74 protein-coding genes, 1 rRNA gene and 1 pseudogene are annotated in these 88,032 nt (G+C 42.0%); 36 read left to right on the forward strand and 40 right to left on the reverse strand.

Going from position 1 to position 88,032, the window contains the following annotated elements; all coding sequences use genetic code 11:
* The 3 genes from BSAG_RS25750 to BSAG_RS06280 all read right to left on the reverse strand — a co-directional run.
* Nucleotides 1–236: hypothetical protein (locus BSAG_RS25750; protein WP_008997677.1), on the reverse strand; the 236-nt coding region annotated here is incomplete at its 3' end.
* Nucleotides 237–710: 474 nt separating this feature from the next.
* Nucleotides 711–1,322 (reverse strand): helix-turn-helix transcriptional regulator, encoded by a 612-nt coding sequence (locus BSAG_RS06285; RefSeq protein ID WP_004312521.1) that lies wholly within the window; start codon nucleotides 1,320–1,322, stop codon nucleotides 711–713.
* Nucleotides 1,312–2,016 (reverse strand): hemerythrin domain-containing protein, encoded by a 705-nt coding sequence (locus BSAG_RS06280; protein ID WP_004312522.1) that lies wholly within the window; start codon nucleotides 2,014–2,016, stop codon nucleotides 1,312–1,314. The genes BSAG_RS06285 and BSAG_RS06280 overlap by 11 nt, the downstream gene beginning before the upstream one ends.
* Before the next feature lie 209 nt (nucleotides 2,017–2,225).
* Here BSAG_RS06280 and BSAG_RS06275 point away from each other — a divergent pair, with 209 nt between their 5' ends.
* The 11 genes from BSAG_RS06275 (at nucleotide 2,226) to ccsA (ending at nucleotide 15,105) form a co-directional block, all read left to right on the forward strand.
* The gene (locus BSAG_RS06275) at nucleotides 2,226–3,401 is read left to right on the forward strand and encodes a phosphoribosylaminoimidazolecarboxamide formyltransferase (protein ID WP_004312523.1); all 1,176 of its coding nucleotides are present in this window, start codon (nucleotides 2,226–2,228) and stop codon (nucleotides 3,399–3,401) included.
* A gap of 134 nt (nucleotides 3,402–3,535) precedes the next feature.
* Entirely contained in the window at nucleotides 3,536–4,042 is a 507-nt protein-coding gene (fldA, locus tag BSAG_RS06270; protein WP_008022890.1) for a flavodoxin FldA, read from the forward strand.
* Between the two features lie 33 nt (nucleotides 4,043–4,075).
* Entirely contained in the window at nucleotides 4,076–4,438 is a 363-nt protein-coding gene (locus tag BSAG_RS06265; RefSeq protein ID WP_004312525.1) for a DUF2023 family protein, read from the forward strand.
* 154 nt (nucleotides 4,439–4,592) lie between these two features.
* Nucleotides 4,593–5,615: a TQO small subunit DoxD gene (locus BSAG_RS06260; RefSeq protein WP_004312526.1), complete on the forward strand. Its 1,023-nt coding sequence runs from the start codon at nucleotides 4,593–4,595 to the stop codon at nucleotides 5,613–5,615.
* A 229-nt stretch (nucleotides 5,616–5,844) separates the two neighbouring features.
* Entirely contained in the window at nucleotides 5,845–7,146 is a 1,302-nt protein-coding gene (locus tag BSAG_RS06255; RefSeq protein ID WP_004312527.1) for a porin, read from the forward strand.
* 24 nt (nucleotides 7,147–7,170) lie between these two features.
* The gene (locus BSAG_RS06250; RefSeq protein WP_004312528.1) at nucleotides 7,171–8,346 is read left to right on the forward strand and encodes an imelysin family protein; all 1,176 of its coding nucleotides are present in this window, start codon (nucleotides 7,171–7,173) and stop codon (nucleotides 8,344–8,346) included.
* 12 nt (nucleotides 8,347–8,358) lie between these two features.
* Nucleotides 8,359–9,825 carry a di-heme oxidoredictase family protein gene (locus BSAG_RS06245; protein ID WP_004312529.1) on the forward strand — a complete coding sequence of 489 codons (1,467 nt, stop codon included), beginning with the start codon at nucleotides 8,359–8,361 and terminating at the stop codon, nucleotides 9,823–9,825.
* A 55-nt stretch (nucleotides 9,826–9,880) separates the two neighbouring features.
* Nucleotides 9,881–11,077, forward strand: a complete 1,197-nt coding sequence (locus tag BSAG_RS0223375) for a porin (RefSeq protein WP_008770614.1) — start codon at nucleotides 9,881–9,883, stop codon at nucleotides 11,075–11,077.
* A 23-nt stretch (nucleotides 11,078–11,100) separates the two neighbouring features.
* Nucleotides 11,101–11,808, forward strand: coding sequence for a hypothetical protein (locus BSAG_RS06240; RefSeq protein WP_004312531.1), 708 nt, complete (start codon nucleotides 11,101–11,103; stop codon nucleotides 11,806–11,808).
* A 21-nt stretch (nucleotides 11,809–11,829) separates the two neighbouring features.
* A complete protein-coding gene (locus tag BSAG_RS06235; RefSeq protein ID WP_004312532.1) occupies nucleotides 11,830–12,984 on the forward strand; it encodes a Rid family hydrolase in 1,155 nt (384 codons plus the stop codon).
* A 15-nt stretch (nucleotides 12,985–12,999) separates the two neighbouring features.
* Complete coding sequence (gene ccsA, locus BSAG_RS06230; RefSeq protein ID WP_004312533.1) at nucleotides 13,000–15,105, forward strand: cytochrome c biogenesis protein CcsA; 2,106 nt, start codon at nucleotides 13,000–13,002, stop codon at nucleotides 15,103–15,105.
* Between the two features lie 319 nt (nucleotides 15,106–15,424).
* Here the strand turns inward: ccsA and BSAG_RS06225 are convergent, their stop codons facing one another.
* From BSAG_RS06225 to BSAG_RS06210, 4 genes are all read right to left on the reverse strand, one after another.
* The gene (locus tag BSAG_RS06225) at nucleotides 15,425–16,033 is read right to left on the reverse strand and encodes a TetR/AcrR family transcriptional regulator (RefSeq protein WP_004312534.1); all 609 of its coding nucleotides are present in this window, start codon (nucleotides 16,031–16,033) and stop codon (nucleotides 15,425–15,427) included.
* A 14-nt stretch (nucleotides 16,034–16,047) separates the two neighbouring features.
* Complete coding sequence (locus BSAG_RS06220) at nucleotides 16,048–17,787, reverse strand: ABC transporter ATP-binding protein (protein ID WP_008770612.1); 1,740 nt, start codon at nucleotides 17,785–17,787, stop codon at nucleotides 16,048–16,050.
* A complete protein-coding gene (locus BSAG_RS06215) occupies nucleotides 17,780–19,552 on the reverse strand; it encodes an ABC transporter ATP-binding protein (RefSeq protein WP_008019731.1) in 1,773 nt (590 codons plus the stop codon). The genes BSAG_RS06220 and BSAG_RS06215 overlap by 8 nt, the downstream gene beginning before the upstream one ends.
* A gap of 312 nt (nucleotides 19,553–19,864) precedes the next feature.
* Complete coding sequence (locus tag BSAG_RS06210) at nucleotides 19,865–22,171, reverse strand: family 20 glycosylhydrolase (protein ID WP_004312537.1); 2,307 nt, start codon at nucleotides 22,169–22,171, stop codon at nucleotides 19,865–19,867.
* Nucleotides 22,172–22,360: 189 nt separating this feature from the next.
* Between BSAG_RS06210 and BSAG_RS06205 the strand changes: the two genes are divergently transcribed.
* On the forward strand, nucleotides 22,361–23,275 hold the full coding sequence (locus tag BSAG_RS06205; RefSeq protein ID WP_004312538.1) for a cation diffusion facilitator family transporter: 915 nt from the start codon (nucleotides 22,361–22,363) through the stop codon (nucleotides 23,273–23,275).
* An 89-nt stretch (nucleotides 23,276–23,364) separates the two neighbouring features.
* The gene (locus tag BSAG_RS06200) at nucleotides 23,365–24,930 is read left to right on the forward strand and encodes an ATP-binding protein (RefSeq protein WP_004312539.1); all 1,566 of its coding nucleotides are present in this window, start codon (nucleotides 23,365–23,367) and stop codon (nucleotides 24,928–24,930) included.
* A 280-nt stretch (nucleotides 24,931–25,210) separates the two neighbouring features.
* On the opposite strand, the gene BSAG_RS06195 is transcribed toward BSAG_RS06200, so the two are convergent.
* The 12 genes from BSAG_RS06195 to BSAG_RS06140 all read right to left on the reverse strand — a co-directional run bounded on the left by BSAG_RS06195 (nucleotide 25,211) and on the right by BSAG_RS06140 (nucleotide 39,609).
* Nucleotides 25,211–25,555, reverse strand: a complete 345-nt coding sequence (locus BSAG_RS06195; RefSeq protein WP_004312540.1) for a hypothetical protein — start codon at nucleotides 25,553–25,555, stop codon at nucleotides 25,211–25,213.
* Nucleotides 25,556–25,675: 120 nt separating this feature from the next.
* A complete protein-coding gene (locus BSAG_RS06190; RefSeq protein WP_004312541.1) occupies nucleotides 25,676–26,491 on the reverse strand; it encodes a DNA-binding domain-containing protein in 816 nt (271 codons plus the stop codon).
* A 60-nt stretch (nucleotides 26,492–26,551) separates the two neighbouring features.
* Nucleotides 26,552–27,748 carry an Ig-like domain-containing protein gene (locus BSAG_RS06185; protein WP_004312542.1) on the reverse strand — a complete coding sequence of 399 codons (1,197 nt, stop codon included), beginning with the start codon at nucleotides 27,746–27,748 and terminating at the stop codon, nucleotides 26,552–26,554.
* Nucleotides 27,749–27,966: 218 nt separating this feature from the next.
* Nucleotides 27,967–29,160 (reverse strand): AraC family transcriptional regulator, encoded by a 1,194-nt coding sequence (locus tag BSAG_RS06180; protein ID WP_004312543.1) that lies wholly within the window; start codon nucleotides 29,158–29,160, stop codon nucleotides 27,967–27,969.
* Between the two features lie 104 nt (nucleotides 29,161–29,264).
* The gene (locus BSAG_RS06175; protein ID WP_004312544.1) at nucleotides 29,265–31,604 is read right to left on the reverse strand and encodes a TonB-dependent receptor; all 2,340 of its coding nucleotides are present in this window, start codon (nucleotides 31,602–31,604) and stop codon (nucleotides 29,265–29,267) included.
* Nucleotides 31,605–31,713: 109 nt separating this feature from the next.
* Entirely contained in the window at nucleotides 31,714–32,055 is a 342-nt protein-coding gene (locus BSAG_RS06170) for a hypothetical protein (protein ID WP_008770610.1), read from the reverse strand.
* Nucleotides 32,056–32,180: 125 nt separating this feature from the next.
* Nucleotides 32,181–34,508, reverse strand: a complete 2,328-nt coding sequence (locus tag BSAG_RS06165) for a TonB-dependent receptor (protein ID WP_004312545.1) — start codon at nucleotides 34,506–34,508, stop codon at nucleotides 32,181–32,183.
* Nucleotides 34,509–34,592: 84 nt separating this feature from the next.
* A complete protein-coding gene (locus tag BSAG_RS06160) occupies nucleotides 34,593–34,973 on the reverse strand; it encodes a hypothetical protein (protein WP_008640660.1) in 381 nt (126 codons plus the stop codon).
* A 46-nt stretch (nucleotides 34,974–35,019) separates the two neighbouring features.
* Entirely contained in the window at nucleotides 35,020–36,618 is a 1,599-nt protein-coding gene (locus tag BSAG_RS06155) for an aspartate:alanine exchanger family transporter (RefSeq protein ID WP_004312547.1), read from the reverse strand.
* 48 nt (nucleotides 36,619–36,666) lie between these two features.
* Complete coding sequence (locus tag BSAG_RS06150) at nucleotides 36,667–37,569, reverse strand: cation diffusion facilitator family transporter (protein WP_004313176.1); 903 nt, start codon at nucleotides 37,567–37,569, stop codon at nucleotides 36,667–36,669.
* Between the two features lie 276 nt (nucleotides 37,570–37,845).
* Nucleotides 37,846–38,514, reverse strand: coding sequence for a bifunctional 4-hydroxy-2-oxoglutarate aldolase/2-dehydro-3-deoxy-phosphogluconate aldolase (locus BSAG_RS06145; RefSeq protein ID WP_004300153.1), 669 nt, complete (start codon nucleotides 38,512–38,514; stop codon nucleotides 37,846–37,848).
* Nucleotides 38,515–38,583: 69 nt separating this feature from the next.
* Nucleotides 38,584–39,609 carry a sugar kinase gene (locus tag BSAG_RS06140; RefSeq protein ID WP_004313177.1) on the reverse strand — a complete coding sequence of 342 codons (1,026 nt, stop codon included), beginning with the start codon at nucleotides 39,607–39,609 and terminating at the stop codon, nucleotides 38,584–38,586.
* 253 nt (nucleotides 39,610–39,862) lie between these two features.
* On the opposite strand from BSAG_RS06140, the gene BSAG_RS06135 reads away from it, so the two are divergent.
* The 6 genes from BSAG_RS06135 to BSAG_RS25965 all read left to right on the forward strand — a co-directional run bounded on the left by BSAG_RS06135 (nucleotide 39,863) and on the right by BSAG_RS25965 (nucleotide 45,073).
* A complete protein-coding gene (locus BSAG_RS06135; RefSeq protein WP_004303832.1) occupies nucleotides 39,863–40,927 on the forward strand; it encodes a LacI family DNA-binding transcriptional regulator in 1,065 nt (354 codons plus the stop codon).
* Between the two features lie 30 nt (nucleotides 40,928–40,957).
* Nucleotides 40,958–42,448, forward strand: coding sequence for a UxaA family hydrolase (locus BSAG_RS06130; RefSeq protein ID WP_004303833.1), 1,491 nt, complete (start codon nucleotides 40,958–40,960; stop codon nucleotides 42,446–42,448).
* Between the two features lie 231 nt (nucleotides 42,449–42,679).
* The gene (locus BSAG_RS06125) at nucleotides 42,680–43,279 is read left to right on the forward strand and encodes a hypothetical protein (RefSeq protein WP_004313178.1); all 600 of its coding nucleotides are present in this window, start codon (nucleotides 42,680–42,682) and stop codon (nucleotides 43,277–43,279) included.
* The gene (locus BSAG_RS06120) at nucleotides 43,280–43,576 is read left to right on the forward strand and encodes a winged helix-turn-helix domain-containing protein (protein ID WP_004313179.1); all 297 of its coding nucleotides are present in this window, start codon (nucleotides 43,280–43,282) and stop codon (nucleotides 43,574–43,576) included. It abuts the gene before it with no gap.
* A gap of 26 nt (nucleotides 43,577–43,602) precedes the next feature.
* Nucleotides 43,603–44,955, forward strand: coding sequence for a cell envelope integrity protein CreD (gene creD / locus BSAG_RS06115; RefSeq protein ID WP_004313180.1), 1,353 nt, complete (start codon nucleotides 43,603–43,605; stop codon nucleotides 44,953–44,955).
* Entirely contained in the window at nucleotides 44,948–45,073 is a 126-nt protein-coding gene (locus tag BSAG_RS25965) for a hypothetical protein (RefSeq protein ID WP_008019746.1), read from the forward strand. The genes creD and BSAG_RS25965 overlap by 8 nt, the downstream gene beginning before the upstream one ends.
* Nucleotides 45,074–45,373: 300 nt before the next feature.
* Here the strand turns inward: BSAG_RS25965 and BSAG_RS25970 are convergent, their stop codons facing one another.
* The 7 genes from BSAG_RS25970 to BSAG_RS06095 form a co-directional block, all read right to left on the reverse strand.
* A complete protein-coding gene (locus tag BSAG_RS25970; protein WP_004313181.1) occupies nucleotides 45,374–46,654 on the reverse strand; it encodes an AAA family ATPase in 1,281 nt (426 codons plus the stop codon).
* Entirely contained in the window at nucleotides 46,641–47,579 is a 939-nt protein-coding gene (locus BSAG_RS25975) for an AAA family ATPase (protein WP_004313182.1), read from the reverse strand. The genes BSAG_RS25970 and BSAG_RS25975 overlap by 14 nt, the downstream gene beginning before the upstream one ends.
* Nucleotides 47,576–47,725 carry a hypothetical protein gene (locus tag BSAG_RS25340; protein WP_008770608.1) on the reverse strand — a complete coding sequence of 50 codons (150 nt, stop codon included), beginning with the start codon at nucleotides 47,723–47,725 and terminating at the stop codon, nucleotides 47,576–47,578. Before BSAG_RS25340 ends, BSAG_RS25975 begins: the two co-directional genes overlap by 4 nt.
* A 530-nt stretch (nucleotides 47,726–48,255) precedes the next feature.
* Entirely contained in the window at nucleotides 48,256–48,780 is a 525-nt protein-coding gene (locus tag BSAG_RS06110; protein WP_004313183.1) for a DinB family protein, read from the reverse strand.
* Between the two features lie 61 nt (nucleotides 48,781–48,841).
* The gene (locus tag BSAG_RS06105) at nucleotides 48,842–49,522 is read right to left on the reverse strand and encodes an RNA polymerase sigma factor (RefSeq protein ID WP_004313184.1); all 681 of its coding nucleotides are present in this window, start codon (nucleotides 49,520–49,522) and stop codon (nucleotides 48,842–48,844) included.
* Nucleotides 49,523–49,531: 9 nt separating this feature from the next.
* Nucleotides 49,532–49,975, reverse strand: a complete 444-nt coding sequence (locus tag BSAG_RS06100; RefSeq protein WP_004313185.1) for a GNAT family N-acetyltransferase — start codon at nucleotides 49,973–49,975, stop codon at nucleotides 49,532–49,534.
* Nucleotides 49,976–50,004: 29 nt separating this feature from the next.
* The gene (locus BSAG_RS06095) at nucleotides 50,005–50,355 is read right to left on the reverse strand and encodes a winged helix-turn-helix transcriptional regulator (protein ID WP_004313186.1); all 351 of its coding nucleotides are present in this window, start codon (nucleotides 50,353–50,355) and stop codon (nucleotides 50,005–50,007) included.
* Nucleotides 50,356–50,521: 166 nt separating this feature from the next.
* On the opposite strand from BSAG_RS06095, the gene BSAG_RS06090 reads away from it, so the two are divergent.
* The 16 genes and pseudogenes from BSAG_RS06090 to BSAG_RS06015 all read left to right on the forward strand — a co-directional run bounded on the left by BSAG_RS06090 (nucleotide 50,522) and on the right by BSAG_RS06015 (nucleotide 69,186).
* Nucleotides 50,522–51,049 (forward strand): DJ-1/PfpI family protein, encoded by a 528-nt coding sequence (locus BSAG_RS06090; protein ID WP_004313187.1) that lies wholly within the window; start codon nucleotides 50,522–50,524, stop codon nucleotides 51,047–51,049.
* A gap of 498 nt (nucleotides 51,050–51,547) precedes the next feature.
* Nucleotides 51,548–53,149, forward strand: coding sequence for an ATP-binding protein (locus BSAG_RS06085; protein ID WP_004313188.1), 1,602 nt, complete (start codon nucleotides 51,548–51,550; stop codon nucleotides 53,147–53,149).
* A 201-nt stretch (nucleotides 53,150–53,350) separates the two neighbouring features.
* Nucleotides 53,351–54,652, forward strand: coding sequence for a Na+/H+ antiporter NhaC family protein (locus BSAG_RS06080; protein ID WP_004313189.1), 1,302 nt, complete (start codon nucleotides 53,351–53,353; stop codon nucleotides 54,650–54,652).
* A gap of 106 nt (nucleotides 54,653–54,758) precedes the next feature.
* Nucleotides 54,759–55,313 (forward strand): 30S ribosomal protein S16, encoded by a 555-nt coding sequence (locus BSAG_RS06075; RefSeq protein ID WP_004300172.1) that lies wholly within the window; start codon nucleotides 54,759–54,761, stop codon nucleotides 55,311–55,313.
* A gap of 174 nt (nucleotides 55,314–55,487) precedes the next feature.
* Nucleotides 55,488–56,483, forward strand: coding sequence for a GntR family transcriptional regulator (locus BSAG_RS06070; protein WP_004313190.1), 996 nt, complete (start codon nucleotides 55,488–55,490; stop codon nucleotides 56,481–56,483).
* Nucleotides 56,484–56,550: 67 nt separating this feature from the next.
* On the forward strand, nucleotides 56,551–58,326 hold the full coding sequence (gene fucI, locus BSAG_RS06065) for an L-fucose isomerase (RefSeq protein ID WP_004313191.1): 1,776 nt from the start codon (nucleotides 56,551–56,553) through the stop codon (nucleotides 58,324–58,326).
* Between the two features lie 159 nt (nucleotides 58,327–58,485).
* A complete protein-coding gene (locus BSAG_RS06060) occupies nucleotides 58,486–59,124 on the forward strand; it encodes a class II aldolase/adducin family protein (protein WP_004313192.1) in 639 nt (212 codons plus the stop codon).
* Nucleotides 59,125–59,141: 17 nt separating this feature from the next.
* A complete protein-coding gene (locus BSAG_RS06055; protein WP_004313193.1) occupies nucleotides 59,142–60,572 on the forward strand; it encodes a rhamnulokinase in 1,431 nt (476 codons plus the stop codon).
* 6 nt (nucleotides 60,573–60,578) lie between these two features.
* The gene (locus BSAG_RS06050; protein ID WP_004313194.1) at nucleotides 60,579–60,971 is read left to right on the forward strand and encodes an L-rhamnose mutarotase; all 393 of its coding nucleotides are present in this window, start codon (nucleotides 60,579–60,581) and stop codon (nucleotides 60,969–60,971) included.
* An 18-nt stretch (nucleotides 60,972–60,989) separates the two neighbouring features.
* Complete coding sequence (gene fucP / locus BSAG_RS06045; RefSeq protein WP_004313195.1) at nucleotides 60,990–62,300, forward strand: L-fucose:H+ symporter permease; 1,311 nt, start codon at nucleotides 60,990–60,992, stop codon at nucleotides 62,298–62,300.
* Between the two features lie 441 nt (nucleotides 62,301–62,741).
* Nucleotides 62,742–63,029: a hypothetical protein gene (locus tag BSAG_RS26210; RefSeq protein ID WP_004313196.1), complete on the forward strand. Its 288-nt coding sequence runs from the start codon at nucleotides 62,742–62,744 to the stop codon at nucleotides 63,027–63,029.
* A gap of 244 nt (nucleotides 63,030–63,273) precedes the next feature.
* Nucleotides 63,274–64,146 (forward strand): Rpn family recombination-promoting nuclease/putative transposase, encoded by an 873-nt coding sequence (locus BSAG_RS06035; protein ID WP_004313197.1) that lies wholly within the window; start codon nucleotides 63,274–63,276, stop codon nucleotides 64,144–64,146.
* Between the two features lie 598 nt (nucleotides 64,147–64,744).
* Nucleotides 64,745–65,323: pseudogene (locus BSAG_RS06030) on the forward strand (helix-turn-helix transcriptional regulator); the annotation flags it as partial.
* Nucleotides 65,324–65,878: 555 nt separating this feature from the next.
* Nucleotides 65,879–67,570, forward strand: coding sequence for a response regulator transcription factor (locus BSAG_RS06025; protein ID WP_008770606.1), 1,692 nt, complete (start codon nucleotides 65,879–65,881; stop codon nucleotides 67,568–67,570).
* A gap of 175 nt (nucleotides 67,571–67,745) precedes the next feature.
* Entirely contained in the window at nucleotides 67,746–68,399 is a 654-nt protein-coding gene (locus BSAG_RS06020) for a DUF4840 domain-containing protein (RefSeq protein ID WP_008022954.1), read from the forward strand.
* A gap of 94 nt (nucleotides 68,400–68,493) precedes the next feature.
* Nucleotides 68,494–69,186: a DNA alkylation repair protein gene (locus BSAG_RS06015; RefSeq protein WP_004313202.1), complete on the forward strand. Its 693-nt coding sequence runs from the start codon at nucleotides 68,494–68,496 to the stop codon at nucleotides 69,184–69,186.
* 93 nt (nucleotides 69,187–69,279) lie between these two features.
* On the opposite strand, the gene BSAG_RS06010 is transcribed toward BSAG_RS06015, so the two are convergent.
* The 4 genes from BSAG_RS06010 to potA all read right to left on the reverse strand — a co-directional run bounded on the left by BSAG_RS06010 (nucleotide 69,280) and on the right by potA (nucleotide 73,689).
* Nucleotides 69,280–70,611: an ABC transporter substrate-binding protein gene (locus tag BSAG_RS06010; protein ID WP_008019764.1), complete on the reverse strand. Its 1,332-nt coding sequence runs from the start codon at nucleotides 70,609–70,611 to the stop codon at nucleotides 69,280–69,282.
* 89 nt (nucleotides 70,612–70,700) lie between these two features.
* Nucleotides 70,701–71,492, reverse strand: a complete 792-nt coding sequence (locus BSAG_RS06005) for an ABC transporter permease (RefSeq protein ID WP_004316764.1) — start codon at nucleotides 71,490–71,492, stop codon at nucleotides 70,701–70,703.
* Complete coding sequence (locus tag BSAG_RS06000; RefSeq protein WP_004316765.1) at nucleotides 71,486–72,286, reverse strand: ABC transporter permease; 801 nt, start codon at nucleotides 72,284–72,286, stop codon at nucleotides 71,486–71,488. Before BSAG_RS06000 ends, BSAG_RS06005 begins: the two co-directional genes overlap by 7 nt.
* Before the next feature lie 11 nt (nucleotides 72,287–72,297).
* Nucleotides 72,298–73,689: a polyamine ABC transporter ATP-binding protein gene (gene potA / locus BSAG_RS05995; RefSeq protein WP_004316768.1), complete on the reverse strand. Its 1,392-nt coding sequence runs from the start codon at nucleotides 73,687–73,689 to the stop codon at nucleotides 72,298–72,300.
* Between the two features lie 138 nt (nucleotides 73,690–73,827).
* Between potA and BSAG_RS05990 the strand changes: the two genes are divergently transcribed.
* Nucleotides 73,828–74,931: a TlpA disulfide reductase family protein gene (locus BSAG_RS05990; protein ID WP_008022959.1), complete on the forward strand. Its 1,104-nt coding sequence runs from the start codon at nucleotides 73,828–73,830 to the stop codon at nucleotides 74,929–74,931.
* A gap of 278 nt (nucleotides 74,932–75,209) precedes the next feature.
* Here BSAG_RS05990 and BSAG_RS05985 read toward each other — a convergent pair whose 3' ends face one another.
* The 10 genes from BSAG_RS05985 to rrf all read right to left on the reverse strand — a co-directional run bounded on the left by BSAG_RS05985 (nucleotide 75,210) and on the right by rrf (nucleotide 87,916).
* Complete coding sequence (locus BSAG_RS05985; protein WP_004316772.1) at nucleotides 75,210–77,774, reverse strand: glycosyltransferase family 1 protein; 2,565 nt, start codon at nucleotides 77,772–77,774, stop codon at nucleotides 75,210–75,212.
* A 36-nt stretch (nucleotides 77,775–77,810) separates the two neighbouring features.
* Nucleotides 77,811–79,472: a glycogen/starch synthase gene (locus BSAG_RS05980; protein WP_008019765.1), complete on the reverse strand. Its 1,662-nt coding sequence runs from the start codon at nucleotides 79,470–79,472 to the stop codon at nucleotides 77,811–77,813.
* Between the two features lie 202 nt (nucleotides 79,473–79,674).
* Complete coding sequence (locus tag BSAG_RS05975) at nucleotides 79,675–80,139, reverse strand: V-type ATP synthase subunit K (protein WP_004316776.1); 465 nt, start codon at nucleotides 80,137–80,139, stop codon at nucleotides 79,675–79,677.
* A gap of 75 nt (nucleotides 80,140–80,214) precedes the next feature.
* A complete protein-coding gene (locus BSAG_RS05970; protein ID WP_004316777.1) occupies nucleotides 80,215–82,032 on the reverse strand; it encodes a V-type ATP synthase subunit I in 1,818 nt (605 codons plus the stop codon).
* On the reverse strand, nucleotides 82,029–82,634 hold the full coding sequence (locus BSAG_RS05965) for a V-type ATP synthase subunit D (RefSeq protein WP_004297640.1): 606 nt from the start codon (nucleotides 82,632–82,634) through the stop codon (nucleotides 82,029–82,031). Before BSAG_RS05965 ends, BSAG_RS05970 begins: the two co-directional genes overlap by 4 nt.
* A 108-nt stretch (nucleotides 82,635–82,742) precedes the next feature.
* Nucleotides 82,743–84,071: a V-type ATP synthase subunit B gene (locus tag BSAG_RS05960; RefSeq protein ID WP_004297639.1), complete on the reverse strand. Its 1,329-nt coding sequence runs from the start codon at nucleotides 84,069–84,071 to the stop codon at nucleotides 82,743–82,745.
* Between the two features lie 31 nt (nucleotides 84,072–84,102).
* On the reverse strand, nucleotides 84,103–85,863 hold the full coding sequence (locus tag BSAG_RS05955) for a V-type ATP synthase subunit A (RefSeq protein ID WP_004316778.1): 1,761 nt from the start codon (nucleotides 85,861–85,863) through the stop codon (nucleotides 84,103–84,105).
* A 17-nt stretch (nucleotides 85,864–85,880) separates the two neighbouring features.
* Nucleotides 85,881–86,723: a DUF2764 domain-containing protein gene (locus BSAG_RS05950; protein WP_004316779.1), complete on the reverse strand. Its 843-nt coding sequence runs from the start codon at nucleotides 86,721–86,723 to the stop codon at nucleotides 85,881–85,883.
* Nucleotides 86,724–86,734: 11 nt separating this feature from the next.
* Nucleotides 86,735–87,325: a V-type ATP synthase subunit E family protein gene (locus BSAG_RS05945; protein ID WP_004316780.1), complete on the reverse strand. Its 591-nt coding sequence runs from the start codon at nucleotides 87,323–87,325 to the stop codon at nucleotides 86,735–86,737.
* Nucleotides 87,326–87,805: 480 nt separating this feature from the next.
* Nucleotides 87,806–87,916: ribosomal RNA gene (gene rrf, locus BSAG_RS05940) — 5S ribosomal RNA — on the reverse strand.
* Nucleotides 87,917–88,032: the final 116 nt, after the last annotated feature.

Genomic DNA, 88,032 nt, shown 5'->3' on the forward strand with positions numbered 1-88,032 from the left:
CGGACTTTACCACGGATAGGGAAGTCCTGAACTTCAATCTCAGGGAGGAAACCTTTTGAGTGAAGATGGAGATCAGAGTACTCAGCAGGAATAGTGGCTTTCTCCTCTAAATAAAGAATAAAGCAAGTATCCTGAGAAACATGATTGACTAGGGTAAAGTAATCAAGGATTCCTGAAGGCAAGAACAAGCTTAAAGAAGCAACAGGATCAATCGTTTGGGAAGAGGATGTTTTCATGATGCAAAAATAAGAATTTTAACGCAATCCCCCAAGGTTTCAGACTGAGCCGCATGGACCCTTAAACCTACTATATAGTCTATACTAATAATACTCTCTGTTTAACCCATAACAATGCGACAGACTTAAATCCCATATAAATAAAAAAAACGAGCTAATTCTTTTTATAGAACCACTCGCCACCGCATCAGAAAAGCCTAAAGGCTTTTCCATAGTACCTCAAATTTCCTGAAAACTAATCTTCTTTTTACCTAAAAACGTCTTACCTATTGTTATCCTTTTACCTTCTATTAAAAACTTATCCTATTGAACTAAACTAAAAAACTTTTAATACCTTAAACTGTCTAATCTAATACCTCTATTTAATATTTTCTTTTACCTTATAAACTAACAGCAATTTCTCAACTGCTTTGCAAAGGTACGAATATTTTTCGTGTGCGCAAACGGTTTTATATTTTATAACACTTCCGCAGGCTATAAGTCTTTCACATCGCTCAATGCAACCAGCTTATTTACAATAGCATAGATAGTCAAACCGGCAGCACTATGTATTTGCAATTTTTTGCTAATATTTCTCCGGTGTGTAATCACCGTATGAATCGACAAAAAAAGCTTTTCCGCTATTTCCTTATTTGTCATTCCCTTCACCACACAGATAACGATTTCCTTTTCCCGCTGGCTAAGCGTATCCTGATTATCCATCCCTTCTTCTTCAGAAACCACATTCAGCAAACCCGCAATTTTCTTAGAAAGAGTTTCCAAATCATCGAATATTGAAATAGACTCATCATACTTACCCAATAATGAAGCATCTACAAAAGAAGTAACCAACGCTATTAAACGTATCCTTTTACCAGATATTTCTTCTCGAAACTTAGCTACATCAAAGTAATCACCAAAAGCAGGATTGACAATCAACATCTCGGGACATTGCGTCCGGACGCAATCGTGCAAAGCTTCAACAGACAACAATTCTATTGGTTGCACTTTTACGTTAGAAAGACGCTTCAATGCAGCAGTCAACCCACCACGAATAATTACAGAGGTCTCTGCAATAGCTATTCGAACAACTTCGTTATTTTTCATTTTCCCTAATCCTCCTTTCCAAATTCAGAATAGCAGGAACAAAAATATAGTCCTCAACCTTGCAATGAGATTCCAGTCCGGCTTCACAAGCATATATGTCGAAAAGAGCCGCGTTCAGAAGATTCTCATTTGCTTTGGCAGGGCAATATTTTATAATGATATTTTTTAGTTCTGTCAACTTCTCCCCTACCTGATCGTGATGTTTGGAAAAGGTACTGATCTGATAGTTTTTGGGAGCATTTCCCTTAATCAATGAATCGACATACTTAAAGACGGTTTTCTCTTCATAATCCATGTGCTTACGCACTTCTCGTGTATATTCATCAAAAAACTTGAGAATAAGAAAAGCTACATCGTCCTGCGAACAATCAATTGCCTCGATCAATTTACGACGAATAGCCGGAAGAGAAAAATCAAGAAAATAAATATGTGCCTGCCGCAGATAATCAATCAATGCAGGTATGGAAATATCATCTTTATCCCCATCGAGCCGGGAAAAGCCTTCAGCCATAAAGTTGACTACAATCAGAAAAGTCCGACAGTCCACTCCATTTAGTTCACAAACTTCTTTGACTGTTTTGTCACCAAACCCCAATGAAAGCCCAAAACGACTCATCACTTGCAACAAAGAATAATTATCGCTGATGAGATCGATCATCTTATCAGTCGGCTTGTATTTCTGTAAATTATCCATCATACCTATGTATATTAGAGAGTACAAAGAAACGGAATATTTTGCTGAAATGCAATCATCATTTATAGGTATTTTAAATCATCATTTATTGGCAAATACTAATTATACGCTACTATTTTGTGGCACAACTTTAGGCAAGCTAGTCTTTTTTTAGTAATTTTGTCGCTATCTATTTGTAATTAGTAACTCATAATTTTATATTTAATAAAATGGCAAACGAACTCGAGCTGAAATACGGCTGCAACCCCAATCAAAAGCCTGCCCGTATCTTCATGAAAGAAGGAGAACTCCCCATCGAAGTATTGAACGGACGTCCCGGTTATATCAATTTGTTGGATGCGTTCAACAGTTGGCAATTAGTGAAAGAACTGAAAGAGGCTACCGGACTGCCGGCTGCCGCTTCTTTTAAACATGTCAGCCCTGCAGGTGCTGCTGTTGCGGTAGAAATGAGCGACACGCTGAAAAAGATTTATTTTGTGGACGACATGAAACTGTCTCCATTAGCTACAGCATACGCCCGCGCACGTGGCGCAGACCGTATGTCATCTTACGGAGACTTTATCGCATTGTCCGACACCTGTGATGAAGAAACAGCACGCATCATCAACCGTGAAGTATCCGACGGCGTCATTGCTCCTGACTATACTCCCGAAGCACTGGAGATTCTGAAGAATAAAAGAAAAGGAACCTATAATGTAATAAAGATAGATCCTGCATACCGCCCGGCTCCTATCGAACACAAAGATGTATTCGGAGTGACTTTCGAACAGGGAAGAAACGAATTAAAGATCGATGAGAGTCTTTTGAAAGAGATGCCTACGCAGAATAAGGAAATTCCGGCTGATGCGAAACGCGACTTAATCATTGCCTTAATCACTTTAAAATATACGCAATCCAATTCGGTGTGTTATGCCAAAGACGGGCAGGCAATCGGTATTGGCGCAGGCCAACAGTCACGCATCCACTGTACGCGTCTGGCAGGAAATAAAGCAGATATCTGGTATTTACGCCAACATCCGAAAGTGATGAACTTGCCATGGATTGAAAAAATCCGTCGTGCAGATCGTGACAACACTATCGACGTTTACATCTCGGAGGATTATGACGATGTATTGGCAGACGGCGTTTGGCAGCAGTTCTTCACAGAAAAGCCGGAAGTGCTGACACGTGAAGAAAAACGGGCATGGCTGAATACGATGACAGGTGTAGCTTTAGGATCGGACGCTTTCTTCCCATTCGGAGATAATATAGAACGCGCGCATAAAAGCGGTGTCAGCTACATTGCACAACCGGGTGGTTCCGTACGTGATGACCATGTGATTGGAACTTGCGACAAATATAATATGGCAATGGCATTTACAGGCATCCGCCTATTCCACCATTAACAATATCGACTATTTTTATTCCATATATCCCCATTTATAATGAGAATGAGACAAATCTTCCATTATAAATGGGGATTTCCTATTTCTTCAAGCCCCTCTATCTTTGCAGCGTTACATTTAAAAACGAATCAAAGATGAATAAAATTGGTGTATTTTATGGTTCCACAACCGGAACAACAGAAGACCTTGCCCGTCGAATTGCAGAGAAATTAGATGTACCATCGGCAGATGTATTTGATGTATCCAAGCTAACAGAGGCATTAGTCAATGAATATGACGTATTGGTGCTCGGCTCTTCCACTTGGGGAGCAGGCGAACTTCAGGACGACTGGTACGATGGAGTAAAAGTTTTAAAGAAATGTGATTTATCTCATAAGTCTGTAGCCCTGTTCGGTTGTGGCGATTCTGACTCGTATAGCGACACCTTCTGTGACGCAATAGGCATTCTTTATGAAGACTTGAAAGATACCCATTGTAAATTCTGTGGAGCAACAGACACCGCAGGCTATACCTTCGATTCTTCTATTGCTGTCGTAGACGGTAAGTTTGTAGGTCTTCCGCTTGACGAAGTCAACGAAGATAGCAAAACAGACGAACGTATCAACGCATGGGCTGAACAAGTGAAACAAGAAATTAGCTAATTTTACCTTAACATAAAAAGAATACTTTGCATCATGGCAACTGAAAGAATCATCCCCGGCGAAATCCGAATTTTTCTTAATCATATTTATGAGTTTAAGAAAGGCGTACGCAACATGGTACTTTACACAATGAGTAAAGAGCACGAAGAATTTGCCATCCGCCGATTGAAAAATCAAAAGATCAGTTATATGATACAGGAAGTAGGTACCAATAAAATCAACCTGTTTTTTGGAAAGGCAGAATGTATGGAAGCCATGCGGCACATCATCATCCATCCTTTAAATCAACTGACTGCCGAAGAAGATTTTATTTTAGGAGCCATGCTGGGATATGACCTATGCCAGCAATGCAAACGATATTGCAGTAAAAAAGAAGGTATAAAGATGGCAGTTTAAGCGATAACCTTAGCATAAGTTTAGCTTTGTTTGTATGTAGTTTGTCTTGAGTGGAATCGTTTCTTTAAAAATAGGTATCCATTAAAACATTTTCCAATGGAAACTTGTTGTATAAGAAACGATTCACTCAATTATAACAAAATCAAACATTGCAATGAAGCAGCAACAAGAACAACTTACCGCCTATACACTGGCCGGTATTTTCACCCTTTCATTACGACTTATTGTTGGTTGGACTTATTTTTCAGCCTTTTGGCGGAGACTCGTCCTCGAAAACAAACTTATCCCGGATTCTACCGGATACATTGGAGAGAAGTTCAATCATTTCCTACCTAATTCCATAGGAATCAAACCCATCATCGAATATCTCGTCAGCACCCCCGATTTACTTTGGTGGGCGATGGTTATCTTTACTATCATTGAAGGTGTTGTCGGATTACTCTATATGCTTGGTTTCTTTACCAGATTAATGAGTATCGGCGTATTCAGTCTTGCATTCGGCATTCTGTTAGGTTCCGGCTGGTTAGGAACAACCTGTCTTGATGAATGGCAAATAGGTATTTTAGGCGTATCCGCAGGATTCACCATTTTCCTGTCCGGCGGCGGAAAATACTCTTTGGATTATCTGCTACAGCCCCAACTATCCAAAAATAAATGGCTGGTATGGGTTACTTCCGGCGAACTTCCATTGTCTATCAAGCGATTCAGTAAAGTAGCAATCGGCGGTGCAGCCATATTGTTCATACTCACCCTATATACCAACCAGGTTTTTCATAATGGCGTATGGGGACCACTACATAACAAATCAGTAAAACCCAAAATTGAGATATCAGATGCAAATGTCAATAACGGAGCCCTGTCTTTTAAAGTATATCGTGTTGAGGGTGCCGATGTATACGGCTCATTTCTTATTGGCATTACTCTTAAAGACACAAGTGGAAAAGTGATACTTCAAAAGAATGGAGAAGACCTTGCATTATTCCCTCTCACTAATATAAAGAATGATTATATAGCTAAGGTAGTCCCTGGTAAACATAGCCTTATCATCCCATTGGGCAGCAAAGCTACTTTGGCAATTAGAGATAACAGTTTGCAAAATCTTCCCGAAGGCCAGTATGAATTAATATTGACCGACATTAGTGGAATTACTTGGAATAAAAACATCACAATCGAGTAAATCCGGCCTACTCTACAAACGGATCATAGACAAAGGTGTATATCAGCAAAATTTATTCGGCTGGCATACACCTTTATTCTTTTATTTTACCAAAATAACAGGTTTTATCTTCTCAAGCACTCAAAATTACCTACATATACTGAATTTTAGAAATTACTATGCCTAGTATTGGGTATTGCCATATCTTTTAACCTCATATAACTTTGCAGCCGATAAAATTATTAAAAAAATGAGAAAAATAACTGCAATCATTATTCTTTGTTTCCTACATTCTCTCACACTTCCGGCACAGGAAACTAAAGAAAAGTCTAAAAACCGTAAAACTTCTTCCACAGAAGAATATACTAAATTCCGTTTCGGAGGGTATGGAGAAATGGCGGCGAGCTATAAAGATTATAATTTCAATCGTTTTACTCCCAATGGTTCCGGTAAACTTAATCGTGGAGAGATTTCCATTCCACGTTTTGTATTAGCCTTTGATTATAAATTCTCCTCCAAATGGGTATTGAGTACCGAAATCGAATTTGAATACGGAGGTACGGGATCTGCTCGCGAAATTGAATGGTTTGAAGAGAACGGCGAATATGAAACAGAGATTGAAAAAGGCGGTGAAGTAGCTTTGGAACAATTTCATATCACCCGTCTCATTAATAAGCACATCAATCTGCGTTTCGGACACATGATTGTACCGGTAGGATTGACCAACAACCATCATGAGCCTATTAATTTCTTTGGAGTTTACCGCCCGGAAGGTGAAACAACGATATTGCCTTCCACCTGGCATGAAACAGGTATCGCCGTATTCGGTGAAATTGGACGGTTTGATTATGAACTTCAATTAGTCAATGGGCTTGATCCACAAGGATTCCGCAGCGAAGACTGGATAAAAAACGGCAGACAAGGAGCATTCGAAGTCAACAATTTCACCAGTCCGGCTTTTGTAGCCCGCGTAAACTACCATGGGGTAAAAGGATTAAGAGTAGGTGCTTCTTTCTATTATAACCAGACAGCAAAGAACGGAACTAAGCCTTGGAGAAATACAGGTTATAAATTTCCGGTAACCATTGTAACCGGTGATTTGCAATACAAAGGCTTTAATAACAACCTGATTGTACGCGGAAATGCCGTTTATGGAAACCTAGGAGCGAGCGGAGCTTTAACCACAATCAACAACAGTTCTTCAGCAGCTTCCGGTTACCCTAACACAACAGTAGCACAAAATGCAGTCAGCTACGGGGGTGAAGCAGGATATAATATAGGTTCTTTCTTCCATTCTAAAGCTCCCCGTATCTATCCTTTTATTCGTTATGAATATTACAATCCGATGGAAAAGACAGAAGCTAACACAGGTTTGTTGGCCGACAAACGTTTTCAGGTATCAGCCGTAACAGCTGGATTGAATTACTACGCTCTACCCAATCTAGTAATTAAAGCAGACTACACCCACCGCTCCATAGGAGGTGGAAAATATAATGACGAAAACTTAGTCTCTGTAGGCATAGCCTATATTGGTTGGTTTATCAAAAAATAAATATAATTTTTAATAGCAATGAAAATGAAAACATGGAAATTTCTGCCTATAATGGCAATGGGAGTATGTATGGCGATGACCTCTTGTAGTGAAGATTCTAAAAAAGAAGATGTTTCACCCAACCCATTTGCGGGTTTTAATACCCCGGACAGTGGCACTGCAACAGATGATGAATTAAAGGCTGCGGTTGCAACGTATGTAGATGATGTAGTGATTCCTACTTATCAAGATATGTACAATAAAGTAACCGCATTAAACACGGCAGTACAAAAGTTATCAACGTCCTCCAGTGATAATGATGTAGCCAATGCAGCAGACGCTTGGGTTGCAGCACGTAAACCCTGGGAAAAAAGTGAAGCTTTTCTATATGGTCCGGCAGATTTGAATAAGCTCGATCCTAGTCTGGATAGCTGGCCTTTGGATAAAGGAGGTATTGATGCAATTCTACAGTCCGGAAATTGGGAAGACGCTGTCGGAGGAGACGTAGACGACGGTGATGATGCACCAGCCGATGCACCACAGAACTTGCGTGGTTTCCATACTGCCGAATATTTATTGTTTGAGGATGGTGAAGCAAAAAAAATCACAGACCTGGATGCTAATAAAATAGGATACCTCAAGGCTGTTGTCGGACGTATGTCAAAAGACACAGAGCTTTTGTTAAAAGGTTGGACAGAAGGTAAAAATCTGGAGAACGGTGCCTATAAAGATGCAATGAAAGCACCTAACGGAACTTACTCTATAAGCAATATCAAACAATCTGTTGCAATGATACTAAACTCTGACAATGGTGCAGAAGGAATTGCCAATGAAGTAGGTGCAACGAAAATCGGAGATCCGGTAGATAAGTGGAACAGCGGAGATAAAGAAGGTGGTGTATTAGCCGTAGAATCCTGGTATAGCTGGAACTCTTTAGATGATTATACTGATAACATTTACAGCATCCGTAATGCTTACTATGGTAGTTTAGACGGAACTGTTGCCAGTGCAAGTCTGTGCTCTATCATGAAAAAAGTGAACCCGACATTGAACGACATGGTTGTTAAGCAGATTCAGGAAACAATCACAGCAATCAATGACATACCTCACCCCTTCCGTAACAATTTAGGCGCTACTACTGAAGTTAAGAATGCTCAAAACCAATGCGCATTTTTATGCAGTGGTCTGGCTTTAGTCCGCGGAAAATTAGCAGGAGAATAAACAATATTAATTATGATGACTAAGTTCTTTCTTTTAGGAAAGCCGGTTATCAAAGCATTACGAGGAGGACTCCCAAGGCGATTGGGAAGAATCCTCTTTGTTGCGATAAATATAGGCTTCCTGCAAGGTTGTGATCATGATGCTTTCGACGGCATTATTTATAAGCCAAACGGAGAAATAGCAAAACCGGAGGAATTATCAGCCGGTATTTCCACTATTTTTTCTACCGTAAGTGGCGCTTATGACACCAATGCAGACTGGGTCACCGGTGAATTATTAACACGTTTCAATCGTGGCGATGGTTTGTATGACAATTCTCGTGGAGTAGGTACAGGCAGCGGTAATGGATTAGGACCTATTTTTGGAGGCTATTCCTGCGGAGCTTGCCATAGAAACACAGGACGTACTACTCCGGCATGGGTCACAGGTGGTTCCGGTGCAGGCTTTTCATCTATGCTGGTTTATATTACACGCAAAACCGGAGGATATTTCCCCGAATATGGCCGTGTATTACATGACCAGTCCATTTATGGCGTAAAAGCCGAAGGCAAAATAAAGATAACCACTACTACCGAAAAGTTCAAGTTTCCCGATGGAGAAGAATATGAATTAATAACTCCTCATTATGAAATAACAGATTGGTATGATTATGAAATAAAGCCCGAAGATCTGATTATTTCGGTACGTGCCCCCTTGCGGCATGTCGGCATGGGTCAGATGATGGCACTTAACCACGATGAATTGAAACAGTTGGCAGCTCAAAGTAACTATCCCGAATACGGCATTAGCGGACGCCTGAATTATGTGACGGAAAAAGGAAAATATGACATTGGAATATCCGGCAACAAAGCCAACCATCAGGATTTAACAGTAGAACTGGGATTCTCTTCGGATCTGGGGGTAACCAATGACCGTTTTCCACATGAAGTGGGCGAAGGACAATCACAAATGATGGGATTTGCCAACCAAGGTGTAGAGATTTCGACCCGTGACATGGAAGATGTCGATTTATATATGCAGACATTGGGAGTTCCTGCACGCCGCAACGTGGATGACGAAACCATCAAACATGGAGAGCAAATGTTCTATCAAGCAAAATGCCATTTATGCCATACCGTTACTTTACATACCCGCCCGCGAGGCAGCGTATTACTGAACGGAACTCAACTACCCTGGCTGGGCAATCAGATCATTCATCCCTACTCCGACTTCTTATTACACGACATGGGACAAGGATTAGCTGACGATTACCCTAGCGGCCTGGCACGCGGTTGCGAATGGCGTACTACTCCATTATGGGGAATCGGCCTGCAGGAAATTGTCAACGGACATACCTATTTCCTGCATGACGGACGGGCACGTAACCTGACAGAAGCCATCATGTGGCATGACGGCGAGGGAGCCGCTTCACGTTCCATTTTCTCCCGCATGTCGAAAGAAGATCGCGCAGCCTTACTAACATTCTTGAACAGTTTATAATATAATCAGCAACAACAATGAAAAAAAATATCTAGCACTCGCGCTCACTGCATTTCTGTGCAGCCACTCTTATGCTCAAGATTCAAATGCAAAAGAAATCGATGATAAATATGTAGAGAATGATGTTGTTTCGCTGGCAGGAAAGAAAGGTTTTTCTTTTTCTACCAAAGCCGGTGATTTCTTATTCAAGCCCTATGCCTTAGTTCAAACCAGCCTCTCTTTCAACCGATATGACGATCAAGGTTTGGAAAGCCTTTATGCACGTAACTGGGCAAACAGTGGTTTTGCTATTCCGAACGCAATACTCGGATTTACAGGCAAGGCATTCGGGAAAGTTACATTCAATTTATCACTGAATGCGGCAAAAAGCGGTGCCGCCTTATTGCAACAAGCCTGGTTTGATGTAGCGCTCAAAGAATCATTCCGTATTCGTGTCGGGAAGTTTAAAACACCGTTTATGCATGCCTATCTGACCACACTGGGGGAAACATTATTTCCGGTGTTGCCCAGTTCCGTGGCAGGTGGCGTATTAATGCCCTATGACATCAATGCTGTGAAGCCGAGCATAGCTACCGGCTTCGACCTGGGTGTTCAGATACATGGTTTGATTAACGGAAAATGGAATTATCAGTTAGGTATTTTCAATGGCACAGGGATTGATGTCAATTCGGCAACCAAAGGAATGTGTGATGATCATAAATGGCTGCCCCAACTGCTTTACTCCGGTCGCCTGGTATATATGCCCAAAGGTGAAATGCCAGCCACACAAGGTAATCCGAACAATCTGAAAGAAGATAAAATGCAATTCGGTGTATCTACATCTTATAATGCCGAGGCCGAAGATCATAGTAGCAGCGATTGGCGTATAGGTGCAGAGTTTGCCATGGTAAAGAACCGTTTCTACTTTGCAGCCGAAGGTTATTACATGAATATGCATTTCACAGAAATCATGCATAAAGACAAAGACCTGAATTACTGGGGAGCTTATACACAGGCCGGTTATTTTGTAACTCCTAAATTACAGGCTGCTCTCCGTTATGATATATTCGATCGCAACGGGACAGACGAAGGCGGTTTGTTGAATATGCCTGCCATCGGAGCCAATTACTACTTTGTCGGTTCTAATTTAAAACTTCAGATGATGTACCAATATCTGGGCAGAACCGGTCATGACACGCAGACTGATCGTGATAATGATGGAGTGGGACTATCACGCCATAGCGTTACCGCTATGTTACAATTCACTTTCTAATGTATAGGAGGAGGAATCTGTCTATGAATAAAAGACTCAACTATTTATTGATAACCTGTGCCTGCCTAAACCTGTGTTCAGCTTGTGATGAAGGTAAAATCTATCCGGATGACACGATTGACAGTGGACGTACGGCTACTGTAACACTTCATTTCACCCATCTGGATGCTTGGCCGCAGAAAAACAATATGTCATTAATCTCCTTAGGTGAGGACGGAGTTACTCCCATATTGGTTAAGCGCATTCTGGAACCATCTAGCGAGGCAGAAGCTGTAACTGTAACATTAAACAACTTAAACGGAAACACGCGTAGTATTGCCGTAGCCGTTATCACGTCCGGAATGTCTTTGGTGCATGCGTATCAGTCATTTCCCGTAAATGCGTCGGATGAATCGCTGACTTTACCAGAGACAACAATCGAAGTGGCTTCATTCAGCCGCATCCAAACGCAAGTTTTCAATGCCAAATGTGTGATGTGTCATGGAGGAAGTACAACAACAGCCGGAGATTTGGATCTGACGGCAGCCAAAGCCTATCAATCACTGATTAATGTAAAAGCTCCCCATTCTGCGAAAGGAAAGAATTATGTCACTCCTGGAGATTTAAACAACAGTTATTTATTAGATGTATTAGAGCACGATAATCACATCGATATATTCAATGGAGCTGAACAACGTGAAGTTCGCGCTTTGATTCGGACATGGATCAAAGCAGGAGCCGAAAACAATTAACTTGTAACAGAAATTTTTGATATGAACAGCAAAAAACAACAACCCTTGAAATCAGAAAAGACTTTAGCAGAAATATTTAAATACGAAGTGGCAGACGGTGTTTCCGAGTATCATTTAATGATTCACGCAATCCAGCCGGAATCCACTTATGAAGAACAATTAAACGCCATTATAGATACATACTACCAATTACGGGAAAAAGAACTGCAAGGGACCGTCGCCATTTTCAAACGATACTTTTTGAGCGACGCTTCCAATCAGGCAGATACCTTGTTGGCACTTACTGCTGAAAGCTCGGATTGCGCACTTTCTATCGTAGAACAGCCACCATTGAATGGAACCAAAGTAGCAGTATGGATTTACCTTCAGACGAAAGTACAGACACAAATGCTGCATAATGGTCTTTTCGAAGTCAAGCATGGACCCTACCGTCACCTTTGGGGTGGCAGCTCTTTCAATCGGGCAGCCAACTCCGAATACCAAACCCGGCTACTATTAAACGACTATGTTATGCAGCTCATTGAACAAGGTTGCAAACTAGCCGCCAACTGTATTCGTACCTGGTTTTTCGTACAGAATGTGGATGTGAATTATGCCGGAGTAGTAAAGGCACGTAACGAAGTATTCGTTACCCAGAACCTGACGGAAAAGACACACTATATCTCCAGCACAGGTATCGGCGGACGCCATGCTGACCCCAAAGTACTTGTACAAATGGACACGTATGCCGTTGGCGGAATCAAACCCGAACAAATTCATTTCCTTTATGCGCCAACACATTTGAATCCCACCTATGAGTATGGTGTCAGTTTTGAACGTGGCACGTATGTAGATTATGGAGACCGGCGCCAAGTATTCATCTCCGGAACAGCAAGTATTAATAATAAAGGCGAGGTGGTATATCCGGGAGAGATCCGTAAACAGACAGAGCGGATGTGGGAAAATGTAAAGGCTTTACTGAAAGAAGCAGAATGTACATTTGATGATATGGGACAAATGATCGTGTATCTGCGTGACATAGCAGATTATACCATCGTCAAAGAAATGTACGACAAACGTTTTCCTTGTACCCCTAAGGTATTTGTACATGCGCCGGTATGCCGCCCGGGATGGTTGATCGAGATGGAATGTATGGGAGTAAAAACCTGTGAAAATAAGGAATACGCTCCCTATTAATATCATTAAAAAGATATGCCGTTGAAAAGATTACTTATCATTTTATACATCTGTCTGATAGGATTACTTGCCGCAGCCACTTTCATAGAGCAAGCATACGGGACAGAGTTTGTAGAAAGAAATATATATCACACAATCTGGTTTTGTTGTTTGTGGGGAGTTATTGCTGCAATAGGGGTTGTTGCCCTCATCCGACGTTCCTTATGGCGGCGACTTCCCGTTTTGCTGTTTCATGGCTCCCTCCTCGTTATCTTGGTGGGGGCCATGATTACATTTATCTATGGCGAACAAGGATATATGCATTTACGTCCGGATACAGTAAAAAGCAGCTTTCATTCGCCACAGGGCGACAAGAACATTCATCTGCCATTCACGATGAAGCTAGATAGTTTCCGGGTAGAGTATTATCCGGGGACAAAAGCTCCCGCCGATTATGTCAGTCATATCAGCTATTCACTTCCCGGTCAGAAAGATTCCGTGCACAACGAATGTATCTCAATGAACCGTATCTTTACTACACAAGGCTTCCGATTTTATCAGTCCTCATTTGACGAAGACGGTCAAGGAAGTTGGCTGACAGTAAATTATGATCCATGGGGTACAAGAGTGACCTATAGCGGCTACATTCTACTGGGCATCTCTATGATTTTACTACTATTTTGCCGTCAGGGAGAGTTTCGTAAGTTACTAAATCATCCCCTATTGAAAAAAGGAGGATTATTTATCTTATTCCTTTTCTACCTGACAGGAACAATGCAGGCACAGCAAACACCTCTTCGTGTATTAAACAAAATACAAGCAGACAGCTTGGCACAACAACAGGTTATTTACCATGACCGGGTAGTACCATTCAATACACTGGCAAGAGACTTCGTCAAAAAACTGACAGGAAAAATCTACTATAAAGGATTGACTCCCGAGCAAGTTATAAGCGGTTGGATTCTTTACCCGGATTCATGGAAGAATGAACCTATGATATACATCAAAAGTCCCGAACTGCATCATTTACTCGGTTTGGAATCTTCTTACGCACGCTTGACCGATTTATTTGACGGTCCAGTCTACCGTCTTCAGAAAACCTGGCAACAAGAACAGGGAAAAAGTAGCAAACTCGCCAAAGCCATCCAGGAAACGGATGAAAAAGTGGGACTGATCCTGATGGTGGAAAAAGGAACATTCATCCAGCCATTACCCACTGATGGTAGCGTGCAACCTCTCTCCGAACTGGAAGTGAAAGCCGAATTACTCTACAACCGGATTCCGTTCAGCAAGATTCTTTTTATGATAAATCTGTCATTGGGAGTGTTGTCTTTCATGCTTCTACTTCATAACAGCCTGCAAAGAAATACACCCTCGCCCAAAGCCAAAACGATTTCCCGCACAGCAGGAACGATCTTTTCTGTTGCACTCTATCTTGCTTTCATATTCCATTTAGCAGGATATTGCCTGCGCTGGTATATTGGCGGACGTGTTCCTCTTAGCAACGGTTATGAGACAATGCAGTTCATGGCACTCTGCATCCTCTTGATAGCCTGTCTGCTCCATCGAAGATTCTCATTTATACTTCCATTCGGATTCTTGCTCTCCGGCTTTGCGTTGTTAGTCTCTTATCTGGGACAGATGAATCCCCAGATCACCCCATTAATGCCGGTGCTCGTCTCTCCGTGGCTAAGTATTCATGTTTCATTGATTATGATGTCTTATGCCCTATTGGCATTCATCATGCTAAACGGAATACTGGCATTATGCCTCCGAAAAAAAGAATCGGAAAACAATGTCTCCGGAAACGACGCTGTACAAGACAACCGGATAGAACAGTTGACGCTAGTCAGCCGTTTGCTACTCTACCCTGCTACGTTCTTTTTAGGGGCAGGCATCTTTCTGGGAGCAGTTTGGGCAAACGTTTCCTGGGGAAGATACTGGGCGTGGGACCCGAAAGAAGTATGGGCGCTGATCACTTTCCTGGTATATGGAGTAGCATTCCATTCACAAAGCCTGCGCATTTTCCGCAAACCACTATTCTTCCATATCTATATGATTCTTGCTTTCCTGACTGTCTTAATGACCTATTTCGGAGTAAATTATGTTCTTGGGGGGATGCATAGTTATGCAAATTCCTAAACCACTATATATAGCTAGTAACCGATAGAAGAATACCCATTTTAGGGGATTGCGGGAAAAGCGGAAAGCCCCTATCTTTGCAGTATCAGAATTAAATTAATTAGTCATAATTATATTACGTAGCCACATTAAAAATACATAGAAATCGGCCGAAGTGATTCACCCGCATTTCTTTTATTTGGTTGTTAAGTTAGAAAAAACCATATAATGTATTCATTTTGGAATATGAATAGATGACATATTCTAAAAGAGGCAAGGACGTCCGGCTTGTGAAAGCCGGACGTTTTTTTATATCAGTAAGAGAATAAAGTAAGAGAGCTCATGCATTCATGAGCTCTTTCCAACCAGCCGTTTCGAAAACGATATACTCCGCTATAAATTTCTCCATCTCCTCCTTCTTCACAGGATGCAACACCAACTCTTCGAGTAAGGCAAACAACCATACCGTATTCAAGTGAATGAAAAAATTGGTTATTGCTATATTGATATGCGGATATTTCTGTTTCATTCCTTGAAAAAAGACAGAAATCGTACGCGTCATCAAATCCGTATATTCGGAACGGAAGTTCTCCAAAACAGAACCTTGTGCCTGAAAAAGCAGCAGCCGTAAACGGTCACGATGTTCAGAGACTAATCTGATATATTCCCGTACAGATGTTTTCTGGTAATCCGAATCCATAAAGACATCGATTGTCATCTGATCGGCATCATGATTATAAATCATAGCATACAGATCATTCAATACCGGTTTCAGAATCGTACGGAATATCTCATCTTTATTGGTGAAATAATGATAGATATTACTCACCGTCACCCCTGCCCTCGAAGCTATTTCACGCATAGAGGCATCCTTGTATCCCTTTTCCAGAAACACTTCTTCGGCTACCTTCAAGATTCGCTCTTGTATATCTCCCTTCAAAAACTGCATAGTATCACTGCTATTTATCCATTCATATTTGTAACCTGTCTGTTCACCATCCGGGCAAATATACCATTTTTCTTTTTCAATTCCTCCGGTGTTCCCATTTCAGCAACACTTCCATTCTCCAATACTACAATTTTGTCGGCATTGGCAACGGTTCGCATACGGTGCGCAATAATCAGTACTGTTTTGTTACGTACCAATTCCGATATGCCTGCCTGTATCTTGGTTTCATTTTCCACATCGAGCGAAGCAGTAGCCTCATCCAGCAAAACAATTGGAGCATCCTTCAACAAAGCGCGGGCGATGGAAATACGCTGCCGCTCACCACCTGACAATGTTTCCCCGTTCTCACCGATAATCGTCTGATATCCCTGCGGCATTTTAGTGACAAACTCATCACATTGTGCTAGGCGGGCAACTCTCCGGACTTCCTCATCCGTAGCATCCCGTTTGCCAATACGGATATTATCCATGATGGAAGCATTAAAAAGAACTACTTCCTGAAAAACAACGGAATAGTTCGTCAGTAACGTTTCAGGATCAATCCGGCTGATATCCTGTCCGCCGAGGGTAATCTTTCCCGACTGAATATCCCAAAAACGTGCTGCCAACCTGGCTGCCGTACTCTTGCCACTGCCCGAAGGACCCACCAAAGCTGTTTTTTCGCCTTGTCGGGCAGTAAAGGACAAGTTCTTCAATATTTGTTTTCCCTGCTCATAAGCAAAGTCTACCTGCTGAAACTCGATGTCATAGCCTTTAGGAGTAAAATCGGTAGTTCCATGCTGTACCGGCAATGCTTCCATCTCATTCATTCTGCTGATACGCACATCCAGATAGAACAAAGCGGCAATATTATTCATCACCTCGCTGAGCGGAGCATATACACGCGAGCCGATCACCATAAATATAAGATAGGTAAACAAATCGATTGTCCCCGAAGCCAAGAGATTGGCACCGACGATAATGACGCTTGCCAAGCCGAGTTTCAATACACTTTGGGAACCGTTTACCAATATGCCGAGCACCAGTTCATTACGGGTCAGTACCTTTTCATAGGTATCGATGCTTGCATCCAATTTCTCCAGATAGTCCCTCTCCTGATTATAAGGTTTTATCTCCTGAATAGTATCAAGTCCTTCTTGAATATGTTCAGTCACCATTCGCTTGTTCAGATAATTACTTTCATTGCTTTTCTGTATTTCCTTCTTCGAGAAAAGAAGAATTGCGGCGGCAAGCGGCACTACCCAGAACAAAGCAATCGTCAACTGCCAGTTATAAAATGCCATACCGACGGTAATAAGCAGAATGCTGATAATGGAAGCAAACAACTGGGGAACCGCATGCGAGAAAGTATGTTCGAGATCAGTGCAGTCATCCATAATCGTGGCGGTAAGGTCGGAAAGATTCTTTTCGCCGAAGAAAGCCAGAGGCAACTTGCGAAGTTTTTCCGCCAATGAGATACGCCGGTTCGCGCTCTCATCATAAACGGTGGTATAGGTGCTACGATATTGCAATACCGCAAATATATACATGACTATCATAAAGATAATACCGAGTATGCTATAGTAGAGAATACCATGCGTCACCGAAACCGAAGGCTGAAACACCGGACGAAGATATTCCTCAAGAAAGAGAAAAACAAATACCGCCGGCAACATCAATACAATATCTAGCAGTGTAGTGAAAAACACACCTTTACAGAAATCTTTTGCTCCTTTAGTTGAAAGGGCAAAACGTCTTTTTATTACTTCAATCATTAGAAACCTCCTTTCCTATTGTCCAGCGAACGGATTGCTGGTATTCATTCCACATATTATAATAGATACCTTGTTTTTCAAGCAGTTTGGCATGTGTGCCTTGTTCCGCAATCTTACCCTTGTCAATCACAAGAATATTATCGGCATCCGTGATGCTTGAAAGACGGTGGGCAATCATCAATACGGTTTTTCCTTTTGTCAGTTCTTTCAGGGCTTGCTGAATCAGATGCTCATTTTCGGGATCGGCAAAAGCAGTCGCTTCGTCCAGTACGATGATGGGGGCATTTTTCAGTATCGCACGTGCGAGCACGATTCGTTGTTGTTCCCCGCCGGAGAGATACGTTCCTTCTGTACCGATCTTTGTATTTAGTCCGAGCGGAAGTTTATTGATAATTTCCCGGCATTGTGCCATATCTACTGCCCGTTCCACTTCCTCCATTGTCGCGTTGGGATTACCATATTTGATATTTTCAAGCAAAGAAGTCTTAAATAGCTTTGTATTCTGAAACACAAAAGAAATATGTTTCATCAGTTCTTCAGGGGCGATTTCTCTTACATTGATGCCACCTATTAAAACCTTCCCTTCTGTTGCCTCCCAGAAACGGGGAACAAGACGGGCAATTGTCGTTTTCCCTCCGCCTGAAGCTCCGACAAGAGCTACTGTCCTTCCTTGCGTAATGGTGAAACTGATATCATCCACCGCCTTTTGATTAGCTCCCGGATAGCTGAAGGAAACCTTTTCGAACTGAATACTGAATTCCTTTACCGGTTGTGGATGCGCTACAACAGTCAGGTGCTCATAAGCAACCAGATTTTCAAGACGTCCGATGGCCTCACTCGCCTGCCCCAAAGCCTGATTGAGATACATACTTTTCATGATACTTTGGGAGAATACGGGAGTAATGAGAACAAATAGGAAGAAATTAAGTAATACCGATGCATAATTACCAGAATAACCGATCAGCAAAATAGCCAACGGAGCAAGGAAAAACACAAAGCCATTGATAATAACGGTATAGAGCGACATCGGCTTCTCCCACATTCGTGTATAGCCGAATACCATTTTATTATAATTCATGATACAGCGATGAAAGTTCTTGAAAGAGTAAATGGTCTGCTGGAAAACCTTCACTACGGGAATTCCTCTCACATACTCTACAGCTTCGGTATTCATTTCCTCCAGAGAAGTCATGTAGCTTTTCATAAACTGCCGTCCCTCCGCATTCATCATAAATCCCATAACCAGCATGGCAATAATTACAGGAACGATACATGCCAGACCGAGTATCCAGTCGAACATAAAAATCAGTATGACAGCTACCAACGGCACTAGAAAAGTAGCCGCAAGGTCGGGCAACTGATGTGCCAGAAAACTATGGGTAACCCCTGCATTGTCATCTATAATCTTACGGATACGTCCGCTCGTATTAATGTCAAAGAAACCGAGAGGCATACGCACTATCTGGCGCATGGCTTCTTTGCGCAAATTCGATTCAACCCGAAAAGCTGCAAGATGCGAAGACATCAAGGCGGCAAAATAAAGGACGATACTCGCCACGGCCATGCCTGCCGCCCACCAGGCATACGTCACCACATTACCGGAAGAGGTTATCTCTCCGTATTCAAGCAGTTCTCTCACAATCAGCCAAATAAGAATATAAGGCAACATGCCCGCCAGGGCACTTAGGGCAGACAGTAGCATTGCCGCAGGCAAAAGCACTTTCCGTTTACCCATGTAGTTCTGAAGTTTTTTCAATGTACTCATAACGTACGTTCAATCTATATTAAGTTCGACAATCATTTAACTTATCGCTTGTTTTCAAAAAAGAACAATATTCGAAATCGTTCAAAAAAAAAGAGAGCTTATATTTCTATAAGCTCTCTTCATCCCATTCAATCCGGTGCATGTGCACCTTTGATATATGATTAATCTCGACTCGTCTCTCACTGATTCGCATAAGTTTTCAATTATTTTCTGCAAAGGTACCGCTCACCGGCAAGACGAGCAATACCTAAAAATAATGAAATTTGCTATTCAGACTATAACGAATAAGTAATGATTAAAACAACAGAATAGTTATTCATGTTTCAGCCACGTACTTGGCAATACTTCTTTTTCACCTTTTTCATTCACCAGTTCCATCTGCAATACGCCTCCGTTACAATCGAAGTAACGCACCTCTATCGGATGAAGCCCGGCTTTCAATGCCTTCTGCACAATAATCTCCACCGGCGAATGTGCTCCATCATTATCTCCCAACAATTCACCGTCGAGCATCAATGTGCTACCGTCGTCCGAAAGAAGGGCAAATGTATAGATACCATCGGCAGGAACTTCCAGATAGCCGGTCAACACCAGACCGATATTTCCTTTCACCTCTTCGGGGATAGATACCGATTCCACCACATACTCCCCTTTGACAGGAGCTGCTTCAATATCCGCACAAAGATTACCACGAAAATCGTGCCATACTGCTTTCAAGCCGGACTGCAAAGCAGCCGGAGCAGTCACCGCCTCCGCATAAGGAGCCTTTACATACTTGGTACGCACCACATCCGATGGAGAACCATCCGGACGGAAAGTACGGAAAGCAAAATCGGTAGTCTCCTCCACTTCCAAAGCACCGTCATAAAGAGCTGATTCCTTGGTAGGCATACTTCCATCTGTCGTATAGCGTATTTCAGTGCCGGGCAACGGGCAAGTCAAGTCAACTGCTGTTTCATCAATAAATGCATTCACTTTATAGAATCCCTGCAAATCGGGCACACGATAATTTACCCTCATCACATCCATCCGTTTAAACTGCGGAACAAGCTGACGATAAAACTCTTCGAGACTTGGTTTAGCAGCCGGCTCTGTCCAAGCTATTTCGCTCAATGCAATCATGCGGGGAACAATCAGATATTCAATGCGTTTCATAGTCGGAATCCATTCAGCCCAGAGATTAGCCTGTACACCCCAGATGTATTTCTTCTCTTCCGGTGATAACCGTTCATCCGCACACGGATCATACGCCAGTATTTTCTTTACTGAATTCTGATCCTGCGCATAATCAAAATAGAAATGTTCATTCGGACAAGCAATCACTTTCTGCTTTTGTGCGGTCGCCGTAGGCAACGCGTCTTTCGCCCAACTTCTCCACCATGTAATAGCAGCATCGGAAGATAATCCGTCGGTTACCACTTCATCCCAACCAATAAGTTTCTTTCCGTTGGCAAGGAAGAATTTCTCCATGTCACGTACAAACCATGCCTGAAGCTCTTCTACTGAACCCAGTTTTTCCGTACGAATACGTTTCTGACAGAGAGGACATTTCTTCCAGTTGGCTTTCTCCACTTCATCACCACCCATGTGCACATATTCATAAGGGAAAAGCTCGAAAATTTCTTTGAACACATTCCTACAAAACTCCAGCGTTGTATCTTTACCCGGACAGATAGGAGAAGAGAATGTTTCCCCCCACCCGATTAATCCGTCGCACGCCAATTCCGGATATTGACCGATAGCCGCCAGGAAATGTCCCGGCATATCAATCTCGGGAATGACATCAATTCCTCTTTGTGCAGCATAGGCTACAATTTCTTTGATATCATCGTGAGTATAATAGCCTCCATACAGCGTATCTCCTTCCACAATGCGTATCTTATCTTCCGGAATCAGGAAATCGGTATTATCTTCCTCTTTCGCACGTGCCATACAGGTACGATCCTGCGTATTGAATTTACGCCAGGCCCCTTTTTCCGTAAGCAACGGGTACTTCTCGATCTCTATACGCCAACCTTGGTCGTCGGACAGGTGCCAGTGGAATTTATTGAGTTTATACAAAGACATCAGATCCAGTACATGCTTCACCTCATCTTTATTCCAGAAATGACGGGAAGCATCCAGCATAAATCCACGCCATTCAAAACGGGGGGCATCTTCTATTTGCACGGCAGGAATCGAATAAGTTTGTTTTTCTCCCTGTACTTCTATCGTTGCAGGAAGCAACTGGCGAATAGTAGTAATCGCAGAAATAAAGCCCGAATAGTCAGTTGCCTCTACCCGAACAGACTCCGGTGTAGACTCAAGTTTATAAGAGCCGGGCTTTCCACCGGTATCTTTCAACTGGAAATACATATCTACCTGATTCTGATCGGTAGTGACTTCAACAGAAGACGATATGACATTCCGAAGAATCTCCTGCAGATACCCGACAGCCGGAAACAAGGACTGATCGGAAACCCCAATCTTCATTCCATCTTTTAAAACAAACGAGCCAGACTGCTCGGTCAGACTAACGGGGGTAGGTAGGATTGCAATCTCTTGCTTGACGGTGGGCGTACAAGAAGAAAAAACACAAGCTGATACAATGAGTAAAGAACTACTTAGTTTTTTGAACATGCGGTTAACTATTTAATAAATGATTTGTCCTGTCTTTAATTGACCATCTATATATAATACAACTAAAACATAGAAACTACTAAAAGCCCGGAAAAAGTTTTTTTTGCGACTTGACGTCACAGACTCCTATAAATGTTTATCTTTGCTAGCCAATCTCAATCAAACAATTAATTATAAAGAGTCACTTCAATGTCAAGAGAGAACATCTTAATCAAAACCTCATGGATTAGCACCATTGGCAATGCAATCCTGTCCGCATCAAAAATCTTCATCGGTTTATGGGCCGGTAGTTTGGCGGTAGTAGGCGACGGTATCGACTCGGCAACCGACGTCGTTATCTCTATCGTTATGATTTTTACGGCACGCCTCATCAACCGTCCTCCTTCAAAGAAATATGTATTTGGTTATGAGAAAGCGGAAGGCATCGCGACAAAGATTCTGTCACTGGTGATATTTTATGCCGGTATGCAAATGCTGATATCTTCCATTCAAAGCATCTTTTCAGATGAAGTGAAAGAGATACCATCGGCTATCGCTATCTATGTGACTATATTCTCTATTGTCGGCAAACTGATGCTGGCTTCGTACCAGTACAAACAGGGAAAGAAAATAGACAGTTCCATGCTGACGGCGAATGCGATAAATATGCGTAATGATGTTGTCATCTCGGCCGGAGTTTTATTAGGGTTGATTTTTACTTTTATATTCAAATTGCCGATACTCGATTCGATAACGGGATTGATAATCAGCCTCTTTATCATCAAGTCGTCCATTGGTATTTTTCTCGACTCGAATGTGGAGCTTATGGATGGCGTGAAGGATGTCAATGTGTATAATAAGATATTCGAAGCTGTCGAGAAAGTGCCGGGAGCAAGTAATCCGCACCGGGTCAGGTCGAGAATGATAGGAAACCGGTATATAATTACGCTCGATATAGAGGTGAATCCGCAGATAACGATTACACAAGCGCATGAGATTGCCGGGGCGGTGGAGAAAAGTATTGAAAGCTCGATAGATAATGTCTATGATATTCTGGTGCATGTGGAACCTGCCGGGGAGTGTCAGACGGATGAGAAATTCGGGGTAGACAAGGATATGGTGTGACACGTGAAAATCTTCGGCAACAAAGAAAGCTATTCCGCTTCTTTTTCTTAACTTTGCATTCATCGTTCACATTTTAATAAAAATTTGATATGGAAGAAGGAACATTCAGGCGCTATCCTATCGGGATACAGGATTTTGAAGATTTGCGCAATAATGATTACATATATGTTGATAAGACTGCACTGATTTATCAACTCGTCAATACAAATAAGATTTATTTCCTGAGTCGTCCCCGTCGTTTCGGGAAAAGTCTGCTTGTCTCTACGCTCGAAGCCTATTTTCTGGGAAAGAAAGAACTTTTCAACGGACTGGACATGGAGCAGTTAGAGAAAGACTGGACAGTGTATCCGGTGCTACATATCGACTTTAGCGGCAGTAAATATATGGAAGCAGAGTCACTTCGCGCATCTATCAATGTTCAGCTGTTACTTTGGGAAAACGTCTACGGACGTCAGGAAGGCGAAGACACATTTAGTTTACGTCTGGAAGGTATCATCCGCCGCGCTTATGAGCAAACCGGGCAGCAGGTTGTCGTATTAGTGGACGAATATGACGCCCCGATGCTGGACAGTAACAATAACCATGAGTTGCAGCATGAGATTAGTGGTATCATGCGCGACTTCTTCAGCCCCTTAAAAAAGTCAGGTAAATATCTTCGCTTCCTCTTCCTGACGGGCATCAGCAAATTCAGCCAGATGAGCATATTCAGCGAACTTAACAATCTTCAGAACGTCAGCATGAGCGACAATTACAGCACTATCTGCGGTATCACCGAACAGGAACTGCTGACGCAGATGAAAATTGATGTCGAACAGATGGCACAAGCCAACGATGAAACGTATGAAGAGGCGTGCGCCCACTTGAAGAAGCAATATGACGGATATCATTTCAGTAAATCCTGTGTGGATGTGTACAATCCTTTCAGCCTGATTAATGCTTTTGCCCAAAAGAGTTATGAGAACTACTGGTTTTCTACCGGTACCCCTACCTTTCTGATAGAACTCCTGCAACAAATGAACTTTGACATCCGTCTGCTCGACCGTATGGACGCCAAGCCGGAAGATTTCGACAAGGCTACGGATTGTCTCACCGACCCTATTCCGGTGCTCTACCAAAGCGGTTATCTCACAATCAAGTCGTACGATGCTTTCTTTCGTACCTATACATTAGGCTACCCGAACGAGGAAGTAAGAATCGGCTTTATCGAGTCGCTCATCCCTTCTTATCTTTACCAACCTACGCGCGAAAGCAACTTTTATGTAGTGTCCTTTGTGCGTGATTTAATGAAGGGGAACCTTGAATCTTGCCTTGAACGCACCCGGTCTTTCTTCGCCTCTATTCCGAACGACTTGAACAATAAAGAGGAAAAACATTATCAAACTATATTCTATCTTCTGTTCCGCTTGATGGGACAATATGTGGATACCGAAGTCAAAAGCGCTGTCGGACGGGCGGACGTGGTTATCAAAATGCAGGATGCTATTTATGTACTTGAATTTAAAATGAACGGCACCGCAGAAGAGGCTTTGGCGCAAATTAACAGCAAAGGGTATGCGATTCCTTATGAGGCAGACCACCGGAAAGTGGTGAAGGTCGGCATCAACTTCGACAGTACCACGAGAACGATTGGAGACTGGGAAATCGAAACAGATTAACAGCGTACGCCACTTGCTTGAAGTAGACAAGGATATGATGTGACACATGAAAAAGGCAGCAGTTGCTCTCGTCTGTGAGTAACTGCTGCCTTTTTGCGTGTTCTGTGCTGTCGTAGCCGGGAAATTAGGGTGTATTGCCACAGCTTGCTGTGGTGCGTTTCCCTAACTTGTTGTGGCATGCTCCCCTTGCCTGCTGTGGCATGCTTCCCTAGCCTGCTGCGGCACGTCTCCCCAGCCTACTGCGGCACACATCCCTTTCCGCCGTTCCGGTTTTACGTATTCAATAGGCTGTTGCTTTGATACGCAGCTTGATGGCATTTTCGGCTGTATCCAGTACCAGTTCGCAGTTTTCAGAGGTTACAGAACTACCGGTGACGTCCATTTCCAATGAGGTGATTTTCTCAAGATCGAGTTGGGTTAAGGTGTATCCGTCTCCTTTCACCACCGTGAATCCACCTTCGGGAAAATGGGATGGCCGCATCTTCCATTGAGCCACAAACGTCAGTTTGTCCTTGTCAAGGGTGATTTTCTCTACCGGTGTAGAGTTGTCTTTGTCGTCGCCGCCGCAGGCGGTTACCAACGTTGCTGCCACAAGGCAGAGGAAAAAGATTCTTAGTTGTTTCATGCGTCTTTCTGTTTTCTTTAAAAGGGTAAATTATGAAAGGCTGCCGCCTTTTTTGTTTGCCATGAGGGCGGATGCGCTGTCTGCAGCCGGACTGTCCGTCCTCATTCGTGACCTGCTTCTTTATGCAGCCGGGTCGGGGGCTTCACCTCCTCCGGGGATTTCAGGGTCGGGCGCTTCGCCGCCGCCACCGCCGCCACCCGCGTTTTCGTCACCCAGCAGAATCGGGAAACGGTAAGAGCGTGGCGTTTTCAATGCCTTGTTGCTTCCGCTATATTGTGTCGTGATGCTTAGCGCATAGAGCTTTCCGGCTTCTATGGCAGGTAGCATGATGGTGAGTTGTGACGGTGCGTTGTGAACGATGACGGACACTTTCAACGGGACGGCTCCCTCTTCGTCTTTGGTGAGATAGATGCCGACCGAAGGGTCGTCACCGAGGATTTTAATGTTGCTTCCGCTGATAACGGCAGGACCGCCGGAAGTGATGACCTGGCTGATACTCTTCGTCACGGAGTCGGTGATGGAGTTGATGACCGGCCCCGTCTGTGCCAGCCCGTTGCAGATTACTTTTACGGCTTTGAGCTGGTCGCGCAGCAGTTGTCCCGGTGTGTAGGACACACCGAGCGAGTGCTTCGTGGCGTCAAACTGGGCGTTCTCCCCGAGGAACGAACCGCGTACGGTGACGATGTACTGTCCCACACCGTCTACCACGCTCTTCCCTTCGGCGATGGCTTCCACCTTCTTCTGGTCGGCAAGGTCGAGGATGTTCTCGATGGTTTCCTGCCGGTACTCGGTACGCTCCTTGATGATGCGTGCTGCGATTTCTTTGTTGTGCAGACTGCCTGTGATGCGTGCGCGTCCGGTGTAGTCGCCTTTTTGTTCGGTCATGATGTTGTCGTAAAGGTCAACATTGAGCGTGATTTTTTCGTTTGTTGCCATGATAATGATTGTTTTAAGGAAAGTGAATATCTATTTATTAGTTACGTTCTGTGCTGCTTGTCATTTCGCACGTATCTTGATAGCATTACCGTCCAGATAAAGTTCGAAATAACTGTCATAATATGTCATGCCCCCAGTAGTATTAGTCATCAGATGGAACTTCATAAGATCACTGTCAGTCAAGGTGTAGCTGTCGGTTCCCTTAACAACGGTTTCGGCTCCTGGCCGGACAGTGGAACTACTCAACACGTAATCATATAGATCTAATTTAAAATCAGAATCCGCCGGAAGTTCGTTTTCAACCGTAACGGTGGGGATGGTCACTTGATTGCCATTAATCGCAGCTTGCAGACAGAGGCTCCGTTCACTCATATACGTTCCCTCCTCCCTTGCTTTTATTTTTCCGCCTTTCAGTTGCAGTATTCCTGTAGGGGCAACAAGCACTTCCTGCCCCTTTATGCTTTTGGAGATTTCAGCATCGCCTTCCATAATGAGTGTGGCATTATCACCGACAGAGATACCAATTAGCTGGTCATTATCATTCCCATCGCCGGAATATAGTTCGAAGCCGTTACCCAGCGTTAGTTTGCAAGACGCCCTAACAAATATGCAGGCGACATCAGCTGAATGGGCAGCAGCATTTCCATAAATGTTGAGGTTGGTCAGCTTCAATGACGCGCCGTTTGTAAGCTCAAAAAGGCTTTTGTCGCTAGCGGTACGGGAAATATAATAATTTCCGCCGCCGATAGGACTATTTCCGCCGTCAATAGCAATGTGTTTGCCGTCTATTGATAAGGCAAAATGCTCTGCATCCGCAGCAACCTCAATACTTCTACCGAGGATGATTTGTGTTGGTGCATCCGCAGTGCCGTCTGCCGTTTCAATAGCGGTTTTCAGTTCGGCTGCGGTAGTGACAAGCGTCTTGTTGCTGACCGTCACAAGGCAGGTGGCGGACTTTTCGCGTGCGGTGGCGGTGATGGTGGCTGTTCCTTCAGCTACGGCGGTCACCAGTCCGTCTTTACTTACGGTGGCTACGGAAGTTTTGTCACTGCTCCATACTACGGATTCGGCAGTCACCCGGTCGGGGACAATGGTGGGAACCAGCGTTTCGGTCGCTCCCGATTTCAGGGTCAGAGTCTCATGATTGAGGGTGATGCTCTCTACGGGCACAGAGTTGTCGTCATTGTTGTCGTCGCCACAGGCGGTTGCCAACGTTGCTGCCATAAGGCAGAGGAAAAAGATTCTTAGTTGTTTCATACGTCTTTTGTCTTTCTAAAAGGGTGAATAAATCGTGTTCTCTTTTCGGACAAAAGTAATATGCAACAACGAAAAGGTATAGCCAAAATCCTGCATTGTATAGCCAAAATCCTGCAAATCTTGCAGGATTGCCGGAAATTCCATTGTTCGGAGAAACTTCTACCTATGCATTGATGGAAACAACAGCATTTGATGATAAAAGAGTATCGCCTTCTCCTTTAAAGTACAGACTTTTGTTGGCGGAACTCAGTAGGAGTCATTTTTACCAATTCGCGGAAATTGCGGTTGAAGGTGCGCATTGCCTTGAAGCCCGACGCTCCGGCAATGTCTTCGATTGTGTGGTTCGCGTAGTCCGGAAGCAGGAGCAAGTCCATGGCATGACGGATGCGCAGGCGGAGAAGATAATTTTGCAAGGTCAGTCCTGTGGCACGCCCCACAGCGGCGGAGAGATTACGCTCGTTTGTGCCAAGAGCTTTAATCAGGTCGTCACGCTTGAAGTTGTAGTCGAGGTACGGTTGTTCTTTCTGCAGATAGGCTTCGAGCTCTTCAAACAAGTGGTTGCTATCGCCGGATTGCAGGTAACAGATGAGGTCGCCCATATCGGCTTCGAGCGGTGGTTGGGGCAGTTTCCCATCCTGTTCGACGATAAAACGGCGTAGCATCTCGTAAGTGTAATGATAGTTAGTGTACAGCCATGCAAAAGCAGGATAGAAAACCACGATAAGGAAACTGAAACTAAACTCGGGTATCGGTCCCGGACAGACAAGTAAAACCCATGCGCCAATGCCGATACTCAACGCATAAAGGAAAGCGCGCATCGTCCACCGGAGTTCCAGTTTGGAGATACATTCTCCGGTCAATTCTTTTAAATGCGTGATGTAGCGGTGTTTTTTACGGAAAAAGAGGCTGATGTAAACGAACAGTTGTACGGTATAGGTGACACCGAACAAGGTCCGCACTGCCAACGGGAGATTGTGAACGACACACGCACGCCATTCTGCCAAAGAATATACACAGACGTCCGCTTCAATGCAGCAACTCACCACATACAGCAGAATGAAAACGAGCGAAGGCGCCGCATGCTTCATCACATTGGCAAAAGTGACGTATCTGCTGTCGAACAGCAATATCAACATAAACGTGAACATCAACGCCTGCGAAGAAGCAAGCACCAACACCAATATTGAGAATAAGTCCAACGACCGGTATACGCCGAACCCGTCAACCAGCAACTCCGCCAAATGACCGGCAGCGATAATGAGAGAAGCAGCGATGAAGAAATGGCATGCACGCCTGTATTTGGGATTAATGGCGTGCGCCATCTGCTTGAAGCAGACAAGACCGAAAGATATAGACAGACATATTCCGATAATAATGCCGTTTGTTAGTGTGTGTAAAGCCGGTATATCCATTGCTTAGCATTTATTTTCCCGACAAAGTTAATGAATCTTGACGAGAAACCGACTAGTTACACCCTGTAAAACTCGACAAGTCTGCAAAATCGTATAGAAACAACCTAATAGCTAATCTTCACTCCGGCAAAGAAACTTCTCGGCAGAGAAGGCCCGTAAATATAGCCGGAATCCCGATTAGCTCCTCTATCAAAGTCCTTCTGATAAGACTCAAAGAGGTTCTGAACTCCGCCGTTTAGTTGCAAATCGACTGTTTTGTATAGCTTGAAGTCATAAGCCAGTTTCACTCCCAAATCGAAGAAACGGGGTGTACGGATGGCTTCCGCCTTTCGTTCGGGCATTGCGCCCAGTTCGGCGTTCTCGGCGGTGATATCCATGCGTTGCACTAACATTCTCCCGGTATAAGTTCCTGACAGGGCAATGGATAAAGGTTTGATGGGAGTATAAGTAGCTGTGAAGTAACCATATGTATCGGGAGTACGGAAAATTTTCTTTTCTGCCGGTGCGTCGTCATGCCATTTATGAGGTTCATCGTATCGGCTGCGTTGCAAAGTGAGTCCCGCTTGTATTTGCAGGATGGAAAGATAAGCCACTTTGCCCTCCAGCGTTAGCCCCATCACTTTCGCGCCGGGACCGTTACTGCGTGTTTTTACCAATATCCCATCGCCACGGTCATAAGGTTCGCCCAACACGAAGACATCTGTCAGTCTTGTATAAAAGCCCTCGATCAAGAAATTCGTCTGGAATACTCCGAAACGGTGATACATATCTGCGGACGCACTGAAACTTTGGGATTTCTCTTCTTTCAAGTTCTTCGCACGCTCAATCATTGCCACTGTTCCGCCCACATTTTCAATATGCATATCTTCATCAAAAGCCTGCGGAGCACGGAATCCGGATGAATAGCTCAAACGCAGGTTTATATTCTGTGTCGGGTTGAAACGCAAGTTGGCACGGGGGCTAAAGATGACATTATCTACCATGTTATGCTTATCCAGACGACCACCGATCAGAATGCCCCAACGGTCGTTCTTCCACTCGTTCTGCAGAAAAGCACTGTAAATATTTACCGTCTGATCCGTGTGGCGGTCATATCCCCACATATTATCTTTCAGACGATCACGGTTATATTCAAGTCCTGCCGTGAGGTCAGAAGGCATAAAAAAACACTTATCAAACGTATGTACATACTGCGCGCCGCCCATAGCGGTTAAATCCGTTGTTTTTCCATAGGCTTTCAGAGGATCGTTACCCGGTCCGTAATAACTGTCCCGATCTGTATTGGCGGCTGACGCAAAGATACTTAGACGGTTCTTTTCATCTGGCGAGAAATAATCGAACTTCAAACTTCCACCATCAATCGAATGTTGCAACTGCTCTGCAATATGGGCTTCGTGAGGAGGACGGTCCAACATATCCCCTCCCCGACGGAATTCCTGCATGTGGTGATATTCGAAGGTTAGTTTGGAGTAAGTGCTTGTTTTCAGATAAGAGCGGAAGCCCACTGTCTGATTCTTCAATTTAGGTAGTTCGGTGAATCCGTCTCCGTCATAATCATATCCGGACCGGTGACGGTTCTGACCAAAGATATACAGTCCGGCACGATGATCGTCCGTCACTAATGAAGCATTCAGGGAGGTATTGTTATCGAATGAGGAGCCGCCCCCTAAAGCAGTAAGGGTGTGCGACAGCTGGCCGGAATTGCGCAAAGGCTCTTTGGTGATTATATTGATGGTTCCTGCAATGGCCGAAGAGCCGAACAAGGCGGAACCTCCCCCACGCATCACTTCTACGCGTTCAATCATGCTGGCGGGAATCTGTTCCAGGCCATACACTCCGGAAAGGGCACTGAATACGGGACGGGAATCTATCAAAATCTGCGTATACGGTCCGTCCAGTCCATTGATGCGGACTTGCTGGAAACCACAATTCTGGCAGTTTGTCTCTACACGTACACCGGGCTGAAAGTTCAGCCCTTGCGATAAAGTGGAAGAGTTAGTCGTTTCAAATAGCTTCAGATCGACGACATTTACCAAAGTAGGAGCCAAACGGCGCGTCGTTTCACTGCGGTTGGCGGAAACCACTACCCCATCCAAAGCAATCGCGTCCTCTTCTATTTCAAAATCCTCTTCCAGTGTCTTTCCTTTTTTCAGAGTCACGTTGCGGGTCACGGTCTTGTAGCCGACCGAGCTAACCTCCAGTATAAAGTTACCTTCCGGCAAATTCTTCAAAAAATAATGTCCGGTAGCGTCGGTCACGGTTCCTATCGTTGTTCCTTTCAGTGCAATGGTGATGTAAGGAAGGTGCTCTTTCGTTTTCTTATCCAGTACATGGCCTATGATGTTCGCATCGGATTTTTTCAGTTCAGGGTAGTCCGGATGTTCAGCCAATGCGTATGACAGGACACAATACAGGCCGGCCAGGACTAAAAGATATTTCTTCATTGTCGTTAGTCTTTTAATGTTTAAAATCAAAAATAATAATAAGGGAAAGGGAAGCAGCGATCATTAATCGTTGTTCCTAACTGATGAATACTGTTCCCGAAAAGATAGACTAAGCGACAGGAGGTGCTCTAAGAGATATGACGCCCGGACAAGAACGGTGATATGGCTCAACTTGCGGGCGGATAAACAGGATACATAATAGAGATAAAGCAGCGACCGCGAATGTAGGTATTAATCCGCTGTCTGTCACCAATACATGATTCAACAGGTGAATGAGTTGGAATTCAACCGTCGTATGGCTATGTTCACTGCCTTTTTTAAATGGATGCGAATGGACAATCGTTACCCCGTTTACTACATGGGAGTGAGTAAATAAAGTGATTCCTGCCATGTACGAGATAAACAGTACAGGCAAAAACCACTTCATTATATGTAGGTACAATTGTTTCATCCGGTAATCTTGCACATCTATTCTGTGCAGTAAAGTCAGGGTTTAGTTTGTTTTTTTGCAAAGATAAGGATTGTCTCCATGCAAAACAATCCCTATTTATAACGATTTTAAATCTTAACCGAATCTTAATAACTGATCTTCACCCCGGCAAAGAAGCTTCTCGGAAGTGACGGACCATAGATATAGCCGGAGTCACGGTCAGCTCCTTTATCGAAGTCGTCCTGATAGGCATTGAAAATATTCTGTATGCCGGCATTCAACTGGAGGTTCATCGACTTGTAAAGTTTGAAGTCATAAGCAGCTTTCAAACCGATATCGAAAAAGTCTTTGGTATTCACCGTTATCGGATTTTCAAGGAATCCCGGAACCGGCTCGTGGGGAACCAGCATCGAACCGGTATAGGTACCGGAAAGAGCGATAGATAACGGTTTTATCGGGGTGTAGGTTGCTGTAAAATAGCCGTAAGTATTTGGCGTACGCATCATTTTCTTCACCGCCGGAGCTTCTTTGTTCCAGATGTGCGGTTTGCTGTAATGGCTCTGTTGCAGAGTGACTCCCGCCTGAACTTGGATTTTATTCAGGTAAGCCATCTTTCCTTCCAGTGTCAATCCCAGAACTTGCGCTCCTGATGCATTGTGACGGGTACGTGTCAGAATTCCATCCACTACCTCTCCGTCGGTAAGGGCAAAAACATCCGACAACTTTGTATAGAATCCTTCTACCAGGAAGTTAACCTGAAACGCACCAAAACGATGATAAATATCTGCCGAAGCACTCAAGCTCTGTGATCTTTCTTCTTTCAGATTATCCGCCAGTTCAACCATCGCTACATTACCGCCTACATTTTCCACATGCAAATCTTCGTCGAAAGCCTGCGGAGCACGGAAGCCGGATGAGTAACTAAAACGAAGATTGATGTTTTCTGTCGGATTATAACGCAAGTTGGCACGCGGACTGAATATCACATGGTCAATCAGATTATGCTTATCCAAACGGCCGCCAATCAGGAATCCCCAATGATCATTTTTCCATTCGTTCTGAAGGAAAGCACTACCGATATTCACTTTCTGGTCTACCGTGCGGTTGTATCCCCACATGTTATCTTCCAGTTTGTCCTGATTGAACTCTATTCCGGCAGTCAGGTCGGAAGGCATGAAGATGCATTTGCCGAAGCTGTAGACATACTGTGAGCCTGCCATCCAGTTCAAGTCAGTGGTGTTTCCGTAAGCATCCAAAGGGTCTCTGTCACCTGGACCATAATAGCTGTCGCGATTGATATGCTGTGCAGATGCAAACACATTGAAACGATGGTTCTCGTTAGGGGAGAAATAATCGAACTTCAGTCCTCCGCCATTGATTGAGTGTTCGGTCTGCTCCGCCACATTCGCTTCATGAGGCGGGCGGTTCAATAAGTCTCCTCCCCTGCGGAATTCTTCCATGTGGTGATATTCAAAAGTAAGTTTCGAATAAGTCGTTGTTTTCAGGAACGAACGGAAACCAATTGTCTGACCGTGCAATTTGGGTATTTCGGAATATCCGTCGCCGTCATGGTCATACGCAGAACGGTGGCGGTTCTGACCGAAGATATACAGACCTGCACGCTGGTCGTCCGTCACGAGAGACGCATTCAATGCCGTACTGTTGTCGAAAACGTCGCCATCGCCAATTCCCGTAATCGTATGAGATAACATACCAGAGTTGCGCATCGGTTCTTTGGTGATGATATTGATTGTACCGGCAATGGCAGATGAGCCGAACAGTGCCGAGCCGCCTCCACGCATCACTTCCACACGTTCTATCATGCTGGCAGGAATCTGTTCGATACCATACACACCGGAAAGCGCACTAAAAATGGGACGGGAATCGAGCAGGATTTGCGTATAAGGGCCATCCAGTCCATTGATACGCACTTGCTGGAAACCGCAATTCTGACAATTGGACTCTACACGAACACCCGGCTGAAAGCTCAAGCCTTGCGCCAAAGTCGTAGAATTGGTATTCTCAAAGATTTTCAAATCTACTACATTCACCAGTGTCGGAGCCAGACGGCGGGTGGTTTCATTACGATTGGCAGATACGACTACGCCATCCAAAGCAACCGCATCTTCTTCTATCTCGAAATCTTCTTCCAATGTACGCCCTTTCTTCAGCGTCACATTCCGTCTGACGGTTTTATATCCCACCGAACTGACCTCCAGCACAAAATTACCTTCGGGAAGATTCTTCAAAAAATAATGCCCGGTAGCATCGGTCACAGTTCCGATGGTCGTACCTTTCAAGGCGACTGTAATATAGGGTAAATGCTCTTTTGTATTTTTATCAAGAATATGGCCAACGATATTGGCATCTGACTTACGTAATTCGGGATGATTAGGATATTCATGAGCTTGTCCTTCGAGGGCAGGCAACAATGTGCAGCACAAGCAGACAAGCGAAAAGATGTATTTCTTCATTTTTCGTTTGTTATTCGTTTTCGATAAGTATTCACATGGATAGACAGATAATGCCCTACCTCATGCAAGGTACGGTATCATCATTTAAAGAACAGAAAAACGAATAACCGGGGGTGCCCTAAGTCCCACTACCCCATGATACGGACAGTGATAGTGAGTGTGTTGCGAACGTCCGGGCAACAAGCATAATAAGAAAGGAATAAAAAGGGAAAGAGCAAAAACAACAGCCGCACCGTCTGCCGTTAAGTGAGACAGAAAATGAATCAGTTGCAGTTCAACTGTAGAATGTTTATGTGCCGCCCCTTTCTTAAACGGGTGTGAATGGACGATTGTCACGCCATTGACCACATGCACGTGGGCAAAGAATGTAAAGCTTACCAGATACGATACAAACAGTATCGGCAAGAAGTAGCGTGTAATATTCAATAACAATCGTTTCACCTCATTTTTTCTTTGAGGCGGCAAAGATACGAACTATTTATTTAACAATCAATTATTATATAAAATTCTGTTAATATACAGCCGAGGCTATTACTTGAATAAACAGAATCAAGAATACCATGGCAATCGGATAAACAGTTGCGTAAGCTACGCTCGGAATATTGCTATCCACCATCGAGTCGGCGGCAGCGAGTCCCGGAGTACTTGTCATCCCTCCCGTAATAGTTCCCAGCAAATCGAGCAGACTGATTTTAAATACGAAATGTCCGACAATAGCAGCAACAAGCATCGGCACCAATGTGATGGCAGCTCCTACTCCGAACATCAATAATCCGCTTTCCTGGAAAGTGGCTACGAGGTTCTTTCCGGCGGAAGTTCCTACTTCGGCAAGGAAAAGAAGCAGACCTAACTGGCGCAACAACTGGTTGGCAGGTCCGGACATAGACCAGATAATGGGTCCTGTCTTACCTATCGCACTCAACACAAGAGCTACCATCAAAACTCCCCCGGTCAGTCCCGGTGAGAATGACAGGCTATCAGAGAAAGAGATATTTATTTTGCCGAACAACACGCCCAATACAATACCCATTGCAATGGGGAAAAAGTCCGTATCAGATAGTTTCTTCGCATTGTTTCCCAACAGGCGGGCTACTCCTTTAAGTCCTTCTTTCTCACCGACTACCATCAGTTTATCACCAAACTTCAAGGCTAGATCGGGAGACGGAGATAAATCAATACCGCTTCGACGAACACGAGTCACTGTACAACCAAAGTTTTTCTGTAAGTTCAAATCACCCAGCTGTTTGTTTATCATGTCTTTTTTAGTCAACAACAAAGATTCTATTTCCTGTGTTTTATCCAAAGGCAGTTCACCTTCTTCTCTATTGCCTACCAACACAGCCAGTTGATCCAGTGACTCTTCGCTGCCTACGGCTTGTATGTAGTCTCCTTCATGCAACACCGTATGGGCGGTAGGAATGGATATTTCATCATTGTGTTTCAGACGTGAAATGACAGCACCTGTCATACCACGCGCATTAATTTGCACCAAGCTGCGATCGAACACATTCGCATTAGTGACGCGATAAATACAAGTAGTCAATTCCGGGAATTGTCCGCGACGTTCTATCTCCAGGCGACGGGCTTCTTTATCTAAATCCACCCGCATGATTTTAGGCAACAGCTTGACAAACAGAATCACGCCGATCACTCCAAACGGATATGCGATACCGTAAGCAATGGATGCCAGAGGAGAATTGGTACTGTCGATGGCAACAGCCAAACCCGGCGTACTAGTCAGCGCTCCGGCAATCAGACCGACAACACTCGGTGTATCGATATCAAATGCATATTTCAGTCCGACTGCGGTAAGACAGGCGGCGCAAATAATAAGCATAGTGATGAGAATAAGCGTCTTTCCTTTGCTACGGAAAGAATCGAAGAATCCGGGCCCTGCCTGAATACCGATGGTAAAAATGAAGAGCACCAAGCCGAAGTTTCCTAATTCTTTAGGAATGATAACACCAAAATGCCCGAAAAGAAGGGCAATGAAAATAACTGCCGACACATCGAGAGATAACCCCTTAATTTTAATTCTTCCCAGCATAAATCCCAATGCGACAATCAGGAAAAGGGAAAAATAAGAGGAATGCAATAAGTCAGTAAACATAAAAAATAAAGGTTAGTTAGTTTAAGGGCGCGAAGGTACGGATTTTATTTAATCCTCACAACATTCCTTGCAGCAAGTAGTCCTTTCGTCTTCAAACTCCAAAGTGGCATGATGAATACCTGCCTCTTCAAGTGCTTCCTTTATATGCTGTTTCACTTCTTCCAACTGTGTGATATTGTCAATAACAATATGGGCAGTCAAAGCGGTTTCCGTTGTGCTTAACGCCCAGATATGCAGGTGATGGCAATTCTCCACGCCGGGTTGTTCCATGATAATTTGCTGTATCTTTTGAGCGTCTATCCCCACCGGTACTCCGTCCAACGACAACCGGAGGCTATCATGAAGCAATCCCCAAGTAGAGACAATAATGACAACAGCAATGCCAAGCCCGATAATCGGGTCAATAATGCTCCATCCTGTATAGGTGATAATAATACCGGAAGCAACTACGCCCACAGAAACCAATGCATCTGCTGCCATATGCAGGTAAGCTCCTTTCACATTCAGATCCTTATCTTTATCTTTCATAAAGAGCCAGGCAGTCAGCGCGTTGATGACCACTCCCACCCCGGCTGTCCATGCGATGGCAGAACCATCTACGGAAACCGGATGGAACAATTTATCTATACTCTCGGCAATGATAATGCCCACGGCAACCAATAATATAACTGCATTTAATAAAGAGACAAGAATCGTACTCTTCTTATATCCATACGTGTAACGGCTATTGGGATGAACTTTCTGCAACCGGAAAGCCAACATAGCAAGCACCAGGCTGGCTACATCACCCAAATTATGCCCGGCATCGGAAAGCAATCCCAGAGAATTATAATAAAACCCTACTCCGAATTCTACGATAACAAAAGCAATATTCAAAGTGATGCCTATAATGAAGGCCTTATTGAGCGATATCAACTGATGATTATGTTCGTGGTGATGATGAGGTTCCATATTATATATTGTTATTATATCTATTATCTAAAAAACATCTCATCGGGAGATTAGTTCATCCCCATTCCACTTTCGGCAATAGTAACGGCTCCCCTCCAGAAAAAACAAGCCACCGAAATGAATGAATCATCCCGATGGCTTATCCCCTTTAAACACCTTTAAACAAAATGAAAATATGCCTCATATACTAACTAAACTAACTAACCCTCGAGGCATATTTTAAAGAGGCTGTCGCATCAACCTCTTTTTATTATAGACAGCTTTCGCTCTCTAATCTTATTTACGAGCTTCGGCAATATAACCGAGCGCTTCTTCACATTTTGCAGTTACATAAGCCCAGTCTTCTGCTGCCACTTTATCTTTCGGGAACAACTTAGAGCCCATACCTACGCAGAATACACCAGCTTTAATCCATGCAGTCAGGTTTTCTTTAGTAGGTTCTACCCCACCTGTTACCATCAGCTTAGACCATGGCATTGGAGCCATCAAGCCTTTCACGAAGTTAGTTCCGTAAACATCACCCGGGAATACTTTGCAAAGATCGCAACCTACTTCCTGCGCAAAACCTACTTCTGATACAGAACCGCATCCCGGAGTATAAGCTACCGAACGACGGTTACATACCTTAGCAATTTCAGGATTAAACAACGGACCTACTACGAAGTTAGCGCCCAGCTGCAAGTACATAGCAGCAGTAGCCGGATCAACGATAGAACCGATACCGATTGCCATTTCAGGACATTCTTTTGCTGCGAACTTAACGATTTCAGCAAATACTTCCTGTGCGAAGTCACCACGGTTTGTGAATTCGAAAGCACGAACACCACCGTCATAACAAGCCTTTACTACTTTCTTTGCAACTTCTGCATCTTTGTGATAGAATACAGGAACCATTCCTGTAGAGCCGATCTTATTCAATACGGCTATTTTATCGAATTTTGCCATCTTAATTTCTTATTTTAAATGAATTGATTTTTCAAACTCTCAACTCTCCATTCTCAACTCTCAACTTATTTACCTCTGTACGCGACCGCTTGCGTCACCACCAGCCAATGCTTCTACTTCTTCTATAGAAACAAGGTTGAAGTCACCATTGATAGTATGTTTCAATGCAGATGCAGCAACAGCGAATTCAAGAGCAGCACCCTGATTAGGTTTAGTCATCAAACCGTGGATGATACCGCCGGAGAAAGAGTCACCACCACCTACACGGTCGATAATCGGATCGATATCATAACGTTTTGAAGTATAGAATTCTTCTCCGTTGTAGATCATAGCTTTCCAACCGTTGTGAGTAGCAGAGAAAGATTCGCGCAAAGTAGAAACTACATATTTGAATCCGAATTCTTTCATCATTTGCTGGAAGATACCCTTGTAGCCTTCAGCATCTGTGTGGCCAGCCTCAACGTCAGCATCCGGTTTGAAGCCCAAGCAAAGTTCTGCATCTTCTTCGTTACCGATACATACGTCTACAAACTGCATCAACGGTTTCATGATAGACTGTGCTTTTTCTTTCGTCCACAGTTTCTTACGGAAGTTCAAGTCAACAGAAACAGTTACGCCGTGACGTTTTGCAGCTTCACAAGCCAGACGAGTCAACTCGGCAGCCTTGTCAGAAATAGCCGGAGTGATACCAGACCAGTGGAACCAGTCAGCACCTTCCATGATAGCATCAAAGTCGAAATCAGCAGCGTCAGCTTCAGCAATTGCAGAATGAGCACGGTCATAAATAACTTTGCTAGGACGCATAGAAGCACCTGTTTCCAAGTAGTAGATACCTACACGGTCGCCACCACGGGCAATAAAGTCTGTCTTTACGCCATATTTACGCAATGCGTTAACAGCAGACTGTCCAATTTCGTGTTTCGGTAATTTAGTTACGAAATAGGCGTCATGTCCGTAGTTGGCACAGCTCACTGCAACGTTAGCTTCTCCACCACCATATACTACATCAAAAGAGTCAGATTGAACAAAACGAGTATTACCCGGAGTTGATAATCTAAGCATGATTTCGCCTAATGTAACGACTTTCTTTCCCATAATCTTATGTTTTAAATTCTAAGTTATTAATATTATGAACTTTCAATTTATCATTCCAGCCCTATTTTAGGGGTTAACACACTGATAACATGACTATTAATCTATAAAAAGACTAACACCACATACCTTTCGTGTGCGGGCACAAAGATACAACAATTTTCGTAATTACAAAAATTGTTATATATTTGTATCGAAAATATTAAGATTATTATTGTGTGCGAGCACAAAAACCTATATAAATAAAGGTTATCGTATGAATAAATTGCCCGAAAGGATCAGAATCAAAGACATCGCCCGTCTGGCAGATGTATCAGTGGGAACAGTAGACCGCGTTATTCATGGACGTAGCGGAGTGTCGGAAGCCAGCAAGAAACGCGTAGAAGAAATTCTGAAGCAGCTTGACTACCAGCCCAACATGTACGCCAGCGCTTTGGCTTCTAATAAGAAGTATACGTTTATCTGTCTGCTGCCGGAGCATCTGGAAGGCGAATACTGGACAGCGGTAGAAACCGGTATCCACGAAGCTATTGCCACCTATTCGGATTTCAATACTTCGGTGAAAATCAACTATTACGATCCGTACGACTACCATTCATTCGAGAATGCCAGCGAAGCCATTCTGGCTTTACAGCCGGACGGAGTGATGGTAGCTCCTACCGCTCCGCAGTATACGAAAGGTTTCACCGATCAGTTGCAGGCATTGGATATACCTTATATATATATAGACTCCAATATCAAAGACGTTCCTCCCCTCGCCTTCTTCGGTCAGAACTCACGCCAAAGCGGATATTTTGCTGCCAGAATGATGATGTTACTGGCACGGGATGAAAAGGAAATCGTTATTTTCCGCAAGATACATGAAGGAATTGTGGGCTCTAACCAGCAAGAGAACAGAGAAATCGGTTTCAGGCAGTACATGAAAGAACATCATCCGTCTTGTACTATACTGGAGCTCGACTTGCATGCCGAACGCAACGACGAAGACAATGAGATGCTGGATGAATTCTTCCGTACCTATCCGACAGTGAAGAACGGAATCACATTCAACTCTAAAGCCTATATCGTCGGCGAATACCTGCAAAGTCGCGGAAAGAAAGATTTCAATCTGATAGGCTATGACCTTCTGGAACGGAATGTCACCTGCCTGAAAGAAGGAAGCATCTCTTTCCTCATTGCCCAGCAACCGGAACTGCAAGGCGCCAATGGCATCAAAGCTCTTTGCGATCACCTTATTTTCAAGAAAGAAGTGACCTGCATCAACTATATGCCCATCGACTTGTTAACGGTAGAAACAATAGACTATTACCATAGCAAATAACAACAAAGTACAACTTTACAAGTACATTACATGGAAACAAAGTATTTAAGAATTAATCCTGCCGACAACGTTGCCGTTGCCATTGTTAACCTCCCGGCAGGAGAGCATCTTTCTGTAGATGGCATTGAAATTACACTGAACGAAGACATTCCTGCCGGACATAAATTCGCATTGAAGAATTTTGCTGAAGGCGAAAATGTAATCAAGTACGGTTATCCTATCGGACATGCACGAATGGCAAAGAAACAGGGTGACTGGATGAACGAAACGAACATCAAAACCAACCTCGCCGGATTGTTGGATTACACTTACAACCCGATTCAGGTTTCTTTGGATATTCCTCATAAAGATCTTACTTTCAAAGGTTATCGTCGCAAAAACGGTGATGTAGGGGTAAGAAACGAAATATGGATTATCCCGACAGTAGGTTGCGTAAACGGTATCATCGGTCAACTGGCTGAAGGACTGCGTCGCGAAACCGAAGGTAAGGGAGTGGATGCCATTGTCGCTTTCCCACACAACTACGGTTGCTCACAACTTGGTGACGACCACGAAAATACGAAAAAGATTCTTCGTGACATGGTGCTTCACCCCAATGCAGGCGCTGTATTGGTAGTAGGCTTGGGATGCGAAAATAACCAGCCGGACGTGTTCCGTGAGTTTCTGGGCGAGTTTGATGAAGACCGCGTGAAGTTCATGGTTACTCAAAAGGTAGGTGACGAGTATGAAGAAGGAATGGAAATCCTGCGTGATTTATATGCAAAGGCTTCTAAAGACGAACGCACCGATGTTCCTTTGTCCGAACTGCGTGTGGGATTGAAATGCGGTGGTTCCGATGGTTTCTCCGGCATTACAGCAAACCCGCTATTGGGTATGTTCTCCGATTTCCTGATTGCACAGGGAGGTACAAGCGTATTGACCGAAGTACCGGAAATGTTCGGTGCAGAAACCATCCTGATGAACCGTTGCAAAAACGAGGAACTGTTTGAACAGACCGTCCATCTGATTAATGACTTCAAAGAATACTTCCTGTCACACGGAGAGCCTGTCGGTGAAAATCCTTCTCCGGGAAACAAAGCCGGTGGTATCTCTACCCTGGAAGAAAAAGCACTGGGATGCACCCAAAAGTGCGGAAAGAGCTATGTATCCGGCGTGATGCCTTACGGTGAACGTTTACAGAAAAAAGGTCTTAATCTGCTTTCTGCTCCGGGCAATGACCTGGTTGCAGCCACCACCCTTGCTGCAAGCGGATGCCACATGGTACTTTTCACCACCGGACGTGGTACTCCTTTCGGTACTTTTGTTCCAACCATGAAGATTTCCACCAACTCAACGCTGGCTAAAAACAAACCGGGATGGATTGACTTCAACGCTGGTGTAATTGTAGAAAACGAACCGATGGAAAAGACTTGCGAACGTTTCATTGATTATATTATCAAAGTAGCAAGCGGTGAATTCGTAAACAACGAAAAGAAAGGCTATCGCGAAATTGCTATCTTTAAAACAGGCGTAACCTTGTAAATTATTTTTTTGATACAGTAACTTATACGAAGTTAAAAGACATATCGTTAACACCATAGAATTGCTATCCCCTACTCAACAAGAAGTTGAACGGGACAGCAATTCTTTTTTGTATAATACCATATCAAAGCCTCATCATACCATTGAACTCTTTATTATCAAAATATTCAAGCAAAAAGTTTGTTCATCTGAAATCTTTTATTTTACTTTGCAGCACAAAGTACTTTTTATATGAATAAAGATAAAGCATTAGAATCGGTAAATGAGATAAAAGAGTTGATGGAAAAGTCCTCAAAGTTTATCTCTCTAAGTGGTCTCGCTGCAATCATGGCGGGCATTTACGCATTAGTTGGCGCATATATCGCCACACAAGTTATTACACCGGGCACTCATTTAATTGTTGCCCTTGAATTGATGGCTATAATAGCCTCGCTCGTATTGGTAGCTGCTGCGGTCACTGCTTGCATCCTGTCCTATTACAAATCCAAGAAGACAGGGCAAAAATTTTTCAGCCGCCTCACTTACCGGGCATTGTGGAATTTCTCTCTTCCGATGCTGACCGGAGGTGTTTTATGTATTTCCATCCTTATGCACGAGTATTATGACATCCTGGCTTCGGTCATGCTTCTATTTTATGGGCTGGCACTGGTCAACGTTTCCAAGTTTACTTATTCCAGCATCATATGGTTAGGTTATGCTTTCATCTGTTTGGGCGTCGTAGACTGTTTTTGGGAAGGTCATTCATTATTGTTTTGGACCATCGGTTTCGGCGGTTTCCATATCCTCTATGGTATATTGTTCTATTTACACTACGAAAGAAAGAGATCATAAATGATAGAAGCATTCCAATATATTAATAAAGCATTCGAAAGCAAGGTCCGACTGGGCATCATGGCTATTCTGATGGTAAATGAGGAAGCTGATTTCAATTTTCTGAAAGAGCAGCTCTCTCTGACCGACGGCAATCTTGCCAGCCATACCCGTGCCCTGGAAGAACTGGGATATATCGTATGCAACAAAAGTTTTGTCGGACGAAAACCACGGACTGTTTTTCAGGCAACCCCGCAAGGCAGAGAAGCTTTCAAATCGCATATTGAAGCCTTAGAGAAATTTCTAAAATCAAAATAAATAATTCATCAAAACACTACTGGCTTATGGACGCTTTCAATGAAAATTCAAATGAACAACAGGAGCAGCAACCTATGGGATGCCTCCACCGTTTCTCCAAAACAATCAAGGTTGTCATCATCGGATTATTAATCCTTCTCCTAATGATCCCCATGTTTATGATTGAGAATCTTATTTCCGAACGGGGACGAACCCAGGAAGAAGCTATCGACGAGGTAAGCGAAAAATGGAGTCTTGCACAGACCATCACTGGCCCTTACCTGAATCTCCAGTATCCGGTTGTCACTGAAAACAACGGCGAGAAGAAGGTTTCCATCAAAGACCTGATACTTTTTCCTGACGAGCTTATGGTCAACGGGCAACTGAAGACTGAAATCCTGAAAAGAAGTATCTATGAAGTCAATGTATATCAATCGGAACTGACATTGAAAGGGTCATTCAGTTCGGAAGAATTGAAAAAGAGCAGAATAGATATGGAGCAACTGCAGTTTGACAGGGCAGCTATTTGCTTGAATCTGACCGATATGCGGGGTATCAGCGAACAAATCAGCATCACCTTGGGAGATTCTGTTTATATATTCGAGCCGGGTATGGACAACAGAGGAATAGCTAACACCGGAGTTCATGCGATCGCTAATTTGTCGGAGTTGAAGCAGAACAAAAAACTGCCATACGAAATAAAAATCAAACTGAAAGGTTCACAGTCACTCAACTTTATTCCATTGGGTAAAACAACCCGTGTAGATCTGAAAGCTAACTGGAATACACCGAGCTTTACCGGAAACTATCTGCCTAACAACCGGAATATTACGGAGAAGGAATTTTCCGCACAATGGCAAGTTTTAAACTTGAACCGGAATTACTCACAAGTGATGGTTGACTTCAACACCTCAAATATCAAGGATATTGAGAGTTCCAGTTTCGGTGTGAACTTCAAAATTCCGGTGGAACAATACCAGCAGTCCATGCGCTCCGCAAAGTATGCCATTCTGATTATCCTACTGACTTTCGGAGTTATCTTCTTCACTGAAATCATGAACAAGACCCGCATTCATGCCTTGCAGTATTTATTGGTAGGACTGGCTCTCTGTCTATTCTACAGCCTGCTCCTCTCCTTCTCCGAACACGTCGGCTTCAACCCGGCCTATTTGTTATCTTCTGCACTGACTATTATACTGGTAGGCGGATATATGTTCGGAATCACCAAGAAAAAGAAACCGTCATTAATCATGTCCGGACTATTAGGTATACTTTATCTTTATATATTTGTTCTTATTCAGCTAGAAACTTTTGCGTTACTGGCAGGCAGCTTGGGATTATTTATTATCCTTGCAATGGTAATGTATTTTTCAAAGAAGATAGATTGGTTTAATGAATAAACCATTGGGGGAAATTCACATCCTGATCCAAAAGGAGAATCAGACGATGATGATCGCTTCCTTTCTATCCATATTACTACAAGGGGAAACGAAAGCTAAGATTAATTACGGTGCCTGATAATAACCATAATGGAACTGAAATACTTAACAAATGGCTTTTTTCTTGTATTTTTTAATAAGCAATTCACCCTTCACCTTGCTCCGATACTTTTTATTCGTCGGAGATACAGGGTGAAGGGCTAACTCTTCACCTACCCTTCCATCAGGATCAATATTTCATTAGCTATAAGCATAATTCTTTTTGCTATAATGATATTTGATTTTGCTATAAGCTAATGAAAAGATGCTAATAGATTATTTTTTTCTTCTCAATGTTTATTTCAAATCATTACAGTGATTATTTCAATTATTACGGTGATTATTTCAATTTCATCATCTTTTTATAATGCTCTGAATAACCCATTTCTAGAAAAACCATTTTTAGCCCATCCATAAATATATTGTAATCAAAATCTTTAAAGTCATTAATATTTTGACCTAGAGAATGAGACTCTCTATTAATATAACGTTGGAAAGCTTGATATTTGGGTTGCTTGAATTTATCTTGAATAAAGACATTATTCAAATCCCTCTTTTCTACAAAATTGAAGAAATATTCTATAATATTCCTCATGCAATTGGCAATCAAGGCAGGATGCGTATCAGGATCTTTGATAGTCATCCAATATGTATGATAATCACTTTGAATATGTTCATAATGCATAGTCTCAATTTTACTACCTGCCACAGATTTAGAAACCCTGAATAAAGATTGGTACGCATGACGTTGTGGTTCACGCATATCCGTCATCTCATAGAAAAAATAAAGACTATGAGTTAGAATAAAAACCTGTTCAAACTTACGCTTCATTAAGAAGCCAGTTTCCTGCGTGCTATCTTTAATAAGTTCAGGATAAAAAACGTTTTTCAACAATCTACCGATGTTGAACACATACATAGTGGACAAGCTTGAAACAGGATCATCAATAACAATAATACGCTTCTTCTGCGTCTTACTCCTATCCAGTATTCCCTGACATGTTTCCACAAAATACAAAACACTGATAATAGTTCTTTCCCCTTCACTTAACGTCTTGAATACAGAACTTCTATCTTCTCCTCTCACAATACGATACAAGCCCTCTTCTCTGCATTTTATGATTTTAAAGTCTATTATTCCCATGTCAACCAACATAGTATTTATATGGTTAATGGACTCCTCTATATTTACAATGCTTTGCTGTTCTGCTTCTATAATCGCCTTTTGTTCATCTATCAGACTTTGAACATGTTGTTTTGCAGTTTCGCATGCTCGTATTTTATTTTCAGTAGAAGCCTTTTGATTATTATAGTCAGTAACAGATTGATCATAATCATAACGCAGTCTATTCCAGAATTTTTTCTTTATAATAGCAAGTTCACCATCAATACCTACCACTTTTTTATTGAATTCTACAATAATAGCATTAGCTTGCTGTATAATACTATTAACAACACCTAATTTGGTTGAAGTATTTTCTAATTCAACTATTTGACTTGGGTTTTGATACTTCTTACGTATTTCAATCAGATTAGAGTTTACCGCTTCTTTATATGCTCTAAAGGCCAATGCAAAGGTCTGCTCTAACTCATGGATAATTGGAATATTAGTAAAAATCAATATCTGGAATTAAATCAATAGAGTCTTTGTATGTCTTTCCCTTACTCTCTATATCTGCTACTGCTTTTTCATAATCTTCATTAAAATATGACCTTAGTTCCGCTATTATATCATCATCAAGATATGGCCTCTGACAAAATGGACAAATATCTTTTGTATCAAAACTTAAGCCAACCTTTACCCAATCCGAATTATGAAGACTATCTATTAATTTAGCAACACGACTATTAGCATTTCCAGTTATAACCTCTTTAAATAAAGAATCTATTTCAATGTCTCCTGCAGAAAATGTGATTTCCTGAATAAGTGGGATTTGAGTCCCTTTAGCTTCATTCAGTCGTTGTATTTCTTCTTTCAATTGATCAATAGAATCAACAAGCTTATTAGATGGTTTTGCCAACCCAACAATATGATTCAGCAATAATTCTTTACTGCTTTTCAAACCTGTAAAACAATACTCCAGAACTCTATCGCCACCAGTGTATTGTGTTTTAATTTGCCAGAAACGATTAGCAAATATTGATTTTGTTGAAGTCCAAGCTTCTAATTCTTTTTCTTGTAGTAATTCTTGTTTTTGAAAATCTCTGTTTGCAACTTGCAATGCAGCATTAGCAGCATCAATTCTTTTTCTAGCTCCTGCATTCTCCTTTGATAAAGAGAAAATACCTTTTTGAGTATCGGAACTATAGAATACATCATTCACGTAGTTCTCATTATAAACGAGAATTTCTTCTGTATCTTCATCTAACAATGGCGAAATAGAACATTCTGCATATTCATTATCAGTTCTCTTTCTAAGGAATTCTGACAATGTACTTTTGCCGGAGCCATTAAGTCCATAGATCAAGTTTATATTCTTGTCAGTTTCAAAAACAGCCATATTCTTATAACTGGCGGGACCTTTTATCGAAATTTTATTAATCATACCTTTGAAATTTTGTCGTTATCAGTACTACATCCATTAATTACCTTCATAAATTCATAACCATCCATCATGTCAAGTTCTTTATCAACTATTCTCATTCCACCAATACCTATTGCAATCCTCAATGCGTCATTTGGGTGTTTCATTACACATTCAATAACTAATCTGCCCCAAGAACCATCACAATCAGCAGCTGTCTTTTCTAAAAAAACATTTTACTCCTATAGACAACTCGACAAGAGCCTCTTTCGATAATGAAGTCGAAACAACTATATAAGCCGGAATTGCAGCATATATACTCATATCTCAAACTATTTACTTTTAAAAGTAAGCTTATATACTTACTTCTACCAATAGTAAGTTTAAAAATACGAATAGTATTTCATCCACACAAATTTCACATAAAGAAACTTACTATTTTAATATAACTCGCCATTGTCAAAACAAAACTGAAGTACAAGAAATCCGAATAAAAGGCGGGTGAAATACAAACCCTTCACCCGCTATCACCGATGAATAAGAGTTTTTAAAGAAAAAGTGAAGCCTTGGAAAATAAATCAAACTTCCTATGTATAATGCACTTTAAAGCTATGCTTTAGCATCCTTAAAGCATAGCTTTGGCAGTCATAAAGCATAGCTTTTTAGCTCATAAAGATTAGATAATATAACCGAATATTTATCCCTCCATCCAAACGATTGGATACCCCAACTCTCTTTTGATTGCTTCCATTTCTGCACTGTGCCACATTTCATGTTTAAAGCTCCACGACAATGCTTCATATTTAGTTTCTGCAACAGGATGTTTAAACGGGAAAGGCTGCAAGCACTCTGCCAAAACATCATCATTCAGAGTTTCCAGATTCTCAATACAGATTTGATGAATTATTTCCGTTTGTTCTCTCAATTCAGCAACTGGAATCAAGCCCTCTTCTATGGAACGATGCAATGTTCCCATACCATTGAATATTCTATTATATTTTTGGATAGGCACTAACCGCCCCACCTTTTCGTTTACCCCGGTAACAGTTGTCAGTGTATGAAAATTCTGTGAAACAAGCAAATGTCCCACTTGCCAAATAAAGTTAGAATCTGTTCCTTCAGGAATAACATACCACAAATCTTCCGGCAATTCAGACATCAAACGATTCACAAATGTGCGAGCTTCTATAATCTGCTCCTTTAAAAAGTCAATTTTACTCATAACTATATGTTTTTTAATTATACATATAGTTAGTGGAAAAGCAAATGAGCTTTGTGACAACTTACTGCAAGAATTTCTCCCAATAATTTTTCCTCGGTAGTTCTTTTTCAAACTTCCTATATAAATCGGCAAGCCTCATCATTCGTTGCACCATTGTATATTCTTTATCCATATCAATAGAATATACCGGTTTGCAAATGCGACATTTACAAGCACCATCGGGATTATATAACGGGCAAGTATCATTCATAAAAGCTGTGATTTTCTGAATGGAACGATTATAGATTTGCCGCACATTACTTTCTTTCAGTTCCATGATTTCGCCAATCTGCCGATAAGGCAACCCGACATTTTCTCTAAAGATAAAAATCAGACGAGCATCATTATTCAGACAATGATTTAAAGCGGTGATACACCAGTCGCACCTTTCTTTTATCCATTCCCGCTTCGCTTCTTCCCCACCGGAATATTCAAATTCCGGCAACGAACGAAAATATTCGATTTCCGACATTTTCACCTGCTTTTCACATGCTGCATATCTGCCAATAGTGCGACGAGCGATAGTGTATATCCATGTAGAAATCTCCGAATCGCCTTTAAAGCTAGTGATACTTTTGCAAAGTTCATACCACACTTCCTGTGCTGCTTCGCGGGCGATTTCTTTATTCAGAATCATCCGGTGAGCAATCATGGAAATCATATTTCCATATTCTTTCACCAAACGATTGATATCTATTTCCATCGTTACACACTAAAATGTTTTCTTCAAATATATCATATCCACCAACTGCACACCCTCCTCATACATCGGATGATCGTAGTTGTCAGTAAAGAAATTCTTTATCCGGTGAGAAATCGCAAAACCACAATGTTCATAGAATGATCTGGAAGAAGGTACATCTCCTGTGCCCACCAACATTTCAGAGCACTTCCCCTGATAATATTCAAATAAAAACTCTATTAAACGTTTTCCGTACCCCTGTCGTTGGAAGAAAGGAACAGTAGCAATATTCTTGATTTCATAAACACCTTCTCCCTCACGTGTCACCACACAAAGAGCTTTCAACCCGTCATCATAAAGAACAAACATATCACCGCGTTCCAAATATCGGTCAATCATACTTTCTTGTTCATCAGCCAAGAGTAATAAATCAAGGAATTCTTTTTTATCTGAAGTTACTAGTTTTATCTCCATATTTTCTATTTTGTCATAAAATAAAAATGTTACCGACTCATTTTCCTATGGTCCAAAATAATATTCATATTCTCCAAAGCCCATCCCACCAGTCCTTCAATATGAGGAATCAAGGTACCACCTGTATCTGTCAGGCAATACTCCACACGAGGAGGTACTTCAGCATATACTTTCCGTTCAACCAATCCATCTGATTCCAAAGTACGCAATGTAACAGTCAACATTCTTTGAGAGACGTCTTCTATCGTTTTATGGATATCACTAAAACGCATAGTTCCATTTGCGTTCAGCGTAATAAGCACCAACATCGACCACTTATCTCCCAAGCGGCTAAGCACATCTCTTATCGGACAATTCCCCGTCGGATGAAAGTTTTTCATTCTTTAACGTTTTGTATTTTATTGAGTTTCAGCAATAGTTACCTCTATGTAACTTCCTTATTTTCAAGTATGTTATTGCATTTCTCAAACAAGAAAGATACATTTGCATCACAAAAGTAATAAACTTACTAATAATAACTATTGTTTCATTTAAATAATTATGATTATGGCAAAGAAAGTTGCAGTTTTAGCAGTGAATCCGGTAAATGGTTGTGGATTATTCCAATATTTGGAAGCATTTTTCGAGAATGGCATTTCATATAAAGTATTTGCCGTATCGGATACGAAGGAGATTAAAACAAATTCAGGAATCAACCTAACAGTGGATGATGTGATTGCTAATTTGAAGGGACACGAAGATGAGTTTGACGCACTCGTTTTCTCTTGTGGCGATGCAGTGCCTGTATTTCAGCAGAATGCCGATAAGCCTTATAATGTAGATTTGATGCAAGTCATTAAAACGTTCGGGGATAAAGGGAAAATGATGATCGGACATTGTGCCAGTGCAATGATGTTTGACTTTACCGGTATAACCAAAGGGAAAAAAGTAGCAGTTCACCCATTAGCCAAGTCAGCTATTCAAAACGGAACAGCTACCGATGAGAAATCAGAGATAGATGGTAACTTCTTCACCGCTCAAAATGAAAATACTATTTGGACAATGATGCCGCAGGTTACCGAAGCATTAAAATAATGCCGGCTGCGCAGATATAAAACAATAAATATAAACATTATTATTTAAATTCACGTATCCGAAGATGAAAAAGCACGTTCGTTTAAAAGGAACGGTGTGTTTCTCGGTGTGCAACGGGTCGTTTCTTTTAAAGGAGCGACCCATTGGTTTTAAAGGAAAAACACACCATTTATTATGCATTAGTAATCAATTACTTACAAGTTCGAAAAATTCTAAGACTGACTAACTTCCCCAAACAACGTTTTATTTAATAAATCCGTACAATCCCACCTCTTTATTTCTCAAAATACTGTTGTTAGTTAACTAAAATCCAACGGAAATATCATATATTACATTATCTTTTCGCACCAAGAAAAAGAAAAACGGAACATTACAAAAATCCGAAACAGCGTTCATCATTTTTAAAAAAGTCCGTATATTAGCAGCTTGAAGATTTGAAAGAGATAAACAGCATACTCCTTTCGAGTTTAAATAACCAAACAAGATGCCTAAAACAATATGACCAGAGAAAAAGAAAATTATAATGCATTTTTACTTCATTTTCTAGAAAGATTGAATGGCTGTGAATCTATTGAAAACAAAATCACAGAATCACTTACGGATATTTGCGAATACTATGGTTTTAAAAGAGGATTCATTTACCAAACTGATGGATTTCGCTACTTTTACCTAAAGGAAACTGTCGGAAATAGCGACAACATCCTGCGACAACGTTTTGAAATCAGCGAAATGACCAATCAACATGCTGCGCGCATAAATGGAAAGAACAAACCTTTTTATGCTTGCAGAAACCAAAATACTTCTTGGAATGATGTAGACATCGTGGATTTTTATAAAGTCGACTCATTACTAATCCGGCAAATCCAAGACTCCGAAGGGAAAATTATCGGATTCATCGGATTTGGAGACAGAGAACATGCAATATCCTTCACCGATGAAGAACTTCAAGTGATTCATCTCATTTTAGGCTCCCTCTCCAAGGAAATAGCAGTGCGGGAATATAAAGAAAGAGAAGTGCGGGCAAGCAAGACATTAAGCAGCATCATGAATAATATGGGAGTTGACATTTATGTGAACTCTTTTGATTCTCATGATATGCTATATGTCAATGAATCTATGGCCGCTCCTTATGGAGGCATCGAACATTTTGAAGGAAAAAAATGCTGGCAGGCTCTTTATAAAGATAAAACCGGAGAATGTGAATTTTGTCCTAAAAAACATTTGATTGACGAAAACGGGCAACCTACCAAAGTCTACTCCTGGGACTACCAACGCCCGTTTGACAAATGTTGGTTCCGGGTATTCAGCGCAGCATTTGCCTGGATTGACGGACAAATAGCACATGTTATAACCAGTGTCGATATCAACCATCAAAAAACGATTGAAGAAGAACTAAGAGTAGCCAAAGAAAAAGCAGAAAATCTGGACCGCTTAAAATCAGCCTTTCTCGCTAACATGAGTCACGAAATCCGCACTCCGCTAAATGCGATTGTTGGTTTTGCAAGTCTGTTGGTTGAATCGGACGACAAAAAAGAACGTCAGGATTATGTTGACATTATGCAGGAAAACACAGAACTTCTTTTGCAGTTGATTTCCGATATTCTCGATTTATCGAAAATAGAAGCCGGAACACTCGACTTCACCATGGATCACCTGGATATCAAGAGCTTCTGCGAAGATATAATGCGCAATTATGATATAAAAGAAGATAAACCCGTACCCGTTTTGCTGGCTCCGGATTTACCTGAATATTATATTTACACAGACAAAAAACGTTTAATGCAGGTTATTACCAATTTCATAAATAATGCTCTCAAATTTACAAATGAAGGGCAGATTATGTTGGAATATCGCCATAAAGCAGAAAGTAATGAGATAGAATTCGCTGTCACAGACACAGGTATGGGGATTGCACCCGATAAAGTAGATCAGGTGTTCGACCGATTTGTAAAACTCAACTCTTTTTCAAAAGGCACGGGCTTAGGTCTATCTATTTGCAGAAGTATCATCGAACATCTTGGCGGCACTATCGGTGCCGAATCCGAAATAGGAGTCGGCAGCCGTTTCTGGTTCACACATCCCTTGCGCTTAAATCAATAAGAAATAATAAAAAGAACCTGCCCTACTTATCAATAGTAGGAACAGGTTATACTTTTTTTCTATGGAGTGTCTCCCTCATCTATAGAAAGATCAATGAAATAATGCCTTCTTTCGACTTCCTTTTTGCCACTTCCTGTGAAAAACACTACTTTTGCATCGCTATTTTGATTTTAGAATAAAACAAATACCCAACGTTCATTTATGACTGAAGAAAAAATACATAAAGACCGTCCCGGAAACTGGTGGGCATTAAGCCCGTTACTCGTATTCCTTTGCCTCTATCTGGTAACTTCCATCCTCGTCAACGACTTTTATAAAGTACCTATCACAGTGGCTTTCCTCGTCTCTTCCTGTTATGCCATCGCCATTACACGCGGCTTGAAACTGGACCAGCGTATCTATCAATTCTCGGTAGGAGCTGCCAATAAGAATATCCTCCTGATGATATGGATATTCATCCTTGCCGGAGCTTTTGCCCAAAGCGCAAAGCAAATGGGTGCAATCGATGCCACCGTCAATCTGACGCTGCATATTCTTCCTGACAATTTATTGCTGGCAGGTATCTTTATTGCCGCCTGTTTCATCTCTTTATCCATCGGAACCAGTGTGGGAACTATTGTCGCCCTTACTCCCGTTGCCGTAGGACTGGCAGAAAAAACTGAAATAGCTCTCCCCTTTATGGTAGCCGTCGTAGTAGGCGGTTCTTTTTTCGGAGACAACTTATCTTTTATCTCCGACACCACCATCGCTTCGACAAAAACCCAGGAATGTGTAATGCGCGATAAATTCCGTGTAAATTCTATGATTGTCGTCCCGGCAGCCATCATTGTGTTGGGAATTTACATATTTCAGGGACTATCCATTACAGCTCCCACCCAAACACAGACCATTGAATGGATCAAAGTTATACCTTATATAATAGTATTAGGAACAGCCATTGCCGGAATGAACGTGATGCTCGTACTCATAATAGGTATATTGACAAGTGGCATCATTGGCATTGCGACCGGCAGCTTCGGGATCTTCGACTGGTTTGGTGCCATGGGAACAGGAATTACAGGAATGGGAGAACTGATTATTATCACTCTGCTGGCCGGAGGGATGCTCGAAACAATCCGTTATAACGGTGGTATCGATTTCATTATCCAGAAACTCACCCGCCACGTCAATGGTAAAAGAGGAGCCGAATTAAGCATCGCAGCCCTGGTAAGTATCGCCAACTTATGTACTGCCAACAACACGATTGCCATTATCACAACAGGACCGATTGCCAAAGATATTGCCGTGAAATTCCATCTCGACCGAAGAAAAACAGCCAGTATCCTCGATACTTTCTCCTGCCTGATACAAGGGATTATTCCATACGGAGCGCAGATGCTGATTGCAGCGGGACTTGCCAGCATCTCCCCCATCAGTATCATCGGCAATCTCTATTATCCGTTTACAATGGGAGCATGCGCCCTGCTCGCGATTTTGTTCCGCTATCCAAAACGGTATTCGTAAAAAAGATACGAAATGTTTGTCAATCAAAAGAAAAGCCGTATCTTTGTGCCCGCTATTACGAGATAATAGCATAATTCAAATCAATCATTAAAAACAATTATTTAAAATGGCAACTAGAATCAGATTGCAGAGACACGGACGTAAAAGTTACGCGTTCTATTCAATTGTAATTGCAGACAGCAGAGCACCACGTGATGGTAAATTTATTGAGAAGATTGGTACTTACAACCCTAACACCAATCCTGCTACAGTAGATTTGAATTTCGACGCTGCATTGGCATGGGTACTGAAAGGTGCACAACCAAGTGACACTGTACGTAACATCCTTTCTCGTGAAGGAGTTTACATGAAGAAACATCTTCTGGGCGGTGTAGCAAAAGGCGCATTCGGAGAAGCAGAAGCAGAAGCTAAATTCGAAGCTTGGAAAAACAACAAACAGTCAGGTTTGGCTACTTTGAAAGCTAAACAAGACGAAGCTAAGAAAGCTGAAGCTAAAGCACGTCTGGAAGCAGAAAAGAAAATCAACGAAGTGAAAGCAAAAGCACTCGCTGAAAAGAAAGCTGCTGAAGCTGCTGAAAAAGCTGCTGCTGAAGCACCTGCAGAAGAAGCTGCCGCAGCTCCGGCTGAAGAAGCTCCTGCAACAGAAGCTGCTGCTGAATAATTTTCAGCAGATTCCGAACAAGAAATTAGGAAAAAGCAATAAATCCTCTCCGGTCCGCCGGAGGGGATTTATTGCTTTATGCTATAAAACATATCAAATTATTTATTCCGTTCAGAATAAAATGCCTTTCTTTGCATCAGCATAGTTCAGCACAGTATTACTTATTTTTCGAATATGAAACGAACTGATAAAAAGGCAACATTCGGACAACAGGCAAGCAAGGTTACGCAACTAGCGGACGCACTTAGCCAGGCGATTTCCAGGAAAGAATTTCTTGAAGGAGATTCTTTGCCTTCCATCAATCAGTTAAGCGCTCAATACGGAGTATCACGTGATACAGTTTTCAAGGCTTTCCTTGATTTACGCGAACGAGGCTTGATTGACTCCACTCCCGGCAAGGGTTATTATGTGACGAGCCAGGTGACCAATGTCTTATTGCTGCTCGACCAATATACTCCTTTCAAAGAAGCCTTATATAACAGTTTCGTCAGACATCTGCCTATCAACTATAAGGTAGACTTATTGTTTCATCAATACAACGAACGGTTGTTCAATACGATCCTCCGGGAATCCATCGGAAAATACAACAAATACATCGTGATGAATTTCGATAACGAGAAATTCAGCACTGTTCTCAATAAAATTAATCCTTCAAGATTATTACTTCTCGATTTCGGCAAATTTGAAAAAGAAAAGTATTCATATATCTGCCAGGATTTTGATGATTCTTTCTATCAGGCATTGAATCTGCTCAAGGAAAGGTTAAGGAACTATCACCAGCTCGTTTTTCTGTTTCCCAAAAGCCTGAAACACCCTCAAAGCAGTAAGGTGTATTTTACCCGTTTCTGCCAGGAACAGGGATTTCTCTGTGAAATACAGGAGGATATTGAGAACCTGATTGTACGTAAGGGAGTTGCCTATATCGCCATCAAACAACAAGACGTAGTAAAGGTGGTGAAACAAGGAAGATTGGAAGGGCTGAAATGCGGAAAAGATTTTGGCCTGTTGGCTTACAATGATATTCCTTCCTATGAAGTGATTGACGAAGGAATAACCTCATTGAGTATTGATTGGGAAATGATGGGAAATGAAGCGGCCAATTTTGTTCTCAATAATGTACCGGTGCAGAAGTTCTTGCCGACGGAAGTTAGACTTCGAAAGTCGCTTTAATTTTTTTTGCAAAGACATCAGCACAGTTCAGCACAGATATTAATTAATCCTTTAATAGATAAAAACCATGAAAAAGTATCCGAAAATCGGGATTCGTCCCACAATCGATGGTCGCCAGGGTGGCGTTCGCGAAAGCCTTGAAGAGAAAACAATGAATTTGGCAAAAGCAGTAGCCGAGTTAATCAGCAGCAACCTGAAAAACGGTGATGGCAGTCCGGTGGAATGTGTTATAGCCGATAGCACGATCGGACGCGTAGCCGAAAGTGCCGCTTGTGCGGAGAAGTTCGAAAGAGAAGGGGTCGGTTCTACCATTACTGTTACTTCTTGCTGGTGCTACGGTGCAGAAACAATGGATATGAATCCACATTATCCGAAAGCTGTCTGGGGATTCAACGGCACAGAACGTCCGGGAGCTGTATACCTTGCTGCCGTACTTGCCGGACACGCACAAAAAGGCCTTCCCGCATTCGGTATCTACGGACGCGACGTTCAAGATTTGGACGACAACACAATCCCTGAAGATGTATCGGAAAAGATTCTTCGCTTTGCACGTGCTGCACAGGCAGTAGCTACGATGAGAGGCAAATCTTACCTGTCAATGGGTAGTGTATCTATGGGTATCGCCGGTTCCATCGTTAATCCTGATTTCTTCCAAGAGTATCTGGGAATGCGTAATGAGTCAATAGACCTCACAGAAATCATCCGTCGAATGGACGAAGGCATCTATGACCACGAAGAATACGCCAAAGCCATGGCCTGGACTGAAAAAAATTGCAAGACAAACGAAGGTGAAGACTTCAAGAACCGTCCTGAAAAACGTAAAACCCGTGAACAGAAAGATGCTGATTGGGAATTCATTGTAAAGATGACGATTATCATGCGCGACTTGATGACCGGAAATCCCAAATTGAAAGAAATGGGATTCAAGGAAGAAGCCTTGGGACACAATGCCATTGCAGCCGGTTTCCAAGGACAACGCCAATGGACAGACTTCTATCCTAACGGTGACTATCCGGAAGCTCTGCTCAACACTTCTTTTGACTGGAACGGTATTCGTGAAGCATTTGTCGTAGCTACCGAGAATGATGCCTGCAACGGCGTAGCTATGCTGTTCGGACATTTATTGACCAACCGCGCCCAAATATTCTCCGACGTACGTACTTACTGGAGTCCTGAAGCCGTGAAACGTGTAACTGGCAAAGAATTGACAGGTTTGGCAGCAAATGGTATCATTCATCTTATCAATTCCGGCGCAACGACTCTCGACGGTTCCGGCCAATCATTAGACGCGGCAGGCAGTCCGGTTATGAAAGAACCATGGAACCTGACGGACGCTGACGTAGAAAACTGCCTGAAAGCAACTACCTGGTATCCGGCAGACCGTGACTACTTCCGTGGCGGTGGTTTCTCTTCCAACTTCCTGTCAAAAGGTGGCATGCCCGTAACCATGATGCGCCTCAACCTGATTAAAGGCTTAGGCCCTGTCCTGCAAATCGCAGAAGGATGGACAGTAGAAATAGACCCGGAAATCCACCAAAAACTGAATATGCGTACAGACCCGACATGGCCTACCACCTGGTTTGTACCGCGTCTGTGTGAAAAACCTGCTTTCAAAGATGTATATTCAGTAATGAATAACTGGGGAGCCAATCATGGAGCCATCAGCTATGGACACATCGGTCAGGACTTAATCACTCTTGCTTCCATGCTCCGCATCCCGGTATGCATGCACAATGTAGAAGACAACGAAATATTCCGTCCGGCAGCTTGGAACGCCTTCGGCATGGATAAGGAAGGAGCGGATTACAGAGCTTGTACCACTTACGGTCCTATCTACAAATAATTTTAATTCAGACAAAAGAACATAAGGACAAAAGATAAAACAACTTCAATAAACAGCTATAAATAATTCTATTAGCGCAGACCTTATGTTCTTTTGTTCTTATGTCTAAATAAAAGCAATTTCGACTCACTTAATTCTAATTTTTTTATCTTTGCAATTATGATTACCAACGAACATATCGAACAGTTCATCGAACAAGCACACCGTTACGGAGATGCAAAGTTAATGCTTTGCAGCAGCGGTAACCTTTCCTGGAGAATCGGCGAAGAAGCATTGATTTCCGGTACGGGTTCCTGGGTTCCCACACTTGGCAAAGAAAAAGTATCTATCTGCCATATTGCCAGCGGCGCTCCTACCAATGGTGTAAAACCTTCTATGGAAAGTACATTCCATTTAGGGATTCTCCGCGAACGTCCGGACGTCAATGTCGTTCTCCACTTTCAATCGGAATATGCCACGGCTGTCTCCTGCATGAAGAACAAACCGACAAATTTCAATGTAACAGCAGAAATTCCCTGTCATGTAGGTTCGGAAATACCTGTGATTCCGTATTATCGTCCCGGCTCACCGGAACTAGCAAAAGCTGTGGTAGAAGCCATGTTAAAGCATAACTCGGTTTTACTAACCAACCACGGGCAAGTGGTATACGGAAAAGACTTCGATCAAGTATACGAACGGGCTACCTTCTTTGAAATGGCTTGCCGCATCATCATTCAATCCGGCGGTGATTATTCAGTACTCACACCGGCAGAAATTGAAGACCTGGAAATCTACGTATTAGGAAAGAAAACCAACTAATATCCGGGCAATATACCATGAAAGATACCATCAAACACACTTATTTAGCAGCAGACTTCGGAGGCGGAAGTGGACGAATTATCGCCGGCTTCCTTCACCATGGCAAACTGGAGTTGGAAGAGGTATACCGCTTTTGCAATCGACAGGTCAAACTAGGAAATCATATCTACTGGGATTTCCCGGCACTGTTCGAAGATATGAAGACCGGACTGAAACTGGCTGCACAAAAAGGATATGCCGTAAAAAGTATTGGTATTGACACCTGGGGAGTGGATTTCGGACTGATTGACAAACATGGAAACCTGTTAGGAAATCCAGTCTGTTATCGGGACGCAAGAACAGAAGGAATACCGGAAGAAGTATTCAAGCTATTGGATGAACGCCAACACTATGCCGACACCGGTATTCAGGTGATGGCTATCAATACACTGTTTCAACTTTACAGCATGAAACAGCATCAAGATGCACAGTTGGAAGTTGCCCGGCAACTTTTATTTATGCCCGACCTCTTCAGCTATTTCCTGACAGGAGTAGCCAATAATGAATATTGCATTGCCTCCACCTCCGAACTACTCGATGCCCAATCGCGGAACTGGTCAGTGGATACCATACGCGCCTTAGGTCTTCCCGAACATCTGTTCGGCGAGATTATTCTCCCCGGAACAATCAGGGGGACTCTGAAAGAGGATATTGCCCGCGAAACGGGACTGGGTATCGTAGACGTTATTGCCGTCGGTTCACACGACACAGCCAGTGCCGTTGCTGCTGTTCCTGCTGTAGAAAATCCTATCGCTTTCCTTAGTTCCGGCACTTGGTCGCTACTGGGAGTGGAAGTGGATGAACCTATATTGACGGAAGAAGCAAGAAAAGCTCAATTCACCAATGAAGGAGGCGTAGACGGCAAAATCCGTTTCCTACAGAATATAACAGGATTATGGATTTTGCAACGCTTGATGAGTGAATGGAAAGCATGTGGCGAAGAACAAAATTATGATATAATCATCCCGCAAGCTGCCGAAGCACAGATTGCGACCATTATCCCAGTGGATGACGCAACATTCATGAATCCGGAAAATATGGAAAACGCTCTTATTCATTATTGCCGGCATCATGCTTTGCAAGTGCCGAAAAACAAAGCAGAAACCGTGCGATGTGTACTCCAGTCATTAGCTTTCAAATATCGGCAGGCGGTGGAACAGCTCAACCGTTGTCTCCCCTCTCCGATCCGTCAGCTAAACATCATCGGCGGAGGATCACAAAACCAATTACTCAACCAACTGACAGCTGACGAACTCGGTATTCCCGTTTATGCAGGTCCGGTAGAAGCTACTGCAATGGGAAACATTCTGACACAGGCTATGGCAAAAGGAGAAATAGCCGATCTCCGTGAATTGAGAGAGATTGTAACTCGTAGCGTTACCCCACAAGTATATTACCCTAAAAAATAAAAGTATATGGAAACACCCAAAACCGGTTATCAGGTTCAATCTTATGACGTTCCCGTCAAACGATATTGCCAAACCCTCGATTTACGCGATTCTCCGGAACTGATCGCTGAATATCGGAAAAGACATAGCCAGGCGGAAGCATGGCCCGAAATCCTAGCCGGAATCCGGGAAGTCGGTATTCTGGAAATGGAAATTTATATCTTGGGAACACGACTGTTTATGATTGTCGAAACTCCCCTTGATTTTGACTGGGACACAGCAATGGAACGCCTGAACACGCTTCCCCGCCAACAGGAGTGGGAAGAATATATGGCCATCTTCCAGCAAGCCGCTCCCGGAATGAGTTCCGCAGAGAAATGGAAACCGATGGAGAGAATGTTCCATTTGTATAACACTTAAAAAATACCAGAAACAACCATGAAACACCCCAAACAGTCCATCCTCTCGAAAGATGGCATCAGTTATCTTATACCTTTTGTTCTCATTACCTCATGTTTTGCATTATGGGGATTTGCCAATGATATTACCAATCCGATGGTAAAGGCATTCTCCAAGATTTTCCGGATGAGTGCTACCGACGGAGCATTAGTACAGGTTGCCTTCTATGGAGGGTACTTTGCAATGGCTTTCCCGGCTGCCATATTCATCCGCAAATATTCCTACAAAGCCGGTGTTTTGTTAGGACTGGGAATGTATGCTTTCGGAGCATTCTTATTCTTTCCTGCTAAAATGACGGGAGAATATTATCCGTTTTTGATTGCCTATTTCATCCTGACCTGCGGATTGTCCTTCCTCGAGACAAGCTGTAACCCGTATATTCTTTCTATGGGAACGGAAGAAACAGCTACCCGGCGTTTGAACCTTACACAGTCTTTCAATCCGATGGGGTCACTTCTCGGAATGTATATAGCCATGCAGTTCATTCAAGCGAAGCTACATCCGATGTGTACCGAAGACCGTGCATTGCTTAACGACAGTGAATTTCAAGCAATTAAAGAAAGTGATCTTAGCGTCCTGATTGCTCCTTATCTCATTATCGGACTTATCATTGTGGCTATGTTACTTCTGATACGATTCGTCAAGATGCCGAAAAATGGAGATCAAAATCATAGAATAGATTTCTTTCCTACACTGAAACGCATTTTCACCCAAACGCGTTATCGTGAAGGGGTAATTGCTCAATTCTTCTATGTAGGCGCGCAAATTATGTGCTGGACTTTCATCATTCAGTATGGAACACGCTTGTTCATGTCACAGGGCATGGACGAGAAAAGTGCGGAAGTGCTATCACAACAATATAATATCATAGCAATGGTGATATTTTGTATCAGCCGTTTCATTTGCACATTCATTCTGCGCTATCTCAATGCTGGTAAATTGCTGATGATTCTCGCTATCTTCGGAGGTATTTTCACTTTAGGCGTAATCTTCCTTCAAAATATCTTCGGAATGTATTGCCTTGTAGCAGTATCGGCTTGCATGTCATTGATGTTCCCTACCATCTACGGTATTGCCTTGAAAGGCATGGGAGATGATGCTAAGTTTGGAGCTGCAGGCCTTATTATGGCTATCTTGGGAGGCTCTGTTCTTCCACCGCTACAGGCAAGTATCATTGACCTGAAACAAATCGCCTGGTTGCCGGCTGTCAATGTTTCATTCATTCTACCCTTCATCTGCTTCCTTGTAATCATCGGATATGGTTACCGTACAGTGAAAAGAAACTGGTAAAAAACAAACTTAAAAATAGTGACGCTATCCCATCATGATACCGTCACCATCCCACTCATATAGTGACGCTATCCTTGGCGGATAGCGTCACTATTTCATTCATCTTTTTTTCATGAACAATTCCCTTTTGACAATGCCATATATAGATGCGACAAAGTGAAGAATGTAGCTAATTTCACATTTAATAATCTCAAACAAACAGGGTAGCAATAGCTTTCTGCTATGTTGGCATATCCTGCCGAACAATATATTGATGTTAATTTTCAGGTAGATCCTTCGTTGATTAGGTTATTATAACGCGCGTCTCAGCACCAATTATGCAATACTGGACACTAAATATTATAGTTTTATACAATTCCCCAAGGCAAACGAAGGAAAATTGTTGCAACCAAGCGAATGGTATCATGTAGCCGTGACTTATGACACCGAAGAAAAGACTTTATGTTTAAAATAGGACACTCCTATGGTGAGCCAGAGAATATGACTCGTCAATTAAATGGTGAAATCTGCGAAGTACGCATATGGAACGTAATACGTTCACAAGAAGAAATTTACAAGAATATGTATGATGTCGATCCTCAAACTACAGGTTTAAAAGCCTATTGGAAGTTTAATGAAGGCAAAGGGGATATAGCGAAAGACTATACAGAAAACGGCAATGATGCAAAAGCATATACTAAAGCTATTTGGCCGGAAGACATTGAAGTGACACAAAAAAACAAAGAATAATAACTATCTAAAATTTTCAACCTAAAACGCTGCCACATTTTTACTCCTACTTTAAGTTACATAAAAGGGAATACTAAAATATGACAGCGTTAATAATTAACTCTCTACTATGGAATAATTTAAATTGCCTTTTGATGAATTTGCCAAATATGCACAGATTCATTCACAGAAAATATAAACTCAAAGAGTAGCCATTATCTAAAAAAAAGTCGTAGCTTTGCAATAACCTAAAAATTAAATTGATATGGAACAACTAGACAAATATATACGCTTTGACTGGGCTGTGAAAAGACTTCTCCGCCAAAAAGCAAATTTCGGCGTATTAGAAGGTTTCTTGACTGTCCTTCTCGGTGAAAACGTGAAAATCATAGAGATATTGGAAAGTGAAAGCAACCAACAAACAATCGATGATAAATTCAACCGGGTAGATATTAAAGCCAGAAACAGTAAAGACGAAATCATTATTGTAGAGATCCAAAATACACGGGAGCTCTATTATCTGGAACGTATCTTATACGGAGTGGCAAAAGCAATCACTGAACATATTTCTTTAGGAGAACGCTACTATGCGGTGAAAAAAATATACTCTATCAGTATTCTATACTTCGATATCGGCAAGGGAGAAGATTATTTGTATCATGGACAAAACCACTTTATCGGAGTACATACAGGAGACAGACTGGAAGTAACTACTAAAGAAAAAGACGCCATCGTCCATAAGATTCCGGCAGAAATCTTTCCGGAGTATTTCTTGATTCGTGTGAATGAATTCGATAAAGTGGCCGTCACTCCATTGGAAGAGTGGATTGAATACTTGAAAACCGGTTGCATTCGCCCCGATACAACAGCCCCCGGTCTGGAAGAAGCACGCCAGAAACTTATCTATTACAATATGTCCAAGGAAGAAAGACATGCCTACGACGAGCACCTTAGTGCCATCATGATACAAAATGATGTATTAGATGGAGCAAAACTGGAAGGGCGTATGGAGGGACGCATGGAAGGAAAAATGGAAGAAAGATTAGAAATTGCTAATAATTTAAAGTCACTAGGAGTAGACATAACAGCCATCCATAAAGCTACCGGACTATCACCGGAGGAGATTGAAAAGTTATAAACAATCAAAGGCTATATATTAAATTACAAACAAGAGTCGTGTGAGAAAATCATACGACTCTTATTTTAATATATAGCCAATAGTAACAGACTGGAAGTAACTACCAAAGAAAAAAGATACCATCAATATATTACCAATATTTCACACTCCATTTTAACAATTAGAATTCATCCACAAATCACACACTCTAAATCATCAGCACCCATATACAGCAGAATATATAACAATAAAATATTTTATACAACTTTTATTTGCGATTAGTCATAGAAAACGTGTATATTAGCAGTAAGCCTAACATTTACACAAATAAAGCAATTGATTTATTATTACTTTTTAGTACCTTTACTTCATAAATACAATTTCCTATCCATAAGAAGGAAAGACATTTATATTAGTTGATTATTTGTATATGATAAAACACAAGCAAACAGCTATTGAGATATGTTCCGATAGCACTCTATTTAAACCCAGACCGCCCCCTCTTCAAATATTCACATATTAGACTGATTCATCATGCCTGAAAATAAAAAGAATAAATCAAATTAATCATCGTTACTTGGAGGGAAAGCCTTCCTTATCATAAAATTTAAAACATTAATCAAGATTAAAAACCTCCTGTGACACTTCTATTATCCCGATTATCCTATATGGCTCTCCTATTGATATGAACCAAGACTATAAAAGAAATGCTTCTTTAGCCGATACATTCTTGTATATGCCATTCAATATCGAAAACTTAAAAATCGAGATATCTGTTCTTATCAAAAACTACCGCTTTCTTAGAAAGTCATTCTTACAGAAAATATTCGGAGAAAAGTTTCTGGAAACAGATATCGAAGAAATGCCGGAAGAGGATAACTACCAACTCATCAACAAGGTAAAGAAATTCATATTGGACAACTTGGATAACGAATCACTAAAGATAAGCCATATTGCCAGTGAAACGGGCATGAGCCGGACTAAGTTTTTCATTAAATGGAAATTCCTGACAGGGGAAGCTCCCATAGAATTCATGACCAGGATTCGTATGGAAAAAGCACGCGAACTATTGGAAAGCGGAAAATATCGCATACAGGAGATACCTGAAATGGTCGGACTAAAAGATGTAAAGAACTTCCGCAATAAATACAAGAAACACTTCGGCATAGCGCCAAGTGAAACATTAAGAAATATTTAAAAGCGGGAAAATTCAATATTACTATTGTCTTAATAAAAAAGAGATGTATTTAATGGAAAAATGGTATATCTCTTTTGCAAGTATACCGACGAGCAAAACATAATTGCCAACAAATCACAACTCAATCATACCATTCATCGCATCATTAATACCAAATAGAAACATCCCAACATTCAAAACTGACAACAGTATCTACTTATTAAAACTTATCATTATTTTTACTTCGTAGAAATATACCAATCATTCCTTCTTATAAAAAAACCTAACCTCCATTATCTTTCCAGTTTATATATTATGAGGAAATACAGAATGGTATTAAATGAGACATTCCTCAATAATACCCAATATACAATACGCTCCCCTACACATCTACAGGAGACAAAATAATATTCAACCAATAAAACTAATTAATTATTGTTACTTAGAGGATATTCACCGTTTCTTCCCCCCCCCAAAAAAAATGATGTTAAATATTAGGATAGTGAATTTCCTCTTTTTTCTGAAATGAAAGAAATGGGTCTATTTCATCTGAGTGACGTCACTAAAAAATATAATATGAAATACTTATTACAAACGTCACCCCTCGTTTACAGTGCCATAGCAATACTCATTCTTTATCAATTAAACTTTACCTCAATACTCCTGGCAGGAGGCATTTCTATTTATTGGATTATAACACATATCATTACGATACAGAAAGAAAGAAATCTTCTAAAAGAAGGGAGTCAATATTTTATAGACTCTTTCGAGAGCATTCGTGCTCCGCTTACATTAGTTCATACTCCATTGAAAATAGCATATAATGACGTTTCCCCCGAAAATATCAGAAAAGAGCTATCACTAGCTATCCAAAACATAGATTGCCTCAACATACATTTAACCAGATTGATGGATTTAAAGCAATTGTTTGCAAACACTGAAAAGCTGAATTCCTCGGAATATGAACTGGGAGCATTTATCAAAAACAGAATTACTTCTTTAAAAACACATGCTGCCAACAATTTGGTAGGGCTGAACATTAAAACAGACTTTAATTATGCCAGCGTCTGGTTCGACCAAAGCAAAATATCTCCGGTGATCGACAAATTTATAAAATATGCCATAGACCATACCGAACAAAAAAAAACTATTACCCTGCTAATCACCTCTAATCCTGAATACTGGCAAATAAAAATAACTGATTTCGAAAATAAGAAAATACTTCAATGTTATAAATGTAAAAATTGGCAACTATTCAAACGAAAAGAAGAACTCGAATACAATTTTGCAAAAAATATATTCTGCAAAAGGTTGATAAAGATGTGCAATGGAAAGATTCTGATTAACCATTCCAGCCACACTATTGCTCTAAAATTCCCTTCAAAAGATTCGCCGGAAAATGTTCACCAACATACCGCCATACAAATCGAGTCAAATCCGGCAGAAGAAAGAACAGATACTTTATTCGGCAAGGATTCACAAAAGAGAAATTCCACTAAACCGTTGGTCGTCCTCGCTGACAGCAATAAAGAATTCAGGTTGTACCTGGAAGAACGTTTATCAAAGGATTTTATCGTAAAAAGTTTCGAGAATGGTTTGGACGCTTTAGAATGTATAAAAGAGGAATATCCGGATTTAGTGATTTGCGACATTATGCTCCATGGAATGTACGGCAATGAACTATCATCGAGACTAAAAACATCAGGAGAAACATCCGTTATCCCTATTATCCTCTATGGCTCACATATAGATACAGGACAACGCAGCAAAAGGGAAAGCTCCCTGGCTGACATATTCTTATATATACCTTTTCACGTCGAAGATTTAAAAACAGAAATGAATGTCCTTATCAGAAACAACCGTTTCCTCAGAAAATCATTCTTAGAAAGAATATTTGGAAAGAAGTTTCTGGAAGTTGAGGAAGACAAAATTTCAGATGAGGAAAATTACGGCCTTATCAATCAGGTAAAGGAGTTTATTCTAAAAAATATAGATAAGGAAAATCTGACAATAGATGAAATCGCCTCAGAACTATATATGAGTAGAACCGCTTTCTTTACGAAATGGAAAGCACTGACAGGAGAAGCGCCCAAGTACTTGATTTACCGGATTCGTATGGAAAAAGCACGTGAGCTATTGGAAAGCGGGAAATACTCCGTCAATGTTCTTCCCGAAATGATCGGATTGAAGAGCCTCAAAAACTTCCGTCATAAATACAAAGAGTATTTTGGAATAACGCCAAGCGAGTCTATCATGAAAAAACAATAAAACAAATACGAAGCTATATATCCGAAGATCCCACCAACAGGGATCTTCACTATAACACTTGCATAAAGAAGCCTTTCTTTTTTTACTTCTTCATGCAGTATTGTATTAATCGTAGCATTTACACTATGTACGTACACCTTAATTTTGAAATTAATAATCTAATTATTTAAACAGTATGAAAACTTTAACTAAAATGAAAAAAGTTTGTTGTTTTAATCGCTTTGTCTTATTGGCAATGACACTGAGCATGGTCACTTCTTTTACTGCATGTAGCAGTGACGACGATTCGGACATTCCCGTATATTCCCTTAAAGATGTTGATGGCAATTATTCCGGCACAATGCTGACGGAATCCACCCCCGTCAGTCCCCAGGCAAATGCAGAAGAGGGGGAAGAACCGGCAGGAGCCGAAGTTACTGCCGAAGTAAAAGACAATCAGATTATGATTAAGAAACTTCCGGTTGACGACCTGATTAAAAGCATCGTCGGTGAAGAAAATGCAGGAGCTATCATCGAAAATTTGGGTGATATTAACTACAACATTCCTTATACACCGACCTTTGATGAAGGTAAATCTAACATCTTACTTCAACTAAAACCTGAACCACTGGAAATTAAATACACCGAACCGATTCAAGTACAAGAAGAAGGACAAGAACCGGCTGAAAATCTTATAACAGTAACTATTGAAGCTGAAAAGAATGGCGTTTATGCTTATGACGGCAAAAAACTGGCATTCGTTATCAAAGCAACTGGAGTAAAAGTCGGAGATGTAAATTTCCCCAATTTCCCCGTTACAACATTCACTTTCAGCATGGTCAAGAAGTAATACAAACCTTTCGCTGAAAAAAAGAAAATGGAGCATGCCTGCGCGCAAGACATGCTCTTTTTTTATACCTTTGTGAAGAAACCAACTATACAAAATGACTACAACAGAAAACATTCGAAAAGAATTGCAGGATTTGGTAGATTCCAAGTATCAGGAATTTCATTCTGCCCTGGTTCCCGGAATCGGGAATATTCTTGGTGTACGTATTCCGCAACTACGAATATTGGCTAAAGAAATCGCAAAGAGAGATAACTGGCGTATGTTTGTGGAAGCAACCGATACTAAGTTTTATGAAGAGACAATGCTTCAGGGAATGGTTATCGGATTAGCTAAAATGGAACTGGACGAACGAATGAAACACATAAGCATGTTCGTTCCACGTATCGACAACTGGGCTGTATGTGATATCTTTTGTGGCGAACTGAAGACTGCCGTGAAGAAAGGAAAAGAAACTGTATGGCAGTTTATCCAGCCTTACCTCATATCTCCCAAAGAGTTCGAAATCCGCTTCGGGATTGTGATGCTTTTCCATTATGTAGACGAAGAACATATCGACGCATTACTGGCATACGCAGACACTTTCAGCCACGATGCTTATTATGCACGTATGGCTATGGCCTGGATGATATCCATCTGTTTCATCAAATTCCCCGAAAAGACAATGGAGTACCTTAAACAGAGCAAGCTGGATAACTGGACTTATAATAAATCATTGCAGAAAACTATCGAATCTCTCCGTGTAGACAAGGAAACTAAAGATATACTTCGCGGTATAAAACGGAGGTAATGACACAATAAAAAATAAAGCTCGGTAACTGTTCTGCTTACCGGGCTTTATTTTTTTATGATGTATCAAATGATTTATGATATAGCAAATGAATTAATTCCTCTTTACCTTTTTTCTTCTGCTTCTGCGCCTTTGTTGTTTCCGGCGGCTGTAACGTTGCCATCTTTTATATATCATCCAGCCGCTCATCAAAGCAACGACGACAAAGATAAGAATAGTGATACCCACTCCTAAATTATCCCCCTTAATACGCGACCAGATATCAAGAACTTCTTTTGTCTTATCGCCGAAGTCACGAATCATAGCGCATCGTTCCACTACTTTGCGGTCGGGATATTGTATCTTGTCAATCTGTATGCTATCAGCACCCGGTCCGAAGAAATAACTTAAATCGGAAAAATAGGTAAGTGTCGTGTCTATCTTCTCTTCCAGAATCTCCGGAGTAGCAATCGAACTTACATATCCGCAGAAATCCATATTTCTCAGAGCAATGTCCGGACGACACATGAAATTGATAAAATAGCTGGCTGCTTCCGGATTCCTTGCATATTTCGGAATCACCCAACCGTCATACCATATATTACTTCCTTCCTTCGGAACTTCATAATCCAAGTCCACACCTACTGCATCGGCTTCTTCAATCGCCCATATTGCGTCACCACTCCACGTCATATTCAGCCAGGCCTTGTTCTTCGTCATCATCTCCTTGCCGAAATCGGCTTCCCAGCCTGCTATATTCGGTTTCAGGGCTTTCAGATATTTTTCCGCAAGCTCCATAGCCTGTGGAGAATAGTCGTTCATCAGTTCTTCCACTGTCACACTCCCCGCTTCCAGTTCCTTGGCGTGCGCATAAATGATAGCCGTACCGTAAGCGTCGCGGTAACTATCCTTCATAAGGATTTTGCCGGCATACTTCTTATTCCAAAGACAATCCCAGGATGCAGCGACCGAATCAGGAACATAAGCCCGGTTATAAAGAAGTCCCGCAGTTCCCCACATATAGCATACCGCATAACGGCTGGCTTCTTCACCCGGCTGGCTCAATTTATTAATCTGCTCCCGTATGAACGGAGCCACATTTTTCATATAGTTGGGAGAATGGGCAAAATTAGTATCAATAGGCAGAAGCAGGCGCTTCTTCAACATACGCTCAATAATGTATTCCGAAGGGCAGACCACGTCGAAATCCTCATGTCCCTTCTCTATCTTGGTCAACATTATCTCGTTAATGTCGAATGTCTGATAAACGATGCGGATATTTTCGCCTGTCTGTTCTTTATAATATGCTTGAAAATCCTCGAGCACACCATCCCCGATATAATCCGCCCAGTTATAGATTTTAAGAACCCGTTCGCGAGGCTCGCCGGAATTATAACATCCCGTCAAACTCAGCAACAACAGGATAGCAGGAATTATTCTTTTCATAATTAATAATTTTACAATGTACAAATATACCAATACAGAAAACGTGCCGCCATGCAATCAGCATATCAGTGTATTGGCATATTGAATAATTATTTCTTCTTCGCTTTCCCTGCCCGGTGATTGATCACAATAAGCAACGCCAACACCACAACAAAAATAATAGCGGAAAGCGGACGAAGTTCAGGGGTCAGCCCTCCTTTGCGGGCATCAGCATAAATATAAGTAGAGAGCGTCTCCAGACCTTGATTACCGATGGTAAAGACAGTTACGGCAAAATCATCAATGGATAGGGTCAATGCAAGCATAAAACCACTAATCATTCCCGGACGAATCTCCGGAACAATGACTTTCCACAAAGCCTGCATAGGAGTCGCTCCCAAGTCAAGAGCGGCCTCATAAATATTCGGGTTCATCTGCTTCAAACGAGGCAGAACGCTCAAAACAACGTATGGCGTACAAAAAGTAATATGAGCAAGCACTACGGTTGTGTATCCTTGTGTGATTCCTAAAGAAACAAACAAAAGGAAAAGCGAAATACCCGTGATGATATCTCCGTTCAGAATAGGAATACTATTCACAAAACTAATCGCTTTACGCGAACGGGATTTCAGATTAAAGATGCCGATAGCAGCCACACTACCCAGCAAGGTAGATGCCGCTGCAGCCAGCAGAGCAATAGTAATCGTGTTAATCAATGCATTCATCAAAGAATGATGCGTGCCTGTAGTGAAAAGCGAAGTATAAAGTTTTGTGGAGAAACCAGTCCAGTTGCCCAGCACTTTCGCTTCGGTAAAAGAATAGATGACGATAATCACGATAGGAGAATAAAGCAGCAACAGCAATATCCACAAGTAAGCCTGCGCAAATATTTTCTTTACCATAGCCCGCCTCCTTCGTTCGAATTGTCCTTATCGTCTGTGCTAAACAAAGAAGTTGCAGCAATCAGCAGCAACATAATAAGCGAAAGTGCCGCTCCATAGTTCCACATGCTGTTATTGATATTTTCCTGAATCGTTGTACCAAAGAGTTTGATGTTATTCATCGTCAGCAACTCGGCAATGGCAAATGTCGATATAGTCGGCATGAACACCATCATAATTCCACTCATCACACCCGGCATAGAAAGCGGAAGGACTGCTTTCAGAAAGACTTGCAGCGGATTGGCTCCCAAATCTTGTGCAGCTTCAATATAACTATGATCCATCTTCTGCAACGTGTTGTAAATAGGATAAATCATAAAGGGGATAAAGTTGTATACCATACCGAATATCAATGCTCCCTCGCCCAACGGTACACTAAAAAAGTCGAACAAGGCAACCGTAGCAAGGGTACGCACAAGAATATTTACCCACATCGGCAGGATAAACAGTACGACCATCGTCTTGGAACGGTTCAGCTTACTGTTACTCAATATCCATGCTGCAGGATAACCAAGTAAAATACAAACAAGGGTGGTAATGATAGCAATACCGATAGAATATACAAAGGTATTGATTGCTTCGGGATGTTCGAAGAACTTCTGAAAATTGGCGAGTGTCAAATGACCGCTATCATCGGTAAAGGCATATACGACAATTAAAAACAGCGGTATAATCACAAAGATCGCCGAAAAAATAATGTAAGGGAGAGTCCAACTCTTACGTGATGACAAAAAGACTATAAACTTCTTATTCACTTCCTTTCCTGTTAATCGGTTATTTTAATTATACGAATGGCATCTGGAGGGATGGTAATACCTACACGGTCTCCGTCGTCCCATACATCGTTCGTATCTACAAATACATTCTCGTCCCAGTCTGACAATACGGTCAGATGATAATGGTCGCCCTTGTAAAGGATGAATTTCACCTCACCTGTGAGCGTTCCGTCTTCTTCATTATCCTGAAGAATCACTTTTTCAAAGTCTACCTCCACTTTGACATTCGTATCGGCAGCTATATCTTCCACCGGAGTACATTCAAAGTTACAGCCCAGGAATTCCACATGAGTGGCATCCAGCAATTTTCCTTCAAACGTATTGCAGATACGCTCTTTCTTCATGATGTGAATATCAAACGGCTTCACCAGCAGTCCGACTTCCGCTCCTACTTCAAAATGATGGTAATCCTGCACCAGGAATTCATATCCGCCGCACATCACCGTCATTTCATAATGCACACCTTTGAAAATAGAAGTCTCTACCACGCCTACCAACTGCGCCATATCCGAAACGGGGAAAATATAAAGATCTTCCGGACGGATGACTACGTCTACCGGAACATTTTCACCAAATCCTTCATCCACACATTCAAACTCCGTGCCGCAGAAGCGTACCAGCTTATCATGAATCATGGTACCATTGAGGATATTGCTTTCTCCGATAAAGTCGGCAACAAAAGCGTTGATGGGTTCATTATAAATATCAATCGGTGTACCGATCTGCTGAATCTTTCCTTCACTCATCACAACAATCGTATCACTCAACGTCAATGCCTCTTCCTGATCGTGAGTGACGTAAACAAACGTTATACCCAAAGATTTATGCATTTCTTTGAGCTCCATTTGCATATCCTTACGCATTTTCAGGTCGAGCGCTGCCAGCGGCTCATCCAATAGCAACACTTCCGGCTCATTCACAATGGCACGGGCAATGGCTACACGTTGTTGCTGACCACCGGAAAGAGAATCCACATCGCGGTATTCATAATCTGTCATACCTACCATCTTTAAAGCAGCTTTCACTTTCTTCTCAATGGTTTGTTTCGGTGTCTTTTTCAGTTTCAGGCCGAAAGCAATGTTATCATATACATTCAAGTGCGGGAATAAGGCATATTTCTGAAATACCGTATTCACGGGACGCTTGTGGGGAGGAGTTTGTGTTATTTCCATCCCCGAAATTCGGATCTCGCCTTCCGAAGCCGTCTGAAAACCGGCAATGAGACGCAACAACGTGGTTTTACCGCAACCGGAAGGACCAAGTATAGTGACAAACTCGCCCTTTTTCACGTTTAGAGTCACATCATCCAATGCTGTTTTATCGCCAAAATACTTCGATACGTGGCTCACCTCAATGATGGATTTATCTTCTTGCATATTCATACTAAAGTTTGGGCTGCAAAGGTACACATTTCTGCGGTTTTCACCTAGGTGTTAATCTAATATAACAGTGTTTTTCGATGCCCGACAGAAAAAAAATCTATCTTTGCATAAATATTTATTCACTAATTTTACAAAAGCATGAAAAAGTTAACTTATTTAGTTATTGCAACGGCAGCGTTAGGCATGGTAGCTTGTACGGGCGGAAACAAAGCCGGATACGTTGTCACAGGTACGGTAGAAGGTGCAAGCGATGGTGACACCGTTTATCTTCAGGAAGCTACTGGCAGAAATTTGACCAAACTAGATACAGCCGTTATCACCAAAGGTACTTTTACCTTTGAAGGTACACAAGATTCTGTGGTTAGCCGCTATGTCACTTGCGAAGTGAACGGAGAGCCATTGATGATTGATTTCTTCCTCGAAAACGGAAAAATCAACGTTGCCCTGACCAAGGATAACGACGCTGTGACCGGTACTCCTAACAATGATGCATACCAGGAAATCAGAGCTCAAATCAATGACATCAGCAAGAAAATGAATACCATTTATGAAGCAATGGGCGACACTTCTTTAAGTGATGAGCAGAAAGAAGCCAAACAAAAAGAGGGTGCCCAGCTGGAAGAACAGTATGACAAAGTAATCAAAGAAGGTGTTAAGAAGAACATCGCCAATCCGGTCGGAGTTTTCTTGTTTAAACAAACGTTCTACAATAACTCTACTGACGAAAATGAAGCTTTGTTGCAACAAATTCCTGCGAATTTCCAGAATGACGAAACAATCGTAAGAATCAAAGAGATGACCGACAAGCAGAAAAAGACTGCCGTAGGTACTCAATTTGTTGATTTCGAAATGCAGACTCCGGAAGGAAAGACTGTGAAGTTGTCTGACTACGTTGGTAAAGGTAAAGTGGTATTGGTTGACTTCTGGGCTAGCTGGTGCGGTCCTTGCCGTCGCGAAATGCCTAATCTGGTAGAAACTTACGCTAAGTATAAAGGTAAGAACTTCGAAATTGTAGGCGTATCTCTCGACCAGGATGGAGCTGCATGGAAAGAAGCAATCAAGAAGATGAATATGACTTGGCCACAAATGTCCGACCTGAAATTCTGGCAAAGTGAAGGTGCACAGCTTTATGCAGTAAACAGTATTCCTCACACTGTATTGATCGATGGCAGTGGTAAAATTATCGCTCGCGGTTTGCATGGAGAAGAACTTCAGGCTAAAATTGCAGAAGCTGTAAAATAACAGATCGAAAGAGAAGGTTTTTCAAAGGCTTTAAAGTTCAAACAAGGGGCTGTTCGAAAAGCCTTGATCCTATAAAATCACGCTTACTACGACATGTTGCAGTAAGCGTGATTTTTCTTTTTAGAGACTTTTCAGATGGTTTCTTGCTTATTAAAAACTTCACAAGTCAGCAACCAAACAGATAAAATTCAGCCCCTGTAATTCTCGAAAGAACACAGGGGCTGAATCTATATATGAAAGTAAGGGAGAAGGACTCCCCTACTTTTATTTCAAACAAATTAGATAAACCAACGTACGTAGCAGAAGTCTTGACGGTGTGGAAGCTCCGGATTCTTCGGGAACATACGGTAAGACACCTTGAAGCTACCTGCATTTGACAAGCTGTGTTTAACTTGGAATGTATACAAGTTACCTTCTTTCTTGATGACACTAAACGGTTCTACAGAGTAAACATGTTGTTTGCCGTCTGCAGTTGTGTAAGTAGTAACCAATTCAAGTCCCACTGCATCATTCAAGCCTTTTTCATCGATCACGTAAGTAATAGTATATTCTTTTCCGCTTTCGATGTCACCGTTCTTCAGGTCTTCTACCTTGTCGCAAGATACGATTTCAATAGCATCCCATTTAGCAACCACTTCTTCTTTCCAAGCTGCGATTTCTTTTGCTTTTGCATTATCATTAGCAGCCAAAGTCTGGAAGCGTTTCGCCAGTTTGCAATAGAATTTGCTATAGTAATCATCCAACTGACGCTTCATTGTATAATGAGGAGCGATCTGTGCGATAGAATTCTTCACCACTTTGATCCAGCCTTCAGAATATCCTTTCTTATTACGTGCATAATACAACGGCAAGATTTCAGTTTCAAGAATACTGTAAATAGTAGCAGCATCCAACTGATCCTGATGTTCCTGGTTCTGATAAGTACGTTTTTCTGTCAATGCCCAACCTGCACCTTCACGGTAACCTTCCAGCCACCATCCGTCTAATACAGAGAAGTTAACAACACCGTTCATCAAAGCCTTTTCGCCCGATGTACCGGATGCTTCCAACGGACGAGTCGGAGTATTCAACCAGATATCAACGCCTGAAACCAGACGACGAGCCAATTGCATATCATAATTTTCAAGGAAGATAATCTTACCCAGGAATTCCGGACGGCGAGAGATCTCGATAATACGCTTAATCAAACCCTGACCTGCACCATCGTGCGGGTGAGCTTTACCTGTAAACAGGAATTGTACCGGGTAATCAGGATTATTCACAATCTTAGAAAGACGATCCAAATCGGTGAACAACAAGTGTGCACGTTTGTAAGTAGCAAAACGACGACCGAAACCAATCAGTAATGCATTCGGATTGATCTTATCCATCAATGAAACGATACGGGAAGGGTCTCCCTGGTTCTTCAACCATGTATCGCGGAATGACTTACGGATATAGTCAACCAACTTATTCTTCATAGTCATACGAGTCTTCCAAATCTCTTCATCGGGCACATTGTAGATAGCTTCCCAAATCTTAGGATTAGATTGATCGAACCAGAAATTTTCGTTGAAATATTTAAAGTACAGTTCTTTCCATTCAGTTGCACTCCAAGTCGGGAAGTGAACTCCATTCGTTACGTATCCTACGTGGCTTTCTTCCGGGAAATAACCTTTCCAGATAGAAGAGAACATTTCTTGAGAAACCTTTCCGTGCAGCCAGCTCACACCGTTCACTTCCTGTGAAGTGTTACAAGCAAAAACAGACATACAGAAACGTTCGCCCTTGTCACCCGGATTGTTACGTCCGAGATCCATCAAGTCATCCCAAGTGATACCCATTCTGGAAGGATAACCACCCATATATTTGCCGAACAGGCCTTCATCAAAATAGTCGTGACCTGCAGGAACCGGAGTATGAACAGTGTAAAGAGAAGAAGCACGAACCAACTCGATAGCTTGATCGAAAGTCAATCCTGTAGCTACATAGTCGCAGATACGCTGAACATTGATTAATGCAGCATGTCCTTCATTACAGTGATAAACATCTTTCTTGATGCCCAGTGCTTTCAAAGTCAGGATACCACCGATACCCAACAAGATTTCTTGTTTCAAACGGTTTTCCCAGTCGCCACCATAAAGCTGGTGAGTGATAGGACGGTCGAATTCACTGTTCATTTCATTATCCGTATCAAGCAGATACAAAGAAATACGTCCAACGTTTACACGCCATACGTTTGCATGAACAAAATAATCAAGATAAGGAACGTCAACTATCAACGGCTGACCATTGGCATCCATTACACGTTCGATAGGAAGTTGACCGAAGTTTTGTGCTTCGTAGTTGGCAATCTGCTGTCCATCCATAGACAACGTTTGAGTAAAGTAGCCGTAACGATACAAGAAACCTACCGCACACAAATCAACATTGCTGTCGGAAGCCTCTTTCAGATAGTCACCAGCCAATACACCCAGACCACCGGAATATATTTTCAGGACGCTGCTCAAGCCATATTCCATACTGAAATAAGCGATAGATGGGCGTTGCTCATCCGGCTTCACATCCATGTAATCTCTGAATTTCGTATAAACTTCATTCATTCTTCTTAGAATCACTTTGTCTTTTGCCAGCGCTTCCAGCTTTTCATAGCTCATACGTTCCAACAACAGTACTGGATTCTGTCCACATTCTTTCCAAAGTTCCGGATCTAGATCTCTAAACAGTTCAGTCGCTTCAAAATTCCATGCCCACCAAATGTTGCGTGCGATTTCAGACAACTTCTCCAACTCTTCCGGTATACGTGATTTTACAGTAACCTCTTTCCAGTTGGGAGTATTCACATTACTAACTTTGATTTTCATAATGTTTACGTTTACTTATTGATAAATAATTCTTTCTTAACTCAACTGACGCTTCATAGCATTGCGCAAGGCAATGTCATAAGCCTCATAGTAATATTGTATAAAGTGCTTCCATAAAGCCTGTTCTGCCACTTCGGCAGCACGCTTACGGATTTCCTTCACTTCTTTCTCCGTCTTATCCGCAAATAACGTAATCGTATCTTTAATACCATCCGCTACTTCCGAATAATTATAGTCCGAACGATGCAGCACTTCTACTCCATCATTAATGCCATGCTGGTTCTTCAGGCTGTTTACCCAAAGTCCGAACCCTGCCAGATCAGTAGTGATTGTCGGTACATGGAATGCTACACTTTCCAGTGGAGTATATCCCCACGGTTCGTAATAAGAAGCATAGACACTCAAATCCTGTCCCAGCAATATATCATAATATTCTTTATTCATGATGCCATCACGACCATTCAGATAACAAGGTACAAAAATCACTTTTACCTTATCTTCCGGACGATTGCCCATTCCCAGATATTTCAACATATCCAACACCTGATCATGAGTCATATTATGCAGCCAATGAGTGATAAATGGTACTTCGAGCGGAGTGTCAAACTTCTCCTTGCTCTTCAAACGTCCCTGCAAATCCTCACGGGGGTCTCCTACCCAACCGGGTACATTGATGAATGCCAATACATTCTTATGCAAATTCTTATCCCTGTTCAAGCGGTTTAATGATTCCAAAAATACATCAATACCTTTATTCTTAAACTCATATCGTCCACTGGTTCCGACAATTAACGTATCATCACCCAGATTTGTTCCCAATAATTTATTCGCTACATTGAGCATCAAGGCACGCGCACGTTTACGTTTTCCGGTAAATGTGCTTCCTTTCGGTACAAAATCATCTTCAAAACCGTTCATCAGAACAACATCTGCCGGTTTATCCAGTAATTCCTTACACTCATTATTGGTTATTTCGCTCACCGTCGTAAAACAGTCTACGTAATGTGCAGTCTGTTTTTCAATCGAGTGTTTCGATTGCATGTTCAGTTCTTGCGCCATCTGGTCGCCATTATAAGCAAACAGATAGTCGTACAACGGTTTATGATTACCGGCAATAGAACGACCGATAGAAGTAGCATGGGTCGTAAAAATAGTAGCCACCTCCGGCACAGCTTCCTGTACATAAAGTGCTCCCATTCCAGTCATCCATTCATGCGCCTGATATACCACCTTATCCGTTTCTGTCAGGTTGTAGCGATAGAAACTCTCCACCACTCTTCCCGCAGCGTATGAAAACATAGAAGCTTCGTCGTAATCGCCATAAGCGTGCAACGAATCTACTTGATAACGATTCCACATTTCTGTGTATATATCGTCTTTCTTTTCAAAAAAAGGTTGGAAATCAACAAGAATGACTATGGGTTCACCGGGGATATTCCATCGTCCTATACGGACAGAAAGTTCGTCTTTCTCAAGTGCATGCTTTTTCCAGGCAGCACATAGGTTATCCGACTCGATGAATAGAGGGTTTTCTTTTCCTTGCCATACATCAGGACCTATGAAGAAAATTCTGTCGCGGAACTTTTCCTGCAATGTATTTGCCCGTGTCGACAAGACGGTGTATATTCCTCCCACTTTATTACATACTTCCCAGCTGGACTCGAAGATATAATCGGGGGTTAATAAATCTTTTACCATATAATATATTAAAACTCTTTTTAGTATGCGAGTGCAAAAGTACACATTATTCTTTGAAAAATAATACTTTATGCGAAAAATATGAGTTAAGAAGAGGAAAGAAACGTTGCCCTATAATGAAAAAAGAATATCCCCTTGCACATGCAAAGCTGCATGTACAAGGGGATTGAAACTCCTTTATAGGAAATATTCTTGCTAAAAATTATGCAACGAGTGCACTACCGATCAAGAAGGTTGCAGCCAAAGCAACGATTGCATAAAGCTCGGGGAATACGGCAAGAATCAACGTATTACTAAATACATTGTGTCCCTGTCCGATAGCTGCAATACCGTTTGCACAAACTTGTCCCTGACGGATAGCGGAGAATAAGGCAACCAATCCTAAAGCAATACCTGCACCAAGAACTGCTGATGCCTGGATAGCTGTAATTTCAGGAGTCAAAATGCCGAAGATAGTCTGAAACATGAAATAACCGGCAAAACCATAAAGCCCCTGTGTACCCGGAAGGGCTGTCAATACCAGGAAGTTACCGAATGCACTATCATTCTTCTTCAATGCTCCGATGGCAGCATTACCTGCAATAGTTACTCCGTAAGCACTACCGATGCCCGACAAACCAACCATAATCGCGATGCCAATGTAGGCGATAAACAAATTCATTTCCATAATCTTATTCTATTTTTTATTGTTTAATTCTTAAAATATTAATTCTCTATTTCTAATTTTTAATCTTCAGTTTTTTTAATTTCTGAACGGTTTGTACTCTTTACCGCCTCCTTCATATCCGGAGTTCTTGAAGAACTCAACGAACGTCAGACGCATTGGGTGAACCATTGCACCCAGCACATTCATGAAAATATTGATTGCATGACCGATCACGAAAATCAGCACCATTACAATCGGGCCTGCTATTACATTATCCGGACTCATACCTACTGCCAGACTGTTGAACACTCCCGCCAGAATACCTCCGGAAAGTCCGAGAGCAAACAGACGAACGTAGGACAAAACATCTCCAAGCAAACCAGTAACCATGTTGTATGAATCCCACAATCCCAATCCGATATTCAGGAATATGTTCTTTCCCGGACTGTTATAAAGGAAAATCATAGCAGCTGAAACACCCAGGATTATCAAGTGCACCGTGCTTCCCATCGGCATTACGTCCGGTAACAAAGCTGAAACTGCCATTGAAACCAGCAGGATGATCCATCCGATAGTTGCCACTGCATATTTGAAACCAAACTGAATCGTCTGATTCACAGCTTTCAGTACCATACCGAATAAAATCTGGATAGCTCCCAATATCAACGATAATTGGAACATATCATTATTATCCATCATGACAGCATGTTTCAAGCGTTGCACAATCGGCCAATCCAAATTGTAGATGTTCGCTCCGAAGAACGTACCAGTCAGCAAACCGCAGAAGAACGTTGATACCGCCAATACCTGTATCAATGAGATGATTGACTTCATTGACGGGGTTACTTTCTTCGCCATCAACCGATAGGCCGTAGCTCCCAGGAACAGGAACAAACCATATCCGGAATCTCCCAGACAAAGTCCGAAAAAGACCATAAAGAATGGGGCAAAGAACGGTGTCAAGTCCAACTCATTATACTTCGGAAGCATATACAGCTTACAGATCGGTTCGAACCAAGCAAAGAATCCCTTATTATTCAATCGAATAGGAACATTATCGCCCGGCATCGGATCGGTAATCTCATAATATACATGTGCGTCATTCAGATAAGCCTCTATCTCCACTTGACTGAATGCAGGCGCCCATCCTTCAATCAACATCAGTTTGTCACCGGCAGTCTGCTCGGAACTTAACACAACTTTAGAGAATTCAATCTGACTTTGCAACTCTTTCAGAGCAGCCTTCAAGGAAGGAATATCCGTTTCGGAAAGTGCAACCAGTCTTTTTTCATTCTCTTCAACGGCCTGTTCTGTTGTATTGTAAAGCGTTTCAAGATGTACCAAAGAGTATGCAGGTAATTTAGCCTGCTCTACATCCAAGTCCACTTCCTCTCCGCCTTTCGTTACAGTCACGAAGAATACTTTAGAAGAAATGCGGTTCACAATCATTGCATTGTATTCCGTTTCCCACTCTTCTTTGTAATTTCCTTCCGAACAGCTATAGAAACCGATTACATAACCGGCATCTTTCAGCTTCTGAACATTTGCCGGTTCAAAGTTGCCCCAGGCTTCCAGAGCTTCTTTTTCTTTGGCATAGCTTTGCAACTGCTGCGACAACTTTCCATGCTCTGTCTGTAAAGCATCCACTTCGTCCAGCACTTGCATTCCACGGGCAGCCGTTCCTCCTTCCGTAGCAATCACGGCATTCTTTTCATGCTTCTGGTTCTGAAGCAACTTCAAGGTAGCCGCCAAACGGTTGGAAAGACGAATATTATCCTGCAACTCCGTGTTATCGGCAGCCCCCTGTTGTTTCTCCACAATGTGGACTACACCAAGCTCCCGCAGACTGTTCAGGAATTCTTCATATTCTTTGTGATACACCAGAAAGGTGAGTTTCTTCATTTTTGTAATCATGCCTCTACCTCCTTCCTTTTTTCTTGATGGGACTTCATGATCTTTTGCGAAGATTTCGACAGGTTTTCTTCATCTTCCATAAATCGCTTGATCTTTCGCAATGCATCCTGATAGCCCGGTATCTGCACCTTCTCAAAAAGGTTCACCTTTTGAGTGGTCTTTTTCCTTGCATGTTCTAACAAGTTCAGCTTGGCGAGCATAAATTCACGTTCAATTGCCGTATGAGCCAGCTCTTCCAACAGGTGGATACCGTCGGCATACCACTTGGGAGCATTAAACATACTGTACGGACGTATCTCGAATTCTACATTCTCGAGCAACGGTACGCGCACACCCGCAATCTTTTTCACGCCAAGATGAACATCATTCACCTTTATTAATGAAGCGTCAAACTCATTCCAAAGGGCGAACATGGCTTCATAGGCTTGAATTTGTTGTTCGAGCCTATCCTCCAGATCGGCAGCTTCCGTTTTACAGCGTTTCACTTCCATGCGGAGGGCGCTTTCCTTATTCTTAATGATAGGAAGCGTACGCACCCGCACTTTCAGTTGCTTTTCGAGCTGCTGAAGAGAGGTTTTGTTATATTGAAACTTTATAGCCATCTCGTTGATTTACTAATTTAACGATTTACAATCAGGCGATTGAAATTACTTCTTATAAACATAAATAATCCACAAATTTCAACCGTAAATGGTAAATCGTCTAATCGTCTAATTATTTTGTTTTGGCCAGTATTGATCCACCAAGTCTTTCTTGATATTCACTTCTTCCGGACGGAAGTATTTACCGAACAAGCCCCAGGCAACGTCCAGCATTTCAGTTGTATCAAGGTTAACATCAATAGCCAATAACTGATTGGAATAGTCCTTCGCAAAAGCCAACGTACGTTCGTCGTAGTTTGTCAGGTCGAAACCATTTTCCATCTTCGTCTTAGCGTTAGCGGCATCGGCATAAAGACGTACGGCAGCATTCATCACCTGCGGATGGTCTTTACGCGTCTTCTTACCGGTAACCAGCTGTTTCAAACGAGACAACGAACGGAACGGGTCAACAATAACCTTACCAATATCACTATCACGACGCAGGAACAACTGACCTTCTGTGATGTAACCCGTGTTATCAGGCACAGCGTGAGTAATATCTCCACCGGACAAAGTAGTCACCGCAATAATGGTGATTGAACCGCCAGAAGGGAACTGCACCGCCTTTTCGTAAATCTTTGCCAAGTCCGAGTAAAGTGATCCCGGCATAGAATCTTTAGACGGAATCTGGTCCATACGGTTGGATACGATTGCCAACGCATCAGCGTAGCTCGTCATATCGGTCAGCAGTACCAGCACTTTCTCATTATTATTTACTGCAAAATATTCAGCAGCAGTTAATGCCATATCCGGAATCAGCAAACGTTCTACCGGCGGGTTTTCGGTCGTATTCATGAAACTCACGATACGGTCGAGCGCACCGGCATTAGAGAACACATTCTTAAAATACAGGTAGTCATCATTCGTCATACCCATACCGCCGAGGATAATCTTATCCGTTTCAGCACGTAAGGCCACGTTTGCCATTACCTGGTTGAACGGTTGGTCCGGGTCGGCAAAGAACGGAATCTTCTGACCGGATACCAATGTATTGTTCAAGTCGATACCGGCAATACCCGTTGCAATCAGTTCCGACGGTTGTTTACGCCGAACCGGATTCACAGACGGACCACCAATTTCCACTTCCTGTCCTTCAATGTCCGGACCTCCATCAATCGGGTCACCGAAAGCATTGAAGAAACGTCCGGCCAGCTGCTCACTCACTTTCAATGTAGGCGATTTACCGAGAAATACTACTTCGGCATTGGTCGGAATACCTTCCGTACCTTCAAATACCTGCAAAGTGACATCGTCACCGGCAATCTTTACCACCTGTGCCAGTTTACCGTCCACGGTGGCAAGCTCATCATACCCTACTCCTGTCGCTTTCAACGAACAAGTAGCCTTGGTAATCTGAGTAATCTTGGTATATATCTTTTGAAAAGCTTTTGTTGCCATCTTACTTATTTACGATTTAACAATTTACGATTTACGATTGAAGTTTCCTCTCTTCAATCAATTCCTTCAGTTGTTTCTGGAATCCTTCATACTGTTCTGATTTGAACTTCGAATAGTTCATCTGCTTACAGATATTAATCATCTTCTTGAAGTAGTCCATTACTTCGTTGAAGTTATCAAATTCAAATTCCGTATGACAGATGTCGATTATCATATTCAGAATGTCTTCCTGACGTTCCATCGGAGTTACCGCGTCAATTTCGTCAAAAGCATCCTGTTGCAGGATTACAAAGTCAATCAATTCAGATTTCCAGAAGATCACGTGATATTCTACCGGCACACCATCGTCACCGAGGATATTGATCTGTTCGGCAATTTCCTTACCACGCTGTAAACGGGTCTTAAGTTCATTTACCTTTCCGATCCATTCATCATTGATATGACCTTTGATATACTCTTCAAATTCCGGATATTCGATATATTTTGAATAAGAATCAATCGGATTCACTGCCGGATAACGTTTTTTATCGGCACGGTCCTGTTCCAATGCATAGAAACAACGGGCTACCTTCTTCGTATTTTCAGTTACCGGCTCCTTCAAGTTACCACCGGCAGGAGATACCGTACCGATAAATGTAATAGAACCCGTTTCGTCATTGCTCAGTTTTACATATCCCGCACGACCGTAGAAGTTAGAGATAATAGCCGAAATATCCATCGGGAAAGCATCTGGTCCAGGCAACTCTTCCATACGGTTGGACATCTCACGCAGAGCCTGTGCCCAGCGGGAAGTAGAGTCGGCCATCAACAAGACTTTCAATCCCATTGAACGGTAATATTCCGCCAGTGTCATCGCTGTATATACAGATGCTTCACGGGCAGCAACCGGCATGTTGGAAGTATTGGCAATAATAATAGTACGCTCCATCAACTTACGTCCTGTGTGCGGGTCTACCAGTTCGGGGAACTCGGTAAAGATTTCCACCACCTCATTCGCACGTTCACCGCAAGCTGCAATGATAACGATATCCGCTTCCGCCTGCTTAGAAATAGCATGCTGAAGCACCGTTTTACCTGTACCGAACGGACCGGGAATAAATCCCGTACCACCTTCCACAATCGGATTCAGCGTATCAATCACACGTACACCAGTCTCCAACAATTTGAAAGGACGCGGTTTTTCCTTATAATTCGTCATCGCACGTTTTACGGGCCATCTCTGAATCATAGTTACAGGAATATCATTACCTTCTTCGTCTGTCAGAATTGCGATGGTATCTTCTATCTTATAATCACCTTCCGGCATGATTGTTTTTACGGTAGCCGTTCCCTTCATAGTGAACGGGGCCATTATTTTCAACGGCTGAAAGTTTTCATCCACCTGTCCCAACCATGCAGAAGCCTGCACTTTGTCACCTACATTCACCAATGGTACGAAATGCCATATACGCTCTTTATCCAACGGATACGTATATTGTCCTCTCTTCAGGAAAACTCCGTCCATCTTGTCGAGGTCATTTTGCAAACCATCATAGTTTTTCGATAACATACCCGGACCTAATGTCACCTCAAGCATGTGTCCTGTAAATTCGGCTTCGGCGCCCACTTTCAGTCCACGGGTACTTTCAAACACCTGGACATATACATGTGAACCTACAACCTTAATCACCTCCGCCATCAACTTATCGCCACCGGTCGAGATATAACAAATCTCATTTTGAGCTACCGGTCCGTCAACGACGAGGGTCACCATGTTGGCAATAACGCCACTAACAGTTCCTTTTGTTGCCATATATTTTTTTTATTTTATTATCTGAATTCTGCAGGAATCTGCACTTCGTTCTTCAGCGACTCAATAATGCTTCTGAACAACTGATTACCTCTTTCCTTATCCAGTGAAATCCACCTTTCAATCATTTCCAGCTTCAGCAGGAAAGCAAAAATACGCTCAATAGTGAAATAGTCGAAGAAAATAGCATCCTCCATCCAGTTCCACCGCAGGGCATCCAACTTCTTCTCACGCTCCACCAGTTCTGTAATCTCACTGATTTTCACTAACGATTCAAAAACATCCACTTCACCGGACAGTCCGAAATCGCGGGCACTTGATGTACGCAATGCTTCGCATACTTCCGTATTTCCCACAACATTGGAAGCAATATCCCACTTGAATTTACGGCTGGTAAATGCAACAAGAATATTATTGATGTTCAGATTGAATTCAAACCAGGCAGAAACAAACTTATTTCCACACTTCATGGCATACTCATAATACAAAGCAGCCAGATGATCTTCGTGCAAAGTCGTACTTTCAGCCGGAGTATTCAAATAATCAGTTATAAAAGTGGAGAGATAAACCGGAAATTCTTTAGGACTGATTTCTCCGCCTTCTCTCAGAACAGAAATATATTCTGTGAGTTCTTCAGCAGAGTAGTTTCCCCGTTTGTCGATTTCCGCTTCTTTATCTTTGAGAAGTTTCAGCACATTTGCATTATCAAACTTCAGATAAAACAAGTCGATCAACTTCCGGTCTGAAGCAGACAATCCATTGTAGATTTCAGTTTTAAAATCGGCTACTGTATAGCTCAGCTTACTGTCTTCCAGTGAAAGTTCCGGCAAACCTGCTACCAAGTAATAGTACTTACTACTCATAGTCGCTTTTTTTAAAATAGCATTTCTACTAATTGAGGACGCAAGAACGCTTTGAAGTAATTCATGAATTCTTCTTCTCCGAAGTTCACCTTATACGAACCGTCCGCCGGAGAAACGGTAAACAGAGTCTTGATACCATTTACTTGCTGGATAGTCACTCCCTTGTCTAATAAAGCTTTTGCATGAGCTGCAAAATATTTTTTCAGTGATTCCGCATCGGCTGTTGAGATGACGATAGGTTCGTCTATGCTCCATTTGGATGCCAATGCTACGATAAACGCGTTCAGATAATCTTTATCCTGAGCGAAATCTTTCACGGAAGCGGTTATCAACTTATCAGTTACCATTGTAGCGACTTCAGATTTGAGCGCATTCACAGCCTGACCGGCAAATAGTTTTAACTCTGATTTAGTATTTTCTGCTAACTCATCAGCAGATTTACGAGAGGAGTTTACAATTGATTCCGCCTCTTTACGGGCATCCTCAATGATTTTCTTAGCTTCTTCCTGAGCATTCGCGATAAGTCTTTGCGCTTCCTCGTTTCCTTTTTCCACGCCTTCACGATAAATCTTATCGGTCAACTCTTGAATTTTGTTTTCCATATTAACAGGAGTATTTAGTATTATTACTATATTAACTATGTGTCCTTTCTCAGATTCTCGCCAAATTTACAAAAATCAATTTGATAAAAAAGAGAAAGAAGAAAAGAAAAAAGATTCGTTTGCAAAAAAATCACAGACCTACACCTATTTTGTTCCACTTTTGCCCTTTTCCTATTACTAAATGACACATTTCCGGATTTTTCAAACCGGAAAACAAATATAAGGAATCCAAAAGATATTTGAAAACAAATATATATTGAAAGCGACAAACAGGATATTAATACAAGATTAAATAACAAAAGCTATTGGTATCACATTTGGCATTAGTGAATACTGCTATCCTATTTGCGGAAGAAGAGAAGAGGTTATCTTTTATCCGTCCTTAAAAACAGCCCCTCTTGATTCATTGATGGATCTTTTTGCAAAGTACCAAAAACAGAAAGCCCCTTGATTCGTTGCTGAATCAAGGGGCTTCTCTAAAAACGGCGGCTACCTACTCTCCCACTGTTACGCAGTACCATCGGCGTGACGAGGCTTAACTTCTCTGTTCGGAATGGGAAGAGGTGGAACCCTCGTGCTATAACCACCTGAATAAGGTTATGACATGATGAAAAGTAAAATCTCAAGTTCATTACTAGTATGTTTCTGTTCTCTGTTTCCAGTTTCTGTATCAGTAATCCGCTAAACGTATATACCCAACCGGTACA

Source organism: Bacteroides sp. D1 (assembly GCF_000157095.2).
GTDB classification, from domain to species: Bacteria; Bacteroidota; Bacteroidia; order Bacteroidales; family Bacteroidaceae; genus Bacteroides; species Bacteroides xylanisolvens.

What these genes read in the sequence shown, in the direction of transcription:
- BSAG_RS06285 (WP_004312521.1), bottom strand. Translation starts at nt 1,322, where the DNA reads ATGAAAAATAACGAAGTTGTTCGAATAGCTATTGCAGAGACCTCTGTA.
- BSAG_RS06280 (WP_004312522.1), bottom strand. Translation starts at nt 2,016, where the DNA reads ATGGATAATTTACAGAAATACAAGCCGACTGATAAGATGATCGATCTC.
- BSAG_RS06275 (WP_004312523.1), top strand. Translation starts at nt 2,226, where the DNA reads ATGGCAAACGAACTCGAGCTGAAATACGGCTGCAACCCCAATCAAAAG.
- fldA (WP_008022890.1), top strand. Translation starts at nt 3,536, where the DNA reads ATGAATAAAATTGGTGTATTTTATGGTTCCACAACCGGAACAACAGAA.
- BSAG_RS06265 (WP_004312525.1), top strand. Translation starts at nt 4,076, where the DNA reads ATGGCAACTGAAAGAATCATCCCCGGCGAAATCCGAATTTTTCTTAAT.
- BSAG_RS06260 (WP_004312526.1), top strand. Translation starts at nt 4,593, where the DNA reads ATGAAGCAGCAACAAGAACAACTTACCGCCTATACACTGGCCGGTATT.
- BSAG_RS06255 (WP_004312527.1), top strand. Translation starts at nt 5,845, where the DNA reads ATGAGAAAAATAACTGCAATCATTATTCTTTGTTTCCTACATTCTCTC.
- BSAG_RS06250 (WP_004312528.1), top strand. Translation starts at nt 7,171, where the DNA reads ATGAAAACATGGAAATTTCTGCCTATAATGGCAATGGGAGTATGTATG.
- BSAG_RS06245 (WP_004312529.1), top strand. Translation starts at nt 8,359, where the DNA reads ATGATGACTAAGTTCTTTCTTTTAGGAAAGCCGGTTATCAAAGCATTA.
- BSAG_RS06240 (WP_004312531.1), top strand. Translation starts at nt 11,101, where the DNA reads ATGAATAAAAGACTCAACTATTTATTGATAACCTGTGCCTGCCTAAAC.
- BSAG_RS06235 (WP_004312532.1), top strand. Translation starts at nt 11,830, where the DNA reads ATGAACAGCAAAAAACAACAACCCTTGAAATCAGAAAAGACTTTAGCA.
- ccsA (WP_004312533.1), top strand. Translation starts at nt 13,000, where the DNA reads ATGCCGTTGAAAAGATTACTTATCATTTTATACATCTGTCTGATAGGA.
- BSAG_RS06225 (WP_004312534.1), bottom strand. Translation starts at nt 16,033, where the DNA reads ATGCAGTTTTTGAAGGGAGATATACAAGAGCGAATCTTGAAGGTAGCC.
- BSAG_RS06220 (WP_008770612.1), bottom strand. Translation starts at nt 17,787, where the DNA reads ATGATTGAAGTAATAAAAAGACGTTTTGCCCTTTCAACTAAAGGAGCA.
- BSAG_RS06215 (WP_008019731.1), bottom strand. Translation starts at nt 19,552, where the DNA reads ATGAGTACATTGAAAAAACTTCAGAACTACATGGGTAAACGGAAAGTG.
- BSAG_RS06210 (WP_004312537.1), bottom strand. Translation starts at nt 22,171, where the DNA reads ATGTTCAAAAAACTAAGTAGTTCTTTACTCATTGTATCAGCTTGTGTT.
- BSAG_RS06205 (WP_004312538.1), top strand. Translation starts at nt 22,361, where the DNA reads ATGTCAAGAGAGAACATCTTAATCAAAACCTCATGGATTAGCACCATT.
- BSAG_RS06200 (WP_004312539.1), top strand. Translation starts at nt 23,365, where the DNA reads ATGGAAGAAGGAACATTCAGGCGCTATCCTATCGGGATACAGGATTTT.
- BSAG_RS06195 (WP_004312540.1), bottom strand. Translation starts at nt 25,555, where the DNA reads ATGAAACAACTAAGAATCTTTTTCCTCTGCCTTGTGGCAGCAACGTTG.
- BSAG_RS06190 (WP_004312541.1), bottom strand. Translation starts at nt 26,491, where the DNA reads ATGGCAACAAACGAAAAAATCACGCTCAATGTTGACCTTTACGACAAC.
- BSAG_RS06185 (WP_004312542.1), bottom strand. Translation starts at nt 27,748, where the DNA reads ATGAAACAACTAAGAATCTTTTTCCTCTGCCTTATGGCAGCAACGTTG.
- BSAG_RS06180 (WP_004312543.1), bottom strand. Translation starts at nt 29,160, where the DNA reads ATGGATATACCGGCTTTACACACACTAACAAACGGCATTATTATCGGA.
- BSAG_RS06175 (WP_004312544.1), bottom strand. Translation starts at nt 31,604, where the DNA reads ATGAAGAAATATCTTTTAGTCCTGGCCGGCCTGTATTGTGTCCTGTCA.
- BSAG_RS06170 (WP_008770610.1), bottom strand. Translation starts at nt 32,055, where the DNA reads ATGAAACAATTGTACCTACATATAATGAAGTGGTTTTTGCCTGTACTG.
- BSAG_RS06165 (WP_004312545.1), bottom strand. Translation starts at nt 34,508, where the DNA reads ATGAAGAAATACATCTTTTCGCTTGTCTGCTTGTGCTGCACATTGTTG.
- BSAG_RS06155 (WP_004312547.1), bottom strand. Translation starts at nt 36,618, where the DNA reads ATGTTTACTGACTTATTGCATTCCTCTTATTTTTCCCTTTTCCTGATT.
- BSAG_RS06150 (WP_004313176.1), bottom strand. Translation starts at nt 37,569, where the DNA reads ATGGAACCTCATCATCACCACGAACATAATCATCAGTTGATATCGCTC.
- BSAG_RS06145 (WP_004300153.1), bottom strand. Translation starts at nt 38,514, where the DNA reads ATGGCAAAATTCGATAAAATAGCCGTATTGAATAAGATCGGCTCTACA.
- BSAG_RS06140 (WP_004313177.1), bottom strand. Translation starts at nt 39,609, where the DNA reads ATGGGAAAGAAAGTCGTTACATTAGGCGAAATCATGCTTAGATTATCA.
- BSAG_RS06135 (WP_004303832.1), top strand. Translation starts at nt 39,863, where the DNA reads ATGAATAAATTGCCCGAAAGGATCAGAATCAAAGACATCGCCCGTCTG.
- BSAG_RS06130 (WP_004303833.1), top strand. Translation starts at nt 40,958, where the DNA reads ATGGAAACAAAGTATTTAAGAATTAATCCTGCCGACAACGTTGCCGTT.
- BSAG_RS06125 (WP_004313178.1), top strand. Translation starts at nt 42,680, where the DNA reads ATGAATAAAGATAAAGCATTAGAATCGGTAAATGAGATAAAAGAGTTG.
- BSAG_RS06120 (WP_004313179.1), top strand. Translation starts at nt 43,280, where the DNA reads ATGATAGAAGCATTCCAATATATTAATAAAGCATTCGAAAGCAAGGTC.
- creD (WP_004313180.1), top strand. Translation starts at nt 43,603, where the DNA reads ATGGACGCTTTCAATGAAAATTCAAATGAACAACAGGAGCAGCAACCT.
- BSAG_RS25965 (WP_008019746.1), top strand. Translation starts at nt 44,948, where the DNA reads ATGAATAAACCATTGGGGGAAATTCACATCCTGATCCAAAAGGAGAAT.
- BSAG_RS25975 (WP_004313182.1), bottom strand. Translation starts at nt 47,579, where the DNA reads ATGATTAATAAAATTTCGATAAAAGGTCCCGCCAGTTATAAGAATATG.
- BSAG_RS25340 (WP_008770608.1), bottom strand. Translation starts at nt 47,725, where the DNA reads ATGAAACACCCAAATGACGCATTGAGGATTGCAATAGGTATTGGTGGA.
- BSAG_RS06110 (WP_004313183.1), bottom strand. Translation starts at nt 48,780, where the DNA reads ATGAGTAAAATTGACTTTTTAAAGGAGCAGATTATAGAAGCTCGCACA.
- BSAG_RS06105 (WP_004313184.1), bottom strand. Translation starts at nt 49,522, where the DNA reads ATGGAAATAGATATCAATCGTTTGGTGAAAGAATATGGAAATATGATT.
- BSAG_RS06100 (WP_004313185.1), bottom strand. Translation starts at nt 49,975, where the DNA reads ATGGAGATAAAACTAGTAACTTCAGATAAAAAAGAATTCCTTGATTTA.
- BSAG_RS06095 (WP_004313186.1), bottom strand. Translation starts at nt 50,355, where the DNA reads ATGAAAAACTTTCATCCGACGGGGAATTGTCCGATAAGAGATGTGCTT.
- BSAG_RS06090 (WP_004313187.1), top strand. Translation starts at nt 50,522, where the DNA reads ATGGCAAAGAAAGTTGCAGTTTTAGCAGTGAATCCGGTAAATGGTTGT.
- BSAG_RS06085 (WP_004313188.1), top strand. Translation starts at nt 51,548, where the DNA reads ATGACCAGAGAAAAAGAAAATTATAATGCATTTTTACTTCATTTTCTA.
- BSAG_RS06080 (WP_004313189.1), top strand. Translation starts at nt 53,351, where the DNA reads ATGACTGAAGAAAAAATACATAAAGACCGTCCCGGAAACTGGTGGGCA.
- BSAG_RS06075 (WP_004300172.1), top strand. Translation starts at nt 54,759, where the DNA reads ATGGCAACTAGAATCAGATTGCAGAGACACGGACGTAAAAGTTACGCG.
- BSAG_RS06070 (WP_004313190.1), top strand. Translation starts at nt 55,488, where the DNA reads ATGAAACGAACTGATAAAAAGGCAACATTCGGACAACAGGCAAGCAAG.
- fucI (WP_004313191.1), top strand. Translation starts at nt 56,551, where the DNA reads ATGAAAAAGTATCCGAAAATCGGGATTCGTCCCACAATCGATGGTCGC.
- BSAG_RS06060 (WP_004313192.1), top strand. Translation starts at nt 58,486, where the DNA reads ATGATTACCAACGAACATATCGAACAGTTCATCGAACAAGCACACCGT.
- BSAG_RS06055 (WP_004313193.1), top strand. Translation starts at nt 59,142, where the DNA reads ATGAAAGATACCATCAAACACACTTATTTAGCAGCAGACTTCGGAGGC.
- BSAG_RS06050 (WP_004313194.1), top strand. Translation starts at nt 60,579, where the DNA reads ATGGAAACACCCAAAACCGGTTATCAGGTTCAATCTTATGACGTTCCC.
- fucP (WP_004313195.1), top strand. Translation starts at nt 60,990, where the DNA reads ATGAAACACCCCAAACAGTCCATCCTCTCGAAAGATGGCATCAGTTAT.
- BSAG_RS26210 (WP_004313196.1), top strand. Translation starts at nt 62,742, where the DNA reads ATGTTTAAAATAGGACACTCCTATGGTGAGCCAGAGAATATGACTCGT.
- BSAG_RS06035 (WP_004313197.1), top strand. Translation starts at nt 63,274, where the DNA reads ATGGAACAACTAGACAAATATATACGCTTTGACTGGGCTGTGAAAAGA.
- BSAG_RS06025 (WP_008770606.1), top strand. Translation starts at nt 65,879, where the DNA reads ATGAAATACTTATTACAAACGTCACCCCTCGTTTACAGTGCCATAGCA.
- BSAG_RS06020 (WP_008022954.1), top strand. Translation starts at nt 67,746, where the DNA reads ATGAAAACTTTAACTAAAATGAAAAAAGTTTGTTGTTTTAATCGCTTT.
- BSAG_RS06015 (WP_004313202.1), top strand. Translation starts at nt 68,494, where the DNA reads ATGACTACAACAGAAAACATTCGAAAAGAATTGCAGGATTTGGTAGAT.
- BSAG_RS06010 (WP_008019764.1), bottom strand. Translation starts at nt 70,611, where the DNA reads ATGAAAAGAATAATTCCTGCTATCCTGTTGTTGCTGAGTTTGACGGGA.
- BSAG_RS06005 (WP_004316764.1), bottom strand. Translation starts at nt 71,492, where the DNA reads ATGGTAAAGAAAATATTTGCGCAGGCTTACTTGTGGATATTGCTGTTG.
- potA (WP_004316768.1), bottom strand. Translation starts at nt 73,689, where the DNA reads ATGAATATGCAAGAAGATAAATCCATCATTGAGGTGAGCCACGTATCG.
- BSAG_RS05990 (WP_008022959.1), top strand. Translation starts at nt 73,828, where the DNA reads ATGAAAAAGTTAACTTATTTAGTTATTGCAACGGCAGCGTTAGGCATG.
- BSAG_RS05985 (WP_004316772.1), bottom strand. Translation starts at nt 77,774, where the DNA reads ATGAAAATCAAAGTTAGTAATGTGAATACTCCCAACTGGAAAGAGGTT.
- BSAG_RS05980 (WP_008019765.1), bottom strand. Translation starts at nt 79,472, where the DNA reads ATGGTAAAAGATTTATTAACCCCCGATTATATCTTCGAGTCCAGCTGG.
- BSAG_RS05975 (WP_004316776.1), bottom strand. Translation starts at nt 80,139, where the DNA reads ATGGAAATGAATTTGTTTATCGCCTACATTGGCATCGCGATTATGGTT.
- BSAG_RS05970 (WP_004316777.1), bottom strand. Translation starts at nt 82,032, where the DNA reads ATGATTACAAAAATGAAGAAACTCACCTTTCTGGTGTATCACAAAGAA.
- BSAG_RS05965 (WP_004297640.1), bottom strand. Translation starts at nt 82,634, where the DNA reads ATGGCTATAAAGTTTCAATATAACAAAACCTCTCTTCAGCAGCTCGAA.
- BSAG_RS05960 (WP_004297639.1), bottom strand. Translation starts at nt 84,071, where the DNA reads ATGGCAACAAAAGCTTTTCAAAAGATATATACCAAGATTACTCAGATT.
- BSAG_RS05955 (WP_004316778.1), bottom strand. Translation starts at nt 85,863, where the DNA reads ATGGCAACAAAAGGAACTGTTAGTGGCGTTATTGCCAACATGGTGACC.
- BSAG_RS05950 (WP_004316779.1), bottom strand. Translation starts at nt 86,723, where the DNA reads ATGAGTAGTAAGTACTATTACTTGGTAGCAGGTTTGCCGGAACTTTCA.
- BSAG_RS05945 (WP_004316780.1), bottom strand. Translation starts at nt 87,325, where the DNA reads ATGGAAAACAAAATTCAAGAGTTGACCGATAAGATTTATCGTGAAGGC.